The organism is Desulfomicrobium escambiense DSM 10707, from assembly GCF_000428825.1.
Lineage (GTDB): Bacteria > Desulfobacterota > Desulfovibrionia > Desulfovibrionales > Desulfomicrobiaceae > Desulfomicrobium > Desulfomicrobium escambiense.
In genome coordinates this window covers 1-115,343 of sequence record NZ_AUAR01000005.1, presented here as the reverse complement: position 1 = coordinate 115,343, position 115,343 = coordinate 1, and the positions used below count along the sequence as shown (strand labels likewise).

The following is a 115,343-nucleotide window of genomic DNA, read 5'->3' as shown; positions in this document are numbered from 1 at the left end:
TCGGCAGCGTGGCATCCGTGTCGGAGGAGGTCCGCAAATCCTACCTGAGCGAGGTCGTGGCCATCGTCTCAAGGCATCTCTAACGCTTTTGTCCCAGAGGATTACGCCAATGGACCCGATATTCGAACGCCTGACCTACATCTTCGACCCGCTGCACCATTTCTGGGAGCACGAGCGCATGCACCGCCGCTTCGCCCTGGGGCTCATCGTCGTCTTCCTGGGCGCCATGGCGGGGATCGAGCTCAACAGAAACGGCCTGCTGCCGGCAGCCCTGGCCGCGCACACCCCAACCAACCATTTTCACGCCGTGAACCTGGCCTTCACTCTGGTGCTGATTCTTGAGGTCGTGAGCCTCATCTTCACCCTGCCGTGCTCCTTTTCCAGATCCGTGGGCAAGCAGTTCGAGATCCTGTCCCTCATCCTCCTGCGGGACGCCTTCAAGGAACTCTCCCATTTCGCCGAGCCCATCACCATCGGGACAGAACTGACCAAAGTCTACCATATCCTGGGCTACGGCTTCGGGGCCCTGGCGGTCTTCGCCCTGCTGGGCGTCTACTACCGCATCCAGCCCGCCAAGAAGCAGGACATGGGCCTGCCCCACGACCTGTTCCGGTTCGTGGCGGCCAAGAAGGGCATCGCCTTGCTGCTCCTGGGCACCTTCGTCACCCTGGGCCTGAACAATCTCTACAACAAGTTCGCGGGTCTGCCGCACATCGACTTCTTTCCCGTCTTCTATACGCTGCTGATCTTCACCGACATCCTGGTGGTGCTCATCTCGCAGTGCTTTCGGCCCTCGTTCCACGCTGTGTTCCGCAATTCGGGCTACGCCCTCTCGACCCTCTTCATCCGGCTGGCTCTGGCCGCCCCGGCCATGTACGACGTGGCCCTGGGCATCGTCGCCGCCCTCTATTCCATCGCCCTGACCCTGGCCTGGACCAGGGTTTTCACCACCAAAGGATAAACATGAAGATGCCCCTTGTTTTCGTCGGCCACGGCAACCCCATGAACGCCATCGAGGACAACGAATTCAGCCGCGCCTGGACGCAGCTCGGCCGCGAGTTGCCCCGCCCGCGGGCGATCCTGTGCGTCTCGGCCCACTGGGAGACTGACGGCACCTGCGTGACATCGGCCCAGATGCCCGAGACCATTCATGATTTTTCGGGATTCCCGGCGGAACTGAACCATATGGAGTACCCGGCCCCCGGCTCCCCAGCCCTGGCCCGCAAGGTCATGGACTCCACGCGCTACGCTCGCATCCGGCACGACCGTTCCTGGGGCCTGGATCACGGCGCCTGGTCGGTGCTGTGCCGCATGTACCCGCGGGCCGACATCCCCGTGGTCCAGCTGAGCATCGACGCCGGGGCGCCGCCGTATTTCCACTACGAACTGGGCCGGGAACTCGCCCCCCTGCGCAAGCAGGGCGTGCTCATCATGGGCAGCGGCAACATGGTCCACAACCTCGGGGTCATGGCCTGGCAGGATGAAGGGTTTGAATGGGCCGTAGAAAGCGACGCGGCCATGGCCGGCCTCATCGCGTCCGGGGACCACGACGCCCTGGTCGAGTACGAAGGGTTGCCCCACGCCCGCCTTGCCATCCCCACGGAGGAGCATTACCTGCCACTGCTGTACATTCTGGGGGCCATGGACCCGGGAGAGGGGACGAGCTTCTTCAACGACCGGGTCACCCTGGGCTCAATTTCCATGCGCGGGCTGAGAACCGTCTGATTCCCCAAGGGAAACGGACCGTTAGCCGCCTGTATACTTTGCCTGGAATTCTGCTACGAGGCGTCCGAAACGCGAGATGAACCCATGACCAAGCCATTGCGATGCCTTCTGGTTGACGACGAACTTCCCGCCCTGGACGAGCTGTCCTTCCTCCTGTCCGGGTTCGACGACGTCGAGATCGCGGGTACGGCCAGGTCCGCAGGACAGGCCCTGGAGGAAATCGCGCGGCTCAGACCCGACGTCGTCTTTCAGGACATCCAGATGCCGGGGGGCACGGGGTTCTCGGTGCTGGAGCGGGCCATGCTGATGCCCGAGGCACCGCTTTTCGTCTTCGCCACGGCCTACGACCAGTACGCCATCCGCGCCTTCGAGGACAACGCCGTGGACTACCTGCTCAAGCCCGTGTCCATGGAACGGCTGGCCAAATGCCTGAACCGTCTGCGCGCCCTGACCAGCCGGGCCGCGCCCCAGGCCGGCCCACAGCCCGATTTCCGATCCATGCTGCGGGGCATGGGCCTCGGACCGGCGCTGACCCGCCTGTCCGTGGAAAGCGGGGGACGCGTCCTGCTCCTGGATCACGGGGAAGTGGTCTTCATCCGCACCGAGGAACGCCGGACCATGGTCCACACCCGCGACGGGCGGTTTCCGCTCCACGGACCATGCACCCTGGACCGCCTCGAACAGCGCCTCGAACCACTGTCCTTTTTCCGCGCCAACAGAGCCGAACTCGTCAACCTGGCCCAGGTCCGCGACTTCGCACCCTGGTTCAACGGGAAATACGTTCTGACCATGCGTGACTGCGCTTCAACCGAAATCACCGTCAGCAAGGGCCGGGTGCGCGACTTCCGCGACCGCCTGGGCCTGGGCTGAAAAACACCGACATGAACCCAGACGCCCTCGTACTCGCCCTGGCCGAACGGCTCGGGCTTATCGTGGCCGGAGCTTTCCTGCTCCTGACCGTGACGCCCATCCACAAGCTCCGTCTCCAGCAGGGGCCGCAGTGGCGCACGACGCTGCTGCAGATCGCATTCTTCGGCACCGCCGGCATTCTCGGCACGTACGGCGGCAACCTCGTCTTCCAGTCCGTGGCCAACCTGAGGGCCATGGCCGTGATCACGGGCGGCCTCTTCGGCGGGCCGTTGGTCGGCATCGCATCGGGGCTCATCGCCGGCGGGCATCGCATCCTCATCGACATCGGCGGGTTCAGCGCCGTGCCGTGCGGGCTGTCGACTATGATCGAGGGCGCCGTGGCCGGCCTTCTGACCCTGTACCTCAAGGAGCGCAGCGTCGACTGGCGCTGGGCAGCCGGGCTGGCCCTGGTCGGCGAAACCATGCACATGGGCATGGTCCTGGCCCTGTCCCACTCGTTCACCCAGGCCCTGGAACTGGTCCGCATTATCGCCCCATCCATGATCATCCTGAACACCTTGGGCGCCGCGGCCTTCGTGCAGGTCATCAATGTGGTTTTCCGCTTCCGGGCCCGGCAGGACTCGATCCAGGCCCAGGAACTCCTCGACATCGCCAATGCCACGGTCAGCCATCTGCGGGCCGGCCTGACCCTGGAAAGCGCCTCCGCCACGGCCCGCATCATCCATTCGCGCGTCGCGGTCGGCGCCGTGGCCATCACGGACCGGGTCAACGTCCTGGCCCACGTCGGCCAAGGCAGCGACCACCACCTCGCCGGGCGTCCGGTGGTCACCAGCGCCACGCGGGAAGTGCTCGAAACCGGCGAACCCATGTACGTCAGCCACAAGGACAACATCGGCTGCGCCCATCCTGGCTGCCCCTTCGCCTCCGCCGTCATCATCCCCCTGCACAAGGGCGGCAACGTCGTGGGCACCCTCAAGTTCTACGGCACGGCCGGCCGAACCCTGGACCTCATGCTGTTCGAGCTGGCCAAAGGTTTGGGCAACCTCTTCTCGACCCAGCTGGAGCTCGAAAACATCCAGATCACCGAGCGCATGCTGGCCCACGCCGAAATTCGCCGCCTGCAGGCCCAGATCAACCCGCACTTCCTCTTCAACTCCCTGAACACCATCGCCTCCTTCTGCCGGACCAGCCCGGAAAAGGCGCGCAGCCTCCTCCAGGATTTGTCCAGCTACCTGCGCAAAAGCCTGGACGCGAGCAAAGGGTTCATTCCTCTCTCCGAAGAGCTGGACCAGATCCGCTGCTACCTGGCCATCGAGCAGGCCCGCTTCGGCGAAAGGGTCCGGGTCAACTTCGATGTGGAGGAAGGCTGCGAATCATGGCCCATCCCGCCGCTCATCATCCAGCCGCTGGTTGAGAACAGCGTGCGGCACGGCATCCTGACCCGTGAGGACGGGGGCGAAATCAGCGTCCAGATCCGCCGCAAGGAAGAACACCTGCACGTCGAAGTGCGCGACGACGGCGTGGGCATGGTCCCGGACCAGGTGGACAAGCTTTTCGACAAGACGCGTCTCGACTCCCGATCCGGAGGCATAGGGGTGCGCAACTGCTTCCAGCGCCTGGAGCAGATTTTCGGGCCCTCGTATCTCCCGTCGGTGGTCAGCGCCCCGGGACAGGGCACGAAGGTGGATTTTCTGCTGCCCATGCCTGCGCAGATCTGAGCCGTTCATCACCCCATACGGAACATTCAAACACCATTTGCGGCAATTGGCGCGAGGGGTGTTGCCCGCCTATTCACTGCTGAGGTAATGGTCGTCCAGGCTCCCGTGGCAGCCCCGATGCGGGGGCCGCCCACCTTACGACCAATTTTTCCAAAGGAGTGAGACATGTTCTATTTCTTTCTTGCCTGCGCGGCGCTCATCGCCGGGTATTTCGTCTACGGCAAGTTCGTGGAGGCGCAGTTCGGCGCAGACACATGCCGGGCCACTCCGGCCTGCCGGCTCGAGGACGGGGTCGACTTCGTCAAGATGAACCCCAAAACCATCTACATGATCCAGTTGCTCAACATCGCGGGCCTCGGCCCCATCTTCGGGCCCATCCTCGGCGCACTCTACGGCCCGGCCGCCCTGGTCTGGATCGTTCTGGGCAGCATCTTCGCCGGAGCGGTGCACGACTACTTCTCGGGCATGATGTCCGTGCGCTACGACGGCAAGTCCATCCCCGACGCCGTGGGCTACAACCTGGGCGCCTTCGCCAAGCAGTTCATGAACGTCTTCTCGGTCATCCTGCTGCTCTTGGTCGGCGTGGTCTTCATTCTCGGACCGGCCAAGCTCCTGGCCAACAAGATCGGCTTCGACCTGGACAAGAACGTTGCCGTGGTGATCTGGACCGCCATCATCTTCGCCTACTACTTCCTGGCCACCATGATGCCCATCGACAAGATCATCGGCCGGCTCTACCCGCTCTTCACGGTCTGCCTGCTGATCATGGCCTTCGGCCTGTCCGGCATGCTCATCGTCGACGGCTACACCTTCTTCCCCAACGGCGTGGGTCTGGCCAACGTGCACCCCAAGGGCCTGCCGATATGGCCGCTCATGTTCATCACCATCGCCTGCGGCGCCATCTCCGGCTTCCATGCCACCCAGTCGCCCATGATGGCGCGCTGCCTGCCTGACGAGAAGTGCGGACGCCCCATCTTCTACGGCGCCATGATCGGCGAGGGCATCATCGCCCTGATCTGGGCCACCCTGGGCATGACTTTCTACCAGACCCCCGACGCCCTGCAGGCCGCCCTGGCAGCCGGCGGCCCGGCCGCCGTGGTCGATCAGGTCGCCACCACCCTCATGGGCCCCATCGGCGATTTCCTGGCCATCATCGGCGTCATCATCCTGCCCATCACTTCGGGTGACACCGCCTTCCGCGCCGCCCGACTGATCATCGCCGACTTCGGCAAGATCGAGCAGAAGTCCATCGCCAAGCGCCTGATGATCGCCGTGCCCCTGTTCGTGGTCGGCTTCATCATCACCAAGACTGACTTCAACGTCATCTGGCGCTACTTCGGCTTCGCCAACCAGACCCTGGCCACCATCGTCCTGTGGGCCTCGGCCATGTACCTGGTCCGCCACGGCAAACTGCACTGGATCGCGACGATCCCGGCCACCTTCATGACCGCCGTATGCGCCACCTACCTCTGCGTGGCCCCGGAATTCCCCATCGCGGTGAGCTCCGACATCGGTTACCCCATCGGCATCGCCGTGGCCGCAATCTGCTTCGTCCTCTTCATACTCAAGGCGCGCAACACGCCTGTCGAAGCCGACGCCGTCGACTCCCCCGGAGTCATCGGCTAGCTGACTGTTGAAAAACTCAAAATTCCCAAGCCGTTCAAAAATGAAGTGAAAAAAGCCAGGCCGCACAGTGTACATTCGCATACAAAGCGGGCTGGCTTTTTCCACTGACGCAGCAGATCGCTGTTTTGGGACGGCCTGCCAAGGTTTCCCTCACGCGGTGCGCCCTTCTTCTGACCGACCGGCCCGAAGAAGGGCGCATCGCCTTTGATTTTCCCCCAGTCGGACATGAAGCGGAGCATCGACCGACGTCCCCGCCCCCTATTGCGAAGCATCGGGAGAAAGAGCGACGTCAACAGCCCTCCACGTCCGGCCCGACCTCGACCATCCTCCGGAATTCAACGCGTGTCCCGCAAAAACACGTAAAGAATTCATCGCCCGCAGATTGATGAACGCATCCTTCGGAAACCCGTAAACCACCCGCGATCTTCAAGGACTGCCCGGAGCCGTTGCGCCGTCGGTCGCACTTGGGGGGCAAAGGAAAGACCCTTACGGAGTTCTCTCCACTGTCCTCCGGCCAAGACAGACGGCTTTTCTGGCTCAAGGCCCCTTGCCGCGGCCTCGTTAGCGGGCAGCATCTTGAAGGGATGCAAGCCTGTGATCAGCTCATAGACAGTGCAACTGGCTGAAAAGACATCGCCCCGCGGGCACGGATGCGCTCCTCGCAGGCACTCGGGACTGGCATGCAGCAGGCTCAAGCCCGGGACACGCGCTCGGCCCGGCAGCCCCTGCACCACATTGGCGCCGGTAGCCCCCGAACGCCCCAGAACCTGCGCGACATTGAAATCAAGAAGGACCGTCCTTCCATCCTGTTCCAGAAACACATTGGCGGGCTTGACGTCCCCGTGAACCACACCCTGGGCATGCAGATAGGCCAGTGATTCAAAAATACTGGCGCCCAAGACGACGCCTTCGCAGCCCAGACCGGCCGGATGGCTCCCGAGCGCCGCATGGGCAGAGGCCCCCTCCAGCAGTTCCATGCTGAAGCACAGTCCCCATCCTTCGCGGTGCAGATCGAAAACGCGCACAACCCCAGGATGCACGAGATGACGCAAGGTGAAGTACTCCGCGGCCAGGGTCGCCTGAGCCTGACGGTTCTGAATGACCTCGGGCAGAAGTCTCTTGACGGCCACCACGGGCCGGGAATCACCGCATTCAACCCGCCGCAGATCAATTGCGGAGAAAACCTCGCATATGCCTCCCGTGCCGAGCCGGGACCGCAGGACAAACCTGTCGCCGCCAACGGCCGACACCCCGGTCGAAGCCGGCAGCGCCTGACAGGAAGGACTCTCGAAAGCCCTGGACCGATGCCGTCTTTTCCTCGTCATGGTCAGCCTCCGGAAAGGAAGACCGTAACCACGGTGGCGTCGTCGGGATGCCCGCACCCATGCAGAGCATCGACTATGCCCAAGGCGGCATCCCTGGCCCTTGGCCTGCCAAGATGGGCGGACAGTACTTCCGGGGAAATACAGTTCGAAAGGCCGTCCGAGCAAAGCAGAAACCTGTCCCCCCGGAGCAGGGAAAAAGATGCCGAGTCCAGCCTCAGGACATCCCAGATACCCACTGCGTTGGTCACGACATTGCCACGCACCATGCGCCCCGCTTCGTGAACCGTGAGTTCCTTGCGATCGATCGTGCGTTGCCGCACGGTATGATCTCGCGTGCACTGGTACAGAACATTGCCGCGCCGCAAGTAACAGCGGCTATCTCCCGACCAGAGGCAGGCGGCACGGTCACGATGAATCAGCAGAACCACGATCGTGCTGGCCGAGAATCCATTGGCGCCCTGGCGCATTTCACGGTTGGATCGTTGCAGAAGATGCCTGACATTGCCGATGTGCGCGTCGAGAGACGACGGCGCGGGCGTCCGCATGAGATTCCTCACCAGAAGCTGGCTCGCTTCCCGGCCCTGGCATACGCCCCCAACTCCGTCCGCCACGCTCCAGAGAAGACGCTCGGGCCAGTTCAGAAACGCATCTTGGTTCTCCGCGCGGGCAACGCCCTGCCTGGTGACCCCCCAGGATTCCACCGTAACGACGCCCCCCCGTGAAGCCGGCATCATGAAGCCCTCCGCGTCATCGCAACTCACACTCAAGGATGGCGCCGCCCCTCCGCATCGCTTCTCCGTCGTGATGTGGACCGACCTGCGCAACATCCGGGAAGGATTCGTTCGGGACACCCTCCCGCCCGCCGCTGGCCTTTGAACGCATCAATTCCTCGAAACCCTCCACTCCGGACATGACGTGCAACGCACCAACGAACCTCGGGACGAAATCAAGCGTTTCACCGGGCAGCAGACCACGAAAATCACGATTTTCGCGGCAGACGGCGGTCAATTCCGAGAGCGTGCCCGCACCCGTGCGCTCCAACGCCCGAGCCATGGCGCCCTCGCCGCAATTATAAGCGGCCAGCGCCAAGGGCCAGTCACGGAAGAGACGATGCAGTTCGACCAGATATGCCGCTGCGGCCTCCGTTGCTCTGTGCACGTCGAACCGCTCATCCTCACCGTCGGAAACCCTGAGTCCGAAACGTCGCGCCACTTCTGGCATGAGCTGCCACAACCCGGCCGCACCCGCCGGAGACACCGCCCATGACTCGAAACGGCTTTCGATCATCGGCAGGAATGCCAGTTCCGGAGGAAGAGCGTAACTCATGAAAACCTTGCGTATCGTGGGCATATTCCTGCGCATCCGGTTCATCATTGGCAGCGGCGGCCCCTTGGCCGCGATCGGCAAATGCATGGCCCGCCGCATGGTGCCCGTCTCGTCTGTCGGGAGCCATCGGGACACGAACTCTTTCGAAACGATCACTCCTGATTCGCCCTCAGCATCCCAACGGAGCACAGGCCCGCGGGGCTTCCTCTGCGCCTCAGGCTCCCAGGAGGGGTGCGGATACGGGAGGCTGGACATCGGGGGGAAGACCAGCACCTCGCTGCGCATCGAAACAACCATTGAGGAGACAGGCCCGACCCCATCGAGACCTCTGCGCCCTTTCCACGAGCACCCCATGCCGAGCAAGACCAGGCACGCCAGGATTAAGCCCAGCCACCCCTCACCCCTCCCGCCTATGCGCATGCCACCTCGGCAATTCAAAGCAGCGACTCCGGCAGCGAAAAGGTGCATGTCTCGGGATCGAACGGATTGGCCTTGTTTCGAAACTGGATGAGGAACTGGGCCCACTTGCCGTTTTCGCGCAACTCGACTAGGCAACGATTTTCCGCCAACTGACTGATCTTTCCCCGCCGCAGGAGGCGAAATAACGCCCAGTCCCCGCGCATGACTCTATGCGCCTTGACTTCATGGATATCGGATATGGCGAAGGAAGCCTCGGAAGGACGTCCCTCGCCGAGCGGCCAGGAAAAACTCCCACCCTGCACGGGCCCATGCCAGTAGCTCAGCGCCTTGTCCCCATGACTCAGGTCGGCCTGCTTGAGCGTGACGTCGAGGGCGTAGGGCTCCATGAGAAAGTGTACTCCCAGATCCTTGTCCGAAACGAAAAAGGCTTCCTGCACCCTCTCTGCGAAATTCAAGCGCCTGATGGCCTCGACCGAAATGGGAAGGGTCCGGCCCATGATGGGACGCAGCCCGCCGTTGTCGCCCACAAAAGGTCTGACGTACGTGTCATAAAACGAATCGAGCACCCCGTTTTTCCGGAAAAAATTGGCAAAATCCGCGAGGCTCGCGTCGCTTTCGCTGTCCATGTCGAAGGGATAGCGCGACCTGAGATTGACGTTGTACTCATTGAGGACAGTCGCCCGATAGGCCGCGTCAATGGCTGACGCGCCAATGGCAAACATGTCCCCCAGGCCGCCATGGAGCACGGCCTCATACCATTGGCGGACAGGCGCTGGAAGCTTTTCCGTAGCGCGGGCGACCTGGCGCAACGTTTCATCCCGCTCGTCGGCAACACCCTCCAGAGCTTCCAGAACCTTGCGTCCCCTGTCGTCGCTCTCGCGAATCCTGCGGAAGAAATCACCCGCGCGAGCCATGCCGTCATGGACCTCCTTGAGGGTCTGCGTCGGCATGCCTTCCGCATCGAGTAAGCCGTCCAGGGACTTGAAGGACGTTCTGACCATCTGAGCGTCTTTCAATGCCTCCCGGGTGGCTTTAGCATGGGCCAGGGCAACGGCATCGATGGCCGTTTCCGTCGCCGCCCTGGCGAGTTTCGCTCCGGCCACGCCCGTCAGCTTCTGCATACCTTTCCTGGCAGCCTGCTCCTCGACGGCGACTTCCAGACCTCCCGACTCCTGTTCTTCGAGAGTGAACGCAATGTTCTTGCGCAGTTCCCGCAGAAGAAGAACCACAGGCGAGACACCGGCGGAAAGCTGCTCCGCCAGGGCGGCGGCGCCGGCCATGTTCCCCGGTCTGACGACGCCAAGTGCGTCCAAGGCCTGGCCCCAATGGCGGATATAATCGCGGAAATACATGACCCGCACATCTTTGGCGATCTTGTCCATATCGAGGGAGCTGAACAGAGGGGGATTGGGGCCGAACATCCAGTTGTCCTCGCCCAAGCCCTGAATGATTTGCGGGCAACGCTGGACGACGTACTCCTGAAAGCCCGCAGCCGTGTACAGATGGGGGATTGGATGCGTATCTCCCGAGAATGGCGACACAAGTCCGCCAAGAGCACCGCGGAAGGTGAACGCGGTGTGGTCGCCGTCGGCGGCCTCGTCCTTCATCTGCTGGTACGCGAGTTGCGACAGGGGCGTCTTCAACATGGACTCTCTGGCCTTGGCCAAAAGGCGCTCATCCGGGAGCACGGGAGAAATGCCGTGGTCAATGAGATACGCCATGTGACGCATGAGCGCCCGCTGGACGTCGGCCCGTCCGGAATATGATGCAGACCACTGCCGCTCCAGCCAAGCCATCAAGAACGTTTCGTTCAGCTTTGCAGGCTGACACAACATGAGATAGGCTCTCAAGGCCGTCTTCAAGGGCCCCAAGTCGCCGAGGGAACTCGCAACGGCGGTCACTGCGGCCTGACGCACAAGCGGCAGAAAACGCGTGTTCAAGGCGCCCAGATAAGCCCGTCTGGATGCGTCCTCGAACGAAGCGCCCTGGTACAATCCCAGCCCCCGTGTCAGAGGCGGGTCCGAACCGCGGCAAAAAACCGTCAAAGCCTGCTCCAGAAGCGCAAGTTCCGGCAGCATCTCCACGGCGTCCGCGGCCTGCAGATGCCCCTGGCGCTTCTGCTCGTAATTCCGCGCAATGGTCTCCAACACGGCCATGCGGTTGAAATTCTCCCTGAAGCTCAGGGCCAGCAGGGACACACCGCCCACAAGCAGCAGGCCCGCCATCAGCTGCAGGCCGAAACGGCGAAGGCGAAGCAGCCAGATACGATCCCGGTCGACGTCCGCCAGTCCGGCCTCGGGAATGATGAAATTTTCGAACAGCCGCAGCAGGAAAAAGCCCCTGGCATAATCGCCAAGCGACGCCTGGAAACCGCTCTGATAGCTCAACTCCCCGCCAAGGGCCGCTCCGCCCATGATGTCCGACGAGGACAGCGCGCTGGAAAAAAAGAAGCCGCGGAACAGTACCGGCCGGTGATAGCGGGAAGGACCGAACGCCTCGAAGACAAAGTCCTGAATCCGGGGCGCAAGCGCCGCCAACTCCTGCGGAAACCGAAACATGGCGGCACGGGCGAGGGAATCTCTCTCCTGGTGAATTTTGGTGATGATCTGCGCGTTAAGAGTCTGTATCAATGCCCTGAGTTCGTTGCGCGTCCCGTCGCCCGCCAAGGCCGTGGTGCCCGCGAGACATCCGAAAATCTGCTCGCGCTCGCTCCGGGACAGATGCGAAAAAAACTGGGCAAACCCGGGAACCGCATCGCATTTGGTGAATACGAGGTATACCGGAACATAGGACCTCAGATGCTTCAGCACCTCGCTCAGGCGTGCGCGAACCGTCCTGGCCAGATGTTCCCGACGCGAGGAATCACCGTCGAGCATCTCCCTCATGCTGACGCAGACCACGACACCGTTCAGCGCCTTTGCCGGCCGGACCCGGAACAGACGGCGCAGAAAAGCCGTCCACAAACCATGCGCTTCGGATTCGGGGGCGCCTTCTGCGTAGGCCCCGGGAGTGTCGATGAAAACAGCCTGGTTGGCGAAAAGAATCTCGGCTCTGTCGGTCCCCTTGACCTTGTAGAGGTGTCTGTCCGCCTGCTCGTTCAGAGGAAACTGCAACCCGGAATTGAGGAGCAGAGAGGTCTTCCCGCAGTTCGCGGGACCGAGGACCAGATACCACGGCAAGGCATAACGCGAACGGCTTGTCGGCCCGTAGAAATTCGAGGTCGTGACGATTCTGATGGCGGACTTGAGGACATGCCGAATATGCTCCAGTTCCTCGCGAAACCTGCCGCGCGCGACGGCATCCCGATCCTTCCGGGCCGCGATCTCCGGATTCACGGCCTCGCGTCTCTTTTGCCTTGAGGACATAACCGCCACCAGAAGCCCCCACATGAACACGATGGCGAGGCTGCCGACAAGTCTGGCCGTGACGCTCTCGAACACGACGTGTCCCGCCACCGCCACCAGGGGGCCAAGAGTCCACAGGACCAGCAGCAGGAGCACGGCGAGAAGCAGCCCCTGCACCCAAGATGTCCCCAACGCTTCGCGCAGGGCGTGAAGAAAACGGCGGATCATTGCGCAACGCCCCCGTTCTTGTCGGCATGAACGGCGAACTGCTGCAGAATCGGCTCGGCCCGGTTCGCGAGGACGTGCGCAAACCCCAGATACGAAACGGCAAGACAGGACATCACAAGCGTGATCAGCACGGAAATGGGAACGTACGTGTATATTTTGTTCCTGTATTTTCCTTCAGGCAGTTTTTTGCATAAATCCTGTCCAGGCTCCCCTCGCAACATCCTGACCTGCCTGTATATCCGTTCCCGCAGCAGTTCCAATTCGATGGACCCCCTGGACTGAAGCTTGTACCGTCCCTCGAAACCGAGACTCAACAAAAGATATATGAGCTCAAGCAGATAGAGATTCCTTGCCGGCTGCTGCATGCATCTTTCGGTGATCTGGAAGAATTTCTCCCCGCCCCACGTCTCGTTGTGAAAAGTGGCGAGAAGCGCCTGGTTCGACCAGTCCCCCCCCGCACCCAGAGGAGAGGTGCTCACGCTCTCGTCAAGGGCCGAGCACAGGACGTATTTGGCGGCGAGCACTTGGGCGTGGTCGATCTCGCATCCCAGTGCAATGTTTTCGAAACCGCGTATCTCCGCCTCGAGGCGCCGGCGCAGGTCTTCCAGTCCCTGTCCGCCTCCCCGGCGCACCCCTCCCTTGGGATCCAGGCCCTCGGCGCCGGGCGTCCGCAGGTAGACCATTTCAAGCAGCAGATGCGACGCGCAATTGACCAACGGATTGAGGCCCGGAGTGTAGTCGTCCAGAGAGACCTGTTGGGCGACGTACACCGCGGACCGGAGACCTTTGCCCGGAATGACGTGGACGGCCTCTCCGGGCGACAGAGACTCTGCCGTTGGCGGTTCCTGTCCTTCAAAATACGTCTTGTCGTTGTCATCGACCTGCATGCGTTACTCCTTGATGGCCCAAAATTGCAGCTGGATGCCTGGAAATGTCCCGGAGACGTGAAGGGCGAAACCTCCCGAGAGTTCGAGCTGGGCCAGCTCCTCTGAGGATATCTCCAGTTTGAAGTAGGTCTTGCCGGCGTGAAAAGGTATCTGACGAGGAGCCACGGGCAGAACGCGGACCTTGATGCCGGGCAGTTGCAGCCGGACCATGTCGCGGATGCGCTCCACGGAGCTGATCTTGAGCTGCCTCGGGATGGTGGTGCGCAGGGTCTCGGAGTCGACGTCCGCGCGAACGGCCAGAACGAAGGTCGCCGTGGCGAGGAGGTTGCGGTCGTGGATGGGCGAGACGAGGATGCCATATTTGCGCTGCTGCAACGGCAACTCCACGGCGTGCTGCTCCAGGACCATGCTCAAGGCCTGTCGGGCGTGACTCATCAGACCCTCGAACACGGCGTCCTGAGCGCTGTGGTCGTAGGGCGCGAGCTCGGCCGGACGCTTGCCGGACTCGGCAAACGTCGACAGCTCGCCCACAAGGCCCAGGAGGTGGACGTAAAACTCTTCGGGATGCACGCAGGCGGTGTTCCCGAGATGACGAAAGACAGGTTCCGCGCGGTTGATGCACTGCAAAAGCCAGAAATCCGCCGCTTCGGCCGTGCCCGTCTGTCCCGCGCTGCTGACCCTCATGGCTAGTTGGTCCCCGCGATGGGAAAGAAGGCCGACTATTTCCCTCAGATAGCCCGACAACGCGTGTGACGCCGAAAGGTGCAGGAAAGTCGGCATGAAGTCCTTGTCCAAAAGAATCGTCCTGTCGGGTTTGCACTCCAGAATCTGCACCACGGGCATGCTGATGAACCCTTTGACCTCGGTCTCCTCCTCGAGCATGAGCCGCAGATCCAGCCGGCAGCAGGTCGCTTCGACCTCCTTGCGGCTGCCGGCCACACTGTCCCGGATAAGGATTCTGTGAGCGACATAGGGGGTCGAAATGCCGTGGAGTCCGTCCTGTCGCACCTCCGAAGCCCCCTCCGGCGACAGAGGCAGGGCGATCGCGACCCGACGGTTGGTGATTCCGGGGGGTATATCCAACGAGAGGACCTCCCGACCCTGCCCCACCTCGAACAACGTGCCGTCCGGCAGAAAGCCCCTGGCACGATTCAGCACAACTTTGCCCAGAGGGAGATACTGCTCGTCGATGGAGAATTCCATGAAGCCCCAACCATGATGCACATGGGCCAGGGTCCTCATGCGTACCTGGGAGTCCACGTAGCGGTCCTGCTGCTGAAAATGTTGCGGCCCCACGGCCATGCCCTCAAACCAGAAAATCTTCTCGGGAAGCATCGCGATCTCCTGTCTCCTATCTCTCTTTCAGCTGCTTCGACGGAAGGATGCTACGCTTCGCGTCTTTCGGCCCCTGCTGCACCAATGGCGGGGCCGCCCGCTCCACCTCCTCGCCCGCGGGAGAGGGTTCACCCGTGGGGTTGTGAAAATTCCTCACCGCCTCCACAGGATCCCAGTTCGAGACATCGTCGTCGGCAATGAGAGAAACCGTCACGTCGCAAAGCTCGATCCCCACTGTGTTCGACGCTTCGCAGTCTACGGGCACGACAGCTTTCCACGTGGCCCGGTCCATCTGCCTGAAACCGGCCAGGACGCCCATGAACCTCGTCCCCAGGACCGGCTCATACGTTATCCGCAGTGCCTCTCCTGGGACGAGCAGCCGTTCGTCCGCCGCGAGAAGATCGGCGCCCAGAACCTGCACCGGGGATTCAAAAAGGGGCCCGAAATCCGATTGGCTGAAAGCCAGATCCGAACGCATCTCATAAATCTTGACGATGACCGGAGATGGCCGGCCGGTATGGTCAGGATTGACATTGGACTGGCTCGCCACCGCCAGATCTATGCTCGGTTTGGCGCAGCCGCACAGCGAACCCAACGAAATCAGCACGACCGACATGAATGCATGAAGAAACAAACGCATCATGAGTCTCCTTTGAAGGCGGACCGCCCCGGCAATGCCCCGAGGGTCCGGGCCTGCAACTCGTACGCGCGGGCGAAATCATGAAGAAAAAACGCCGCGAATCCCTCATGGTCATCCAGAAGCGCCTGATGCGTTTTCCGGAAAAGGTGCCATAGCCTGGCGGTGCGCAAAAAATTCGCCGTTCCGTTCCCATCAAGCCGGACCTCGATCGCCGCTGGCGATATCTTTTCGAGCACCGCCCGGATGGAGGCTCTGGCGCCCGTCAAAATCCCCAGATGATGGCCGTGCAGGTCGCTGAACCCTGCGCGCATGGCTTCCCCTGCCGGCATCATGCCCTCGCGCGCCGGGCCGAGAAGCTGCTCGAGAGCCACCCCGGGGGTGGGGGTGAATTTCAGGGGATTGTTGCCGGCCAGGCGCATCGTGGTCACGGGAAGACGCAGATCATTCTTGCATTCCGCCTGATTGCGCAGGCAGTGGTGCAAGCCATCCACCGCAGCGATCACGATTTCAGCAGCTTGGCAAAATATCCGCTCGCGCTCTTCGGATGAATCTGGAGCACGCGAATACCCCAAGGCCTTGAAAAAGGCCTCCATCTCGGAAACCTGAAGGCGCTCCTCCGCCTCAAACGCAGGACGCTCCCCGGAAATTGGAGGACTCGGGATCGCCTCCAAAGGGCCGGCCTCCGGAAACAAGAGTTCATTGTCATCGCTGTCCCAGTCCTCAGGCAGATCGAAGCTCTTGGACTGCGGAGTCATGGAGACGCGAGGCAGGCAGTCCGTGGCGGCGCTGTTGTGGTCCGAGGGCGCATCGATCTTGCCGGGCACGGTTTCGCCAAGCAGGTCATCATAATACCCCAGACGCCGCTTGGCCTCGAAATCCTCCTGCTGGTCCATGGCTGCAAGAGGGTCCGTGGACAGCACGTTGTCGGCAGTGACCAGCCAGTCCTCGCCGGTTCGGGGAGGGATGTACGCATCGGGCCGACGCAGCAGGCGCGCCTGGATGGTGTAGATGCCGATCGTATAGCTGTCGCCGTGTTCGACCTTGTGCTGCGCTCCCCTCTCCAGTGCGGTCCTGCCTGGCTCGATGTGGATTCCGTTACGGCTAACGTCCTCAATGAAAAACGAGTTCCCGTCGCAACTGATGGCGGCGTGCTTGCGCGAGATGCGCTTCCCCTTGTCAGGGAGAATCCACTCGCATTCACCGGACCGCCCGATGAAGCCGCCAGCTTCGCTGAAAACATGGGTAACGGAGAAGCCGGTCGAAAATTTCTGTCTGCTGATGACTTCAAACATGAGTTCCACGTCGGCTCCTGCAGTGGCTGTCGTCCGATAATCCGGCCATTGAAACCTGCGTTCCGCCGATCCGGCTCAATTTGTGATTCAGCGTCCTTATGGGGACGCCGAGCGCGCTGGCGGCCTCCCTTGTTCGGTTGTCGTAGAATTTCATGACTTCGAGGATTACTGAGGATTCATATGTTCTCACGAGATCGTTCAGCTTCAATGCCCCGTACTTCCGCTCAGACTCGCCCTCCAGAAGATCCCGGGAGGAAAGCGCCGCGGATTCCTTGCCCGTCAGGATGACCGCCCTTTCGAGCATGGAAAAAAATTCGCGGACGTTTCCCATGTACGGAAGCGAGGACAACGCGGCCCAGGCCTCGGGAGCGATGCGCAGGCCGGGCCGGCGGTAGCGGACAGCCAAGTGCGCCAGATGATGCCGGGCCAGAACCGGTAGGTCTTCGAGGCGCTCCCGAAGGGGTGGAAGCTTCAAATGAACGAGCGCCAGGCGATGATACAGGTCACGGCGAAACATTCCCTCTTCCACGGCCGCGCGCATGTCCATGTTGGTAGCAGCAAGGATACGGATGTTGACGGCATGCGAGCGAACATCGCCCACCGGACGCACGGTGTGCTCCTGAAGCGTCCGAAGCAGCTTGGCCTGCATCTCTGGCGGCATGTCTCCTATCTCGTCGAGCAGGACCGTGCCTCCGTTGGCGCTGCGCAACAGCCCCTGATGTTCGGCTTCAGCCCCGCTGAAAGCACCCTTGCGGTGTCCGAACAGTTCGCTCTCCAGAAGATTGGACGGTAGGGCCGCGCAGTTGATCTGCACAAAGGGACCGTGACGGCGGGAGCTTGCGTTGTGGATCGCCGTGGCCACGACCTCCTTGCCCGTACCCGTCTCTCCGGTGATGAGAACCGGCACGTCGCTGGCCGAGATATTTACGACCATCGACCGGATGGCCTCAATGGACTCGCTCGTGCCGACGATGATGTTCTCAGGCCGCTCTCGGGCATCCCTGGCTTCGCGCTCGAAACGGACGCAATCCTGGCTCAGCCCGTCCACGAGGGGACGATGCCGCGACTTGAACACAGCCCCGTCCAGAATTGCCGCCGCATAGTCGAGCACGATCCGAACATGTTCGGAGACGACGGCCGGCCGGCCTCGGGAAGCCAGCACGACCCCCCCCATGACGACATCCCCCGGAGCCACTAAAGGCTCAACGGCCGCGCTGCGGATATCCCCTGCCAAGTCTGGGCAGAGCGCCTCCAAGGATGCGGGCAGCCCTGCGTACAATTCAGACCCGACACGACAGGGCTTGCCGCCGTGAACGCTGAAGGCCAAGGGGTCGTCCAGTTCCCAGGCGGGAACGGCAGCCGGTTCGGCCAGCGCATCTGCGCCGCAGGGATGACGTCCCTCAAGAAGCAACGCCCCCCCGCCCTGGTCCAGAAGAAAGACGCCCACCGCACAGGCCCTCGTCCCGGACATCCCGGCCACGGCCCTGGCCAGACACTGCGCCACGGCCGTGGCCCCGAAACAGGCCCGCAAACGCCCCATCCATTCCTTGAGGGCCCGAACCTCGGTCATGACAGCGTCCCCAGGATGAAGGTGAAGGTTCCGTCAGCCCGGTTCAGCCCCACGCGAAGTTCTCCGCACGCCTTCCCGCCGCCGTCCAGAGCGCCAAGGAGAGCGGTCGCGATGCCCGGCAACAGTGAGGAGCCGATAATGTGGTCGATGTTGCGCGCTCCGGTCTCCACCGCAGTGCAACTCGTCATGATGGAGGATATGACGTCTTCTTCCCAGCACAGGCGGAGCCGATGTCTGCCGGACAGGCGCGCCCCCACTCTGGCCAACTTCATCTCCACGAGTTCCTGCAGGGTCTCGCCGCGGATGGTCGTGAATGGCACGACGGTCATGCGTCCGAGCAGGGCTGGCGGGAAATGCCGGAGCAGGGCCGGGCGCAGGGCGCCCTTCAGCACCTCGGGATCGGGAATTTCATCCCCCTCGCACAGGGCGGAAACAATGTCGCCGCCGATATTCGAGGTCATGAAGATGACGCAGTTGCGGAAATCCACTTCCCGTCCCTCGCCATCGGCGAGAACGCCCTTGTCGAAAATCTGGTAAAAGAGGTTCAGCACCTCGGGATGCGCCTTTTCCACCTCGTCGAAGAGGACGGCGCTGTATGGCTGCCTGCGAACGGCCTCGGTCAGCCGACCGCCTTCGCCAAAGCCTACGTAACCCGGAGGCGCCCCAATGAGTCGCGAAACCGTATGCTTTTCCTGAAATTCCGACATATTGATGCACACAAGCATGCGCTCACCCCCGAACAGCGCGTCCGCAACGGCCAGGGCCGTCTCGGTTTTGCCGACCCCCGAGGGGCCCACAAGCAAAAAAATACCCGTGGGCTTCGAAGCGCTGTTCAGCCCGACCTGGGCAGCAAGCACCGCGCGTTCGATGGTCTCCAGCGCATGATCCTGACCGCGGACCCTTCGGCGCAGATCGGGCCCCAGACTGCCGAGCACGCCGGATCCGTTGCCGCCCAGCTTGGACACGGGGATGCCCGTCCACTCGGAAACGATGCCGCGCACCAGGTCGGGCGTGACTTCGTGAAAGACGAGGGGCCGCTCGACCTGCGCTGCACGCAGGTCCGCCAGCAGCTGCCTCGTTGTTGTCTCGTCCCGTTCACCTTCCCGATTCCGAAACTCCAGGATGGCCTCGACCAGGTCCCTTTCTCTGCGCCAACGTCCGGCAAGAGTCTCCATGTCCCGGGAAAGTTTGTCGAAGTGTCCGCACAGGGCCTCATGCCTTTCGACGCCTGACGGATCGGAGTCGCCCAGGCTGCAGGTCTCGCGATCCCGCTCCAGCGCGTCGAGTTCCCTGCGTACCGCGGCCAGTTCCTCTTCCATGGCTTCGAGAGCGGCAGGCTTGGCCCCCAGGTTCACCCGCACTCGGGCGCAGGCCGTGTCCAGGACGTCAATGGCCTTGTCGGGCAACTGGCGGCCATTGATGTACCGGCAGGAAAGTTCCGCCGTGCACAGGACCGCGTCATCGCGGATGTAGACATTATGGGTCTTCTCGTAATGCGGGACGATGCCCCGCAGGATGGTCACCGTTTCCTCCAGAGACGGCTCGTCAAGCTTGACCATCTGGAAACGACGGGCCAGGGCCGCATCCTTCTCGAAATATTTCTTGTATTCGCTCCAGGTAGTGGCCGCGATGGTCCGCATCTCGCCCCTCGCCAGGGCCGGTTTCAGGAGATTTGCCCCGTCACCCGCCCCTGGGGTATTGCCCGCGCCCACTAGGGTGTGCGCCTCGTCGATGAAAAGGATCGTCGGTACGGGCGAAGCTTTGACCTCGTCGATGACGCCCTTAAGACGCTTTTCGAATTCCCCCTTGACGCTGGCTCCGGCCTGCAGCAGTCCCATGTCCAGCCCCACGATGCGCACGCCCTTGAGGGCGTTCGGCACCAGCCCCTCAACCACGCGCAGGGCCAGGCCCTCCACCACGGCTGTTTTGCCCACGCCCGGATCACCCACGAGAATGGCGTTGTTCTTGCGGCGACGCGTCAGAATATCCACCATCTGACGGATTTCCGCTCCCCGCGCGAAAACCTGGTCAATACGGCCGGCCCTGGCGGCGGCGGTGAAGTCCGTGGCGTATCTGTCGAGGAGCCCCGGCTGTCCGGCATGCACCGCGCCCCCGGAGGATGCGCACCGCCCTTCCTGCAGCCCCAGCAGAAGACGGCGCAGGGCATCGGCAGGAATCTTTCCGAGCTCCTGGTAAAACGGCATGACTCCATAGCGGGCGGGATTGAGCAGCATGGCCAGCACCAGCTCTCCGACACCCACTTTCTCCTGGCGGAGCTCCAGGCTCGCAAGCAGGTAGGCCTCCTGCAGGAATCCTATGAGCAGCGGCGAGATCACGGGACGGGACGCAGATTTCTCCTGCCGTTTCGCCGCGGCCAGAAGTCGGCGCATCTCCTCCGGGTTGCGCTCGAACTGTGTGAGAATGTCCCGCATCTCACACGTCGGCAACAGCCTCTCCACGAAGTCCTCGATGCCTATCTCGCAGCCGCCCCTGCTCACACAGGCTCCGGCTGCCTCCTCCAGCGCCTGGCGGCAGGTATCGTCCAGGGCAGTGACGAGCGAAGACAAATTCATCGCAATCATTGGCTAATCCACGTATCTGCTGTCTGTTTCAAGAATTATGACGCCATCCCCGCCTTCCCCCGCCCATGTCGTCCATCCGAGTCGGCAGGGGCTGGTCTTGCCGACGGTGAACGCCGGGATCTCCGCAGGGTTGAGCCTCAGCTCCACATCAAAGCCGAGGCGCGAACGCAGCACGAACCGTACGAGAATCCGCAATTCCGAAAACAGGCTGCCTCCAGGAAGAAAGTCCGTGAAACGCTTCCAGGAAAGAACGTCGAAAAGCACCCGAAACTTTCCGGTCTGGTCGAGAACCTCGCCGCCAAGCAGAAAGTCCTTGGACAGCCTGCAGTTGACCACCCCCAGGGCACACTGCTGATCCGCGGGGATTGGCACCTGACGTCGGATGCATGGGATGATGTGGACGAAGGCGTGTCCGAAATAGTGGCGCAGAATACTCTCAAGGGAGCCGGACGCCTCGCCGCTGAAGGCGATGAGGCCCATGTACGACAGCAGGCGTTCGCGGCGCAGGCCGCTGGTGCCCTGCAGTTCCTTGTGGCCCAGGCCGATGAAGCTGAAGAACCGTCTGGAATTGATGTCCGTCCCGTGGTCGCGGAATTGAAGGTAGTATCGGTACTTGTTCCAGATTCCGTAAAAAATTGAAATGAGATGATGGTTGATGACGTCCAGAAAGTCGCGGAGAGCGTCAGGCTCATCCTGATGCTGGGCCACGTGTTCGGTGAAATAAGCCGGGAGCGGGGAGGCGGCCCCGTGCAGCCCCATCAGGTTGAGCACGAACCAGACGCGCCCCTCTCCGCTCTCGTCGTCGACGCGCTCCACGCCGCGGATGTCGCCCGGCGGAAAGGACAGATTGGGATTGACCTTGAAGCGCAGCCAATCCTCCACCCGACGCCCCTTTCCGCCGACGCGCAGCACATGCTCCACCGCCCGCGAAAAGGCGTAGCCTCCTGAGATGCACGCCAGCGCTTCAGACACGCCGCATGCTTCGGATTTCCGGGGGAGGCTCACGGGATCAGCGTCCTCCCCAGCCTGGCCGGCCACTGGTATTCCTCACCCCTCCTCGCATCGACAACCACAAGCTGATGGAAGCTGTTGACCGTCGCGTACAGGGCCAGAAACTCGTTGATGACCGATGCGAAAAGATACATTTCCCCCTCGCTGCTGAATCCGCCGCGATCCAGCACAAGTCGCGTGACCGACCCGCGCACGGGAAGCCCCCGGTAAATCCGATCCGTCTCCTCCGAGGCGATGCCCGTCATACCTCCCAACGTCTTGTCCAGGACCCGCGCCCTGTGACGGTCATGGAGCGCGCGGAAGTCGTAGCTCGCGAGGAGCGCCCGCATCGCGTGCACGTTGCTCAGGGGCAGATAGTTGAGGGACATGTTGGAAATGAGCCGCCAGAGCAGATCTCCATCCAGGGGAGGCGTGTAGGGCGGCGTGACGGGGGTGATGTTGCCGAGAGTCACGCTGTCCGGCGTGTCGTCGGCATGCGTGTTGATGTCGCCCACGGACAGGCGAACCGGGAGGAGGCGGTTCGTGCACGTGAGTTCCAGGGAGAGAATCTCCTCGCCGTGCGCGGACGACGAAGCCTGGGAATGAACGACGGAAATATAGGTCTCCGTGCTCTCGTCGTTGAGGGAGGGTTTGAGGCGGAGACGGTAGTAGGCCGCGTCGACATTCTGGCCGCTTCCGTGCTCGAAGGACTCGAAGGGCCTGTACTCTCGCCGGAGCTTGCCATCCCCTCCCCAACTCCGCACCCGCTCGACGCTGTACACGGCATAATGGTCCGGAAGTCTCGGATCGGGAACGATGCGGTATTCGGCCTGGCGGCGATCTACTGTCAGCGGAGTGGAGTCCATGGAGAAGAGATTGACAACGGGCGTGCAGAACAGCTGAATGTTCTCCCGCCTCCAGGATTCGTACTGCTCAGGGAACTCCGTCAGCACGAAATGCAGCACAAATTCCGCGGCGCCAGCAGCGGCCTCTCCTGCGGCCGCGACGCAGACGTCGAGGCCCGATATTTCAGTAAACAGGAATTTCTCGCTAAAGCAGAAGTATTCCTGAATGATACGGTATCCGGGAAACGTGTTGGCAGGGTACGGATACAGCCCCTCGTCCTCGCTGAAGCCGATTGGGCGCACCATGCCGGAGGACAGAACACGAACGGGCGCAAAAAGTCCCTGTTCTCCCCGCAACAGGAACCGAATCTCCCGCACTCCGCGCGTCATGGTATAGTAGAGGGAATGTGCGATGGCCGGTTCCCCCGTGAAAAAAAGGCGCAGCCTGGAAAGAGGAATATTCTCCAGGGTGGCGCCGATGAGGCCGAACCGCATGGCGAGAACAATCTGCCCGTCGTGCTCGAAAATGGTCTGGTCCTCGAGTCGGATGGGCAGAATCTGGGTTTCGTAGACCGTGCGGAAACGGCACTTGGTGCCTTCCACCTCCACGGACTCCACCGTGGTCCCGCGAGGGACGGTCACGGCCCAGGTGAGATTGGGAGCAGGACGGTAGCGGACGATGCTGCAGGACGGGATGGTGCGCAGATAGTTGGGCCACAGCAGGCTGAACAGGGCGTGCGTGATTTCGGGCAATTCATCGTCCAACTTTTGGCGAAGACGTCCGCAAAGAAATGCCACCCCCTCCAGAATCCGCTCCACGTCCGGATCGCGCCGGGGCGTATCGAAAAAGGGGGCCAGTGAGGGGTTGTTTCTGGAATACTCGCGGCCGAGTTCCCGCAACGAGACGAGCTCATCCAGATAATAGCGATTGAAGGTGTTCACGCCGCCCCCCTGACCTGATCCCCGTCCATGACTACAGACCAACGCCACGGGACCTGCGTCCCGTCTGAATCCTCCCGCATGGCCTCAATGCGAAAGCCCATATTGAACTGACCTTCATCGATGGATACATGCGCAACCGTCGCGCCGCGAAGCCTCGGTTCGAACTTGGCGATGCACTTCTCGATGGCCAGGCAGCATTGCCGGACAACCTCGGCCCGGGACAGGCTCAGGTCGTTGAGGTCGGGGAGTCCGTAGTCCGGCAGCGCCTGGACCGCGCCTTGACGCGTAGTCAGCATGCGCAGGAGATGGAGGCGGATCGACTCGTCCTCATCCATGCGTCCCCCCGCCTCGCCATGGGTCAATCGCTCGAACAGACTCCCCGCCACGGCATTATTCCTTGTCCAGCTTTCCGACCAAGGACAGGGTGAAGTACGCGCCCATGTACTTGAAGTGCGGCCTGACACTGAGCGAAACCCGGTACCAGCCCGGATCGCCCTCGACGTCCTCCACCACCACCCGCGCATCACGCAAGGGACGGCGGCTTCTCGTGTCGGAACTCGGATTCTCCTGGTCGGCCACATACTGTCGAATCCAGGTGTTCAGCTCGCGTTCAAGGTCGGTCCGTTCCTTCCAGGAACCGATATGTTCGCGCTGCAGCACCTTGATGTAGTGGGCCAGACGGCTGACGATAAAAAGATAGGGGAGCTGGGCGCCCAGGCGGTAGTTGAGCTCAGCGGCCTTGCCTTCGGCGGAGATGCCGAAGAATTTGGGCTTCTGACAGGAGTTGGCAGAGAAGAAGGCCGCGTTGTCCGAGCCCTTGCGCATGGTCAGGGCGATGAAGCCCTGTTCGGCCAGTTCGTATTCGCGACGGTCGGAGATGAGAATTTCGGTGGGGATTTTCATCTCGATATCGCCCAGACTCTCGTAAAGATGCACGGGCAGATCCTCCACCGCTCCGCCCGAACGGGGGCCAATGATGTTCGCCGCCCAGCGGTATTTAGCGAAGCTGTCCGTGATGCGGGATGCAAAGGCGAATGCGGCGTTGCCCCAGAGAAAATTCTCGTGGTCGTCGTCGACGCTTTCCTTGTAGACAAAGGCTCTGACGGGATTGTCTTCAGGATCGTAGGGCTGGCGCAGGAGAAAGCGCGGCACGGTCAGACCGACATAGCGAGAGTCCTCCGATTCCCGAAAGGCCTGCCACTTGGCGTAACGCGGCCCGCTGAAGATATCCTGCAGATCCTTCAGGACCGGCAGGCGGTCGAAACTGGTCAGCCCGAAGAAAGATGGCCCGGCCGAGGCGATGAACGGCGCGTGGGCCATGGCCGCAACGCTGGCTAGGCTCTGCAGCAGGCGCATGTCCATAGCCGTAGGTTCAAAATAGTAGTTTCCGATGAGGGCCCCCAAGGGCTTGCCCCCGAACTGGCCGTACTCCGCGGTGTAGGCGAGCTTGTAGAGGCTCGACTGGGTGATCTCCGAGGCGTCGAGAAAGTCGTCAAGCAGTTCATCCTTGCTGACATGCAGCATCTCCACGAAGATGCTCTCCCGAAAATCGGTTCGGTCCACGAGGAGCTTGAGACCCCGCCACGCGGATTCCAACTCCTGGAACTGCTTGTCGTGAAGGATTTCGTCCGTCTGGACGCTCAGGCGACGGTCCAGTTCGGCGATCATGCGATCGACCGTGATCTTCTTGACCTGTTCGTCCGCGTAGGAAGGCTTGAGCATCTCCTGGATGAAGGCACTGATGCCCAGGCGCGCCGCCTCGTAGCCTTCGTCCTGTGAATCGAGATTCGTCTCCCGGATGATCTGCTCAAGAAGCGAGCCCGTGCTCTGCCGCTCCAAGGCGGCGTCTTGGGTCTGGTTCATTGTGGATGTCCTCGCTGGATGGGTGTGTCAATTCTTCTTCTGGGATCCTTTGGCCTCGGCTTCGGCGTTCTCGCCACCGAGGCCTTTCGCCTTCAGAACGTTCTTCGCCTCGGTCTTCCCCATACCCAACTCCTTCATGATCATCTCGCGCTGACGGTCATCGGCGAGAACGTCCTCGATGGCCTTGCGAAAGGCTGGAATGTTACCCATCGGACCCTTCAGGGAGACGAGAGCGTCGCGAAGCTGCAGAAGCTTGCGCATTTCCGGGACCTGTTCGGCGATGCCGGCAGGCTCGAAGTCCCTCATGCCCTTGAAGTTCAGGGTGACCGGAATGTCCGAGTCCGACGCCTTGTCCCGCAGTCTGTCGGGGACGGCGATCTGAAGAGAGAGCTCCTGTTTGGACAGGACTTCCTCGAAATTGTTCTTGTTGATCGACACGGGCTTGCGGTCGATGAGATTGCGAGGATCGTGCCTTTGCAGGAAATCGCCCACGACCATGACCTTCATGGGCAGTTCGATCTCCTCCTGGGCCCCGCCCGTGGCGGGCTTGAACGTAACGTTGATGCGCTCCTTAGGTGCGATTGACGAATCTTTGGCCATTAATGCCTCCGTTACTGATGGAATTTACACTTCTTTGAAACTGCCCACCGCCGTTCCGAGATGCAGCCAGTGCAAACGGCTGAGCATCGTCTCAGCCCCGTTACCCCTGTCCTTGGGCTGCAAGGAAAGCAGCAGAGAGATTATGTTGGCGCTGAGTTCGGGCTCCCAGTCCAACAGCTCCCATTTTTCCAGTTGTTCGTAGAGAGACTGCAAGAGCCGCACGGCCGCCTTCTTGTTGCCTGCTGCGATGCAGTATCGCGCCAGCAGAAGCCCTTGCCGCACGGCTGCGCGACTGCGTCCGGCAGGCACTCTCTCCAGATGGGACAGGCCGGCCGGGAAGCCCCTCTCCGCCCGGATGGCCAGGCTCTCATCCAGCAATTCCTGCTCACGGACGGCCTCTCCCGAACGTATGGTTAGGCGCGGAGAGGCTTGACCGGATGGCGGCAATTCGATGGCGTCGAGCCACTGCGCAGTTCGCGGCGAGGCAAAGGGAGTGCCGTCCAGAAACTTGCAGCGGACCAACTCTGGGAAACGGCGCAGGAACTGGGCGAGCACGGCCCGCAGAATGGCCAGGGACCCGAAGGCGTCGAGCCCTTCGAGACAACGGGCGACAAGATGGTGCCCATCCAGCCAAAAAGGCGCCTTGCTGGCGGACCGTTCCAGCCGAGGCAGGACCTCCAGAAATCGTCTGGCTTCCACCGCCGCAGCATACGACTGCGCCCTTTCCGGCGGTACGGGACGCAACTGTGTCACACCGGCGCCATCGGCCTGGGGAAGTTGATCGACCGTGCACCATAGAGCCGCGCGGTGCAGCAGAACCACCCTCCAGTCCAAGATGTCGAACGAGGAAAAATGCGCGGCCAGCTGCCGGCACTGGTCCTGAGCAGATCTGAGGAGACGCGGCAGCACTGCGGCCGGCACGCGGCCATGGCCGTCGATGGCGGTGAGAAAATCGTCGTCTGGCAGTGACGTGTCTGGGGGCGGGGGTAAAACCGGCGGAGCGATCTCGGCACGGTGCGGCCGGGAAGGGCTGTTGCCGGCACCTTCGCGTTCATAATCGCCCAGCAGCCGCGACAGACCGTCAAAGGAAGGCGCCGTGGCACCGAACCTGTCGTTGAGGATGGCTTGCAACCGGGCCACTTCGTTTTTCAGGATGACGACCGCCCCTTTCTCCTCGGCCTTCACCTCGGCCGCAAATTTGGACTCAAGGCGTGCCGCGAGCCATTTAACCGGAGCAACTCGTCGCTGAACACGGGAAATTCCGGGATGCAGCTCGCTCCAATATGACTCAAGAAGAGATGCAAGCGCTGAAAGGGCGGCCGTGCAACACACGATCCCCTGGGCCTCCTGCGCCGCCATGACGCCGTAGCACAATACCCACAGATCCTTGCTGCGTCCGCCGAGAATCTGGGTGGCCACGCGCAGGACAAGGGGCCAGTCCGTTCTCTCCCTCCCGTGCACTGACATCCCTTTCTCCACTTCCGCCCTGAGCGACTCGAACTCGTCGGAGAAGCCGATATCCTCACCGCACGGCGAATCTCCACTCAAGGGGGTAAGCCACATGTAAAAAATGGGATCTGGAAGAGAAGGGCGTACGCGCTGCACACCAGCTGTATGTAGTGTATCGACCATGGCGTCCACTAACAGCGGATATACAATAAAAACAATCCACAAATAATGTTGAAAATACACTTAAAAAACTACAAAACAAAGTGTATAAATGACAACTATGCATAAATACGCATAAGTATATTGCCGAATACATCCTAGTCATTAAACATAAATATTCTATCAAATAATTATCTAAAATAATTTACAATATTGAACAGACAGACATGGCGTTTTCGCCCAACCCGTCAGCAAGAAAAAATCTCCTGAAACAAACTGCATCCGTGACGCCTATCGACTGAAGCGTATTACCCGCGTGCAACCCGACAATGCTCTCCGTACTCAACTCACACATGGTGGAACCATAGAGGATCAACGAAGCCAATCCGAGACCTACACTCTTTCCCGGAAAGGCTCACAGCATCCATATCGGGCAACAACTTGCCAGGATTTTGTTTCGTTATTTCAAACTATTGAACGCAGACCACAAATGCCCGACGCACATTCAAGCAAGTTATTACCAAACACAACAAACTGATTTTTTTACTCATTCCCATCCAACTTTCCTGCCGTCCTGCAAACCGGGCAACATCTTGCCAGCCTCGCCGCGCATATCACCACATAACCAACCAATATAGTTAACCATAAAACAGAGGCACGGATGTTGCCTTATGCGAAGACATCATCAACAACCTTTTCCCCAAGGAGAGCATTATGCCGGTTCCCGCCTATATCAGCATCACCGGAGAGCGCCAGGGACTCATTACGGCCGGAAACTTCACCGAAGCCTCGGTGGGCAACATCTTCCAGGAGGGACATGAGGACGAGTGCCTGGTGGAGGCATTCGAACACCAGATCATCCTGCCGCGGGACCCTCAGTCCGGCCAGCCCACTGGTCAGCGCGTGCACAAGCCGCTGAAGATCACCAAGGTCATGGACAAAGCCTCTCCCCTGCTCTTCAGAGCTCTGGCCAGCGGTGAAAAGCTCCCCAAGGTGGAAATGAAGTTCTACCGCACCTCGGCCTCCGGGACCATGGAGCACTACTTCACCATCCAACTCGAGGACGCCATCATCGTCGACATCCAGGCCTACATGCCCAACTGCCAGGACCCCGGGAAGGCGCACTTCACGCACCTGGAGGACGTCTACATGACATACCGCAAGATCATCAAAACGCATGAGATCGCCAGCACGTCGGAAAGCGACGACTGGAGAACCATGTCCAACCAGGCGTAGGGCGGAAAAGGGGCTCGCCGCCGTGCGGGCCCCGGCTCTCCGCCGCCGAGGAAGAGGCTTCACGGCACCGCGAAACGCACCGAAAGAGGAATTCACGCGATTCCAGACGCCGCGGCCGAGGGCTGAGGCTGTCTGCGTGCTCCCGTCGAAGCACTCCGCATCCGTGCATGCCGCTGACCGAGATCGTCTTCTCCGGTGACGACGGCATTTTGGACAACAACATCGAGAACGGAGATTTCATGCCCCCAGCCTGTAGAGTGGGTGACAAGGCCTTCTGTCCGCACGACGCGCACGGCGGAAGCTGTTGCGCCCACGCGGTCAGCGGCCCTGCGGTCAGCGGTTCGCCCGATGTCGTCATCAACGGGCGTCCCGTGTTGCGTCTTGGCGACCAGGGAAAGCACTCCACGTGTTGCGGCCCCAACACGTGGACGGCCGCCATGGGCAGCGAGGACGTCCTCGTCAACGGCAAACCCTTGGTGCGACTCGGCGACACCACAAAGCACTGCGGCGGCACGGGGCGAATGATCGAAGCCAGTTCGGACGTGGACATCGGATAGGCCAACTCCATCACCAAAAAAATAATGACATGCTGAACAACCACCAGAAGTTAGGGAACCACGGGACAGACAGCGCCTCGTTCACCTTCGAGGCGCTGTCCGGTCATGCCCTCCGGGTCTATGCCTTTTCGGGATCCGAAGACGAGGCGCATCGACCCTACGAATTCGAGATCGAACTGGTGGACGAAAATCCTGCCGTGGATTTTTCAGAGCTCTTGGGGCAGCCCGCCTGCCTGAGCGTTTCCGACAAGCGCGGAAGCGGCCGCCATGTCCACGCCGTCATCCGCCACCTCAAGCAACGGCACACCGCCAACCTGCGCACCCACTACCGCTGCGTCCTGGTCCCCCGCCTGTGGTTTCCGCGCCTGGTCACGGACCACCGCATATTCCAGAACATGACCGTGCTTCAGATCATCGAGCAGGTTCTCAAGGAGCAGAACTTTACGGGAGACTCCTACGCCTTCAAATGCTTTTACGACTACGCGCCACGCGAATACTGCGTGCAGTACGGCGAGACAGCCCTGCACTTCATCTCCAGGTTATGCGAGTAAAAAGGCATTTATTTCTACTCTGAGTATTTTGAGGACCGCCATGTGCTCTACTTCTCGGACACCGAAAACGAATTCCGGAGTAAGAAATCCGAAAAAACTAATGAATGTCAATGTACTTGCAAAGCGCATACCGTGAATACTCAAAATTTTAGTTTCCATTTTGGATTCTCGTAGGTTCATAAACTATATCTATACGTGACAATATAATTTACTGCGCATAAATTCCGGAAAATCTCGCGGATATAAAGCCAAAATTCGAACACGACTTCAACTGCATTGATCACAGGCTCCAACTCGGGAAAGTTTCGGCATGAGTAGATTTTCGCTTCGTGACACTCTTAGCTCGCCTGAATGGATCTAGCTCAGAATCGTAGAGCGGTGTGAACTCCAGCGCAAATCTTTACAGCGCAAGATCTCCATTCAACATGAATTATCGCATTGTATATTTTCCAATTAACACGCGCTGAACGACACTAATCTGTGGATATTTACATTTTTATAATCATATATAAACATTTTTATTTAAGATTATCACCATGTATTGCACAACTTTGGAAATTTAACACACACAGCACCTCCAATTCTGCATTCAACCATTGGTTGCCTTCAGATTTTCCGAAATGCTTCGACATCATCGCCCTCATATCTCATGAATTTCGAGTTCACGCCGGATGAGGAACCCAACTATGCACATCGACTCCCTTCTCACGTCGCGACAGGATGCTTTCGGCACGCTGGCCCAGCGCCTCGCCAAGCTCCTGAAAACATCCGCTCTTGTCGCCATTGCCTTTTACGCCCTCGGCCGCTGGGCGCGGGCGGAGCATGACAAGCTCCTCTTGGGTCACGACCCCGTAACCTCGTTCGGAGAGGACATCCAATTCGCCCTGGACGCGTTGACGGCCGTATGCGTCAACCTAGCCAGACTGATGAACGATGGGGGCTTTCGTAACGGCGTGCTGGAATCCCTGCGGCATGAGCCTGCGCTGATGTGGTGCCTAGCGGCATGCCTGACTGGTCTGTCGGCCATCGGCGTCCTGTGCGTGCTGATCTGGGGATATCGTCACAGAGTTCTGAGCAGGACGTACTTCCACGTTCTGGACCTGCTACTGGTCGCCGGTGCGGCCTGCGTGCTCACCGCCTATTTCTGCCTCATGAGCTTCGAAGTGGAGGTTTTCGAGATCAGGGCTGTGCTACAACCCATAAAGGGGGAAATCCTCGCCGAGTCCATGCAAAGTAGGGCGGGAGATTCCAGAAAGATGGAAAACCGAGTCTACCTTCTCCAACGTCTTCTGGCCAACCCATCGAACATAGCCGAACACATGACGCACCGCCCGTGGTTCAAGTCAGACGCCGACAGGGACCAGGAAGGCCCCAGGGCACAGGTTTTCACCCTGACCTTCCTGCTGATTGCGATGGTCGTCGGAGCCATCTTCGTCATCCACCGACTGGCGTGCGCCTGCCGCAAGGACGACAACGGCTGTCTCTGGCGTCTAGGCAGGACCGTTTTGATCATCGCCATTGCCAGTCAGACATTCATGCTTTCGGCGCTGTACGGCAAGCTGGGCCGAATCCACGTCTTCCCCGTGGTCACCCTCCGCCTCGACACTCCGGAGTCGACCCCGACACACCCCGTTTTTCTGCTGGCCGAGGACGAGCGCCAACTGATCATCTACGACAGGCTGAACTTCTTCCAGATCAAACACGTGCCAAAGACGCGCCTCGTATCCATGGGCGCGCTCTTTGAGGAAACCCCGTTCAGAAACCGCAGCCATACCCTGGGTGAATTCACTCCCGGCGAAGCCGCGGGCGTGAGAAACGGGCAGGTGAGCAACCTATGAGATTGCTCACCGCATATCTCGCGTGCCTGGGGTTGGGACTCCTCCTGCCTGCAACGGCACGAAGCCAGGAAATACTCGCTGTCGAAGTCGATGCGGACGTCACAAACCTTATGACGGATTTCACGGTCATCATATCCGCGCCCCGATCCAGGGGCAGCGTGGAGCTGCTGATCCAAAACGACGAACGGACCTTCACGGCGACCCGCCGCATTGCGTTTCAGGAGACGCCCGGAAAGCGCACGAGCTGCTCATTGAGTCTTTTTGCGCCCTTCGCCGCGTACAAAATCACCTTCGCGGACGATGAATCGCCATTCCGTGTCTGCACACAACGCCTGGCCAGGAAGATCGCCGCGGCACAGACACCCGCCCTGCCCTGGGCAAAAGGTCCAGCAACCCGCGGTGTCACGGCCGAAAACATGGACCCGGGTCGCGGCATCGCCTCATTCCATCTACCCCGCTCGGATGCATCGAGGCTGCTCATCGTCGTATTCGATACAGACGGGCGGGTCGCAGACCAATATTTCGGCGTATATCCCGGCGGACGGTCATGGAACTCTCGTCCGCTGCCTTTCGGATCGTACCGCTTCGCCATGGCCGGCACCGACAACGCCGGCAACCCCGTCGATGTACGGCCGGAAAAGGCGTTCATTGAGCAGGCGCCCTGATCCCCAGGCTCACATCAGAATTTACAACGCTTGGCAGGCGACCTCATACGGCAGGCTGCCAAGCACAAACCAGAAAAGCGCAAAACCCCCGACCTCGCGGCGGGGGTTTTGCGCTTTTACGGCGCGGACCGGTGCGGCCCGCGCAGCTGAGAGCCGGATTATTCCTCTTCCTTCTTGCTGTCCGCGATGACCTGCTCGGTCACGTTGGGCGGGCATTCCTCGTAGTGGGCGAACTCCATGGTGAAGGTGCCCTGGCCGCCCGTCATGGAGCGCAGGTCCGGGGCGTACTTCATCATTTCGGCCATGGGCACGTGGGCCTTGACCTCAGTGATGCCGCCGATGGAGTCGGAGCCCAGGACCCTGCCGCGGCGGCTGGAGAGGTCGCCGATGACGTCGCCCATGAACTCGTCGGGGATGAAGACCGCGGCGAGCATGATGGGTTCGAGGAGGATGGGGTTGCACATCTCCACGGCTTTCTTGAAGGCCAGGGAGCCGGCGATCTTGAAGGCCATTTCCGAGGAGTCGACGGTATGGAAGGAACCGTCGTAGACCGCGACCTTGAAGTCGACCAGGGGATAGCCGGCCAGGAAACCGCGCGCGGCCGCCTCCTGAACGCCCTTGTCCACGGCGGGGATGTAGTTGCGCGGGATGGAGCCGCCGACGATCTCGTCCAGGAACTCGTAGCCGCCACCGCGCTTGTTGGGTTCCATGCGGATCCAGCAGTCGCCGAACTGGCCGCGGCCGCCGGACTGCTTCTTGTGGCGCCCCTGGACCTGGGCCTTGCCCTTGATGGTCTCGCGGTAGGGGATCTTGGGCGTCTTCAGCACGATGTTGGTCTTGTAGCGGCGCTTGACCTTCTCCACGGCCAGTTCGATGTGCAGCTGGCCCATGCCGGTCAGAAGCATGTCGCCGGTCTCGTCGTTGCGCTCCAAGCGCAGGTTGATGTCCTCTTCCAGGAGCTTCTGGACCGCGGCGAAGACCTTGTCCTCGTCGCCTTTCTCCGCCGCTGCCAGGGCGTAGGAAATGATGCCGGGGCTGAGTTTGGGCTTGGGCAGAATGAAGGGGAATTTTTCAGCGCACAGGGTGTCACCGGTGGTCGTGTTCTTGAGCTTGGCCACGGCCACCACGGCGCCGGGGCCGACTTCCTGCTTGCAGGGGTTCTGCTTCTTGCCTTCGAGGAACAGGATCTGGCCGATCTTCTCCTTTTCGTCCTTGGATGCGTTCAGCACCGAGGCGTCCGGGGCCAGGACGCCCGAGAGCACGCGCATGACCGAAAGCTGGCCGGCAAAGGGGTCGGCGATGGTCTTGAAGACGAAGGCGGCGAAGGGGGCGTCGGGGCTGGACGCACGCTCGTTGCCGTCAGCGTCGAGCCAGGCGGTGTGTTCGAGAGGCGAGGCCATGTAGTTCTGCACGATGTCCAGCAGCGGCACGCCGCCCTTGTTCAGCATGGCGGCGCCGGCGCAGACCGGGACGAGGGCGCGGCTCAGCACTCCGGCGCGCAGCCCGACGGTCATCTCCTCTTCGGTCAGGGCGCCTTCCTCGAGATACTTCTCCATGAGCTCTTCGCTGCTCTCGGCGATGTTCTCGACGGCGATCTCGCGCGCGGCGGTGACCTCGTCGGCGAGGTCCGCGGGCATGTCGATGGGCTTCAGCTCACCCTTGTCGTCGAAGGCGTACGCCTTCCCGGCCAGGACATCGACCACGCCGCTGAAATTCGTCTCGCTGCCGATGGGCATGAACAGCAGGACCGGCTTGATGCCGAGGACGTCGGACAGGCCCTGGTAGGCCATCTGGAAATTCGCGCGCTCCCGGTCCATCTTGTTGACGAACACCATGGCCGGCAGGCCTGCCTTGGAGGCCTCGGACCAGATCTTCTTGGTCAGGGGCTTGACCCCGTCGATGGCGTCAATGACCAGGACGACATTGTCCGCGCCCTGCAGGAGGTAGGGAAGGTCGCCGATGAAGTTGTTGTCACCGGGCGTATCGATGAGGAAATTCAGATTCTTCTTCCAGGCGAACTGGGCGAAGGCAGGCTGGATGCTGCCCCGACGCTTGATTTCTTCGGGCTCGTAGTCAAGGGCGGTGGTCCCTTCGTCGATCTTTCCCAACCGAGTGATGGAACCGGAATTGAACAGCAGCATCTCGGCCACCGACGTCTTCCCGGTTCCGCCATGCCCTATCAGGGCGAAAGTCCTCTGTTTTTGAAGTTGATCCTGCATACAGCCCCCTTATGCAAAGTATTACGCAACCATACGGCTACAGGGTATAAAACCTTCCCGGCTTCCTGAACGAAGGGCGGGAAATCGCTTGCAAAAGAGAAGAAATTGGATGAAGGTCCCATGCTCCATTGTCCGGCGACCTTGCAAACCTCCTGCTATCCTGAACTTTTTTCAAGAAATACCCCTATAGGGAGGTGGCTTGGAAGTTGTCAAGAGCAGCGGATTTTTCAGCCACGCATAATTCTGCAAAATCGTTGAGAGAAAATCATGAGCACAGCCGCCATCCCGCCGAAAGCACCTGAAGACGCACGCATCTCGCTCCATCCGGCCGCGAGCATCGATGTATCCGGACCGTGGCTTTTCTGGCCCGCAGAGCCCGCCCCGGCCCTGCGCCGCAGCCTGGAGCGCCACGGACAGTTGGTTCCCGTGCTGGTGGACCGCAGCGGAGCTTCTCCGCTGCTGGTGGCGGGCGCGGCGCGGGTGGCCGTTCTGGCCGAGGCGGGCCGTGATGTCCTGTGCCTCGACATGGGCCCCCTGGACATGGCCGGACGAGGCCTGGCGTACATGCAGTCCAACATCGGACGCGAACTGACCGACCAGCGGGTCGTGGCGGCCATGCGCTATTTCCGCGCCATCCCGTCGACCGACATGGCACCCGTCTTCGAGCTTCTGGAAATGGAGCCGCGCTCCAAGCGCCTGCGCCTGGTCGAAGCCTGGCTCGGCCTGCCCGCGCACTGGGACCGCCTCCTCGACGGAGTTCCCCTGGCCTGCGCCGAACTGCTGGCCGGGTTTTCCGCCCGGGACCTCGCCGCGTTGGAACCGCTCTTCGACGGCTTGTCCTGGTCGCGAGGCAACGCCGTGAACCTGCTGACCTGGCTGCGGGAGACGTGCCTGCGGGACGGCACGGGCGCAGCCGAGCTGCTGCGGGATTGCGGCGTGGACGACATCCTGGCCGAAGGCCTCTCCCCCAAGGACGCCATGGCCCGCATCTCCCAGCAGATCCGGCAAAGCCGATTCCCTCGCCTCAGCACCCTGGAGAGGGATTTCGCCGAGGCTGCCCGCAGGGTGGCAAGCGGGACGCGCTGGCGCATCGTCCAGCCGGACCAGTTCGAGAGCGACGCGGTGGAAATGACCATCCGCGCGCGAAGCATCGACGAAATCCGCGCGGCCGGCGCCGAACTGGCCCGCATGGCGGCCCGCGAAGACCTGACCGCCCTCTTCCCTGCGGAGGACGCATGACCGCCCTTCCAGCGCATCTGCAGGGCATCAGCCGCATCGTCATGGACGAGGCCGTGGTCAATTCGCCCATCGCACGCCGCGTCAGGGACAAACTCCCCCACCTGACGCCCGAAACCCTGGCCGAGGGCGAGAGTCTGACCCCGGGGCTGGACCGCGAGGACATCCTCTACCTCAAGCGCTACAAGGGACGCTTCCTGCGCCACTGCCCCGGCACCAGCCACTACCGCTGCTGCGGATACCAGATCATCCACATCGGCGAAAACTGCCCCCTGCGCTGCTCATACTGCATCCTGCAGGCCTATTTCCAAGACCGCGTGCTCAAGGTCTGGGCCAACCAGGACGACCTCTGGGCCGAGCTGGAGCGGGCGTTCGAATCCGTCCCGGGCCGCCGCTACCGGGTCGGCACCGGCGAGTTCACCGACTCCCTGGTGCTGGAGGCCCTGACGGGCTACAGCCGGGACTTGGTGGAATTTCTCGGGCGATTCCCGCAGATCTGCCTCGAACTCAAGTCCAAGGTCGTCGACCTGTCCTGGATGGACGCCGTCCGGGACCCGTCCCGCGTCCTGCCGGCCTGGTCCATGAACGCGCCCCTCATCGCGGAGAGGGAAGAACAGGGAGAATGCGCCAGCCTGGAGGAGCGTCTGGCCGCGGCCAAGCGCTGCGCCGAGGCGGGCTTCCGGGTCTGCCTGCACTTCGACCCCGTCATCCATTTTCCGGGGTGGCAGGACGGGTACACCCGCACCGTGGAGATGATCTTCGACCATTTGCGGCCCGAAAATATCGCCTACGTCAGCATGGGGTCCTTCCGGCACATGCCCGACCTTAAACGCTGCATCAGCGAAAATTTTCCGCAGTCGTCCTATATCTACGGCGAGTTCGTGACGGGCATCGACGGCAAGCAGCGCCTGCTGCGGCCCCTGCGCGTGCAACAGCTGCGTTTCCTGGCTGACAGGCTCAAAGGGGGCGGCCTGGACCGGCAGCTCTACCTGTGCATGGAGTCGGACGAAGTCTGGCGGGCCGTGCTCGGCCGCACGCCAGACGACCTGGGCGGGCTGTACCGGCACCTCATGGCCCAGGCCTTCGGGGACTGACCTCGTTTCGAACGCGGCGGCGACGCCGCCTGTACTTCACCACCAGGACGGATCCGGGCAGAAGAAACACGCAGGGCGGGCCCGGCAATGCCGGACCCGCCCTGCGTCGTGAAGGCGAAAAATCTGCGCTATTGGCCTGTGCCCTTCATGATGCCACCCAGATCCAAGTTCATGTTCTTGATGCAACTGTCCTTGAGGTGGCAACGGTCGCAGCCGTAGCGGTGGGGATACGGGGTGAGGGTCGCGTACTTGCGGTTCATGGCCCCGGACTCCTGCAGGTCCAGGCCGAGCTTCTCCAGCGTGCGACGCAGGGGCTTGGTCGGCTCGGGCACGGGCGCGCATTCCTTTTCCCCCAGTTCCGGCATGAGGACCTTCAAGGTGCCCATGATCATGGTCTGGGCGATGGCCTCATGCTTGAACCCCTCCGAGGGCGACGCCTTCCAGATGTCGTCCACCTCGTCCTCCACCTTCTTTTCGAGATACACGAGCACGTGCCCCTTGCGCTCCCCGAGCTGGTAGACCTTCAGGCTCGGCAGCCATTTCTCCCAGGTGCCGAGCACCGAAAGCATCTCCTGCGGTCCGACCTCGTCGACCTGGGCCAGAAAAAGGAATGTGGAAAAATCGAACTCAGGCTGAATATCCAGCTCGGAGATGGACAATATCTTCATGAACGGCATCCTGTGGGTGTGATGAACGAAAAAAACCGGGACCTGCCCGGCGTGCGATGCTTCTTGATATACTTGCGGCGCAAATTCAAGAGTTATCCGTGCCCCGCAGGTGCTTGGCGGCCCAGAGGGAGGCCTGCAGCCGGTTGGGGACGTCGATCTTCCTGTAGATGTTGTAGATGTGGGACTTGATGGTGTTGAGGCTCAGAAAAAGCTTGGCCGCGATGTCCTTGTTGGTGGCACCCTCGGCCAGCATGAGCAGGATCTCGCGCTCGCGCTGGCTCAGTTCGCCCAGGTCCTCTTCCGCTGGAACGGCTTCCGCGGGGCGGTTCTGCCGGCCCAACAGAAAGGCGGACATGGCTTCCCGGGAGAACCAGAGCTCGTTGTCCAGCATGGCATTGACGCCCTTGACCATGATCTTGAAGGGCGCGTTGCGGTAGAAGACGCCCCGGATGCCCGTGTTCAGGGCCTCCAGTTCCAGCGACCTGTCTTCGGGCACGTTGAAGAGGGCCACAGACGTGGTCATGAACGGCGAATCCTCCCCGCCTGCCTCTTGCAGCAGTTCGTCCATGGACAGGCCCGTGCAGTCGAGGAGGGTCAGGTCCGGTCGCGCCGTCTCCAGAATCTTGGGCAGGGACGATGAGTGGCTGCAGTTGGCGCCGGTCTCCTGGCTGAGGCGTGCGGCGAGCAGGTCGTTCAGGAGCGGGTCCTCCCCGACGACCCCGATCATGACCGGGCCGGCCTGCCCGGCCTTGCCTGCGGCGTTGACGCGGATGGCCGTCACCCTCTCCGGATCGAAGGCGATGGCCATGCCGTTGGACTCGCTGCGGATGACCGTCCCCTCGACCTGGAATCTCGACTGGAACATCCCCGGCTTGCGGCTGCCGAAATCCAGGGAAATGTTGAGCGTCACGGATGTGCCCACCGGGTAGGTCTGGCCCGTTTCGAAAAAGACCCCTCCGGCGGAAATGTTCGTTGTGGCCAATGTCTGGTCGGAGTAATCGTGCATGATCGAACGTACCTTCGAGGGGATGCTCATGGAAAAGCGTTCAATTCTTCTTCTGTTGTCACTTCTGGACGCATCGCCGCCTCGATTCATGCCTGCCTCCGTCGCGCACACGGGTTCATTCGGGGGTCGAAGATTCCGCGCTGGATAGTTTTTGCGGCAACAGGTTGTTCTTTTTCAGATACAAAAGAAACTTCTGCGCGATTTCCAGGTCCTTGTTCAACGTCAGTGCCCTGCGCAGATGCTCGACGGTTCTCGTGATGTCGGCCTTGGCGAAGCAGGCGCGCGCCATGTTGTAGTGGAGATTTTCGTCATTGGGAGACAGTTCCAGGGCCTTGGCGTAGTACTCGATGGCCTGGTCGTACATCTCGTTCTTGCGCAGACTGATGCCGAAATCGTTGAAAAGGTGCTTGTGCTCGGCCTCGAAGGCCGCCTCGATCTTGATCAGGCGCTGAAAGATGTTGTCCGCCTTGCCCGTCTCCCCGCGCTCCAGGTAGGTCAGCCCAAGGCCGAAATTGGCGCGGATGTTCTCCTCGTCCACCCTCAGGGCGTTGCCGTATTCCATCTCCGCGCTGTACGTCTCGCCGTTGGCGCGATGGCGCTCGGCCTTGGCGATGGTCTGATTCAGCTTGCGGATGCTCGGGTAGACCTTGGTCGAGTAGAATTCGGGCTCGGGCGCATAGCTTTCCAGGAACTCGTCCTTGGGGATTTCCTGCTTGGGGCCCGAAGGCACGTAATTGGGGTTGAGGGGCTGTATCCAGATCCGCTCCTCCTCATCCTCCTCGGCAAACCAGTACATGGTCTGCGTGGTCTTGCGGACCGTCGCTCCAGCGCCGACCTTGGCGATTCTTTCGGAAGAAAAGACCCCTTTGATGCGGGATCGTTGAGATTCGGCTTCCGCCATGGGTTCCCCTCCAAGCAGGATTTACCCGGTCGCCTCCAGATACATGCGCGCGGCGTTCACCGGGTCGGCCGCCCTGGTGATGGGCCGGCCCACCACGAGAAAATCGCTGCCGTCGCGGGCAGCCTGGGCCGGAGTGCAGACCCGTGTCTGGTCACCCGCGTCGGCATCGGGAAGTCGAATGCCCGGGGTCAGGAGCCGAAAATCCGCTCCACATGCCTGACGAATAACAGAAACTTCCCGGCCTGAACAGACCACGCCATCCAGTTTCCAGTTTTTGGCGGACCTGGCCAGGTCAACGGCCAGATCGCGCACGTCCTGGTCGACGCCGCCGGGGTTCCAGGCCAGATCGCCCGCCCCCATGCTGGTCAGGACCGTCACGCCGAGAATGAGCGGCGAAGGCTGACCGGGAGAGAGGGCCTGGTCCCGGCCGGCCACGGCGGCCTCGCACATGACGCGGCCACCCAGGGCGTGGATGGTCAGCATGTCCGCGCCCATGCGCGTGCCCTGCGCCACGGCGGCCCGCACGGTGTTAGGGATGTCCATGAACTTGAGATCCAAAAAGACGTGGAAGCCCATGTCCTTGAGCCGGGCCGGAAGTTCTTTGCCCGCGGCGAGAAAGAGTTCGAGCCCGACCTTGACCCAAGGGACGATGCCCCGCAGGCGCGAGGCCAGATCGAGTGCGGGGGCGGCCTCGACAAAATCGAGGGCTACGACCAGCGCGGGCGCCTTCATCGTCCACCCCACTGCCGGCCGAGACCTTCGCGCCAGGCCTGCTGGTACTCAGGCCGAGTCTTTTCGGCCACATAGACGGCGCGAAGCTGATCGTACGCCAGCTGCAGGTCGTCGTTGACGATCCAGTGGTCGAACCAGTGGCTGTCCATGATCTCCCCCCGGGCCGCGGCCAGCCGCCTGGCCACGACCTCCGCGCTGTCGGTGCCGCGCCCGGTGAGCCTGCGCTCCAGCACCTCCCGCGAGGGTGGGAAAATGAATACGTAGCAGCCCTGCCCCATGCTCGCCTTGAGCTGCCGCGCGCCCTGCACGTCGATGTCGAAGATGACGTCCCGCCCAGCGCCGAGCAGGTCCAGGGTGGCCTGCCGGGGCGTGCCATAGAGATTGCCGTGAACCTCGGCCCACTCGGCGAAAAACGCGTTTTCGCGGCGCTCCTCGAACTCCTCGCGGGTCAGGAAATGGTATTCCCGCCCGTCGACCTCGCCGGGCCTGGGAGCGCGGGTAGTGCAAGACACGGAGAAGGCGAAGGCCTTGAACTCCGCCGTCAGGCGGCGGATGAGGGTGCTCTTGCCCGTGCCCGATGGGGCGCTGATGACGAGCATCATCCCCGTGTTGGAAGCGGTCCCTTCGGGACTATTCATCGCTGCCTCCCGCGGTGAATCGTTGGCTGATGGTTTCGGGCTGGATGGCCGAGAGGATGCAGTGGTTCGAGTCCGTGATGATCAGGGAGCGCGTCTTGCGGCCCTGGGTCGCGTCGATGAGCCTCCCGGCCTGTTTGGCCTCCTCTCTCAGCCTGCGCATGGGCGACGACGTCGGGCCGACGATGGCCACCACCCGGTTCATGACCACGGCGTTGCCGAAGCCGATGTTGAGGAGCTTCTTCTTTTCCATGCCTACTCCAGGTTCTGGATCTGCTCGCGGCACTTCTCCAGTTCGGCCTTGAAGGCGACCACAAGCTGGCTGATGGCCGTGTTCTGGCTCTTGTTGCCACAGGTGTTGATCTCCCGGAAACACTCCTGGACCATGAAGTCGAGCTTGCGGCCCACGGGCTCGGTCTGGCTGAAGTAGCCGTCGATGCCCTTGAGATGGATGTCGAGCCGCGTCAGCTCCTCGGACACGTCGATGCGGTCGGAGATGACGGCCAGCTCCTGCAGCATCCGGTCCGGGTCCGCCTGCACGCCGCTCTCGGCCAGCAGCTTGCCCACGCGTTCCTGCAGCAGGGCGAAGCGGTCCGCCGCCGTATGTGACGCCAGGCCGCGGATCTCCTCCACCAGTTCGCCCAGCCGCGTGAAGCGGGCGCGCAGGTCCTCCTCCAGGGCCAGTCCCTCGCGCACGCGGGCCGCGTCCCAGTCCGCCAGGGCCTGCCTGAGGGTCCCGGTCAGGCTCTGGACCAGTTCCGGGTTCTCGATGCTGCCGGAGTCCTTCCACAGGGCGGAGATGCCCAGGAGGCGGTTCAGGTCGGGCGCGTGCGGCACACCCATGGACGCGGCCAGCAGATCAAGTTCACGCAGCATGGAGGCGGCCATGGTCGTGTCGAGGCTCAGGCTCTGCAGCTCGGGGTTCATGATCTTGAGGCCGAGGAAGAGTTCGACCCCGCCGCGGCTGGCCACGGCCTTGACCTCGTTCTCCCACTCCTTCTGGTGGGCGTACAGGGTCGGGGGAATCTTCCACTTGAGGTCCAGGTGACGGTTGTTGAGACTGCGGATTTCCCAGGTCAGGGCCCAGTTCTCTTCCTGGGCGCTTGCGCGGCCGTAGCCGGTCATGCTTCGTGGCATATGGTTTCCTCGTGGGGTTGCATGTTCTTGAGGGAGGCTCTGTACATCTCCCGGAGTCGGGTCAAGTGGCCCTTGATTTCGGGTTCGGCGTAGTCCGGGAAGGTCCAGGGCAGGTCGATCCAGTCGCCCTTTTGGAAGATGAGGGTCAGGTCGGCCCAGATGCCCCGGGACAGGTAGACGCGGTGCGTGAAATTCTTGCCCGTGGCCAGCACGAGCCGCTCCTGGTTGATGTAGCCGGGGTCGAGGTTGAAGATGCGCCGCCCGTCCCGTTCCCACTGCCGCTCCATGGCGTTGGTGGCGAGCTTGACCTCGGCCAGGGCGTCCATGGCCAACGGCCGGCCGAAGGACAGAATGCGCCGCGTGATGGGCGTGCCAAGCTCCCCGTCGTAGTAGCCGGTCACGTTGAAAGGGATGGGGCCGGACTCGTAGTCCACGGGGCCGAGCAGCGCTTCGAGACGGGGCCGCAGGTCGTCCCAGAACTCGTCCCAGCGCGCGCTCAGGACCGACAGGAAGGCGCGGGCCGGCAGGGGGATGACGGGCGTGCTCACGACGCGTCCCCCGTCCCGGCAAAAGGCCTGACGACCAGGCCCGCTGCGGCGACCCCGACCGGCGCGACCCGGAGCAGTTCTCGGACCGTCAGGGGCGCGTCGCCTTCCAGCAGGCATTCGACGTAGAATTCGTTCATGCCCGTCCCGCCGTCTTCCGGCACCACGTCCATGTGCGGCAGGACCAGCAGTCCCCGCAGGAAGGCGGCCCGCTTGCCGGCTACGAGTTGCCGTAGGGCCTTGGCCCTCTCCCTGCGCACATGGGCTGGCACGCTGCCCGGAAACGCCGCCGCCGGGGTGCCGGGCCGCTCGGAATAGGGAAAGACGTGGGCATAGGACAGGGGCAGGCGCTCCACCACGTCCATGGTCTGACGCACGTGCTCCTGCGTCTCGCCCGGGAAGCCGGCGATGAGGTCCGCGCCCAGCCCGAAGACCGGCCAGACGCGACGCAGGCCCTCCAGAAAGCCGAAGATCTGTTCCGGCCCGTAGTGCCCGCGCCCCATGCGACGCAGTACCTCGGGGCTGCCGCTCTGCAGGGACAGGTGCAGGTGCGGACTCATGAGACGGCATCCGGCCAGGGTCTCCAGAGCCTTGTCGTGCAGGTCGGCGGGTTCCAGGGAACCGATCCGCAGCCTGGCCCGTCCGGCCCAGCGCGGGGCCAGGGCCCGGTCCACGGCGGCCAGAAGGTCCCAGAAATCGATGCGCGGGGAGAGGTCGCGGCCGTAGTGGCGCAGGTTGATGCCGCACAGGGACAGTTCCCGGATGCCGGCGTCCAGAAGACGCTCGGCCTCGACCACGACGTCGAGCGGATCGCGGCTGACGGAACGGCCTCTGGTGGAGGGGATGATGCAGTAGGTGCAGCCGTGGGAGCAGCCGTCCTGGACCTTGATCACGGCCCGGGCGCGGTTGTAGTCGGAAATACTCAGGGACGGGAACGGTCCGCCCTGCGTCGCGGCATGCCCCAAATCCGCCTTGCCCTGCTGGGAGACGACCTCGTCCACGGCGTCAAGCGCCAGGATGCGCTCTCGGTCGGCCTCAACGGCGCAGCCCGCCACGATGATGCGCGGCCTGGGCGAGACGGCCGCGAAGCCCCGTACCAGCTTGGCCAGGTCCAGCACCGCCCGCTCGGTCACGGCGCAGCTGTTGACGAGCACGATGTCGGCCAGGGCCGGGTCGTGGGTTTCCATCAGGCCCTCGTCCAGCCAGGCCTCGCGGATGGCCTGGGACTCGTACTGGTTGACCTTGCAGCCCTGCGTGGCCAGGAAAAAAAGCTGCCCCGGCCTACGCTTCATGGAGCGCCTCCCGGATGACGGCCCCGGCCAGGACCTGGCCGTCGGCCGAATAAACCGCCGCCACCTGGCCCGGCGTGGGGATGGGCCTGGGCGCGGGGAAGACGACCGTCATGCCGCCCTCGTCCACGCTCACCCGCGCTGCTTCGGGACGCTGGCGGTAGATGGTCTGCACCAGCACCTCGTCCGGCCACGCCTCCGGCGGGCAGAGCAGGTTCGGCCGCTCGGTGCGGCACCCACGGGCCATGGCCTCGGGCCTGGGGCCGACGAGGAGCCGGTTGCCCGCGAAATCCTTGCCCGTGACGTAGAGAGGCTCGCTCCAGGCCACGCCCAGCCCCTTGCGCTGACCCAGGGTGTGGTTCCACAGGCCCTCGTGGCGCCCCACGACCCGCCCGTCGGCCAGGGCGATGGGCCCGGGCCCGCCCAGCCGCACGCCGCGGTCGCGCAGGAAATCCCGGTAGTCCGTAGGAATGAAGCAGACCTCCTGGCTCTCCCGACCGGCCGGGGGCGTAAGCCCGCGCTCGGCCAGGGCCAGACGCACCCGGTCCTTGGTCCAATCCGCAAGGGGGAAGACGACGCGACTAAACCGCTCCCGCGGCACCCTGGACAGGAAATAGCTCTGGTCCTTGGCCGGGTCGAGTCCTCGGAAGAGGGCCTGGCCCCAAGGCCTGGCCTCCAGGCGGGCGTAATGGCCCGTGGCCAGGCGCTCGGCGCCGAGCGACCGCACGCGGTCCAGGAGCAGGCCGAACTTGATGGCCGGGTTGCAGGCCGCGCACGGGTTGGGCGTCAACCCGTCCAGGTAAGCCCGCACGAAGGGGGTGACGACCAGTTCCTCGAACTCGGCCCGCAGGTCGATGACGTCGAAGGGCACGCCCAACGCCGAACACGTCGCGCCGAGGCCCTTGATCAGGGCTTCTTCGGACGAAGGCAGAAAAAGGGCGTGCACGGCCATGACCTCCGCCCCGGCTTCCCGGAGCAGCAGCAGGCTCATGAGGGAATCAGCCCCTCCGCTCAATGCGATCGCGATCTTGTCCATAAGAAAAAGGCCGGAAGGTCCGGCCGTGTGTCAGGCAATGGGGGGCGCGGGCATGGCCGGCAGGTTCGCCTCCAGGACCGCGGCCGCGGCCAGCAGGGGCGCCTCCTGCAGATTGCCGGCGAAGAGCTGCAGGCCCACGGGCATGCCCGTGTCCCGACCCAGCCCCACCGGCAGCGACATGCCCGGCAGGCCGCTCAGGTTCAGGGAAATGGTGAAGATGTCCGTCAGGTACATCTGCAGCGGGTCCGCCGTGTTCTCGCCGATGGCGAAGGCCGTGGTCGGGCAGGCCGGGCCGCAGATCAGGTCGCATTTGCCCAGGGCGTTCAGGAAGTCCTGGCGGATGAGGCGGCGCACCTGGGCGGCCTTTTTGTAGTAGGCGTCGTAGTAGCCGGCCGAGAGCACGTAGGTGCCGAGCATGATGCGGCGCATGACCTCCTCGCCGAACCCCTCGCAGCGCGAACGGGTGTACATGGTGGCCAAGTCGACGGACTTCGTGCTGCGCAGCCCGTAGCGCACGCCGTCGAAGCGGGCCAGGTTGGAACTGGCTTCGGCCATGGCCAGGATGTAGTAGGTGGCGATGGCGTATTCGGTGTGCGGAAGCGACACGGGCACGATCTCGGCACCAAGGGACGCCGCCAGGTCCACGGCCCCGCGGCAGGCCGCGTCCACCTCGGCCGACAGGCCCTCGCCCCAGTACTGCTCGGGCAGGCCCAGGCGCAGGCCCTTGAGGGAGGCGCCCCGGATGGCTTCGAGGTAGTTGGGCACCGGGGCGTCGAGGCTGGTGGAATCCTTGGGGTCGTGGCCGGCGATGACCTGCAGGATCAGGGCGGCGTCGGCCACGGTGCGGGTCATGGGCCCGGCCTGGTCCAGGGACGAGCCGTAGGCGACGAGGCCGCGGCGGGAAACCCGCCCGTAGCCCGGCTTGAGGCCGACGATGCCGCAAAAGCTGGCCGGCTGGCGGATGGAGCCGCCCGTGTCCGTGCCGATGGACGCGAAGCACTGCCCCGCCGCCACGCTGGCCGCCGACCCGCCGCTGGAACCTCCGGGCACCCGTCCCGTGTTCCAGGGATTCTTCGTGACCTTGTAGGCCGAGTTCTCCGTGGACGAGCCCATGGCGAACTCGTCCATGTTGGCCTTGCCGATGATGATGGCGCCGGCCTCCTTCAGCCTGGACACGCAGTGGGCGTCGTAGACCGGGACGAAATTCTCCAGGATGCGCGAGCCGCAGGTGGTGGGCAGGCCCTCCGTGGCCAGGACGTCCTTGACGGTCACGGGCACGCCCCACAGGGGTCTCCCGGCGTCGGGGCCGGCCTGGTCCATGGCGCGGGCCTGGTCCAGGGCCGCTTCGCCCGCCACGTGCAGCAGGGCGTCGATGGCCGGTTCCGTGGCGGCGATGCGCTCCAGGCAGGCGGCCGTGGCCGCCTCGGCCGTGACTTCGCCCGAGCGCAGGAGGTCGCGGACACGGGTCAGGGAAAGATCGAAAAGCTGTGACATGAACAATCCTCTCGGGGCTGATGGATGAAACCCGTGGTCACACGATGCGCGGGACGATGAAGTACTGTCCGTCGGTCTCGGGGGCGTTCTTCAGGATCTGGGCGCGGGAGAACTCCTTGGAGACTTCGTCGACGCGCAGTGCGCCGGGCTGGTCCACGGGAGTGTACATGGGCTCGACGTCGGCCGTGTCGAGTTCGTTCAGCTTGTCCATGTAGCCGAGGATGTCATCCATCTGGGAGCCCAGCGTGACCGCCTGCTCGGGACTGATCTCCAGCCTGGCCAGGGTGGCGATGGCCAGGGCCTTCTCGGGGCTTATCTTCATTGCTTGGCCTCTTTTTTTCTCTTTTCGTCAAGTTGGGCCCGACGCTCCTCGCGGCGGATCTGCCGCATCTCGCGGGTCTGCTGGATCTTCGCCAGATCGGCCTGAATCATGCCGGTCTGCGTCGGCTGGAAAAGGAACATGTCCTGGCTGAGCTTGCCGCCGTCCCAATGCATGGGCGCGATGGACCACGGCATGCGGGTCGCCGCCTCGGCCAGGGCGCGGTTGAAGGCGTCGGGGGAACTCTGGGCGCCGCCGACCAGTGCGCAGAAGCGCACGAAGTCATACCCGATGGCCGCCCACAGGTCCGGCTCCTCGCCGCCGCCCTCCTGCATGCCGCGCTTGAGGTTCTGGGCGCTCTGCGAACCCAGGTCCGGGCTCCAGGCACCTGGAAAGACCGTCAGGCCGAAATACTGCATCTCGAGCTTGGCGTCGGGCAGCCCCTGGCTCCAGAGCTGCGGCCCCAGAAAGATGAGCCGCGTCTCCTCGAAGTAATGGAAGAGCGGGGCCAGCTGCTGCACCCGGAAAAGGGAGTCGGGCAGGAAGACCGCCTGGAAGGGCGGTTCGGGGTTCATGGTGTTCTTGTCCCCGCTGGCGCCCAGGACCGATGCCACGGCCTTGGTCCAGCCGGGAGGGTTCTCGACCTCGTAGCCTCTGACCACGGGCACGCTGGCCCCGAGCATCCGGGCCTGGTCCTGGAAGACCTGGGACATGGCCGTGCCGAAGCGGTCCTGCGGGTAGAGAACGGCATAGGACGTGACCCCGAGCCGTTCGCACCAACGGATGAGCGCCCGGACCTGATCCTCGGGGCTGCTGAAGAAGCGCCAGGCCTCGACGCCCTCGTCCTCGACGCTGGGCATGAAGGTCAGGAAACGCATGTTGCGGTGCAGCCCCGCGACCCGGATTTTCTCCCAGATCTCCTTACGCAACGGACCGCCTACGACGGGCGACCCTTCCAGGGCCCGCAGTTCGTCGAGGAAAGTCGGCGATTCGGTGTTGATGAGCTTGATGGCCGGAGCTGCGGTCTGGGCCCGGCTCTCCCGCCAGGCGGTGTCCGCGCCCTTGGCGATCTTCCATCCGACCTGGGAATACGGGCCCGACAGGGGCAGTAGCAGAACGAGACTCTGGCTGACCGTGCCGAACTGCTGCTCCAGGGAGCGCAGGTTGCCCGCGAAAAAGTCCCGGTTGGCCAGCCCCCCGGTGCGCACGATGGTCGACAGGCTCGGCCACACCGCTGCCCAGTTGGCCTTGTCCCGGGCCAGGAGCTTCATGCTCTGGGCCCAGACGACCATGGACCAGGGGTAGGCGTTGCGGTCCGCGCCCAGCGCCCCGTCGAGCACCTTCTGCAGCTCTTCGGATGAAAGGGACTCGGCCCGCGTCAGGGCCGTGGACTCCAAGGCTCCCTTGGCGTCGTTGTCCGGGGCCGCCCCGTAGACCAGCCCCAGCGCATCGAAGGCCAGACCGTACTCCGGTTTGTTCCAGAAGTAGTCCACCAGCTCCATGCCCGCCGCCTCGCGCGTGGTCCAGTCCATGTCCTTACGGCCGACCATGTCGATGAGGTACGAGGAATAGGCGTCCTGACCCTTGCGGGCCAGCAGGAGCTGCGCATTGGCCTGGTTCCATTCCCAGGAGGCGGTGGCGTTGCGGCTCTCGGCCTTCCAGGCCTGGAGGTTGCGCTCGGCCAGGTCGAACTCGCCGAGTTGCACGGCGCTGCCCACGGTCTTGCTCCAGGCCTCCTGCCGCCCGGCGTCGCCGGGCTTGGTCGTCTGCAGGTGCCTGGAGTATTTCTCCAGAGCCTTCTTCGGGTCTTCGGCCCGGTAGCCGGGCAGCCCGGTCGAGGTCGCGGGACCGGGGGTGGAGCGGATGACCGTCTTGGGTACGCACGAGGCCAGACCCAGGACGAGGACAAGCAGGCACAGGGAAAGGGAACCGAGTTTCATAAGGATGAGATGGGCGGCGGCCAGCCCGGGATGGACGTTGGTATTGGGTAAAAAAAAGCCTGGCCCCCTCAAGGGCCAGGCGCGAAGTATAGGGACCGGCAATTTGCCGTGTCAAGCCGATGCTTGCCGCTACTTCACTTCAGTGTAGTCGGCATCGACGACGTCGTCGTCATCCTTCTTGGGTCCGGCCTGCCCGTGGGCCTCGGGGCCCGCGGCGTGGGCGCCCGCGTCGGTCTTCTGGGCGTAGAGCTTCTCGGCCAGCTTGTGGGAGGCCTGGGCCAGCTCGTCCATGGACTTCTGGATGGCCTCGGCGTCGTCGCTCTGCATGACCTTCTTCAGGGCCTCGGCCTTGGTCTCGATGTCGTTCTTCAGGGCCGCGTCAATGCTCTCGCCGAGATCGCGGATGGACTTCTCGGTGGTGTAGATGAGCGTGTCGGCGCTGTTGCGGACCTCGATGAGCTTCTGCTTCTTCTTGTCCTCTTCGGCGTGGGACTCGGCCTCCTTGATCAGGCGCTCGATGTCCGTGTCGCTCAGGCCGCTCGACGCCGTGATGCGGATGGACTGTTCCTTGCCCGTGCCCAGGTCCTTGGCCGAGACGTTGACGATGCCGTTGGCGTCGATGTCGAAGGTGACCTCGATCTGCGGCACGCCGCGGGGGGCGGCCGGGAGGCCCGTCAGCTCGAAGCGGCCCAGGGTCATGTTGTCCGAGCACATGGGGCGCTCGCCCTGCAGCACGTGGATGGACACGGACGGCTGGTTGTCGGCGGCCGTGGTGAAGGTGTTGCTCTTGCGCGTCGGGATGGTCGTGTTACGGTCGATGAGCTTGGTGAACACACCGCCCAGGGTCTCGATGCCCAGAGACAGCGGGGTCACGTCGAGCAGCAGCACGTCCTTCACGTCGCCGGTCAGGATGCCGCCCTGGATGGCCGCACCCATGGCCACGACCTCGTCGGGGTTCACGCTACGGTTGGGCTCCTTGCCGAAGAACTCGCCGACCTTCTTCTGCACCAGCGGCATGCGGGTCATGCCGCCGACGAGGATGACCTCGTTGATGTCGCCGGTCTTGAGGCCCGCGTCAGCCAGGGCCTTGCGGCAGGGCTCGATGGTGCGGGCCACGAGATGCTCGCACAAGGATTCGAGCTTGGCCCGGGACAGCTTCATGGTCATGTGCTTGGGCCCGTTCTGGTCGGCCGTGATGAAGGGCAGGTTGATGTCCGTCTCCATGGAGGTGGACAGGTCCTTCTTGGCCTTCTCGGCGGCTTCCTTCAGGCGCTGCAGGGCCATCTTGTCCTTGGACAGGTCGATGCCGTTTTCGCGCTTGAACTCGCTCACCAGGAAATTGATGATCTCGTGGTCGAAATCCTCGCCGCCCAGGAAGGTGTCGCCGTTGGTGGCGCGCACTTCGACGACGTTGTCGCCGACTTCGAGGATGGAGATGTCGAAGGTGCCGCCGCCGAGGTCGAACACGGCGATCTTCTCGTTAGCCTTCTTGTCCGAGCCGTAGGCCAGGGAAGCGGCCGTGGGTTCGTTGATGATGCGCTTGACGTCGAGGCCCGCGATGCGTCCGGCGTCCTTGGTGGCCTGGCGCTGGGAGTCGTTGAAGTAGGCGGGCACGGTGATGACGGCCTCGGTCACGGTCTCGCCCAGGTAGGTCTCGGCGTCCTTCTTCAGGCGCTGCAGGATGAGGGCGGAAATCTCGGCCGGGCTGTACTTCTTGTCGCCGATCTGCACGTAGGCGTCATTGTTGGCGCCGGACACGATCTTGTAGGGGCTCTTGGCGATCCAGTCCTTGAGCTTTGGGTCGTCGAACTGGCGGCCCATGAGGCGCTTCACCGCGAACACGGTCTTGTCGGAATTGGTCACGGCTTGGCGCTTGGCGATCTCGCCCACGAGGCGGTCCTGATCGGTGAACGCGACGATGGACGGCGTTGTCCGGCCGCCCTCGGGATTGGTGATGCATTTGGCGTCCTTGCCTTCCATGACGTAGACGCAGCTGTTGGTGGTTCCAAGGTCTATGCCGATAATCTTGCCCATTGTGGTCTCCTGTGGCTTGAATTCGAAAAGTTCACGTAAAAATCGGGCTCAAATTAAAGCCTAAAAACCGGTTGTAAAGGGCAGGCCGACATTTTTCTGCACAAAAAAACGGTCCCGACCGGTGCAAAACCGGAACAAGGCCTCCCGCGGGGGCATTCGGATGGCGCCCCCGAGACGGTGCTCGAACGCATGCCGCGCCCGGGGCCAACGAGAATCCCCCCTGCCGGGCTTCGCCGGCAGGGGGGATTGCTGAGAAGAGAGGCCGATGCGGATGCCTAGAAGCCCTTCTGCCCCATGAGATGGGCCAGGTCGGCCACGCGGCTGGAATAGCCCCATTCGTTGTCGTACCAGATGAGCACCTTGGCCAGGTTGCCGCACTGCACGGTGGTGAAGTCGGCCTCGACCACACCCGAATGCGGGTCGGCGATGAAATCCGAGGACACCAGCGCCTCCTCGCTGAAGCCGAGGATTCCCTTCAGCTCCCCTTCGGCGGCCGCTTTGAAGGCGGCTTTCAGCTCCTCGGCCGTGGTGTCGCGCTCCAGCACGGCCACAAAGTCCACCAGGGACACGGCCGGCACGGGCACGCGCACGGAGTAGCCGTCGAAGCGGCCGGCCATCTCCGGCAGAACCTTGGCCACGGCCTTGGCCGCGCCCGTGGAGGTCGGGATCATGTTGCAGGCCGCGGCCCGGGCCCGGCGCAGGTCCTTGTGCGGCAGGTCGAGGATACGCTGGTCGTTGGTGTAGGCGTGGACCGTGGTCAGCACGCCCTTGGCCACGCCGAACGTCGCGTGCATGACCTTGACCGCCGGGGCCAGGCAGTTGGTGGTGCAGGAGGCGTTGGAGACGATGTGGTGCTTGGCCGGGTCGTACTGCCCCTCGTTGACGCCGATGACCACGGTCAGGTCCTCATCCTTGGACGGCGCGGTGATGATGACCTTTTTGGCCCCGGCCTCCAGGTGCTGGGCCGCCGTGGGCCCGGTGCGGAAGATGCCCGTGGACTCGATGACGATGTCCACCCCGCAGGCCTTCCAGGGGATGAGCTTGGGGTCCCGCTGGGCGAAGCTCTTGATCTCCCACTCCCCGCCGACGCGGATGGTCGCGTCGTCGGCCTCGACCTCGGGGGCGAAGCGTCCGTACGACGTGTCGTGCCGCAGCAGGTGGGCGTTGGTCCGGGTGTCGAAGAGATCGTTGATGGCCACGACTTCCAGGGTGTCGCGGTGGCGCTGCCAGATGGTTTTCAGGACCTGGCGGCCGATGCGCCCGAAGCCGTTGATGCCGATGCGTGTCTTTCCCATATGCTCCCCCTAGTCCTCGAAAACCTGGTAATCGTAGGCGTTGATCAGTTCCATCTGGCGCTTCAGAGTCTGGTGCATGCGCGCGTTCTCGATGGCGATGGCCGAGATGTTGGCGATGGCCTGCAGGAAGTCGGTCTCCTCGGGCCCGAACTCCCTGCGCTCCCCGGTGTAGACGCGCAGCACGCCGATGGGCCGGCTGCCCTCCACGAACATGGGCGCCACCAGGACCGAGGCCAGACCCTCGGCCGCGGCCTCCTGGCCGTACTGGAAACGCGGGTCCGTGCCGGCATCGGCGATCTGCACCACCTTGCCGGTGAAGGCCTCGCGGTCCAGGCCGCTCTTGGCCACCTCGACCACGCCCTTTCTGGTGTAGCGCTCGCTCAGGCCGTACTGGGCCGCCGGCTTGAGAACCTTGCCGCCGCGGTCCAGCAGGCGGATGAAGCATCCTTTCACGCCCATGGCGCGGGTGACCTGCTCCGCAATGCGGTTCAGGACCTCGCCCGGGTCGAGGCTGGAGTTCACGGTGCGGCTCACTTCATAAAAAATCTCGTAAAGACGTTTTGTGCTCATGATTTCCTCCGCTGTATTCAAAGGCTTCCCCGGAGGGGATACACCAGGACGGCCCGGGAGACCAACACATTTTCCCCATGACACAAACATGCAATTTGAGCGACCAAACAACGCAGAGAAAAAAGCCGCTCCTTGTATTTTCCCGTTACAGAGTATAGGACGCCGCAAAAAATCACATCGAGGAGCATTTATGGAACGCACTTTCTCCATCATCAAGCCCGACGCCGTCGCCCGCAACCTGCAGGGCGAAATCATCGCCATGATCCAGAACGCCGGCCTGCGCGTCGTCGGCATGAAGATGATCCACATGACCAAGGCCCAGGCCGAAGGCTTCTACGCCGTGCACAGGGAACGCCCCTTCTTCGGCAGCCTGACCGACTACATGTGCTCCGGCCCCTGCGTGGTCATGTGCCTTGAAGGCGAAAACGCCGTGCAGAAGTACCGCGACCTGATGGGCGCCACCAACAAGGACAACGCCGCCGAAGGCACCATCCGCCGCAAGTACGCGCTGGACATCGAAAAGAACTCCTGCCACGGTTCCGATGGTCAGGACACCGCGGCCGTCGAGATCGCGTACTTCTTCAACGCTCTGGAACTGGTGGGATAATGAAACGCTTCGGGTTCATCGGACTTGGGAACATGGGCGGCGCCATCGCCCGCGGACTGGCCGCGGGAGGCGCCTTCGCGCTGCACGGCTTCGACCCCAGCGACGTCATGCGCGGCAGAAACGCCGACATCATGACCATCCACACGACCGCGCAGGACGTGGCCAGGAATTCGGACTTCGTCCTCCTGGCCGTCAAGCCGCAGGTCATGCGGCCCGTCCTGCAGGGACTGGCCGAGTCCCTTGGACCCGGAACGTGCCTCGTCTCCATCGCCGCCGGCGTGACATTGGCGCAACTGATTGCCTGGTCCGGCGGGGTCTGCCCCGTCGTGCGGGTCATGCCCAACACGCCGGCCATGGTCGGCAAGGGCGTCTACGCCCTGTGCTTCGACCACGAAAAGGTCGACGAAGCCTGCCGCCGGACCGTCCTCGAAACCTTCTCGTCCATCGGCCAGGCCCACGTCCTGCCCGAGAAACTCTTCGACGCATACACGGGCCTCATCGGCTCGGGCCCGGCCTATGTCTACGCCTTCATGGAAGGACTCATCGACGCCGGCGTGACCATGGGCCTGACCCGGGCACAGGCCACGAACATGGTCACGGGCCTGGTCGGCGGCTGCGCCCTCATGGCCGAGGCCGACGGGGCGCACCCGACAATCCTCAAGGAAATGGTCACCTCCCCCGGCGGCACGACCATCGCGGGGCTCAACGCCCTGGACGAGCACCGATTCAAATTCGCCCTGTCCCAGGCGGTCCTGGCGGCCGCCCGGCGAAGCAGGGAACTCGCGGAGTAGGGCGGCCTCGGGCCGCCTTTTTTCATGGCCGAGACACTGCGCAGCGCACGCATCCTCGCCCGGCCCGTGACCGACGCCGACGCCTTGGCGGTGGCCGGAATCTACGAGGGCAACCGGGACCTGCTCGTCCTCCTGGACCGGGAGCACGATCCCCTCGCCCTGTCCCGTCGCTTCACACAAGGGCTGAACCTGCCTCAAAGCGCCCCGACCGCCCGGCTGCACAACTTCCTGCTATGCGACGTCCGCACCGAGCAGCCTCTGGGCCTTTTGAGCCTGTGCATGGGCTACCCGGCCGGGGACGTCGCCTACATCGGCGAACTGTTCCTTCACCCCCGGTTCCAGGGGGCGGGGCTCGGACGGGAAATGTGCCTGCGCCTGGAGCAGGTGTTGCGACCTGGACCGGCGAAAACCCTGCGCGTCGGCGTGGGGCTCAAGAACTGGAACGCTCTGCGGTTCTGGATAAAACTCGGGTTCACGGAGATTACCGGCATGAGCGGCGACCGGCGCTTCAGTCCGGAAGGACACGCCTACCTGGAACTGCAGAAAACGCTCAAGCATCCCTGACTGCTCGCCGGCCGGCAGCATTTCACTGCACGGCCTCCCCGTTCCCCCCGGAGGCGTCGACCGGAAGTTCGATCACGAATTTCGTTCCCACCCCCGGCGTCGACTCCACCCTCATGGTGCCCTTGTGCCCTTCGGTGATGATGAAATTCGAGACGGAAAGCCCGAGCCCCGTGCCAACGCCCTTGGCCTTGGTGGTGAAGAAAGGTTCGAAAACCCGGTGCTGGACCGCCTCGGGGATGCCTGGACCGTTGTCCTCAACTTCGATGCGAATCCGCTGCCCCTGGTCGACTGTACGAACCCTGATGCAGATGCAGGGATTGGGCACGGGCGGCTCGGCCATGGACATGGCCTGGCCGGAGTTGCGCAGCAGGTTGAGCATGACCTGCTCGATTTCCGTTTCCGTGCAGGATATGGCCGGCAGTCCGGACTCATATTCCCTGACCAGCCTGATCCGCCTGAAATCGTAATTCTTTTTCATGTCGTAATCGCTTCCGGCCAGTTCCACCGCGCGGTCGATGATGACCGTGAGGTCGCACGTAGCCCGGCAGGACTCGCTCGTCCTGCTGAAATCGAGCATGTGCCGGATGATGCCCGCCGCCCGGATCGCTGCGGCCCGGATATCCTCAATGAAGACGTTGACGCCCCTGGCGCGCATGTAGGCATCCATCAATGCCAGATCCAGCCCTACGTCGCGGGCGACCTCGATGTTTTTCGGAAAATCCGGTCTGGTCCGCTGCATGATGTTCTGCGTGGTGTTCAGGATGATCCCCAAGGGATTGTTGATCTCGTGGGCGATCCCGGCGGCGATGCCGCCAACGGAAAGCATCTTTTCCGTCTGTATCATCATGGCCTGCATCTTTCTCGTCTCGGTGACGTCACGCAGAACGCTCATGAGATACCGGTCCCCGTCGAGGAAGATGACGGACCCGGAAACGGAACAGACCAGCTGGGCCCCGTCCCTGCCTCTGAAATGCATGTCAGCATCGGCAACCCTCCCCGCAAGGACCTCAGGTGCGAGAAGCATGTGCCACGGGGGGGCATCCCAAAGAATGCCCAGTTCCGAGGCTGTCTTGCCTATGGCCTCCTCCCTGGCCAGGCCGAAAAGCCCCTCGAAGGCCCTGTTCACGTCCCTGACCCTGACAGTTTCCAGATGCGAAAGGATGATGGCGTCGGGCGAGAGCAGGAACAGCCGGGAAAACTTTTCCTCGGACTGTCTGAGGTCCTCCTCAGCGCGCCTGCGACCCGTCACGTCCACGGTGATGGACAGAATCGCCTCCTCGCCGCCGAAGACGATGGGCACGGACGAATATATGACGTAAAATTCCCGCCCGTCACGTCCCGTGATTGTGGCTTCCTGGTTGAAAATTCCCCCGTCGGCGACGATCCTGTGACGAAGGGACCGGGCATCGGCGCCGTAAAGAGGGCTTGCGGACGAAAGGTCCAGACGCTGCGCTTCCTCACGGGTCAATTCCATGTTGCGCAGCAGAGCCTGATTCATGTCGAGGAAAGCCCCATCGCAGGCGCGGTTGATGGCGATGGGGTATGGCGCGCTCTCGAAGATGCTCCGGAAACGGCGTTCGCTCTGGGCGAGATCCCGCTCGGTTTTCTTGCGCTCGGTGATGTCCACGAGGGTCCCCGCAACCCGTAGCGGCTTCCCGTTCGCGTCCCGGTTCACCACGCGACCACGGCTGTAGATCCAGAGCCATTCGCCGGTCTTGCTGCGCATGCGGAAATCGGCTTCGTACGGCTTGAAGAACTGCAACGACTCGTCGATGGCGCTGCGGACTGTTTCCAGGTCTTCCGGGTGGATCATGCCGCTCCAGACCGCAAGGCTTCCATCGAATTCCCCCGGCTCGTAGCCGAGCATGGTGTAGGCGCGCGGACTGAAAAAAAAGATGTCCGATTGAAGATCCCAATCCCAAAGCCCGTCGCTGGCCGCATCGAAGGCCAGATTCAGCCGCTTGGCCTTTTCTTCGAGCTCCGCCAGGGCGTTCTCAAGCCTGGCGCGGTTCTCCTTCAACTGCCTCCGAAGCACCCAGCTCATGCATCCGAGGGTCGCCAGGGACGCCACCACGAACACGGCTCCGAAACGGAGCATCAACTGCGTCTGCGGGCTGAGCCCCTGCTCCTGCAGGGCGATCCACTTTTTTTCGATCCCCTTGATCCGCTCGGGAGGAATATCGGCCATGGCCTTCTGCATGGCGCTGAAAAGCAGCGGATACTGCCGGCTGACGGCAAAGCCCTGGCTGTAGACCAAGGGAGTCGATCCGGCCACCATCAGGTTAGGCAGCTTCTCCTTGTCGATGTGGTACGCAGCCACGGCCAGGTTCTCGACCATGGCGTCGACAACGCCCAGGGACACGTCGCGCAGGCCCTGCGTGACATCGCGCACAGTGACGATGTCCGCGTTCTTCCCGAACTCGATGCGCAGATATCCTTCCGAAACAAAGCCCTGGACCACGGCCACGCGGCGTCCGGTCAGCTTTTCGAGACTGTTGAGCGTGCCATTTTCGCGGGAAGTGATGATCACGGCGGGAATGTTGATGTACGGCTCGCTGAAGAACGCGTAGCGTTCCCGGTCCGCGGTGGACACGATGACCGGCGCGATGGCCGACTCCCCGGTCTCGAGGGAGGTCAGATGGCGGGGCCAGTCGCGGGAGGCGTGCTTCAGGAACTTCACCCCGAGCTTCTCCTCGACGAGGGCCATGACGTCAGCGCCGATGCCGACGAACGTCCCGTCGTTGGACAGAAACTCCATGGGCGGATAGTTTTCGTCGTACCACAGGACGAGCTTGTCCGGGTTGGCTTCAAGCCACTGCCGCTCGGCCTGCGACACCGGATCGGCCCGGACTGCAAAAGGCGCCAGGAGGAGGGACAAGAGGAGGGGCAGAACTGCGGCAATGCGTGCTGTCATCTCGGTTCACCGTCGGAACGAAGGCAGGAGGCTGCTTGATCGGGGCACCGTGAATTTTTGATTTGTATCAACTGTATACCGAGATGGACAACCGTGTCGAGCAGGAAATCAAAAAGGGGAGCTCTTGTCCGCACCGTCAAATCCGCGCTTGACAGGATGCGAAATCCGGCGCTAAAGGCCTTTTCCTCGGGCGATTAACTCAGTGGTGAGAGTGCCATCTTCACACGGTGGAAGTCACAGGTTCAAATCCCGTATCGCCCACCACAGACCGCAAAACCCTTCCAGGCAGCCGCCCGGAAGGGTTTTTCGCTTATGGAGCCAGCATGCGCATTCAGGACGATTACGAACTTCTCGACAGCGGCAACGGACAGAAGCTGGAACGCTTCGGCCCCGTCATCCTGGCCCGCCCCTGCGCCCAAGCCGTGTGGCAGCCGAAGCACCCGGAGCTCTGGGACTCGGCGAGCGCCACCTTCGACCGCAAGGACGGACTCAACTGGCACGGCCGCGAACGCCTGCCCGAGGAGTGGGTCGTCACGGCCCGCGGCGTGCGCATGCGCCTCTCGACCACGGACTTCGGACATCTGGGCATCTTTCCCGAAACCCTGGACCTGTGGGCATGGATCTCAGGCAGAATCAGCCAGGCCATGGCGGAAGGCGCCCAGCCCCCCCGTTTCCTGAACCTCTTCGCCTACTCCGGCGGCGCGACCCTGGCCGCGGCCATGGCCGGGGCCCAGAGCTGCCACCTCGACGCCTCCAAGGGCATGGTCGAATGGGCCAGGGGCAACGCGGCCCTGAACGGGCTGCAGGACGCGGGCATCCGCTTCATCGTCGACGACGTCGGCGCCTTCCTGAAGCGGGAGGTGCGCCGCGGCCGCAAGTACGACTGCGTGCTCCTGGACCCGCCGTCCTTCGGGCGCGGCAAGCGCGGGGAACTCTACAAGGTGGAGAAGAACGTGCAGGAGACGCTGGAACTGGTCCGCCAGGTCCTGAGCGACACCCCGCTCTTCGTCCTGCTGACCTCGCACACCCCGGGCTTCACGCCCATCGTGCTGCGCAACCTCCTGGAACAGACCTTCGGAGCGGGTGCCCTGTCCTGCGGCGAGATGCTCCTACGCGGCGGGGAAGACGTCATGGACCTGCCCAGCGGCACCTGGGGACGGTGGGAAGCGAAGCGCTGAAACGCCCGGACGGCTAGAGACTCCACCAAGCCAGTGCGCTGCCCAGAAGCGTCAGCCCTGCGGCGGCCAACAACGCCGCCGCCACGATGACCCTGCGCATGCGGCGGATGCCCGTAGCGGACCAGATCACCCCCAGGGGCCCCAGCGGGGGCTTGTCCTTGATTTCGCCGAAATACCGCGTCGGGCCGCCCATGCTGACGCCTGCCGCGTGGGCCGCGGCGCTCATGGGCCAGCCGGCGTTGGGGCTATCCATGGTCCGGGCGTCGGTGGCGATGGCCTTCCACGACGCCCGGTTCCCCAGAACCCAGCCCGCGACCCAGATCAGAAATGCCGCCAGCCTGGCCGGCACCCAGGCCAGCACGTCATCGGCGCGCGCTCCGGCCTTGCCCAGTTCCTCGAAGCGCTCCGTACGGTAACCCCACATGGAGTCCGCGGTGCTGACCGCCTTGTAACCCCACAGCGCGGCCGGTCCCAGCAGGGACAGCCAGAAGAAGGGGGCCACGAAGCCGTCGTTGAAGTTCTCGGCCAATGTCTCGCCCAGGGCCCGCAGAACCTCCTCCTCGGTCATGTCCGCCGTGTCGCGGCTGACCAGGCCCGCAAGGTGCACCCTGGCCGCGGCCAGACGACCGCTTTCGAGCAGGTTCAGCACGGCCTGGACCTCGCGCAGCAGGCAGCCCAGGGCCAGGCCCGCATAGCCCAGGTACAGGGCCAGCATCTCGCCCACGAAGGGGAGCCCCATAAGAAGCCGCACCAGCAACGCACACCCTCCGGCCAGCCCCGCCACGGCCACGGCTCCGGCCAACCGGGGGCCGAGCCATGACCGCCCTGCCCACCCTTCGAGCCGGTTCAGAATCCGGCCGATCAGCCGCACCGGGTGGGGCCAGTCCGCGGGGTCGCCGAAGAGCAGGTCCAGGGCCATGCAGCCCAGCAGGAAGACGAAAAGGGAGAGGTTCAGAGGCAGGTCGTAGAGGGCATCAAGCATGGCGGTTCCTCGTTATTGCGGCGCGTCCTCGCGCCGGTCCAGCTCGCCGGTCTGACGATAGGCTTCGTAGAGCAGCACGGCCGCGGCGTTGGCCAGGTTGACGCTGCGGACCTGGCCCCAGATGGGCATGCGCACCAGATGCTGCGCGCCCTGCAGCACTTCCGGCGGCAGCCCCCTGGTCTCGGGCCCCAGGACGATGATGTCGTCCGGCTCGAAGGCGAAACGGTGGTAGGCCGTGCCCTGGCGGGCGCTGGTGAAGACCAGGCGGCCGGCGTCCCGGCCTTGCAGGAACGCGGCCCACGAGGGCCAGACCCGCTTGTCGACGTGGGGCCAGTAGTCCAGGCCGGCGCGCTTCAGGTACCTGTCCTCCAGGCTGAACCCGAGGGGCTCGATCAGGTTCAGGCGAGTCGTGGTGGCGGCGCAGAGCCGGGCGATGGTGCCGGTGTTCGGCGGGATCTCGGGTTCGTAAAGCGCAATTTGCATCTTGGATTCTCTTTGCATATTTTCTATGGCTGGCCGGGGCGCCGGGCAGCGCCCCCAACCACTTGGCCGTCAATGACGCTCCCGTCAAGAACCACGGAGAACACATGCACCTGCTCGTCACCGGAGGCTGCGGCTTCATCGGGTCCAATTTCATCCAGCACATGCTCGCAGCCCGCGACGACCTGACCATCGTCAACCTCGACAAGCTGACCTACGCGGGCAACCGCCGCAACCTGGCCGAGGTCGAGGAGAGGCATCTGGGCCGCCGCTACCATTTCGTGCACGGCGACATCTGCGACCAGGAGCTCGTTCCCGACCTGCTGGCCCGCTTCCCCTTCGACGCGGTCCTCAACTTCGCGGCCGAGTCCCACGTGGACCGCTCCATAAACGACCCCTTCCCCTTCATCACGACCAACGTCGTCGGCACCCAGAACCTGTTGGAGGCCGCCCGCCGGGCAGGGGTCCCGCGCTTCGTGCACATCTCCACGGACGAGGTCTACGGCACCCTCGGGCCCACCGGGCAGTTCACCGAGGACACGCCGCTGGCGCCCAACTCGCCCTACTCGGCCTCCAAGGCATCCTCGGACCTCCTGGCCCGGGCATATTTCCACACCTACGGCATGCCCGTCATCGTCACGCGCTGCTCCAACAACTACGGGCCCTTCCAGTTCCCGGAAAAGCTCATCCCGCTGGTCTACCTCAAGGCCTCCAGGGGCGAGCCCATCCCGGTCTACGGCGACGGGCTGAACGTGCGCGACTGGATCTACGTCCTGGACCACTGCCGGGGCGTGGAGGCGGCCCTCTTCAGGGGCACGCCCGGCGCGATCTACAACTTCGGCGGCGACGCCGAGCGCACAAACCTCGACGTGGTGCGCACCATCCTGCACCTGACGGGCAAGAGCGAGGACCTCATCACCTTCGTCACGGACCGTCCCGGCCATGACCGCCGCTACGCCATGGCCTTCGCCCGATCCACCGCGGACCTCGGATGGCGGCCGGAGGTCACCTTCGAGGACGGCATGGCCCGCACCCTGGCCTGGTACGAGGCCAACGGGGCCTGGCTTGACGAAGTGCAGAGCGGCGCCTATCGCCAGTTCATGGACGCGTGGTACAAGACGAGGCAGGCGTGAGAAGCGCCGTCGTCCTGGGAGGAAAGACCGGGCTCCTGGGGCAGGCCCTGTCCATGGCCATGACCCGCAGAGGCTGGACCGTGCATGCTCCCGGCCGCTCGGACCTCGACCTTTTCGACCGTCCTGCGGTGGAGGACTATCTGGCCCGGACCGGCGCGGACACCCTCTTCAACACCGTGGCCTACACCAAGGTCGACCAGGCCGAGGACGAGCCGTCAGAAGCCGCCCGCCTCAACCGCCAGCTTCCGCTGGTCCTGGGACAGGCCTCGCGCAATGCGGGAGTGCGGCTGGTCCACTACAGCACCGACTTCGTCTTCAACGGCAAAAAGACCACCCCCTACACCACCGAAGACCAGCCCGACCCCCGCTCGGTCTACGGCAGCACGAAGCTGCAGGGCGAACGCGAACTGCTGGCGCTTGGCCTGACCGGGCTCATCATTATCCGCACATCCTGGCTCTTCGGTCCCTGCAAGATCAATTTCGTGACCCGCATCCTCGAACTGGCCGCCACGCGAGCCGAGCTGTCCGTGGTCCACGACCAGGTCGGCAGCCCCAGCTACACCCCGGACCTGGCTGCAAACTCCCTGGCCCTGGTGGACGCGGGAGCAACCGGGCTCTACCACTTGGCCAACTCCGGCCAGGCCAGCTGGTGCGAACTGGCCGCCGAGGCCGTGCGCGGGGCCGACCTGCCCTGCCGGGTCAAGCCCATCACCTCGGCGCAGTACCCCCAGAAGGCCGTAAGGCCCGCCTATTCGGTCTTGGACCTGTCGAAATTCGCGGCCACCACGGGCATCACCCCGCGGCCATGGCTGCAGGCCCTGCGCGAATTCCTCTTTTCGCGGGAAGACTGTCTGTCATGATCCTCGGCAAGCGCGAAACCCAGGTTCTGGCCGCGGTCATCGAGACCTACGTCGATACGGCCCTGCCCGTGGCCTCCCAGACCCTGGCCGCGGGGCTGGGCCTGAGCCCCGCGTCCCTGCGGGCGACCATGGCCGCCATGACCGAAAAAGGGCTCCTGCAGCAGCCGCACACCTCGGCCGGCCGCGTTCCCACGGTCAGGGGCTTCCGCTACTACCTCGACCAGGTCTTCCGGCTCTCCCCCCTGTCGCGCCGCGAGCAGTCCAGGCTGCACGAGCACATCCTGCCCGGCGAGGGCGAGCTGCCCCAGGTGCTGCGCCGCGCGGCACGAACCCTGTCGTCCCTGACCCGGCAGGTCTGCGTGGTCATGGCGCCCCGTCAGGACTTGGCCCGCTGGCGGCAGATCGACTTCGTCCTCCTGCGGCCGGGAATGATCCTGGCCGTGCTGGTCATGCAGGGCGGGCTGGTCAGCAATCGCATGATCCAGATGGACGAATCCCTGAACGCCGACGACCTCATCCGCTACGGCAACTACCTCAACAGCCTCTTCGAAGGCCGCACCACCACGGAGGTGCGCGGCGAGATCGAGCGCCAGCTCCAAAGCGCCCGCAAGACCCTCGACGCCTATTGCCGCGCCTGGGAGCTGGCCGCCCAGGCCCTGGCCGAGGAGGAGCCGCCCGAATTCTTCGTCGGCGGCGCGAGCCACCTCGCGGACCAGCCGGAATTCACGGACCTGGAGACCATCCAGGAGTTGCTGCGGCTCATCGAGGAGCGTTCGCGACTGCTGGAGCTCCTCGACAAGACCACGGCCGGCGCGTCCGTGTCCGTCAACCTGGCCGAGGACATGCCGGGCATCGCCGGCTGCTCCCTGGTGGCCTCGCCCTACAGCGCCTTTTCCAGCGCCCACGGCACCCTGGCGGTGCTTGGGCCCGTGCGCATGAACTACGCCCGCATCGTGCCCATGGTTGACTTTGCCGCTCAAATACTTAGTCAGTGCCTCAAATCCCGCTCCTAGGGAGCTTCGTGAAACGACTACTCAAATATTTCAAGGATCAGGAGTTTTTCATGTCCAAAAAGGAAAGCGAAGGCCTCGGCCCCGAAGAAGTCCAGGCCGAAACGCCCGTCGAAGAAATCCAGGAACCGACCCTGGAAGAGAAATACGCCCAGGCTCTGGCTGATATCGAAGAGTTGAAGAAGGAGAACCTGCGCGTTCTGGCCGACGGCGAGAATTTCAAGAAGCGCCTGACACGCGAGAAAGAAGAGTATTTCAGGTTCGCCACGTCGGCCATCCTGGAGGAGATCATCCCGGTCATGGACAACCTGGACCTGGCCCTGGCTCACGGCCGGCAGGCCGAGGCCTGCAAGGACCTGGTCACGGGCGTGGAGATGACCATGAACATCTTCCTCGACACCATGAAGCGCCACGGCCTGGTGCAGATCGCCGCCGTGGACGTGCCCTTCGACCCCGCCGTGCACGAGGCCATGAGCCAGGTGGAACGCGACGACCTGGACGAGAACACGGTCTGCCAGATGCTGCAGAAAGGCTACATGCTGAAAGACAGGCTGCTGCGGCCGGCCAAGGTCATGGTCAGCCGCAAGGCGGGGGCGTAGCCATGGCCGAGCGAGTCGCCGTGCTCGGGGCCAGCCACAAGCCCGAGCGCTATTCCAACCAGGCCGTGCGCATGCTGAAGGAGTACGGCCACGACGTTGTGCCGGTCACGCCTGGCCGGGCGGTCATCGAAGACCTGCCCGTGTCCCCGGACCTGGGAAGCATCCAAGGCCCCGTCGACACCCTGACTCTCTACGTCGGCCCCGAGCGCAGCGCCCAGCTGCAGGACGCCATCCTGGCCCTGAAGCCGGGACGCGTCATCCTCAACCCGGGCACGGAGTCCCCGGCCCTGGAACAGGCCCTGGACTCGGCCGGCATCCCCTGGCAGCACGCCTGCACCCTGGTCCTGCTCAGGACCGGCCAATTCTGACCCGCCCATGACCTGCGGGGGGCCCGTCCCCCCGCGCCGTTTTCAGAACCAGCCCGGACCCGCCAGGGCCGTCGCCCAGGCCCAGAACGTCAGCACGGCGCCAGCCGCGCCGGCCATGGCGTTCAGCCAGACCTTCCAGCCATGGGCCCCCCGCCAGTTTCCGACCAGCAGCCCGAAGGGCAGACCGCACAGGAGGCCGAAGAGGTGCGCCCCGAGGTCCACCCTCTCCTCGCCCGCGCCGAGCATGGCCAGAAAACCGAACCCGAAGCCCAGGGCCAGCAGCAGGACCTGGGCGCGCGACTGCCGCTGCGCCCTGCCCGCGCCTCCCGCCAGGACGCCGATGAGGCCGAAGACGCCCGTGGACGCGCCCACGCTCAGATGATCCGGGGCCTGGGCCCAGGCGTTCACGGCGTTTCCGAGGCTCCCCGAAAGGAGGAAAAGGGCCCATGTCAGCCCCGAACCGATGCGCCGGCCAAGCATGGAGGCAAGCACGGCCAGGGCCGCGGCGTTGGCCAGCAGATGCCCGGCGTCGGCGTGCAGGAAAAGGGCCGTGACGCACCGCCACCACTCCCCGCCGAGGATCAGCCGGGCGTCGGCCCGTCCGGCCATGTGCCAGGCCATGCTGCGGCCCAGCCCCTGGCTGTCGAGCCAGACCGTCACGACCACGAAGAGCCCCACCACCAGGAGCGATACCCAGGAATTGTCGGGCAGGGGCGCAGGCAGCACCCGCGGCCTGTTCTCGCCCTCGTAGGCCATAATCTCCTTCACGGCCAGATGGGCCACGGCAGGCGCCACGAGGAGCCCCCCCCCTTCGGCGCGGTTCAGGAAGCGGCGGCTGGAGAGGACCAGGGACCAGGCCCGAAGCAGCGCCTTGTCCGGGTTGTCCCTGCAGGTGCACAGGGTCAGGGTGGGCAGGATGTCGATCACGGCGCGCCCAGGGACACCTGCCCGCGCACGAAGGCCCAGGCCAGGCCCAGGTACTCGTGCACGGCCATGTGGCACGTCTGGATGTTGGAGGGGTAGGGCAGGAAATACTCGGGTTCGCCCTTTTCGCGCCAGTAGGCAGGGGCCGGGATGGGCGAGAGGCCCGCGTTCTCGAAGAGCTTGACCGCGCGCAGCATGTGCGAGGCCGTGGTCACCAGGACGAAGACGTCCTCCCCGACCAGGCCCTTCACGCTCTGCGCCTCGTCATGGGTGTCCAGGGACTGGTCCGCGAGGACGATGCGCGCCGGGTCGAAGCCCAGTCCCGCGGCTGCCGCGGCCATGACCTGGGCGCTGGTCTGTTCGTCGCGGTACTTTCCGCCCGAAAGAACGAGAATGGATCCGGGAAAGCGGCGCGCCACGCGCAGCCCTTCCGTCAGGCGATACAGGGCGTCCTCTTCGAGCATTGCTCCCGGCGGCAGCGACTTGTCCGTCCAATGCCCGGCCCCCAGGACGACCACCCATTTGACGTCCTTCCCGGCGACTGAGGGGGCGGTCAGGTCCAGGGCGGGATAGGCCCGCTCCAACGGGCGGATCAGGAAGCCGGAGACGGAATTGAGGCACAGGGCGTAGAGCAGGACGGAGCCGATGACGAAGGGGGCCAGGGCTTCCCGGGAGCGGCGCAGGAGGATGTAGGCCAAGCCCAGGGCGAACAGCAGCAGGCAGACCGTGAGCGGCATGAAGGCGAGCCCCAGGGCCTTCTTCAGCACGAAACCCACGGGCACGCTCATCCGCCCTGACCCATGCGCCGCTGCAGCAGGACCATGTCGGCCAGCACCAGCCGGACCATAGCGGCCAGAACCGGGACCACGCGCGGGATGGCGCAGATGTCGTGGCGGCCGCCGACGCGGATGGTCCGCTCGGCCCCGAAGCGGTCAACGGTGCGCTGCTCCTGGGCAATGGACGGGATGGGCTTGACGGCGGCGCGGACCACTATTTCCTGCCCGCTGGAGATGCCGGCCAGGATGCCGCCGGCGTTGTTGGAGGAAAAGCCCGAGGCGCTCATGGCGTCGTTGTTCTGGCTGCCGAGCATGCGCGCGGCCGCGAAGCCCGCACCGATCTCCACGCCCTTGACCGCGCCGACGCTCATCAGGGCCGCGGCCAGCCGCGCGTCGAGCTTGTCGAAAACCGGCTCACCCAGCCCGGCCTGCACGCCCGTGGCCCGGATCTCGACGATGCCACCCAGGGTGTCGCCCTGACCGGCCACTTCGCGCACGCGCTCCTCCCAGGCCGCCACGACGCCGCCGTCGGCAGCGAAGAACGGACGATCAACGGCCCCGGCCAGATCGACGGAGCCCGCGGCGATGCCGCCGAGCTCGACGGTCCCGGCCATGACGCAGATGCCCAGCGTCTCCAGGAAGGCCCCGGCCACGACCCCGCCGGCCACGCGGGACACGGTCTCGCGGCCCGAGGACCGCCCGCCGCCGCGGTAGTCGCGCAGGCCGTACTTGGCCGTGTAGCTCATGTCGCCGTGCCCGGGCCGGAAGACGTCCTTGATCTCGCCGTAGTCGCGGGAGCGCTGGTCCGTGTTCTCGACCATGAAACCGATGGACGTGCCCGTGGTCCGTCCCTCGAACACGCCCGACAGTAGCCGGATGCGGTCAGGCTCGGAGCGCGCCGTGACGGCGATGCCGCCCTGCCCGGGCCTGCGCCTGTCGAGCTCGGCCTGGATGGCCGCCTCGTCGATGGCCACGCCCGCCGGGCAGCCGTCGACGACGCCGCCCAGGGCCGGTCCGTGTGATTCTCCGAAGGTCGTCAACCGGAACACGGTGCCGAAAGTGTTTCCCGCCATATGGTCTCCAGGGGGCCGGGCCCCGGCTAGTAGTCTTTGCCGCGCTTGCACCAGTCGGCGTAGATGGCCTCGAATCCTTCGTCGTCCAGGCTGCTCTGCCCGTACATCCCGGCGGCCCGGCGCTGGCGCATGGCCTCGTAGAGGATGACCGCGGCCGCCACGGAGACGTTCAGGCTCTGCACCATGCCGAACATGGGGATGAAGATCTCGTCGGGCACGTGGGCCTTGACGTCGGGGTCCATGCCGCGGTGCTCGTTGCCGAGGATGATCGCCGTGGGCCTGGTGAAATCGATGTCCATGATGGGCCGCGCCGTAGGGCTGAAACCCGTGCCCACGATCTGCATGCCCCCGGCCCGCAGGCCTTCGACCATGGTCCCGGCGTCGCGGTGCCGGGTCAGCTCGACCCACTTCTTGGCCGAACCCGATGAGCTGTTGGCCAGAAAGGGGAACTTCTCCTTGGTGTAGTAAAGGTGCACGCCGAACACGCCGAAGGCGTCGCAGCTGCGCAGGATGGCGGATACGTTGTGCGGGTCGTGGATGTTGTTCAGAACCAGAGTCAGGTCGTGCTGACGCTGGGCCAGCACGGACTTGAGGCGCGCCTTGCGGCCTTCGGTCAGATATCTGTCGGGCATGGGCGAATGTGGGTTGAAGTTGAGCAGGCTGGAGCGCTTCTACCCGGAAGCGCCCCCGTTGGCAAAGCCGCGGTCAGCGCCTGAGGTGGAGCAGGTATTCCTGGTTCCCCTTGGGGCCCTTGATGCCGGCCGGGACGACGCCCAGAGGCACGAGCCCCAACTCGTCGCGGGCGAAATCCTGAACCTGGGCCACGGCCGCGAGCTGCATTTCCTCGGACCGGACCACACCCTTGACGGCGTGCTCGGGCCCCAGCTCGAACTGCGGCTTGACCAGGGCCAGAACCTGCCCGTCGGCCTTGAGGAACTGCAGGCACGGCGGCAGGATGAGACGCAGGGAGATGAACGAGCAGTCGGCCACGACCAGATCCACCTGCTCGGGCAGCAGGTCCGGCGCGGCGTGACGCAGGTTGACCCGCTCCATGTTGATCACGCGCGGGTCCTGCGTCAGCTTCCAGTGCAACTGCCCGTGCCCCACGTCCACGGCGTAGACCCGCGCGGCCCCGAACTGCAGCAGGCAGTCCGTGAACCCGCCCGTGGAGGCCCCGGCGTCCAGGGCGGTCATGCCCGTCACGTCCAGGCCGAAACGCTCCAGGGCCGTGAGCAGCTTGTATCCGCCGCGGGACACGAAGCGCTCGGACTCCTTGAGCTCCAGAACCGCCGTCCGCGATATCTGCTGCCCCGGCTTGGCCACGAGGGTCCTGGACCCGCCCAGGACCAGCTGGACCTGACCGGCCATGATCAGCCGCTTGGCCTTCTCGCGACTCTCGGCCAGGCCCTGTTCGGCCAGGACCACGTCGGCCCGTTCCATGGCTTTGGCCACGGACTACCCCTGCCCCTGGGACGCGTGCTCGTCGGCCCAGAATATGAGCCCCAGGCTGTGGGCGTCACGCAGCAGATGGTGGTTGGGCAGGATGCGCACGGTGAAGCCGAACTTGCCCGTGGCCATGGGCATGGCCTTGCCGCGGTAGACGTACCAGCCGTCCACGGTGCGCTCCTCGGGGCTCATGGGGAAGGTCGAGCGGCTGGCGAAGCCTCCCGTGTGATCCAGGGGCCCGGTGTATATCTCGACCCGGATGTCCTCGATGGCCAGCCCTTCGACCCTGACCTCGGCGCTGACGCCGAGGCTCTCGCCGACGAACATCTCCAGGGCGGTGTTGCACTGCACGTTGCGGATGTCGAGATTCCCCCAATGGGTCAGCAGGTTCATGCGCCACTCGGCCAGATCCATGGCCGGACGGTAGGCGTCGACGGAGAGCTTGCCGTAGCTGATGCTCGACGGCAGATAGGCCCGCTTGGTGTACTCCTCGACCATGCGGTGCCCGTTGAAGACCGGCCCGAGGGATTTCAGGGCCTGCTTCATCTTCTGCACCCAACGCCGCGGGAAGGAGCCCTGGGCCCGGTCGTAGAAGAGCGGAATGACGTCGTTTTCGAGGATGTTGTAGAGGGTCTGGCTCTCCACGAAGTCCTGGTACTCCACGTCATCGTATTCCTCGGCGTTTCCGATGGCCCACCCCAGGCTGTTGTCGGGCGCCCAGGCCTCGTCCCACCACCCGTCAAGGGTGCTCAGGTTCAGCACGCCGTTGGCCATGGCCTTCATGCCGCTGGTCCCGCAGGCCTCCAGGGGACGGCGCGGGTTGTTCAGCCACACGTCGCAGCCCTGGACCAGGTAGCGCGCGACCTGCATGTCGTAGTCCTCGAGAAAGACCATGGACAGACGGCACTCTCTGGACTGGCAAAGGCTGACGAGGTCCTGGATGATCTTCTTGCCCTCGTTGTCGCGCGGGTGCGCCTTGCCCGCGAAGACGAACTGCACGGGCCGGGCCGGGTCCGCGACGAGCCGCTTGAGGCGCTCGGCGTCCTTGAGCAGCAGGTAGGCCCGCTTGTACGAGGCGAAACGGCGAGCGAAGCCGATGGTCAGGGCCTCGGGATTGAGCACGTTGTCCGCGACCTCCAGCTCCCAGCTCCGGCCCCCACGGGACACGATCTGCTGCTGGAGCCGCCGGCGCACGAAGTCGACGAGCCGCTCGCGCAGGCGCTCGTGGGTCCGCCACAGCTCGATGTCGGGGATGGACCCGAACTTCTCGCCCACGCGCTCGCAGTCCGGGTCCTCGCGCCAGGACTGACCCAGAAAGCGGTCGTAGAGCACGGACATCTCCGGAGCCACCCAGGTCGGGAAATGGATGCCGTTGGTCACGGAACCGATGGGCACGTCCTCCTCGGGGTACTGGGGCCAGACCCTGGACCACATGCGGCGCGAGACCTTGCCGTGCAGGCGGCTGACGCCGTTGTTGAAGCGCGACAGGCGCAAGGCCAGCACCGTCATGCAGAAATGCTCGGCGTCGTTGCGGGTGTCCTCGCGCCCCAGGGCCAGGAAGACCTTCCAGGACAGGCCGAGGTCCGCGGCGTACTCCTGGAAGTACCCGGCCATGAGCTCGGGCGGAAAGCGGTCGTTGCCTGCGGGCACCGGCGTATGGGTGGTGAAGACCGAACTCTGCGCCACGACCTCCAGGGCCGCCTCGAAGGACAGGTTGCGGTCGGCCATGAGGGCGCGGATGCGTTCCAGGCCCGCGAAGGCCGAATGCCCCTCGTTCATGTGGATGACCCGCGGCGAGAGGCCCAGGGCGCCCAGGGCCTTGATGCCACCGATGCCCAACAGGTACTCCTGCATGAGCCGCATCTCCAGGTCACCCCCATACAGCTGGGAAGTCAGCTCCCTGCGCTCCGGGGAATTCTCGGGGAGATTAGTGTCCATCAGATAAAGAGGCACCCGCCCCACATCCACGCGCCAGATACGTAAAAAGAGGGGTTTGCCCTGCATGTAGATGCGGACCTTGAGGGGGTATCCGTCGGTGTCGAGAACCGGGGTGAGAGGCATCTGCTCGAAATCGTTCGGCTGATACCGCTCCTGTTGCCAGCCGTCGTGGGTCAGGTACTGCCGGAAGAAGCCGCGCTGGTAGCACAGGCCGATGCCCACCAGGGGAATGTTCAGATCGCTGGCCGACTTGAGATGGTCCCCGGCCAGGACGCCGAGCCCCCCGGAGTACACGGGCAGGCATTGGGCCAGGCCGTATTCGGCGCTGAAGTAGGCCACCACCGGGCCCTCTTCCTGGGCTTCGAGGCCCGTCATGGGCCCGCGCCGGGACACGTACTTCTCGAACCCCGCCACAATGGTTGACAGACGATCCAGAAAGAATTCATCCTCCCCCAGTTCCTCCAGCGTGCTCTGGGGCAGGTGGTTCAGAAACCAGACCGGGTTGTGCCCGCTCTTCTCCCACAAGTCCCTGTCGATCTGGGCGAAAAGCTCCTCGATCTCGTGCTGCCAGGAGAAATAGAGATTAGCGGCCAGCCGCTTGAGGGGCTGGAGCTTCTCCGGAAGCTTGGGTACGACCGTATACACATGCAATGGTTGCATAAATCCCCCGTCTTGGAAAAAGTGACGCGATCCTGCATGCGTCTGGCTTGACAGCTAGCATGTCGAGGAGAAGAAATGAATCCCTGTCCCGGAAATGTCACGGTTGAAGTCAAAGTCCGTTTCCTGTCGGAAACCTGCCCGCCGGAGAAGTTCGCCTACGCCACCGATGGCTCGGCGGGTATCGATCTGCGGGCCTGCATGGAGGAAGCCGAGGTCAGTATCCCCCCTGGGGGACGGCACCGATTCCCCACTGGCGTCGCGGTGGAATGCACGATGCCGGGAGTGGCCGGCTTTGTCTATTCCCGCAGCGGGCTGGGCACCAAGGACGGGCTCGTGGTCAGCCAGGGTGTGGGCGTCATCGACCCCGACTATCGCGGCGAGATTCTGGTCAGTCTGCTGAACACCTCGGACCAGACCCGCACCGTGACCCGCGGCCAGCGTATCGCCCAGCTCGTGTTCCAGCCCATCGTCCGGGCCCTCATCGTTGCCGAGCAGTCCCTCACGGAGACCTCCCGCGGCGCCGGAGGATTCGGGCACACAGGTTCCCTCTGACATCATCACCAGGAGTGCGACATGAATTCCGAAGAAATACAGAAATGCGACGCGGCGGCCCTCTGCCGGACCTATGCACGCTACCCCCTGGCCGTCAACCGCGGACAGGGCACCAGGCTCTTCTCCCCTGAAGGCAAGGTCTACACCGACCTGCTGGCCGGCATAGCCGTCTGCAACCTGGGCCACTCCCACCCCGAACTGGTGGAGGTCATCTGCGCGCAGGCCAAGAAGCTCATCCACGTCTCCAACCTCTTCTACCAGGAAGAACAGGTCGAACTGGCCAAGAAGCTTCTCGGGACCTGCCACCTCGACCGCGTCTTCTTCTGCAACTCCGGGGCCGAGGCCAACGAGGGCGCCATCAAGTTGGCCCGGCGCTACATGCGCGAGGGACGGGGCCAGGAGCGCTACGAGATCATCACCGTCACGGGCTCCTTCCACGGCCGGACCCTGGCCACCCTCACGGCCACGGGCCAGGACAAGATCAAGACCGGCTTCGGTCCCCTGCCCGAAGGGTTCGTGACCGTTCCCTTCGGCGACCTCGACGCCATGAAGGCCGCCATGAACGACCGTACGGCCGCCGTGCTCATCGAGATGATCCAGGGCGAAGGCGGGGTCAAGCCGCTGCCCGAGGACTATGCCCGGGGGCTGGCCGCCCTGTGCGCCGAGCGGGGCGTGCTGCTCATGATCGACGAGATCCAGACGGGCGTGGGCCGTACCGGGAAATTCTGGGCCCACCAGCATCTGGGCCTGCGGCCCGACGTGGTCACCGTGGCCAAGGGGCTGGCCGGCGGCCTGCCCATGGGCGCGGTCATGTGCACCGAGGAGGTCTCCAAGGGCTTCCCCCCCGGCAGCCACGGCACGACCTTCGGCGGCAACGCGCTCATTTCGGCCGTGGCGAAGAAGGTCATCGAGATCATCGAACGCGACGACCTCTGCGGCCGTGCGGCGCGCCTGGGCGAGCACCTGCGCGGCAGGCTGGCGGCCCTCAGGGAGAAGTTCCCGGAGCGCATTGCCGACGTGCGCGTGCACGGACTGATGGTCGGCATCGAACTGACCTCGCCCGGCGCGGACGTCTGGAAGGCGCTGCTGGAAAAGGGCTTCGTCCTCAACCTGACCCAGGATACCGTCCTGCGCCTGCTCCCGCCGCTGGTCATCACCGAGGAAGAGCTGGACGCCTTTGCCGCAGCCTTGGAAGCTGTCTTGGCCACGGCCTGATTTCCAAAATTGTCACCGATTTGGCCAAGGAGTTCCGGCTCCTTGGCCATTGTTTTACGCCCCGCCCGCAAAACATTCCACAACACCCCGACATATCAGGACCCAGCATTCCCGCAGTTTGCCCAATCCGCAGGCTGAACGCCATCCCAAACGGCTTTCCACCGCGCTGATTTGACAAAAAAGCCATGGGCCAATAGGGTTTCTTGCTTCCATCGTTGCCCTTGGGCATCGCCAAACCGCATCAACCCCGATCACGACAGGACCCATGCATGCCCATGATCGAATTCCGCAATGTCAACAAATGGTTCGGTGACTTTCACGTCCTGAAGAACATCAACGAGACCGTGGAGAAGGGAGAAGTGCTGGTCATCTGCGGACCCAGCGGCTCCGGCAAGTCCACCCTCGTGCGCTGCGTGAACCGCCTCGAGGACGTGGACAACGGCGAGATCGTCATCAACGGCAAAGACATCACGGACAAGTCCCAGGACCTGAACGCCCTGCGCGCCGAGATCGGCATCGTCTTCCAGCAGTTCAATCTCTACCCTCATCTGACGGTGCTCAAGAACATCACCCTGGCCCCCATGAAGGTCAAGAAGGTCACCCAGGACGAAGCCGAGAAGACGGCCCTGCGTCTGCTTGACCGGGTGGGCATCGGCAACCAGGCCCACAAGTACCCCGTCGAACTGTCGGGTGGCCAGCAGCAGCGCGTGGCCATCGCCCGGGCCCTGGCCATGCAGCCCCAGATCATGCTCTTCGACGAACCCACCTCGGCCCTGGACCCGGAAATGATCAACGAGGTCCTGAACGTCATGAAGAATCTGGCCCGCGACGGCATGACCATGCTCTGCGTGACCCACGAAATGGGGTTCGCCCGCGAGGTGGCCGACCGGGTCATCTTCATGGACCACGGCGAAATCCTGGAACGCGGCACCCCGGAACATTTCTTCACCAATCCGGAGCATGAGCGGACCAAGGCGTTCCTGAGAGAAATTCTCTAGACCCATAAACCCTGCAACGTGAGGAAAGTGTCATGACGAAAATGTGGAAAGTGGCATTGTTGATGGTTGTCGCCTCGTTCTTCCTGGGCCTGCCCGGCGCCTTTGCCGGCAAACTGGACGAAATCAAGGCGCGCGGCGCGCTGATCGCCGGCGTCAAGGACTCCCAGCCGCCCTTTGGCTACGTTGACGAAAACACCAAGCAGCTCGTCGGCTTCGAACCCGACCTCTGCGCCGCCATGGCCGCCAAGCTCGGCGTCAAGCTCGAACTGAAACCCGTGACCTCCTCCACCCGCATCCCCATGCTGGAGCAGGGCGCCATCGACCTCATCGCCGCCACCGTAACCCACAAGATTGATCGCGAAGAGAAGATCGACTTCTCCATCACGTATTTCCCGGCCGCCCAGAAGCTCTTGGTCAAGAAGGACTCGGGCATCAAGTCCGTGGCCGACCTGGCAGGCAAGAAGGTCGGCTCGGCCAAGGGTTCCACCTCCGAGCAGAACGTCAAGAAGGCCCAGCCCGCCTGTGAAGTCGTGTCCTTCGAGACCTACCCCGAGGCCTTCCTGGCCATGAAGCAGGGCAAGGTCGTGGCCGTGACCACCGACGCCCCCATTCTGCTGGGCATCCGCAACTCCGACGACAACCCGGAGAATTTCGCCATCGTCGGCGAGGACATCGCCGCAGAGCCCTACGGTATCGGCCTGCCCGAAAACGACTCCGACTTCCGCGACTTCGTCAACATCACCCTCATGGAGATGTGGAAGTCCGGCGAATACCAGAAGATCTACGACAAGTGGTTCGGCCCGGAGACCAAGTTCTCCATCCCGCTGGACGGCTGGGCCATGGAAATCTGGCCGTAGACCGCAAACACTGACGAAAAAGGCGGCCGTATCCGCAGGATCGGCCGCCTTTCCATGATCACCCCCCAGAACCGCACAGGCGCGCATGAAGTACACGTTCAACTGGCCACTCATCTTTTCCGGCGAATACTCGCAATGGTTCATCGACGGGCTGTCCGTGACCCTGCAGCTCTCAGGACTGTCCATCGTTCTGGCCCTCGTCCTGGGCACGCTCCTGACCGTAATGCGCCTCTCCAAGATCAAGCCGCTGGTCTGGTTCTCGGTGGGCTACATCGAATTTTTCCGCAACACGCCCCTAGTGGTCCAGATTTTCTTCTGGTACTTCGGCTCGGACCCCTTGTTGCCCGGCTTCTTCAAGGAGTGGCTCTACCGGCAGAACATCGAGTTCGCCACCGGCGTCATCGCCCTGTCCACCTACACCGCGGCCTTCATCGCCGAGGAACTGCGCTCGGGCATCCTGTCCATCCCCAAGACCCAGCTGGAGGCCTCGCGCGCCACGGGCCTGAGCTTCATGCAGGCCATGGGCTACGTCATCCTGCCCCAGGCCTTCCGGATCATCATTCCGCCGCTCATCAGCCAGTTTTTGAACCTGATCAAGAACTCCTCCCTGGCCATGACCATCGGGGTCATGGAGCTGACCTACATGGCGCGCCAGGTCGAGGCCCACACCTTCCACGGCTTCGAAGCCTTCACCGTCTCGACCCTCATGTACCTGTCCCTGTCCCTTCTGGTCTCCCTGGCCATCAACCAGTACAACAAACGCTGCCTGCACGTGCGCAGCCGATAGGAGGGGAGCATGGACGCATTCGTGACATGGTTCGTCGGCCTCTTCTCCAACTGGGGCGTGGTCTGGAAAAATTTCGACTACCTGCTCCTGGGCGCCTACCCGCAGGGCCCCCTGGGCGGGCTGGCCATGAGCATCATCATGGCCGTCATCGGCATCTTCGGCGCCTTCTGGATCGGTCTGGCCGTAGGCCTCATGCGCCTCTCCAAGCGGCCCTGGCTGTCCTGGCCGGCTCTGGTCTTCATCGAGATCATCCGCGGCACGCCGCTGCTCATGGTCATCTTCTGGTTCTATTTCTTCGCGCCCATCCTCATGGGACGCTCCGTGCCCGAGACCGAAAGCGCCATCGCGGCCTTCATCGTCTTCACCAGCGCCTATGTGGCCGAGATCGTCCGCGCCGGGGTCCTGGCCATCCCCAAGGGCCAGACCGAGGCCGCCCGCGGCTCGGGCCTGTCGCACACCCAGACCATGATCCACGTCATCCTGCCCCAGGCCCTGCGGAACATGATCCCGTCCTTCGTCAACCAGTTCGTGTCCCTGACCAAGGACACGTCCCTGGCCATGATCATCAACGTCAACGAGCTGACCCTCTCGGCGCGGCATATCTACACCCGGACCATGAAGGCGCCCATGGAGATCTTCCTGGCCATCGCGCTCCTTTACTTCGTCATCTGCTGGGTGCTGACCGCCTTCAGCCGCAAACTCGAGCGGAGCATGTCCCGCTATCAGGCCAGAACAAATGGAAAATAAGCTCACTCGCCTCGACATCTCCTACACCCCGGAGCGGGACGACCTCGTCACCGCCCTGCTGTACATGCACACGCCCTGGGGCTGGCAGGACGAAGGCCTGAAGGACGGCCTGCGCCGCCTGACCGTGCACTTCGACCGGCCGGAGCAGTCGGCCGAGACCGAGGCGGCCCTGCTTGACGCCTGCCCGGACATCACCCTGGAAACCTCGTCCGTGGACAACGCCGACTGGAACAGCGCCTGGAAGAAGTATTTCACGCCCATCCCCGTCGGCACGCGCTTCGTGGTCGTGCCGTCCTGGCTCAAGGACGAACCCCAGGCCGCCCAGCCCATTGTCATCGAACCCAAGATGGCCTTCGGCACGGGGCACCACCAGACCACGGCCCTGTGTCTGGGCGCCCTGGACACCCTGACGTCCGCGGGCATCATCGTCGCCGGGCAAACCTTTCTCGACCTGGGCACGGGCTCGGGCATCCTCGGCATCGCCGCCGCGAAGCTCGGCCTCGCGGGCCTGGGCCTGGACATCGACCCGGTGGCCGTGGACAATGCTCGGGAAAACGCGGCCCTGAACGGCGTCGAGGACCGGCTCGAACTCGGAGTCGGAAGCATCGATTCCATCGCCGCCGACCGCCGCTTCGACTGCATCCTGGCCAACATCCTGGCCAACCCGCTCATCGACATGGCCGAGGACATCCGCGGCCGTCTGGCCGCACCGGGCGTGCTCGTCCTCTCGGGCATCCTGCGCGAGCAGGCCGACCGCGTGGCCGAAGCCTACATGGGCCAGGGGCTGCCGGCCCCCAAGATTTCGTTCTCGGGCGAATGGGCCCTGCTCGTCTTCCGGACATGAAGCGCCGGGGCCTGCTGCTGGCCTACTACGACGCAATGGCCGCAGCCCTCGGCCCCAGCCGCTGGTGGCCGGGCGACACCCCCTTCGAGATCGCCCTGGGCGCCATCCTGACCCAGAACACGGCCTGGTCCAACGTGGAGAAGGCCATCGCCAACCTCCGCGCAGCCGGCCTCCTGAGCGCCCGAGAGCTGCGCGACCTGCCCGTGACGGAACTCGAAGAGCTGATCAGGCCGGCCGGGTTCTTCCGCATCAAGGCCGTCAGACTGCGCAACTTCCTGAATTTCCTCGAGGACGCCTGCGACCTGGACCTGGAGCGGCTGCGCGATGCCGACACCAAGGCCCTGCGCGATTCACTGCTGCGGGTCTCGGGCATCGGTCCCGAGACGGCCGACTCCATCCTGCTCTACGCCCTGGGGCACCCCACCTTCGTGGTCGACGCCTACACCCGCCGCATTTTTCACCGCCACATGCTCGTTCCCGAGGATGTCGGCTACGAGGAACTGCGCGACATCTTCATGGACGCCCTGCCCCCGGACGCGACCCTCTTCAACGAGTTCCACGCCCTCATCGTGCGCACGGGCAAGGCCTGGTGCGCCAAGAAGGAGGGAAAATGCCGAACCTGCCCGCTGTCCCGCTTTCTGGACCTGCAAGGCCCTTGACCTTGGGTGGAAAAAGCATCATCGCAAACCGATGAAACGGCCGTTTTCCCGCCCTGTGCTGCGCGCTTGCGCCATCGCGCTCCTGGTTATGTGCACGCTCTTCGCGCTCGCGGCGCCCGCACCCGCCTCCCTTGAGGAGGAGGTGTCGGCCAAGAGCAAGCAGCTCGCGGAACGCAAGAAGGACATTGAAACCCTGACGGCCAAGGAACGCAGCCTGCACAAGGACCTGGCCAAGCTCGAAGACTCTTTCAAGGATGCGGCCGCGAACCTGGAGAAACTCCAGAAGGAGCTCGCCGATCTCAAGAAGGAGCAGGCCGAAGGGGCAAAACGCCTGGCGGCCCTGTTGTCCGAGCGGGAGAAGACGTCGCGGCGGCTTGCCGAAATGATGCAGACCCTCTGGCCCATCTACCTGACGGCTCGCGAAGAAGGCTTCGCGTCCCCCGACGAGTGGGCCGAATCCAACCGTCGCGGCGAATGGCTGACGGCCCTGTATCGTCAGGCCCAGACGCTGCGGGAGGAGATCGAGCGGCAGAGCCAGACCGTCGCCGACGAGCAGTCCGCCCTCGATCAGAGTGCGGCCGGCGTCGCGGCGCAGGTCGAGAAGATCAAGGCCTCCAGGGCCGAGCTTGAGAAGCGCAAATCGCGCTTCGAGACCCAGTTGGCAGAGGTGCGTACGCAGAAGCAGCAGAGCGAGAAGGAAATCCAGGGCCTCATGGGCTCCATCGCCAACCTTCGCCACCAGATCAGCCTGCAGTCCGAAAAGAAGATCTCCAAGCTCCAGGGCAAACTGGACTGGCCGGCCAAAGGCAAGCGCGTGGTGTCCTTCAACCCCGACGGCAACCCGGCCAGCAACGGCATCGGCCTTGCGCTGTCGCCGGGGACGCCCGTGCGCAGCGTGTCCTGGGGCAAGGTCGTGCACAACGACCAGCTGCGCGGCTTCGGCCAGGTGGTCATCGTCTTCCACGGCGAGGACTACTACTCCCTCTACGCATTCCTGTCGGACGCCCCGCTGCCGGTCGGCCGGGAGGTGGAGAAGGGGCAGCAGATCGGGGTGTGCGGCTTCTACCCGGCGGCCAAGGGCGACGGCCTGTATTTCGAATTGCGTTTTAAACAGAAAGTCATTAATCCGTTGAAATGGTTACAATCGGGGTAAGTCCGCCCGGCGCCCCTGCGCGCCGGTTCGCACGACACCCGTTGACGCCCCGTGAACAGAACATTTTCCCGTCAATCCCTCAGGGAGGACATCATGCGCCTTAGCCATCTTCTTGGCACGATTGTTCTTCTGGCCGCCCTCTGCGGCACCGTCTCATCCAGCCAGGCCCGCGACACGGACCACTACCAGGCCCTGAAGCAGTTCAGTCAGGTTCTCGACCTGATCGAGAAGAACTACGTCCAGGAGGTCAACCGCACGGACCTCATCCACGGCGCCATAGAAGGCATGCTCAACTCCATCGACCCCCATTCCACCTTCATCGACCTCGACAAGTTCAAGATGATGCAGGAGGAGTTCCAGGGCGAGTTCGGAGGCATCGGCATCCAGATCGGCGTGCGCGACAAGCGCCTGACCGTCATCGCGCCCATCGAGGACACCCCCGCCGACAAGGCCGGCCTGCGGGCCGGGGACATCATCCTCGAAATCGACGGCATCTCGGCCCTGGACATCTCCTTGGAAGAGGCCGTGTCCAAGATCCGTGGCCCCAAGGGCAAGGCCGTTGAACTGACCATCCTGCACAAGGACTCACAGGCCCCCGAAAAAGTCAGCATCGTGCGCGGGACCATCCCGCTCATCAGCGTCAAAACCAGGGAACTGGAACCCGGCTACCTGCATGTCCGCCTGACGGACTTCAAGGCCAACACCACCGAGGACCTGCACCGCAAGCTGGCCGAATACACAGCCAACCGGGAACTGAAGGGCATCGTCCTGGACCTGCGCAACAACCCCGGCGGGCTCCTGAACCAGGCCATCTCCGTGACCGACACCTTCCTGCGCGACGGCCTCATCGTCTACACCCAGGGGCGCGACCCCAAGAGCCGCAAGGATGAAACGGCCTCGAAGCAGTCCACGGACGTGAACTGCCCCGTGGTGGTGCTGATCAATTCCGGCTCGGCCTCGGCCTCGGAGATCGTGGCCGGTGCCCTGCAGGACCGCAAGCGGGCCATCCTGATCGGCGAGAAGACCTTCGGCAAGGGTTCGGTGCAGACCATCATGCCCCTGTCCGACGGTTCGGCGGTCAAGCTGACCATCGCCCTCTACTACACCCCCAACGGCCGTTCCATTCAGGCCGAAGGCATCGACCCCGATCTGGAACTGCCCTTCGTGGCCGCGACCGAGAACGCCGAGGACGGCGTCGATTTCAGGGAGTCCAGCCTGGCCAAGCATCTGGACAACCCCAACGGCGACAATCAGGCGGGGAACGTGGCTACCGACGCGAAAGACGCCTTGGCCAAGGACAACCAGCTGCGTGTGGGCCTGAGCATGGTCAAATCCCTGCCTCGGTTCATGCAGCTCACCAACTGATCTCACCAATCGTCATGACGTGACATCGGGGCGGCCAATGCCGCCCCGATGTTTTTCCGAAGACCTATGCCTCCCAAAAAAAGAAAAGGGAAAAAGGCTCCGGCCAGCCTCCCGAAATTCTCCCTGTTCAGGGCCATCCTCTGGCCAAGCGTCATTCTTGTGACCGGCCTGAGCCTTTTTCTTGCGCTGCGCCTGCCCCTGCGCCACCCCGAGCCCGTGGACGCCAAGCCGCAGACTCCGCCCGTGGAGCGGTCCGCCCCTGTCCAGACTCCGACCCGGCCGACGGTTCCGGGCACGACTCGCGAACCTGCGCCGTCCCAGGAACGCACCGAACCCGGGACTCCTGAACAGGCCCCCGCACAGCCATACGAAGCCCAGGCAGACGATTTCGAGGCCAGGGTCCGCAACGTCGACTTGGCCATCCTGCTGGCGCTGGAATCGACGGGCGGCCGGGACATGGTCATGCGCCACAAGGCCGTGGAAGAACGCGAGCACAACGGACAGGAGTTCTTCTACCAGAACCTGACCGTTTCGCTGGGGCACGACGTCTTCGACTTCCTGGCCCGGCTCAAGCAGAACATCTCGCAGCTGGAGCCCGAGGCCTCGCTGGCCACGGTCGACGGCAACCCCCGGGACCTCGAGATCTCCATCCTCGGCGAGCCGACGCACCACCTCTTCCTGCCCCTCACGCTCCCGCCCGAAACGCCGGAAACGAGCGAACCCGTAGCCGCCGCGCCGAAGCTGGTCATCGTCATCGACGATCTCGGCGAAAGCATGGCCACGGCCAAGCGCCTGGCAGAGCTGCCCTTCAGGGTCACCTTCTCGGTCCTGCCCCACAACACCAAGGCCAGGCAGGTGGCCGGCCTGGCCAGGCAAAAGGGGCTCGAACTCCTTCTGCACCTGCCCTGCGAACCCGACGGCTACCCCAAGACCGCCAATTCCGGACCCGGCACCCTGCGCACGAACATGTCGGAGGCGACGCTGGAGCGGACCCTGGCCGACAACCTGGCCCGACTGCCGGAAGTCGACGGGGTCAACAACCACATGGGATCGAAACTGACCAGCGACGCGAAAGCCATGACCGTGGTCCTGGCGCACCTCAAAGGACGCGGGAAATTCTTTCTGGACAGCCTGACCACACCGCAAAGCTGCGTGCGCGAGGTTAGCAGGAAACTCGGCATGCGATATTACAGGCGCCACATCTTCCTCGACAATTCAGCGACGGAACATGCCATTCTCCTGCAACTGCGCAAGGCCGAGTCCCTGGCCAAGCGCACCGGAGTGGCCGTGGCCATAGGGCACCCTTATCCGGCCACCCTGTCCGCACTGGAAACATGGGCACGAACCCGCGACATGAGCGTAACCATCTGCTCCATCAAAGACATTTGACAAAGAAAGGCTTTTTCTCCAATGGAAGTAAGATATTCATAAAGTCATATCGACGTACCGCAGGAGTGACGCCATGGAATCGCAGACCGCTTCTTCGTGCATTCAAGTCCTTCTTGAAATAGCGCGCGGAACTTCGCATCGGGCCAGCATCCAGAAAACATTGAGCGACATCTGCGGCAGCGTGGAACGCTACTTTGCCCCCAGGCATCTCGCAGCCTTGCTGGTTGAGCCTGAAACCGGCGACCTGACCTTCACCTACGTGGCCGGCGACAAGGCCGAACTCCTTGGCGGCAAGAAGCTCCGCAAGGGCAAGGGCGTCGCCGGGTGGGTCGCCAGCGGCGGTGAGCCGCTCCTCGTCGAGGACGCCGACAGCGACCCCCGGTTCCCCGCCCTGTTCCTGACAGCCAAAACCAAGGGCTGCAAAAGTCTCGTGGCCGTCCCCCTCAAGAGCGGCGACGCTGTCTACGGCGTCCTGGAAATGATCGACACGCGCAGCGGCGGACCCTTCACCGCCAAGCATCTGCAGGATTTCTCAGCCATGGCCGAAATCATCTCCCTGGTGCTGGAGAAGGCCTACTACTTCCAGGCCATGAAGCGCATGGCCGAGACGGACCTGCTGACGGGACTGGCCAACAAGCGGACCTTCGACCGCCACATGGAACGCGAGATCGAGGTCTGCAAACGCTACGGCATCCCCTCCAGCGTCGTGCTGCTGAAAATAGAAAACCTGCGCAAGCTCAACGAGGACCATGGCACGATATCCATCGACCGGGTCCTGCAACTGGTGGCCACGGTCCTCAAGGAAGAGATCCGCAAGGTCGACGTTCCCTGCCGCATCAAGGCCGACACCTTCGCCGTGATCATGCCCAACACGCTCAAGGTGCCGGCCATAGATGTCGGCAACCGCCTGAGCGCCAAGATTTCCCAGCAGTCCGCCGCGCGCCAGATGCCCTACTTTTCCCTGGCCCTGGAAACCCTCTCGGCCGTGCAGGACGACGTGGTGCCGGTACTCGGCATCTGTGAAGCCTGTCGGAACGAGCCGCAGGGCTTCCGCAAGTTCCGCGACGTCGGCTCCAACCTCTTCCAGATGTTCAGCGAGGAGAAACAGGCCACGGAGCGCCGCCAGTACTACCGCAAGGACGTCCAGCTCGCCGGGAGCTTCACCAACACCGAAACCGGCGAAACCGGGGACTTTCTCGTAGACAACGTGTCCCTCAACGGCCTGGGCTTCACGACGCTCCTTGGCCATCGCCTGAACAAGAACGAACTCCTCAATGTCACCTTCCGCCTCGACGACTCGCGGCGTTCGGAAATAAACCGCGTGGTACGGGTCCGCTACATGAACGACCGCTATGTCGGGTGCCAATTCACGGACCAGAGGAGCTACGACACCGACCTGGGATTCTACCTCATGCGCTGACATTCGCCGTCTCGGGGAGCAAGCAGGCGGCCGGTCATCTCCATGTCCGGCCGTTTTCTTTGTGGCGTCTCCTTGACATGGCAGGGGCAATTATTAAAGATTTCCCTATTCATTAAATAGGAGGCGTCTATGTTTATTCTCCAACCGGCGGCCAAAGAGCAGCTGGACCAGCATTTCAACGGCAAGGACAAAGAACCCATCCGCATATACCTGGCTTCCGGATGCGGCGGCCCCAGGCTGGGCCTGGCCCTGGACGAACACAAGACCGGCGATCAGGTCTTCGAAATCGACGGATACTCATTTCTGATGGAGGAGGCGCTGTTCGAGCAGGCCAAACCCGTGACGGTCCTCTTCGACCAGAACACGGGCTTTTCGGTGGAGTCGAGCATGGTCTTCCCCGAAGGCGGGGGCTGCTCGTCGTGCGGTTGCGGCGGAAGCTGCAGTTAGGCCGCACCGGATTCGAACTCGGGAAGGGCTGCTTCGGCGGCCCTTTCCGCTTTCAAGGCCGAGGCATTTCCGCTAGGTCGGACGCATGCGCATCACTTCACGCATCCATATCGAGGACGAGGACATCCGCTTCGAGTGCATCCGCGCCGGCGGCCCCGGCGGCCAGAACGTGAACAAGGTGGCCACGGCCGTGCGCCTGCGGGTGCGGCTGGACGCCATCACCGGGCTGGACGAGGACGGCCTGGCGCGTCTGGCCGCTCTGGCCGGCAGGCGCCTGACGGCCGACGGCGAACTGGTTTTGCGGGCCGAGTCCCACCGAACGCAGGAGGCCAACCGCAAGGCCGCCCTGGAACGGCTGGCCCTGCTGGTGGCCCAGGCCGCCGTCCGTCCCAAGGCACGCAAGGCCACCAAGCCTTCGCGCGCGTCGAAAGAACGCCGTCTGGCATCCAAGGCCAAACACTCCCGCCTCAAAGCCCTGCGCAAAGGCGCCGAAAACTAGCCCTCCTCGCCCACATCGCCGCCTTGTCGGCACCGCAGGTTCTCGGCGCCGAGCCTGGCCTGGACATAGAGCCCCAGGGCCCGCACGGCGCGGTCCGCATCCCTGAACACGGGCATGCCATGTTCGCGCAGCATGGCCGCAAAGGGGTTGTACATTTCTCCCCCGTCGACCACCGCCACCAGGGGCTTGGGGCTTTGCCTGGCGATGTCGCCGATGCGTTCGGCGATGTTCTGGCTCAGGTCCATGGCCAGGGACGACATGGACGGCGTCAGCGGGATCATGCCGATCACGGCCAGGTCCACCCCCGCATCCGCGGCCAGGGCCTCCACCACCTCCACGAAGAGGGCGTCCGTGGCGGCCGGGTTGATGTCCAGCGGGTTCTTGACCTCCACCAGCCGGTCCAGGCCGCAGGCGGCCAGGGCTCTCCCCAGGCGATCCCTCGTTGCCGGCGCGAAGGTGGCCATGCGCAGCTCGAAGTCGTCGGCGCTGATGTTGTCGGCCATGCCCACGGCCTCGTACCCGGCCGTAGACACCGCCCCCATGCGGTTGCCGCCGATGGCCTTGCCGTGCAGCCCCTTGGCCAGCATGCACAGCTCCGTGAACTGGTTGAAGGACCTGGCCACCATGGCCCCGGCCTGGGTCAGGCAGGCCTCGCAGACCGTGTAGTCCCCGGCCAGGGAAGCCGTGTGGCTGGAGGTCGCGGTCTTGCCTTCTGGCGTGCGGCCGGCCTTGTAGAAGACGACCTCCTTGCCGGCCAGGACCGCCTGGCGCACGGCGCGGGTGAAGTCCACGCCGTCGAGGTCGTTGAAGCCCTCGCAGTAGACGCCGACGACGTCCATGTCCGGATGCCCCTTGAAATAGGCCATGAGGTCGCCCAGGGTCAGGTCGTTCTGGTTGCCGATCGAGATGAGGTAGGCCGGGTCGAGCTCCGGCGTGCGGCTCATGCGCGTGGCCATGAAGGCCCCGGACTGGCTGATGAAGGCCGAGTTGCGGCGGTGTTGCCCACGGGCCTTGGGCAGCTTCTCCTCGGGGATGAACCAGGTGTCGTAGCGCCCCGGATGGGAGATGACTCCCATGGAGTTGCCGCCGAGGAAGACCGGACCGTCGCCGCGGCGGTGCCCCTCGTCGATGCGCTCCATGATGCGCCGGGCCAGGTCCCGGCTGTCCGGGGTCTCGCCCAAACCGCCGGGGATGAGCAGGACGGACCCGGCCTTGCCCGTCTCCAGGACCTCCTCGATGAGGTCCGGAACGCTCCCGGCGGCCACGGCCACCACGAAGAGGTCCACGGGCGCCGGCAGCGCGGCCAGGCTCGGCACGCAGGCCACACCATCCACCTCGGCGGCTGAAGGGTGGATCACGGTGACGCTTCCGGCCGGAAAGCCCTGGGCCAGGACGTTCTGCAGGATGACCCGACCGAAGTTGCGCCGCGAGGTCGACACGCCGATGATCCCGATGCGCTGCGGGTGCAGCAGCGAATCGATGCGTTCCACGGGCCGCGGGGCCTTGAAGGAAGGCGGCCGCTCGGAAAAGCGGCACATGCCGTCCAGGGGCACCATCATGAAATCCTGGAAAGCGAAGGGGTTGATTTCCAGTTCCTCGATGACGAAGGGCGCGTCCGTGCTGGTGGGCGAGAAGTGGTTCCCGACCTTGATGAAGGCCGAAAAGCATTCGATGAGCTGCTCGTCGGCCACCACGCGCTTCTGGCCGCGCGTCTTGCCCGTCAGGACCTTGTAGGACACGGTGCGCCGGAAAAGCTCGAAGAAGGATTCGCCGTCGTTGAGTTCCGTGGAGGCGGAAATGATGCTGCGGTTCTTGCGGAAATTTTCGGCCAGCAGTTCCGTGTTGGTCCCTCCCACGCCGGCCGTGAGGACCATGCTGAACTCCCGCGTGGCGCGCAGACCGACGATGAGTTCGTTGCCGAAGCTGCACGACTCCTGGGGCAGGAACTGAACCATCAGCACGCCGCGAATGTCCTGGGAAACGGCCGCGACAAGGGCGTCGCCGGTCAGACCGGAGTATCGCTGCGGGGCATGTCCCGGCCGGCGCTCGATGCGGTCGGCGTAACTCTCCGCCACCTCGTACATCATCCGTCGCCAGGTTGAACGGATTCTGTCCGGCTGCTTGGGCACGACCCGCACGCCGCCCACGTCGCTCTTGTGCACGATGTAGGGCGAGACGATCTTGAGCACGACCCTGTCCCCGGGCAGGGACAGGAGTTCCTCGTCCGCAGGGCGCGTGCCCGCCCGCAGGAGGACAGTGCGCGGCGGGGTTTCGGAGCCCAGGTTACGCAGCAGATCGTAGACCTCGTGTTCGAACAGGAAGCGCCTGTTTTCGGCGGCTGCGCCCTGAAACAGTCTGGTCATGGCCGGAAAGTCGATATGCGTCGCGACCCGTGAAACTGGCATGTAGCCTCCTGGCGCTGGGCGGTTTTCCGTTCCCGGGACTTCCCGGTCGTCGCCGACGTGTACAGGGGGCGACCGCGGGAAGCAAACAGCGACATGGCCCGGGACATGCGTTCATGTATGGACATTTCCCCGAAACGATGCAAGCTCAGACGCATGAACGCGAACCTGAGGCGCTTCGCCTTCTCCATTCCCTGGAACCTGGCACTGCTGACCGTCGGCAGCTTCTTCTTCGCCCTGGGCATCAAATCCCTGGCCGTGCCCCACGGCGTCCTGACCGGAGGCGTCTCGGGCATCGCGCTGCTCATCTTCTACTTCACCAAGACCCTGAGCCCGGGCGTCTGGCTCCTCATCCTCAACATCCCCATCGCCGTGCTCGGCTGGATCATGGTCAGCCGTCGCTTCGTGCTCTACACGGCCTACGGCATGCTGGCCATCACGGCCTGGATGGAACTCATCACCTTCACCCTGCCCGTCCACGACCGGCTCCTGGCGGTCATCGCCGCCGGCATCCTGGCCGGCACGGGCGTCGGCATCAGCCTGCGTTCCTTCGGTTCATCCGGGGGGCTGGACATCATCGGGATCATCCTGCACCAGCGCTTCGGCTTCCGCATCGGGCAGATCAGCTTCCTCTTCAACGCCGCCCTCTTCACGGCCAGCTTCGCCCTCATGGACCCGGACCTGGTCCTGTATTCCCTGATCCTCGTCTTCGTCACCGGCCAGGTCACGGACTACGTCCTGAGCATGTTCAACCAGCGCAAACTCGTCTTCATCGTCTCCGAGCACGCCCGAACCATCGCCGACGCCATCATGAAGGAAGCCCAGAGGGGAGTCACGCTGCTGGAGGGACGAGGCGGCTACACGGGCCTGCCGAAGCAGGTCGTCATGACGGTGGTCAACAACGTGCAGCAGAAAAAACTCGAAGAGCTGATATTCACCCTGGACCCGGACGCCTTCGTCATTTTCGAAAACACGTTCAACGTCATCGGCAAAGGGTTTTCACGGCGCAAGGTGTACTGACACCGCGCAACCCGCCGAGCAACACCTCGAACAAGGATGCGAAGCATGAAGCGTCTCCTCGGCCTCTGGCTGCTGTCCGCGTGCACGGCCGTTGCGGCCCTTACCGGCTGCGCCGCCAAACAGGCGCCCCAGCCACCGCAACCCCCGGCCCCGGTCCAGGCGGAAATCCCGACGTTGCCCGAGACGGTGCCGGAAGTCCTCCTGCACGTTCCTCAGCGCGTGGAACAGGCGGTTCCCCTGTCGGACGAACCGCTCCTGGGGCTTGCAGAGCAGATCGTCCTGCATGAGCGGGCCCTGGAGCGCTTTTTCGCCCCGTGGGATCTGGCCCTGACGTCGATCCCGGCCAAGGAGGCCTTCTGGGGCACGGCCGCCTACGGTTCCAAGCAGGGTTATGCCGAAAACCTGCGGCCCTATCCCAGGGAGCGCTGGGACACCGTGGTTGCCCTGCAGGACATGGCCTTTTACCCGTCCATGGCCGCCCCGGCCATCGTCACGCGCAACACGGCCCTGCGCGTCCTGCCGTCGCTGCGCCCGTTCTTCCTGGACCCATCCCTGCCGGGAGAAGGCTTTCCCTTCGACTATTTCCAGAACAGCGCCCTGTGGCTGGGCACGCCGGTCTTCATCTCCCACGAATCCCGGGACCGGGCCTGGGTCTATGTGGAGACGGCCTTCACCTCCGGCTGGGTGCGCCACGAGGATGTGGCCCTGACCGACGAACCGTTCCGCAAAGGCTACCGCACGCGGGTCATGGCCGCCGTGCGCGCGGACGACACGCCGCTCATCGGAGGCGGGAGATATCTTGGACAGGCGCATATCGGCGCCATTTTCCCCCTCCATGCCCGCACGGGCCAGGACCTCGTGGTCAAAGTCCCACTGCGCGATGCCGACGGCAGGGCGCAAGTGGGGCTGGCACAGCTCGGAACGCTTCAGGCCGCTCCCATGCCCCTTCCCCTGACATCGCGCGCGGTGGCGGGCCTGGCCGACGCCATGGCGGGCCAGCTGTACGGCTGGGGTGGGTTGTATGAAAACCGGGACTGCTCATCCACCCTGCGCGACCTGTTCCTGCCCTTCGGCATCTGGCTGCCGCGCAATTCGTCGCAGCAGGCCAGGCAAGGCGAACGCCAGATCAGCCTCGAAGGCCTGAACGCCGAGCAGAAGCTCTCGACCATCCGCAGCCAGGGCAAACCGTTCCTCTCGCTCATCTCCATGCCGGGCCACATCGGGCTCTACCTGGGCACCGACCCGCGTGGCGAACCGCTGCTGCTGCACAACATCTGGGGAGTACGCACCGTCCTGCCAGACGGCGGGACAGGACGAGCCGTCATCGGCCGCCTCGCCATCTCGACCCTCCGGCCGGGTGAGGACAGACCGGACGTCAGGTGGGGCGCCTTTCTGGACCGCATCCGCGGAATGGCCATCCTCGGCGCCGACGTGGCCACGGAAACGCCCCGGCCGTCTGCGCCGTAAGGCTCCTGCCGGTTCGATCCATGCCCGACTCGGGCTGATTGCGCACTTTTGGCACAAGCGAAGCCGCCCGAGGCCGATACACCCACGACGCACCGACTTTGCTTTGTGAAATAATGAACTTTCTGGCCCTCCGTTTTGCAGAAAAGCCGTCTGGAGTTAGTGACGAGAAATCATATCGTGAAAACCCCAGCGAGGCCGGCGTATTCGTGCTTCGCGCTTTAGCACCGGGAGAAGGCCATGACGGCAACCAAATCAGTGTTCAGTGTCTGCGGCATGTGCACCGTGCGCTGCCCCATCCAGGTGGACGTGCGGGACGGAAAGGCCGCGCGCATCCAGGGTAACGAATTTTCCCCCCTCAAAGGCGGACTGTGCGCCCGCGGCGCTGCGGGCATCGCCCTGGAGCAGGATCCGGAAAAACCCCAGACGCCGCTGATCCGCGTGGGCGAACGCGGCGAAGGCAAGTGGAAGGCCGTGTCCTGGGACGAAGCCCTGCACTACGTGGCCAACAAGCTCCAAGGCATCATGGCCGAACACGGCCCGCGTTCCGTGCTCTGGTCCGACCGCGGCGGCCCCTTCCCCGACCTGCATCAGGCGTTCATGCGCGGCATCGGATCGCCCAACTACTGCAACCACGACGCGTCCTGCGCCCGCAACGTGCAGCATGGCGCCCAGTCCGTCATCGGCGTGGGCCGCAAGATGGTCGCCTATGACCTGCGCAACGCCAAGCACATCATCCTCCAGACCCGCAACATCATGGAGGCCATCAACGTCGCCGAGGTCAATGCGACTCTGGACGGCATCGCCGGCGGGGCCAAGCTGACCGTCATCGACATCCGCGGCACGGTCAGCGCGAGCAAGGCCGACAACTTCTTCCTGATCCGCCCCGGCACGGACTACGCCTTCAACCTGGGCGTCATCCACGCCCTGATCTACGATGACCTCTACAACAAGGAATACGTCGAGCAGTTCGTGGAAGGCTTCGACCGCCTCAAGGAATTCGTCAAACCCTACACGCCCGAGTGGGCCGCCGCCGAGACCGGCGCCACGGCCGAGGGCATCCGCGATCTGGCCCGCCAGCTGTCCGCCGCTGCGCCCAGCGTCATCTGGCATCCGGGCTGGATGGTCGCCCGCTACAACGACTCCTTCCAGGTCTGCCGCACGGCCTACATCATCAACGCCCTGCTGGGGGCCTTCGGCGCCAAGGGCGGCCTGCCCTTCGTCAACACGGCCAAGGAAGTGGGCCGCAAAGGCCTCAAGAAGCTTGTGGACCTCTTCCCCAAACCCGAAGAGAAGCGCGCCGACGGCGTGGGCTGGAAGTACCCGCAGTTCGACGCCGGCCCGGGCCTCGTCAACCTGGCCTACGACGCCATCGTCACGGGCGAGCCGTACCCCATCCGAGCCTACCTGTGTTTCCGCCACGACCCCCTCATGGCCATGCCGGACCCCGAGGCCGTGAAGAAGAAATGGGAAAAGCTCGACCTGCTGGTCAGCGTCACCTTCTCCTGGTCCGACACGGCCTGGCACTCCGACGTGGTTCTGCCCCTGTCCACCTACCTGGCGCGGGAAAGCATCATCGCCGGAAAGTCGGGTCTCAAGCCCCAGTTCTTCGTGCGCAAGCGGGCCCAGGAACCCACCTTCGACTCCAAGGCCGAGTGGGAAATCCTCTGCGGTCTGGCCAAACGCCTGGGCGTCGACGGCCTGGCTTTCGACAGCATCGAGGACATCTGGAACTACCAGCTCCAGGACACGGGCGTGACCATCGAGGACTTCGACGCCAAAGGCTTCGTGGAACTGGCCGACAAGCCCCTCTACCGCCCCATGTCCGAGGTCAAGCTGCCGACGCCTTCGGGCAAGATCGAGATGGTCAGCGGCAAGTGGGCCAAGGCCGGACACGAGACCCTTCCCTCGTACGTCTCGCCGGCAAGCCCGCCAGAAGGCATGTTCCGCATCGCCTTCGGCCGAGTCGGCGTCCACACCCAGGGGCACACCGTGAACAACCCGCTACTGGCCGAGCAGATGCCTGAAAACACGGCCTGGATTCACCCCAGCCGCGCCGAAAAGCTGGGCATCGCCGATGGCGACATGGTCGAGATTTTCTCGGGCAAAGGGCAGACCGGCAAGCTCAAGGCTTTCGTGACCGAATGCGTCCACCCCGAAGCCCTGTTCATGGTGCACGGGTTCGGCCACAAGCTGCCGCCCGAATCCAGGGCCATCGGCAAGGGCGCATCCGACAACGAACTGATGCCTGGCGGTCTTGAATCCTGGGACAAGGGCGGCGGATGTCTGTCCATGCAGGAACACTTTGTCGGCGTGCGCAAAATCTAGGGGAGGCAACGATGAGCAAATACAGAATGAAATTGGACAAGTCGCGTTGCATCCACTGCAAAGCCTGCGAGGTGCACTGCAAGGTCAAGAACAACAATCCCGTCGGCATCAAGTACGCCGTGCATACATCCGGCGCTCCTGAATTCAAGGACGGAAAGATCGTCATGAAGGCGTCCTTCCGCAGCTGCTACCATTGCGAAGATCCGGCTTGCGTCGCGGCATGCCCTACGCAGGCCATGGTGCGCAGAGAATCCGACGGCCTGGTCTACGTGATCAAGGAGCTTTGCATCGGGTGTGAATCATGCATCTCCGCCTGCCCATGGAACATCCCCGTTCTGCATGAAGAGGAGAATGTCGTCGGGAAGTGCGACTACTGCATGGACAGGCTCGACGCAGGACTCGAACCAGCCTGTGTGACTGCATGCACGACACACGCGCTGTGTCTTGAACGAAAAAAATAGCTCAAAACTCTGCTTGTCTCACAAGCGCCCCGGGATTGAGTCAATCCCGGGGCTTTTTTCTTTATTTTCTCGACAATTAATCAATGCATCCTATGCATATCAATTCCTATTCGTAGACAAGATTTTATTTCTGCTCAAAAGTTGATATCGAAAAATTGCCATGATATGTGACGATTCACCTCCTATGCGTCAATGCTTTGGAGCAGAATTTGCTTTATGGAGAACTGTATGAAACTCAGGACAAAATTCGTACTCCCGCTTTTCCTGACAGTGGTCTGTCTCGGACTTGCCGGAGCGCTGCTCATCCGCGGCCAACTCACCGAATTCCAGGGGCAGCTTCTGCGCTCCATCGCCGAGGAGAAATCGCGCGAGGTCAACACGGCCATCGAGACGCTAGCGGCCCAGGGCCTGGAGAAGGCCGCCCTTTTTTCCCGCCGCACGGACGTCATCCAGGCCTTCGAACTCGCCCACCTCGGCAACCTCGAAAACGAAAGCGACCCCACCCTGCAGCGCGCCAGGGAAGAGTTGCGCGCCCTGCTGTCCGACGACCTCTCGGGCTTCAAGGAGGTTTCGGGCAAGGCCATGCAGCTGCATTTCCACCTCCCGCCGGCGCGCAGCCTCGTGCGCCTGTGGCGCGAGAAGCAGACCAAGCGCAAGGGTGAGTGGGTGGACATCTCGGACGACCTGTCGAGTTTTCGGCAGACGGTCATGCAGGTCAACGCCGACGGCAAGCCCCTGCGGGGCATCGAGGTCGGTAGCGGCGGCTTCGCCATCCGGGGCATCGCCCCCGTCAAGGACGCGAGCGGCAGGCAGCTCGGATCCGTGGAGACCCTCGAATCCTTCGAGTCCGTCATCGCCGGGGCGGCCTCCGGGGAAGGCCGGAGCATGGCGGTCTACATGAACGCCGAAAACCTCTCCGTGGCCACGGAACTGCAGAATCCGGACAAGAACCCCGTGGTGGGCGGGAAGTTCGTGCTCGTGACGCCGACCGAGGACGGGCGGGTCGAAGGCCTCGTCACCCCCGACTTCCTGCTTGCGGGGCAGAAGGGCACCGCCTACCAGCGCTTCGGGGACATGGCCCTGGCGGCCTTTCCGGTCAACGACTACGCCGGCACCCAGGTCGGCGTGCTGGTCTACGCCTTCGACGCGTCGTCCTGGACCGCCGCCATCCGCGACGTGGCTTTCTACATCCTGGCCCTCATGGGCCTCATCCTCGTGGCCGCGGGACTGGTCAGCTCCTTCGTCCTGCAGCGCCTCATCGTCCGGCCCCTGGGCGACATGATGTCCCGCATCGTGGACATCACCGAAGACAGGGCCGACCTCACCGACCGCCTGACCGTGAAGTCGAGGGATGAAATCGGGGAGCTGTGCTCGTGGTTCAACAAGCTCCTGGACAAGATCCGCAACATCCTGGGCGAAGTCGCCCGCAACTCCGGACAGGTCGCACGGGCCTCCGAAGGGCTGCTGCAACTCGCCGGGGGCCTCAGGGAGTATTCCGACGTCATGACGCGCTCGGCGTCCGACGCCGCATCATCAACGGACGAAATGAGCGCCAACATGAATACCGTGGCCGCGGCGATGGAAGAATACGCGGTCAACATCGGCACCGTGGCCGCCAGCTCCGAACAGATGAGCGCCACCATCTCCGAAATCGCCGTGAACACGGGCAAGGCCAAGGACATGACCGTACAGGCCGTGACAGCGGCGGACAAGGCCACGACCCAGGTCAGCGAGCTCGGCGCCGCGACGCGGGACATCGGCAAGATCACCGAGTCCATCATGGCCATCTCGTCCCAGACCAACCTCCTGGCCCTCAACGCGACCATCGAGGCGGCCCGGGCCGGCGAAGCGGGACGCGGCTTCGCCGTTGTGGCCAACGAGATCAAGGAGCTCGCGCAGCAGACCGCCCGCGAGACCGAGGAAATCCGCAACAGCATCCAGGGCATCCAGCAGGCCACCAGCCAGACGGTACGCGAGATCGAACAGATCACCGAGGTCATCGGCGACGTGGACGCCATCGTCGGCACCATCGCCGCGGCCGTGGAGGAGCAGTCCGTGACGACCAAGGACATCGCCGAGAACGTCGGTCAGGCATCCGTGGGCGTGCAGCAGGTGAACGAGAACGTGGCCCACACCGACACGGCGGTCCGCGAGATCGCCCGCGACGTGGGCAAGGTGCGGGAGGTCTCCGGCGACGTCGCCGCCACGGCCGCGGCCGTGCACGACAACGCCCGGGGCCTGTCCGGACTGGCCGAAGAGCTCGACACCATGGTCGGCAAGTTCAAGATCTAGGGTGCAGACACTCCCCCCTCCGGGCCGCCTCTCCAGGCGGCCCATTTTTTTGCCTTGTCCTCGCCCCCCTCTTCCCTTAGTTTCCTCAAAAAACGGAACCTCATAACCATCGGAGCCCCTTGATGTCCGAAGCGCACGTGACCCTGACGCCCCTGGGCGGACTGGGCGAAATAGGCATGAACTGCATGGCCCTGGAGACCGAGCAGAGCATGATCCTGATCGACTGCGGGCTCATGTTCCCGGACGTCATCCTCTACGGCGTGGACGTGGTCATCCCGCGCATGGACTTCATTGTCAGCCGGCGCCACAAGCTGAAGGGGATCATCCTGACCCACGGCCACGAGGACCACATCGGCGCCCTGGCCTGGATCGCCCCCTACCTGCACGACACCCCGCTCTACGGTTCCGAGTTCACCCTGCGCCTGGCGCTGAAGCGCCTGCAGGAGCGAAACCTCGAATCGCATGTCACCCCCCGTCCGGTGAAACCGCGGGAACGCCTGGACCTCGGCGAGTTCGCCGTGACCTTCATCCCCGTCTGCCACAGCATCATCGAAGGGTACGGGCTGGGCATCGAGACCCCGGTCGGACGCATCGTGCACACCGGCGACTTCAAGATCGACCGCAACCCCCTGGACGGACACGCCACGGACCTCGAAGCCTTCTCCGACTTTTCCCGCGACGGCGTGACGCTCCTGCTCTCGGACTCGACCAACGTCGAGCGCGAAGGGTTCTCCCTGACGGAACGGGAGATCCAGGCCCGGCTGGACGAGGTCTTCACCGGGGCCAAGGGGCGCATCCTGGTCACCCTTTTCGCCACGCACATCCAGCGCATGCAGGAGATCTTCGATCTGGCCGCCAAGCACGGCCGCAAAGTCGCCTTCACGGGCCGCAGCCTCGTGGCCAACATCGAGGCGGCCAGGGAGCTGGGGCACCTGCGCTTCAACCGCGAGAACTCCTGCGAGATGGAGGAACTGGCCTACCTCGACGACGACCGCATCGTCATCCTGCTGACGGGCTCCCAGGGCGAACCCCTCTCGGCCCTGAGCCGCGTAGCCCGCAGCGAGCACCGCCAGATCAACATCCACAAGGGCGACACGGTCATCATGTCCTCGCGCTTCATCCCCGGCAACACCCGGGCCATCACGCGGGTCATCAACGACCTCTACCGCCAGGGGGCCACAGTCCTGTACGAAAAGGTGCAGGCCATCCACGCCTCGGGGCACGCACACCAGGAAGAGCTGGGGATCATGCTCGAAACGGTGCGGCCCAAATTCTTCGTGCCGGTTCACGGCGAGTACCGCCACCTCTTCAAGCACGCAGAGCTGGCCATATCCCGCGGAGTGGCCCCCGAGAGGGCCATCATTCTCGAAAACGGCCAGCCCGTGACCCTCTTTCCAGCGGGCATCCGGCTGGAGGAGGCCGTCAACGCCGAGTCCATCCTGGTCGACGGCAAGGGCGTGGGCGACGTGGGGCAGAGCGTGCTCAAGGAGCGCCAGATCCTGGGTGGGGAGGGCCTCGTGGTCGTCCTGCTGGTCCAGGACGAGTTCGGGACCATCGTCTTCGGCCCGAGCATCCAGTCCAAGGGCTTCATCTTCGAGCAGCACTTCGCCCACATCCTCGAGGACGCCAAGTGCATCATCCTCGACGTCATGGAGGGCAACCCGAACTGCGAAGCCTACAAGTTGGAGGAGCGCATCCGCTCCGCCCTGCGCCGCTTCTTCCGCAAGGTCCTGGAGCGCGACCCCATCGTCATTCCCCTCGTGGCCAGGGTCTGATTTTTCCCCTTGCCTAATCCTGCAGCTTCGCGTACGGACTGCAGTTCTCAAACACTCCACACGCCCGCGCCTCTGGTTTGGCCCATCCGGGCTCATGCGGGCGGAGGAAAAAAACCAAGGAGATCAACCATGCCTTACGTATCCATGAAACAGATGCTGGAGACCGGAGTTCACTTCGGCCACCAGACCCGCCGCTGGAACCCCAAGATGCGCCCCTTCATCTTCGGCGCGCGCAAGGGCATCCACATCATCGACCTGCAGCAGACCGTGAAGTTGTACCGCAAGGCCCACGACTTCATCGCCGAGACCGTGGCCCGCGGCGGCAAGATCATCTTCGTCGGCACCAAGCGGCAGGCCCAGGACGTGATCAAGGCCGAAGCCGAGCGCTGCGGCATGTTCCACGTCACCAACCGCTGGCTGGGCGGCACCCTGACCAACTACCAGACCATCCGCACCAGCATCGGCCGGCTGAAGAAGCTTGAGGCCATGTTCGAGGACGGCTCCGTGAACCGCTTCCTGAAGAAGGAAATCGTCGGCATGGAGCGCGAGGTCGCCAAGCTGAACCTGACGCTCGGCGGCATCAAGGACATGGAGGAGCCCCCGGCGGCCGCCTTCATCATCGACCCGCACCGCGAAGAGATCGCGGTCAAGGAATGCCGCAAGCTCGGCATCCCGATCGTGGCCGTGGTCGACACCAACTGCGACCCCGACCTGATCGACTACATCATCCCCGGCAACGATGACGCCATCCGCGCCATCAAGCTGTTCGCCGCCGCCATGGCCGACGCCTGCGTCGAAGGCCAGGCCAGCGCCAAGGACACCACCCCCGCGCCCAAGGCAGCCAAGACCGCCGAAGTTGAAATTCCGGTCGCCGAAGACATCGAATCCGCCGAAACGGACGAAGAGGTATAACGATATGAGCATCACCGCAGCAATGGTTAAGGACCTGCGCGACCGCACCGGCGCGGGCATGATGGACTGCAAGAAGGCCCTGAGCGAGTGCGACGGCGACGAGGAAAAGGCCATCGCCTGGCTTCGCGAGAAGGGTCTGTCCAAGGCCGCCAAGAAGGCCGGACGCGCCACCTCCGAAGGTCTGATCACGGTCGTCATCGCCGACGACGGCAAGTCCGCCGCCATGAGCGAGCTCAAGTGCGAGACCGACTTCGTGGCCAAGAACGAGGAGTTCATCGCCTTCGCCGAAGGGCTCGCCAAGCTGGCCATGGAGAAGAAGACGGACGACATCGAGGCCCTGCCCGCCGAGGCCACCGACCTCTCCGGCCTCATCGGCAAGATCGGCGAGAACATGCAGACCGGCCGCCTGGCCTACGTCGCCCTGAGCGGCGACGGCGTCATCGGCTCCTACGTCCACTCCACCAAGAAGCTGGGCGTCCTGGTCGAACTGACCGGCGCGGCCACCCCCGAGCTGGCCAAGGACGTGGCCATGCAGATCGCGGCCGCCAATCCGATCTGTGTGAGCCCCGACCAGATTCCGGCCGAAACCCTGGCCCAGGAAAAGGAAATCTACCTGAACCAGGCCAAGGAAGAAGGCAAGCCGGCCCAGATCGCCGAAAAGATCGTCGAAGGCCGCATCCGCAAGTACTATCAGGAAGTCTGCCTTCGCGAGCAGGTCTTCATCAAGGACGACAAGAAGACCATCAAGGATCTTCTCGGGAAGAACGCTGACATCGCCCGGTTTTACCGGTTCGCGATTGGCGCATAAGAAAAGGGCCGCAAGGCCCTTTTTTTTGGCCCTTCCGCTCCCTCCGGCCATGATGACAGGACGCGTCCGGCTCCTGTTGCGCCGGTCCTCCGAAATGGCTATAGACTTTTGTCGAGAAGGAGGCTGGGCATCCCGGCCTCCTTTTCGTTCACCTTTCAGCACGAGGTAAGGAACATATGGACAAGCTCCGATACGGCAGAGTCATGCTCAAACTGAGCGGAGAAGCCCTGGCCGGAGAACAGGGGTTCGGCATCGAGCCCGCGACCATCCAGTCCATCTGCAGCGAGCTGGTCGAGGCGGCCTCCCTGGGCGTACAGCTCAGCCTTGTCATCGGCGGCGGCAACATCTTCAGGGGCGTGTCCGTCTCCTCCAAGGGCATGGACCGCGCCTCGGCCGACTACATGGGCATGCTGGCCACGGTCATGAACGCCCTGGCCGTGCAGGACGCCCTGGAGAAGCTCGGCGTCACGACCCGCGTCATGACGGCCATCGACATGAAGGAAGTGGCCGAGCCCTACATCCGCCGCCGCGCCATCCGCCACTTGGAAAAGGGCCGCGTGGTCATCTGCGCAGCGGGCACGGGCATCCCCTATTTCACCACGGACACGGCGGCTGTCATCCGGGCCATGGAGCTCAAGTGCGAGGCCATCCTCAAGGCCACGCGGGTCAACGGCGTCTACGACAAGGACCCGGAAAAGCACTCCGACGCGGTCATGTTCAACCGCCTGACTTACATCGACGTGCTGCAGCGCCGCCTGAAAGTCATGGACTCTGCGGCCATATCCCTGTGCATGGACAACAAGCTCCCCATCGGCGTCTTCAATCTCTTCGTGCCCGGCAACATCCAGCGCGTGGTCAGGGGCGAGGAAGTCGGAACTATCGTTCAAGGAGAATGACATGGAAAAGCATATCAAGGATTGCACGAACAGGATGCAGAAGAGCATCGACAGCCTGGAGAAGGATTTTTCGCGGCTGCGCACCGGCCGCGCCTCCACGGCCCTGGTGGACAACATCAGGGTGGAGTACTACGGCACCCCGACCCCGCTCAACCAGGTCGCCTCGGTGTCCATTCCCGACAGCCGGACCATCTCGATCTCCCCTTGGGACCGCAACGCCTTCAGCAACATCGAGAAGGCCATCATGAAGTCGGACCTCGGGCTGACCCCCATCAACGACGGTCGCGCCATCCGCATCAACATCCCGCCCCTGACCGAGGAACGCCGCAAGGACCTGGTCAAGATGGCCAAGAAGTACACCGAGGAGGCCAAGGTGGCCATCCGCAACGTGCGCCGCGACGTCAACGAGGCCCTGAAGAAGATGCAGACCGCCAAGGAGATCAGCGAGGACGATCTGCACAAGGCCCAGGACGAGGTGCAGAAGGCCACGGACAGCTTCGTCAAGAAGGCCGACGCGGCCCTGGCGGAAAAAGAAAAGGAAATCATGGAGATCTAGAGCCAGTTCATGCCACCGCTCACCCATCTCGCCATCATCATGGACGGCAACGGCCGTTGGGCCAAGGCCCGCGGCCTGGACCGCAGCGCCGGGCACAAGGCCGGCACCGAGACCGCCAGGGAGATCGTGCGGGAATGCCGCAAACTCGGCATCCCCTACCTGACCCTCTACACCTTCTCCAAGGAGAACTGGTCGCGGCCCAAGCAGGAGGTCGGCTTCCTCTTCAACCTGCTGCGGGAGTTCCTGAGCGCGGAACTGCCGTCCCTGCTGGAGCAGTCCATCCGCCTGAACGTCCTGGGCGAGATGGACGAGCTGCCCATGGCCACCAGGCAGGTCCTCCGCCACGCCGTGGACAAGACCGCCGGCTGCACGGGCATGAACCTGAACCTGGCCCTCAACTATTCGGGACGGCTTGAAATTCTGCGCGCCTGCCAGGCCGTGCTGCGCAAGGGCGTCCGGCCCTCGGATCTGACCGAGGACGTGTTCGCAGCGGAACTCTACACCGCCGGCATGCCCGACCCGGACATCATCATCCGCACCAGCGGCGAGTTGCGGCTCAGCAACTACCTGCTCTTCCAGAGCGCGTACAGCGAGCTCTACTTTACGGATGTGGCCTGGCCCGACTTCCACGGCCCTGAACTCCAGACCGCCCTGGCGGACTACGCCGCGCGGCAGCGCCGCTTCGGGACGACCGGAGAGCAGACCGCATGAAAAGTGCTCATCTGCAACGCGTGCTGACCTCAGTCATCCTGCTGCCGCTTCTGGGCTGGGCTATTTTCAGCGGCGATCCGGTCCTGAGCCTGGCCATCGCGGCAGTGGCCGGCCTGGGCCTTCTGGAATTCTACGCCATGTTCTGGCCGCTGCGGGAAAAAATCGCATGGAAAGCCGGCGGGACGCTCTTGGCCCTGGGCCTCGTCTGGGCTCCGCTGACCTGGTCCGGCACCGCCCTGGCGTGCCTGGCGATGCTCGGCATGGCTCTGGCGTTCCTGGCCCAGCATGACCGCGCACGCTTCCCCGACGCCTTGCAAGACAGCCAGATCCTGCTGACCGGGCTGCTGTACCTGCCCTTCATCCTGCGGCTCTTCCGCACCGTCTCCGCGCCGGAGATCGGCCTCGTGCTGCTGACGACCTTCGCCGCCGACACCGGGGCCTACTATGCGGGCAGCTATCTGGGCGGAGCCAAGATCTGGCCTTCCGTGAGCCCGAAAAAGACATGGGCCGGGAGCATCGGCGGCTTGGCCGCGAGCGTCGCGGTCAGCACCGCTTTCGGACTCGCCTTCGGCACGGCCGGGTGGCAGGCCTTCGCCCTGCTCGGGGCCGGGCTCAACATCGCCGCCCAGACCGGGGACTTCTTCGAGTCCGCATTGAAGCGCAGGCAGGGCATCAAGGACTCGGGCTGGGTCCTGCCCGGCCACGGCGGCATCCTGGACCGCATCGACAGCCTGCTTTTCACCCTGCCGCTCTACTGCGGCCTGGCTGCGCTTTTTCCCTTTTTCGCCTAGCGTGACGCCATGAAGTACATCTCCCCCCTCGTCTCACCGGTTTTCGGCCGGTCCGGCCCCCGCTCCCTGGCCATCCTGGGCAGCACGGGCTCCATCGGCACCAGCGCCCTGCGCGTCGTGGCCAAGAACCCGGACGCCTTGCGCGTCGTTGCCCTGGCCGGAGCCCGGAACGTCGAACTGCTCGCGAGCCAGGCCGGCATGTTCCGCCCCAGGTATCTGGCGGTCCTGACCGAAGAGGGGGCCCGGGAACTGCGCGGGCTGCTGCCGGTCGGCTACGCGCCGGAAATCCTCGTCGGCCGCGACGGGTACGCCGCACTGGCCACCCTGCCCGAAGCGGACCTCGTGCTGGCCGCCCAGGTCGGCGCGGCCGGGCTGGTCCCGGCCCTGGCCGCGGCCAGGGCCGGCAAGGTCCTCTGCCTAGCCAACAAGGAGGCCCTCGTCCTGGCCGGAGAGCTCTTTCGCAGGACATGCGCCGAGTCCGGCGCGGTCATCCTGCCCGTGGACTCGGAGCACAACGCCCTGTTCCAGGCCTTTGCCGGACACGACGGGCGGCAGGCCGTGCGCCTCATCCTGACCGCCTCGGGCGGACCTTTCCGCACCTGGCCGGCCGAGAAGATTCGGACCGTCACCCCGGCCCAGGCCCTCAAGCACCCCAACTGGTCCATGGGCGCAAAAATCTCCATCGATTCCGCGACCATGATGAACAAGGGGCTCGAAATCATCGAGGCCGTGCACCTCTACGGGGCCGACCTCGACGAAGTGGATGTGGTGGTCCACCCCCAGTCCATCGTCCACTCCCTCGTCGAGTATGCGGACGGCTCCCAGCTGGCCCACCTGGGCGTGCCGGACATGGAGATCCCCATCGGCTACTGCCTGGGCTACCCCGAGCGGCTCAACATCGGCCTGGAGCGGCTGGACCTGGCCAAGGTCGGCACCCTGACCTTCGAAGGGCCCGACCCCGAACGCTTTCCCTGCCTGCGCCTGGCCCGCGAGGCCCTGGCCGCCGGAAGTCCCGTTGTCCTCAACGCGGCCAACGAAGTGGCCGTGCAGGCCTTCCTGGACGGCCGCATCTCTTTTCCGGGCATCGCCCGGCTCATCGAGGAAATGCTCTCCATGCACGCCTTGACCTGCGTGCAGGATTTGGACGACATTCTCTCCCTCGACGCGCAAACACGAACACGGGCCGCAGAGGCCCTGGGAAGAGGGGAATGGTGACCAGCATCCTGGCGGTTGTGCTTGTCCTGGGCGGACTGATCTTTTTCCACGAGCTCGGCCACTTCGTCGTGGCCCGGCGCCTTGGCATGGGCGTGAGCGTCTTCTCGCTGGGGTTCGGGACGCGGCTCTTCGGCGTCACCCGCGGCAAGACGGATTACCGCGTCTGCGCCTTCCCCCTGGGCGGCTACGTGCAGCTGGTCGGCGAATCGCCCGACGCGGAACTCCCCGAAGGGTTCACGCAGGAGGAGTCCTTCTCCCGTCGGCCACCCTGGCAACGCATGCTCGTCGTGCTGGCCGGCCCGGCCTTCAATTTTCTCCTGGCCTGGCTCATCTTCTGGGGCCTGGCCTACAGCCAGGGCGTGCAGGAAATGCTGCCGGTCATCGGCCAGGTGACCAACGCCAGCGCAGCCCAAGAAGCCGGTCTCGTCCCGGGCGACCGCATCGTCGAGATCGACGGCCAACCCATAGCCGTCTGGGACGATCTGGTCAGCCGCATCGAAGCCAACACGGGAGCCGCCATGCAGGTCACGGTGGCCCGCGGCCGCGAAATCGTGTCCCTGGCCGTGACCCCGCGACTACAGGAGAAGCGCAACCTCTTCGGCGAGATCAAGGTCGTGCCCATGATGGGCATCGCCCCGAGCGGCGAGCTCTCCAGCCGAGAACTGAGCTTCCTGGCCGCGGCGGTGCAGGGCGGTCGGCAGATCAAGGAAGTCAGCACCCTCATGGTCATGGGCATCGTCAAGCTGGTGGAGCGGGTCATCCCCTGGACCGACATGGGCGGGGTCATCCTCATCTCCGAGATGATCCACAAGGAGGCCCAGAACGGGCTGGTCAACCTGCTGGCCCTGACCGCGCTGATCAGCATCAACCTGGGCATCCTGAATCTGCTGCCCATCCCGGTCCTGGACGGAGGGCACATCCTCTTCTTCTTCCTGGAAACCATCACCGGCCGCCCCCTGAGCCCCAAGGTGCAGCAGGCGGCGCTTAGGATAGGCATGACGCTCCTGCTCATGCTCATGATCGTGGCGACCTTCAATGACATCCTGCGCCACTTCCGCTAGCCTCTTCCTGGCGCTGAACTGCGCCGAGGAACGCCTGCAGGTCGTTCTGGGCACGCCCGGAAGCCTCCTCTTCAGCGAGGAGATTCTCTGCCCCGGCCAGTCCATCCGCCACCTGCCCACGGCCATGGAGCGCGCTCTGGCCGTGCGCGGTGCCACAGCCCGCGACCTCGCCGGCATCGCCTGCGTGCGTGGCCCCGGGTCCTTCACGGGCCTGCGCATCGCCCACGCGGCCATGTACGGCCTGTCCCGGGCCTTCGCCATCCCCATGGCCGGGCTGGCCTACCTGGAGTTGCTGGCCGCTCAGGCCACGGATTTCGCCACCGGGGAAACCTGGGTGCTGACCTACGCCCGCAAAGGGCAGGTCTACATGCAGGGGTTCTCGAACGGCCTGGCTCTCGGTCCGGTCCGGCCCGCGCGCGTCGCCCAGGCGCTGGGCCTGCTCGCCGACCGTCCCGCCCCGCTCTTTCTGCTTGGCAGCGGCCTGCGCACGAATCCCGAACTGCAGGGACTGGCCAATGCGTCCGTCCTTCCTCCCCTCCTAGACACGCCGACGCCGACGGCCCTGCTCGCCGCGGCATGCGCTGCCTCCTACGCCGGCAGCCCTCCCCCGCCCCTGTACCTGCGCAAATCCGACGCCGAGGACAACCTCGACGCCATCGCCCAGTCCCGCGGCATTCCCAGCGATGAAGCGCGGCGTCACATCCCGGACTTCGAGTGATCCGTCCGACATGAATTGTCGGACAAATTTCCCCTAAAGAAAATCCGCTCCCTGCCGATTCAGTCATCAAGAGCAATAAAGCGGCCCCGTCAGGCTGCGAATCCAAAGGCAAGGATGCCGACAATCTTTCAAGGAGGAATTACCTATGTCACTCATCATCAACCACAACCTGATGGCCATGACCGCGGCCCGAAATCTTTCCGGCGCCTACGGCAACCTTTCCACCTCAGTGAACCGCCTGTCCTCGGGTCTGCGCATCACCACGGCGGCCGACGACGCCGCGGGCCTCGCCATCCGCGAGCTCATGCGCGCCGACATCGCGTCCCTGAACCAGGGTGTGCGAAACGCCAACGACGCCATCTCCATGATCCAGACCGCTGACGGCGCCCTGCAGGTCATCGACGAAAAGCTGATCCGCATGAAGGAACTGGCTGAGCAGGCCGCCACCGGTACCTACACTTCGGACCAGCGCCTGATCATCGACTCGGAATACCAGCAGATGGCCTCGGAAATCACCCGAATCGCCAACGCCACGGACTTCAACGGCATCTACCTGCTGAACGGCAACCTTTCGAGCGACACCTTCAGTGGTGGTGGCCTACAGTCCACCGGCAAGCTCAAGGTCCACTTCGGAACGGCCAATGACAGCGCCGAGGACTACTACTACATCAAAATTGGTACTTCGACCGCATCGGCACTCGGCGTTGGAAACGCTGCAGATCCGGACTTAGATGGCGGGTATTCAATCTCGACCCAGGAAGGAGCTCAGAAGTCTCTCGAAGCACTGAACAAGGCCATCATTTCCAAGGACAACATCCGCGCCAACCTGGGCGCCCTGCAGAACCGCCTGGAAAACACCATCACCAACCTGACGGTCCAGGCCGAGAACCTGCAGGCAGCGGAATCCCGGATCTCCGACGTGGACGTGGCCACGGAAATGACCAACTTCGTGCGCAACCAGATTCTGACCCAGTCGGCGGTGGCCATGCTGTCCCAGGCCAACACCCTGCCGCAGATGGCGCTGCAGCTCATGCAGGGATAACCTCCTTGAGTTGACGACGCATTCCCGGCCGGGTCGCGGAAGCGGCCCGGCCTTTTTTCCCTGAAGGGATGGCACCGAGTTTGCTTGAGTCCTGGATGCGAACGCACCTCATCCCAAAGCACGCGAGGCCCCATGGCTGACGACCTGACCACCACTCTCACTTCCGGAGCCATACGATTCACCGGGCTCGGTTCGGGCACCGACTTCGAGTCCATGGTCACCAAGCTGGTCGAGGTCGAGCAGACGCACACCAAACGCCTGCTCAGTTGGCGCGCCCAGTGGGACGCCAAGAGCGAAAGCTTCGACTCCCTGTCCTCGTCCCTGCTTTCGCTCAAAACGACACTGGATTCCATGAACACGCCGGACGAGTTTCTGGTCAAACAGGCCGCCTCGTCCAACTCCGCGGTCCTGACCGCCACGGCCGGCAGCGCGGCGGAAGAAAGTTCCCATCAAATCGAGGTCGTGTCCCTGGCGACCAACGACATGCACATGGGGGCGGTAATTTTTTCCTCGCCCGACGCGGTCATCAGCGGCGGGGCGGCCGGGACCTTCGCTTTCACCGTGGGCAACCAGCAGGTCTCTGTGGACGTGACTCCCACCACGACCCTGTCCCAGTTTGCGAATCTCATCAATTCCGACCCGGACAACCGCAATGCCGTACGCGCCAGCGTCATCAACGACGGTAGCGGCTACCGCCTGCAGATCCGCAGCATGGATCTGGGCGCGGGCAACGACTTCATCATCGACGATACCGCGACTTCCGGAAACCTCCTCCAGAGTTTCGGGAAAAACCAGTTCATCGAGACCCAGAACGCCAGCAACGCGCAACTCCGCGTGGACGGCTATCCCGTCGGAACGCCCACCCAGACCGCGGACATCCTCAGGGCCACCCTGGCCGCCACGGCCGCAACGGATCTGGTTGCGGCCAGCGGCGGGACATTCAAGTTCGCCTACGCCGGGAACATCCATTCCATCGCCGTTGCGGCCACAGACACATGGGCCGACCTGGCCGCGAATATCACGGCCGCCACAGGCATCACTGCCTCCGCAACCGACGTCTCCGGCAGTCTTGAATTCACCCTGACCGGGGAGCCGGGCTCGGCCAACCAGATTTCCATCATCAACGCCCCGGGCACGAGCGTCGAAAGCCTGCAGGCCCGCCACTTCAGCCAGATCCAGGGCGCCACGGACGGGTACATCGAGCGGGCGAGCAACGCCATTTCCGACATCATCCCCGGCGTGACCATGAACCTGACCAGCACGGGCACCACGACCCTGACCACCAGTCTGGACCCGGAATCCGTGACCGAAAACATGCTGACCTTCGTCGAGTCCGTGAACGCCGTGCTACAGCAAATCAAGGAGCAGACCCAGGTCACGACGGTGGGCGCCAACGTGTCCGGCTCCTTGCTGACGGGCAACTACGGGTTGCAGATGATCCAGCAGAAGCTCAAGAACATTCTGGCGGAAAAGGGCCTGGGCTTCGACTACGACCTGGACCCCATCACCTCCCTGGGCAGCATCGGCATCACCACGGATACCAGCGAAGGCTCCCCAACCTTCGGACTTCTGACCCTGGACCAGGGCGCCTTCTTCTCGGCCCTGACATCGAACCCGGACGCCGTGGCCCGCCTCTTCAGCGCGGACTACTATCCGTCGACCAAGGAAGTGGTTGACGGCCAGGCAGTGGAGTCATCCAATTTCAAGTTCGACTCCTACCTCAAAGGCATCACCGGCGCGGGAGACTTCGCCATTTCGTACACGGTGGATGCCGGAGGCAACATCACTGCCGCGAGCATAAACGGTTATTCCGCCAACATCGACGGCAACAAGATTGTCGCCTCAGGCGGTGGCAACATTTCACGCGGCCTGGCCGTCGAGGTCATCAACCTGACCGCCGGCACGTATTCCGGTCAAGTCCAGATCAAGTCCGGCAAGGCCGAGGAACTGTCGCAGGAAATCAAAAAACTGACGGACCCCCTGACGGGCACCCTGGAGATCCTCAAGGACAACTACCAGGACATCATGGACTCCATCGACGACAAGATCGCCTACGAGGAGCGGCGGCTGGCCCTGCTGGAGCGCACCCTGCGGCTGCGCTTCGCCAACCTCGAGGCAGTCCTGGGCAATTACGACAACATTTCCACGCAACTCAGCTCGCAAATCAAGAGCCTCCCCGGCTCCTCCAGCAGTTAAGGAGACAAGCAGTGCACAAAGCCGCTAACGCATACATGCAGACTCACGTCACCACCACGACCCCGGGACACCTCGTGGTCATGCTCTACGACGGGGCCATCACCTTCCTCGAACAGGCCAAGGAGGAGATTGAGGCCAAGAACTTCGCCAAGAAAGGCATCCTCATCTCCCAGGCCCTGGACATCATCGCCGAACTCGACGGCTCCCTGAACAACGAGCGGGGCGGGGACCTCGCCCAGAACCTCCACCGCCTCTACATGTACTGCAACACCCGCCTGCTGCGGGCCAACCTGAAGATGGACACGGCCATCATCGACGAGGTCGTCGGCATCCTGTCCTCCTTCCGCTCGGCCTTTGCCGAGATTTCCAGGACACAGCCCCATCCCGCGCCACCCAAGGCCGCAGCCTACTACGCACGCTGACCTGCCGATGCGCGGTATCGCCAGGGCACGCATTCTGCATCCGTCCACCGGGACACCACCTCAACCGGGAACGCGTGCATGTGCGGCATAGCCGGCTTTTTCAATCCCAGCGGAATCACTCCGGACACGAACATCCTCGGCGCCATGGCCCTGGCCATCGCCCACCGCGGCCCCGACCACCAGGGGCTGCACCAGGACGAGCGCTGCGCTCTGGCGTCCAGACGCCTGGCCATCATCGACCTGCAGGGCGGCAACCAACCCCTGGTCCACGAACCGTCAGGCATGATCCTGGTCTTCAACGGCGAGATCTACAACTACCAGCCCCTGCGGGTCGAACTCGCCAGCCTCGGCCACCATTTCCGCACCCGCTCAGACTCGGAAGTCCTGTTGGCCGCCTATGTGCAGTGGGGCGAAAAATGCCTGGACCGGCTGGCGGGGATGTTCGCCTTCGCGATCTGGAACCCCGGAGCCCGGCGCCTGTTCCTGGCCCGGGACCGCATGGGGAAGAAACCGCTCTTCTATGCGGCCCTGCCGGACGGGACCCTTGTCTTCGCCTCCGAGATCAAGGCCATCCTGCACTATCCGGGCGTCCCCCGGGCCGTGAACGTCCTGGCCATGGACCGGCTCCTCGACTACGGCTTCAACCTCGCCCCGGACACCTTCCTGGAAGGGATACGGCAGGTCCCGCCCGCGAGCTTTCTCGTCCATGATGCCAAGGGGCTGCGCGTCGCGCCCTACTGGGACATTCCCCTCGACACGCCGCCTGCAGAGCTGAGCGAGGACGACGCGGCCGAGGGCCTGCGCCACCATCTGCTGGAAGCCGTGCGCGCCAGGCTCGTGGCCGACGTCCCCGTGGCCTCGTACCTGAGCGGCGGCATCGACTCCAGCAGCGTGACCGGCCTCTACGCCCATCTCTCCAACGCGCCGGTGCACACCCTGTCCATCACCTTCGAGGACGCGGGCTACGACGAGCGCCACTTCGCGCGCATGGTCTCCGGGGCCTTCGGCACCACACACCACGAGTTCCTCTGCTCCATCGAGGAGAGGGAGGTCGCGAACTTGGTCTGGCATCTGGAAACGCCCCTGGTGACGCTCCTGAACCTGCCCCTGTACCTGCTGTCGCGTCAGATCCGCGACATGGGCTTCAAGGTCGTCCTGTCCGGCGACGGCGCCGACGAGATCCTGGGCGGGTATGACTATTTCAAGCTCCTGAAGCTCATGGACTTCATCGGCCGCAGCGAGACCCCGGCCCGCGCGAACCTTCTGCGTCGGGTCTTCCCGGCCCTCTCCTCCCCGCAGCAGGCCCTGATGCACTACTCGGCCCTGAAGGGCTTCCCCGCGGCCCACCCCGCCCTGCCGTACAGGTTCCAGGCCTTTCAGATGAAGGGGCAGCTCCTGTCCGACGGCTTCATCGAGAGACTGCTTCCGCGACTCGGGGAGCGGGACGGCGAGCTGCCGACGGTTCCTGGCTCCAGATCCCTGCTGGATCAGGCCCTGTACCTGGAGAGCCGCATGCGCCTGCCCAACCTGACCCTGCCCCTGGCAGACACCATGAGCATGGCCAACTCCGTGGAACTCAGGTCCCCCTTCATGGACCACCGGCTGGTGGAGTACGTCTTCTCACTGCCGGGCCGCTTCAAGATGCGGGGGCTGAACGAAAAGCACCTGCTCAAGAAAGGTTTCCGCACGTTCCTGCCCCCGGCCATCTGCCGCCGCCGCAAGCAACCCCTGGCCCCCCCGGGCAAATGGTTCGTACGCATGTTCAGGGGGCTGATCGGCGAATCCCTGTCTCCCATTGCCGTGCGGGACAAAGGCTACTTCAGGCCGGAATTCATCGAGCACATGCTGCGCGAATTCGATTCCGACAGCACCATGGACTACAGCGGCGTGCTCATCGTGGCCTTTTTCGTGCATCTCTTCGACGACCTCTTTCTCTGCCCCAAAACCCGCCGCGGTTGCTAATCGGACCAAGAGGGGGTATCAGCCTTCTCGCAAGAGGAGAGAGCATCCGTCATGAATATCACCTGTCCCAGCTGCGGGTTCGGACGCACCGTCAACGAGGCCAAGCTTCCGCCGAAGGCGGTCATGGCCACCTGCCCCAAGTGCCAGCACCGCTTCAAATTCCGGGAACTTCCCGGCCAGCCGGCCGGCGCGAACGTCCCGCAGCACGAACCTGCCGGGCCTGCTCAGCCCGCCGCACCCGCAGACGCCCCACTGCCTCGCCACGAACGCCCCGCGCAAACAACGCAGGTCCAGCCCGCCGAGACTCCTGCACGTCCCGCAGCGGAAGATCCCGCGCCGCACCAGCGCCAGGCCCCGCGCGAGGACGATCTCTGGAAGGAGCTCGAGGCCCTGAACGACGACGGCGAAGAAGCCCACGGGGCCGGCGCCGAAGACCAGCCCCAGGCCAGCCTCCCCCTGTGGGAGCGCGCGACGTCGGGCTACCCACTGGCCTTCGCCAAAACCTTCATGCAGGTGCTCGCCAACCCCAAGGGCTTTTTCTCGGCCATGCCCGTGGGCCACGGAATCATGAAGCCGCTGCTCTTTTTTCTCGTCGTCATCCAGGCCGTGGCCCTGTCCCAGTCCATCTGGCAGCTCCTGGGCATCATGCCGCCGAGCCTGCTGACCGAAGGGCTCGGGCACACCGCGCAGGCAGCCCTGGCCCTCATCCTCTACCCCCTCGAAGTCTCGGTTTTCCTGTTCATGGACACGGCCATCAACCATTTTTTCCTGCGCCTTTTCAAGGCCGACACCAAGGGCTTCGAAGGGACCTTCCGCGCCGAGGCGTACAGCGCGGCGCCCATGCTGCTCATGGTCATCCCCTACATCGGCATGCCCCTGGCCATGATCGGCGCCACGGTCTACAAATTCCTGGGGCTGCGCCACGTGCACGGCGCCAGCAACAAACAGGTCCTGGCCGTGCTCGTGCTGCCCATGCTCCTGGCCCTGGCCGTGGCCATCGTCCTGACCCTCGTCACCGGAAGGGCCTGATGCGCACGTTCAAGAGTCTCTGGCGGCTGGCCGTGGACAAGGGCCTGGGCCGCAACGCCCGCAGGAAACCCGCCGAGCAGACGACCCGCAAGGAATCCGCTTCCAGGGATCACCAGGACAAGGTGGCCCGCCTCCTGGGGGACGAGCCCCCGACCCGCACCCTGCAATAGGTCCGCCCTTGACTTGACAGCCACAGCCATTAGGACAAGCCTTCGGCTCTCCCGAATTTTTCCGAACCGCCAGGCCCCGCGCCGTCCGGTTCGCACCCCATAGACGAACCTTCGCGTTCACATGAGGCAACCATGATCGGTATCTCCAAACTTTACTGCGGCACGGTGGAACCCTCCGACGCCCTGCGCTACGGACGCAATTCCGCCCAACTCCCCTCCCACCTGCTGCAGTTCGCCAAGGACAAGAAGCCCGTTGTGGTCTGGAACATGACCCAGCGCTGCAACCTCAAGTGCGTGCACTGCTACGCCCACGCCGTGGAGCCGAGCGCCCACAAGGACCCCATCTCCACGGAGCAGGCCAAGGTCATGATCGACGACCTGGCGCAGTTCGGCGCGCCGGTCATGCTCTTTTCCGGCGGCGAGCCCCTGGTGCGCGAAGACTTGGTCGAACTGGCCAAGTACGCCACGTCCAAGGGCATGCGCGCCGTCATCTCCACCAACGGCACCCTCATAACCAAGGCCAAGGCCAAGGAACTGAAGGAAGTCGGCCTGTCCTACGTCGGCATCTCCCTGGACGGCGCCGAGGCCGTGCACGACAAGTTCCGCGGCGTGACCGGCGCCTACAAGCAGGCCTTGAAGGGCGTCGAGAACTGCCAGGCCGAAGGCCTCAAGGTCGGCCTGCGCTTCACCATCAACAAGCGCAACGCCTCGGAAATCCCGCACCTCTTCGACCTCATCGAATCCCTGGAAGTGCCGCGCATCTGCTTCTACCACCTGGTCTACTCCGGCCGCGGCTCCGAGCTCATCAAGGAAGACCTGGACCACGCCGAGACCCGCGCCGTGGTCGACCTGATCATGGACCGCACCCGCGACCTGCACGACCGCGGCCTGCCCAAGGAAGTGCTGACCGTGGACAACCACGCCGACGGCCCCTACGTCTATTTCCGCATGCTCAAGGAAGACCCCAAGCGCGCGGCCGAGGTGCTCGAACTCCTGAAGATGAACGAAGGCAACTCCTCAGGGCGCGGCATCGGCTGCATCTCCTGGGACGGCTCCGTGCACGCCGACCAGTTCATGCGCCACCACACCTTCGGCAACGTGCTCGAGCGTCCCTTCTCCGAAATCTGGACGGACGAGAACATCGAACTCCTGCACAAGCTCAAGGACAAACGGCCCCACGTGAAGGGCCGCTGCGCCACCTGCCGCTTCCTGAACATCTGCGGCGGCAACTTCCGCGCCCGCGCCGAGGCCTACTTCGACGACTTCTGGGCCCACGACCCGGCTTGCTACCTGACGGACGAGGAAATCACAGGCGAGAAGCTCTAGGAGGGCGGACGTGAACACATTCCATCGCGGCCGCAGGCTGCGCTCTTCCAAGGCCATGCGGGATCTGGTGCGCGAAAGCCGCCTGTCCCGCGACGACCTGATCCAGCCTTACTTTGTGGTCGAGTCCGACGCGGATTTCCGCAAGCCCATCGCCTCCATGCCCGGACAGTTCCAGCTCGGCCTGAACCAGCTCATGGACGAGGTGGCCGGGGCCGTGGACGCGGGCCTCAAAAGCCTCATCCTCTTCGGCATTCCCGTGGACAAGGACCCGGCCGGCTCCCAGGCCTACGCCGAGAACGGCATCGTGCAGCAGGCCATCCGCCGCATCAAGGACCGCTGGCCCGAACTGGTCGTGGTCGCGGACACCTGCCTGTGCGAGTACACCTCCCACGGCCACTGCGGCCTGGTCTCGCCCGAAGGCGAAGTCAAAAACGACCCGACCCTGGCGCTGCTGGCCCGCACGGCCGTGGCCCAGGCCAAGGCCGGCGCGGACATCGTCGCGCCCTCGGACATGATGGACGGCCGAGTGGCCGCCATCCGCCAGGCCCTGGACGAAGCGGGCTTCCTGAACACGCCCATCATGTCCTACGCGGTCAAGTACTCCTCGGCCTTCTACGGCCCCTTCCGCGACGCGGCCGAAAGTGCGCCGAAGTTCGGGGACCGCAAAACCTACCAGATGGACCCGGCCAACTGGCGCGAAGGGCTGCGCGAAGCGGCCGCCGATGTTGAGGAAGGCGCCGACATCCTGATGGTCAAGCCGGGCCTGCCGTACCTCGACGTCATCCGCCTCGTGCGCGACAACTTCGACCTGCCCGTGGCCGCCTACCAGGTCAGCGGCGAGTATAGCCAGATCAAGGCCGCGGCCCAGCTCGGCTGGATCGACGAGACAGCCGTGGCGCTGGAAAGCCTCATCGCCTTCAAGCGCGCGGGCGCGGACCTGATCCTCTCCTACTTCACCCAAGACCTGCTCAAGGCGGGACACCTGTAATGCACACTCATCCCCACCACGGCGCGGGCCGGCCGAACCTCGACGGTCCGCCGGCCGGACATCCGGGCGCGAAACCCGGCGGCCACCCCGGCGGCATGGTCACGACCCTTCCCGACGGCACCCCGGCCTGCAAGCTCATCGCCTGGGAAGTGACCCGCTCCTGCAACCTGGCCTGCAAGCACTGCCGGGCCGAAGCGCACCTGGAACCCTACGAGGGCGAACTGGACACGGCCGAGGCCAAGGCCTTGATCGACACCTTCCCCCAGGTCGGCAACCCCATCATCATCTTCACCGGCGGCGACCCCATGATGCGCGCCGACGTCTACGAGCTCATCCGTTACGCCACGGACAAGGGCCTGCGCTGCGTCATGTCACCCAACGGCACCCTCATCACCCCGGAGACGACGGTGAATATGCGTGAGGCCGGCGTGCAGCGCTGCTCCATCTCCATCGACGGACCCGACGCAGAGAGCCACGACGACTTCCGCGGCGTTGTCGGCGCCTTCGACGCCTCCATGCGCGGCATAGAGTACCTGAAGGACGCCGGCATCGAGTTCCAGATCAACACCACCGTGACGCGCGCCAACCTCGGCAGCTTCAAGCAGATCTTCGACCTGTGCGAGCGCATCGGCGCCGCCGCCTGGCACATCTTCCTGCTCGTGCCCACGGGCCGGGCCGCCCAGCTCGGGGCCGAGGTCATCACCGGCCAGGAGTACGAGGACGTGCTCAACTGGTTCTACGATTTCCGCAAGACCACGAAGATGCATCTGAAGGCCACCTGCGCCCCGCACTACTACCGCATCATGCGCCAGCGGGCCAAGGAGGAGGGCATCGCCGTCACGCCCGAGAACTTCGGCCTCGACGCCATGACCCGCGGGTGCCTGGGCGGCACGGGCTTCTGCTTCATCTCCCACGTCGGCCAGGTCCAGCCCTGCGGCTACCTGGAGCTCGACTGCGGCAACATCCGCACCACGCCCTTCCCGGAGATCTGGAGGTCCTCCAAACAGTTCCTGCAGTTCCGCGACCAGAAGCAGTACGAAGGCAAGTGCGGCGTGTGCGAATATCACAAGGTCTGCGGCGGATGCCGTGCCCGCGCCCACTCCATGGACAACAACTACATGGGTGAAGAGCCACTGTGCACGTATGTGCCCAAGCTTTTGGAGCGGATAAAGTCGTAAGAGATGCGGGGCGCCGCCCCGCGCCCCGCCAGGGGCTCGCCCCTGGACCCGTACAAGGGTATCGTCAGAACGGTTGCAACGACCCGCATAGGGCATGAGGAGCGAATGGACGATTTCGACAAGAAGATACTGGACATCATCCAGACGGGCTTTCCGTTAGAATCCCGTCCGTACGCTGAGATCGGCGATCAAGTCGGTCTGACCGAGGCCGAGACACTGGCCAGGGTGCGTGCTCTGAAGGAAAAAGGCGTCATCCGCCGCATCGGGGCCAACTTCCAGTCCAAGAAGCTGGGCTGGCATTCCACCCTGTGCTCGGCCGCCGTGCCCGAGGACAAGCTCGACGAATTCATCGCCGAAGTGAACAAGCTCCCCGGTGTGACCCACAACTACCTGCGCCAGCACCGCCAGAACATCTGGTTCACCTTCATCGGTCCCTCCTGGGAAGAGGTGCAGGAAACCCTGGCCGGCATCACCCGCAAAACGGGCATCTCCATCCTGAACCTGCCGGCCACCAAGATGTACAAGATCCAGGTTGACTTCAAGATGGGCGACCGGGAGGAATGATGCGCGAATTCATCCTGTCCCCGTCCCTCCTGTCCTCGGATTTCGGAGCCCTGCGCGCCGAACTGGCGGCCCTCGAGGACGCCGGGCTCAAATGGGTGCACTGGGACGTCATGGACGGCGCCTTCGTGCCGAACATCACCTTCGGCCCCCCCGTCATCGGCAAGCTGCGCAAGACCTCGAAGCTCTTTTTCGACGTGCATCTCATGATCGAGCGCCCCGAGCGCTACATCGCGGAATTCGCGGCCGCGGGCGCGGACCTGCTGTGCGTCCACGCCGAGAGCACGGTCCACCTGGAACGCACCCTGAGCGCCATCCGCGAAGCGGGCATGAAGACCGGCCTGTCCCTGAACCCCGCCACGCCCCTGAATGTCGTCGAATACCTGCTGCCCCAGCTGGACATGGTCCTGATCATGAGCGTCAACCCCGGCTTCGGCGGACAGTCCTTCATCCCCTTCTGCAAGGACAAGATCGCCGCCCTTTCGGGCATGATCCGCGCCAAAGGCCTCTCGACCCTCATCCAGGTCGACGGGGGCGTGACCCTGGACAACGCCAGGGAGCTCTTCGACCTCGGTGCCGACGTCCTTGTCTCCGGCTCCGCCTTCTTCGGCTTCCCGCCCTACGCCGAGAGGCACAAGGCCTTCATGGAAGCCGTCTTGGGGAAATAGCCGAACGCGGCAAGCAAAGACACCATGTAAAGCAAATGGCCGCCGGGGAAACTCGGCGGCCATTTGCTTTTACGGGTGCTCCGTTCTGACGCGTCACGGTTGTGTGAATTGTGACCTATCTAATTCAAAACATGTCACTTTTGACATATTTTACGGCGCGTTGAGTCGAAACGATACATGCGCGCCCAGGTGTCGCGTCCTCGGCCACGGATCCATCGGGATCGCAGGGTGGCCTCACGGCCGCCTTCCGGCCCTCGCCAGAAGTGCGGTGCACCGCCGTAATCGCCGCCCGGGGGCCGCAAGGCCCCCGGACAGCGGGTTGAAAGTTTAGACCTTTGCGGCCTGCAGTTCTTCCGCGGTGTAATCCCAACCGACGTTGTGGGGCGGCAGGAGTTCGGTCTGGAAGAAGCGGGGCAGCTGGTC

Annotated in this window: 106 protein-coding genes and 1 tRNA gene (1 of these 107 running past the window's edge); 63 read left to right on the top strand and 44 right to left on the bottom strand. The window is 63.8% G+C overall.

Features of this window, described 5'->3' with window-relative positions; genetic code table 11:
• The 6 genes from G394_RS0106045 to G394_RS0106020 all read left to right on the top strand — a co-directional run.
• A protein-coding gene (locus tag G394_RS0106045) for an NAD(P)H-dependent oxidoreductase (protein ID WP_028576895.1) crosses the window boundary here: on the top strand, positions 1-83 show its final stretch. The gene continues 496 nt to the left of window position 1, outside the view; the window shows 83 of its 579 coding nt (coding positions 497-579); the start codon falls outside the window, past its left edge; its stop codon occupies positions 81-83.
• A gap of 26 nt (positions 84-109) precedes the next feature.
• On the top strand, positions 110-961 hold the full coding sequence (locus G394_RS0106040; protein ID WP_028576894.1) for a hypothetical protein: 852 nt from the start codon (positions 110-112) through the stop codon (positions 959-961).
• 2 nt (positions 962-963) lie between these two features.
• Positions 964-1,725 (top strand): 4,5-DOPA-extradiol-dioxygenase, encoded by a 762-nt coding sequence (gene ygiD, locus G394_RS0106035; RefSeq protein WP_043774872.1) that lies wholly within the window; start codon positions 964-966, stop codon positions 1,723-1,725.
• An 84-nt stretch (positions 1,726-1,809) separates the two neighbouring features.
• Positions 1,810-2,595, top strand: a complete 786-nt coding sequence (locus tag G394_RS0106030; RefSeq protein WP_028576892.1) for a LytR/AlgR family response regulator transcription factor — start codon at positions 1,810-1,812, stop codon at positions 2,593-2,595.
• Between the two features lie 11 nt (positions 2,596-2,606).
• Positions 2,607-4,313 (top strand): LytS/YhcK type 5TM receptor domain-containing protein, encoded by a 1,707-nt coding sequence (locus tag G394_RS0106025; RefSeq protein WP_028576891.1) that lies wholly within the window; start codon positions 2,607-2,609, stop codon positions 4,311-4,313.
• A gap of 165 nt (positions 4,314-4,478) precedes the next feature.
• Positions 4,479-5,939: a carbon starvation CstA family protein gene (locus G394_RS0106020; protein ID WP_028576890.1), complete on the top strand. Its 1,461-nt coding sequence runs from the start codon at positions 4,479-4,481 to the stop codon at positions 5,937-5,939.
• Here the strand turns inward: G394_RS0106020 and G394_RS21125 are convergent.
• From G394_RS21125 to tssA, 17 genes are all read right to left on the bottom strand, one after another.
• Positions 5,936-6,178, bottom strand: a complete 243-nt coding sequence (locus tag G394_RS21125) for a hypothetical protein (RefSeq protein ID WP_156902473.1) — start codon at positions 6,176-6,178, stop codon at positions 5,936-5,938. The two genes, G394_RS0106020 and G394_RS21125, sit on opposite strands and share 4 nt — an antisense overlap.
• Positions 6,179-6,307: 129 nt before the next feature.
• Positions 6,308-7,264: a serine/threonine-protein kinase gene (locus tag G394_RS18190; RefSeq protein ID WP_051306992.1), complete on the bottom strand. Its 957-nt coding sequence runs from the start codon at positions 7,262-7,264 to the stop codon at positions 6,308-6,310.
• A gap of 2 nt (positions 7,265-7,266) precedes the next feature.
• On the bottom strand, positions 7,267-7,998 hold the full coding sequence (locus G394_RS0106010; protein WP_028576889.1) for a PP2C family protein-serine/threonine phosphatase: 732 nt from the start codon (positions 7,996-7,998) through the stop codon (positions 7,267-7,269).
• A 13-nt stretch (positions 7,999-8,011) separates the two neighbouring features.
• Positions 8,012-8,689 (bottom strand): lytic transglycosylase domain-containing protein, encoded by a 678-nt coding sequence (locus tag G394_RS20080; RefSeq protein WP_245578273.1) that lies wholly within the window; start codon positions 8,687-8,689, stop codon positions 8,012-8,014.
• 335 nt (positions 8,690-9,024) lie between these two features.
• Positions 9,025-12,582, bottom strand: a complete 3,558-nt coding sequence (gene tssM, locus G394_RS0106000; protein ID WP_028576888.1) for a type VI secretion system membrane subunit TssM — start codon at positions 12,580-12,582, stop codon at positions 9,025-9,027.
• Entirely contained in the window at positions 12,579-13,469 is an 891-nt protein-coding gene (icmH, locus tag G394_RS18180; RefSeq protein WP_051306990.1) for a type IVB secretion system protein IcmH/DotU, read from the bottom strand. The genes tssM and icmH overlap by 4 nt, the downstream gene beginning before the upstream one ends.
• A gap of 3 nt (positions 13,470-13,472) precedes the next feature.
• A complete protein-coding gene (gene tssK / locus G394_RS0105990; RefSeq protein ID WP_028576887.1) occupies positions 13,473-14,804 on the bottom strand; it encodes a type VI secretion system baseplate subunit TssK in 1,332 nt (443 codons plus the stop codon).
• A gap of 16 nt (positions 14,805-14,820) precedes the next feature.
• On the bottom strand, positions 14,821-15,447 hold the full coding sequence (gene tssJ, locus G394_RS18175; RefSeq protein WP_084435385.1) for a type VI secretion system lipoprotein TssJ: 627 nt from the start codon (positions 15,445-15,447) through the stop codon (positions 14,821-14,823).
• Positions 15,444-16,736: a type VI secretion system-associated FHA domain protein TagH gene (gene tagH, locus G394_RS0105980; protein WP_156902471.1), complete on the bottom strand. Its 1,293-nt coding sequence runs from the start codon at positions 16,734-16,736 to the stop codon at positions 15,444-15,446. Before tagH ends, tssJ begins: the two co-directional genes overlap by 4 nt.
• The gene (locus G394_RS20075; RefSeq protein ID WP_051306988.1) at positions 16,729-18,306 is read right to left on the bottom strand and encodes a sigma-54 interaction domain-containing protein; all 1,578 of its coding nucleotides are present in this window, start codon (positions 18,304-18,306) and stop codon (positions 16,729-16,731) included. The genes tagH and G394_RS20075 overlap by 8 nt, the downstream gene beginning before the upstream one ends.
• Positions 18,303-20,879: a type VI secretion system ATPase TssH gene (gene tssH / locus G394_RS0105970; protein ID WP_245578272.1), complete on the bottom strand. Its 2,577-nt coding sequence runs from the start codon at positions 20,877-20,879 to the stop codon at positions 18,303-18,305. The genes G394_RS20075 and tssH overlap by 4 nt, the downstream gene beginning before the upstream one ends.
• Before the next feature lie 12 nt (positions 20,880-20,891).
• A complete protein-coding gene (gene tssG / locus G394_RS0105965; protein ID WP_028576884.1) occupies positions 20,892-21,860 on the bottom strand; it encodes a type VI secretion system baseplate subunit TssG in 969 nt (322 codons plus the stop codon).
• A gap of 29 nt (positions 21,861-21,889) precedes the next feature.
• Entirely contained in the window at positions 21,890-23,665 is a 1,776-nt protein-coding gene (tssF, locus tag G394_RS0105960) for a type VI secretion system baseplate subunit TssF (RefSeq protein ID WP_028576883.1), read from the bottom strand.
• Entirely contained in the window at positions 23,662-24,051 is a 390-nt protein-coding gene (tssE, locus tag G394_RS0105955; RefSeq protein ID WP_028576882.1) for a type VI secretion system baseplate subunit TssE, read from the bottom strand. Before tssE ends, tssF begins: the two co-directional genes overlap by 4 nt.
• 4 nt (positions 24,052-24,055) lie before the next feature.
• On the bottom strand, positions 24,056-25,528 hold the full coding sequence (gene tssC / locus G394_RS0105950; protein ID WP_028576881.1) for a type VI secretion system contractile sheath large subunit: 1,473 nt from the start codon (positions 25,526-25,528) through the stop codon (positions 24,056-24,058).
• Positions 25,529-25,555: 27 nt separating this feature from the next.
• Positions 25,556-26,128 carry a type VI secretion system contractile sheath small subunit gene (tssB, locus tag G394_RS18165; protein ID WP_051306987.1) on the bottom strand — a complete coding sequence of 191 codons (573 nt, stop codon included), beginning with the start codon at positions 26,126-26,128 and terminating at the stop codon, positions 25,556-25,558.
• Positions 26,129-26,152: 24 nt separating this feature from the next.
• On the bottom strand, positions 26,153-27,760 hold the full coding sequence (gene tssA / locus G394_RS0105940) for a type VI secretion system protein TssA (RefSeq protein WP_245578270.1): 1,608 nt from the start codon (positions 27,758-27,760) through the stop codon (positions 26,153-26,155).
• Between the two features lie 690 nt (positions 27,761-28,450).
• Here tssA and G394_RS0105935 point away from each other — a divergent pair.
• The 5 genes from G394_RS0105935 (at position 28,451) to G394_RS0105915 (ending at position 32,583) form a co-directional block, all read left to right on the top strand.
• On the top strand, positions 28,451-28,972 hold the full coding sequence (locus G394_RS0105935) for an Hcp family type VI secretion system effector (RefSeq protein WP_028576879.1): 522 nt from the start codon (positions 28,451-28,453) through the stop codon (positions 28,970-28,972).
• A gap of 167 nt (positions 28,973-29,139) precedes the next feature.
• The gene (locus tag G394_RS18160) at positions 29,140-29,529 is read left to right on the top strand and encodes a PAAR domain-containing protein (protein ID WP_245578269.1); all 390 of its coding nucleotides are present in this window, start codon (positions 29,140-29,142) and stop codon (positions 29,527-29,529) included.
• A gap of 29 nt (positions 29,530-29,558) precedes the next feature.
• Positions 29,559-30,080, top strand: coding sequence for a contractile injection system protein, VgrG/Pvc8 family (locus G394_RS0105925; protein ID WP_028576878.1), 522 nt, complete (start codon positions 29,559-29,561; stop codon positions 30,078-30,080).
• A gap of 686 nt (positions 30,081-30,766) precedes the next feature.
• The gene (locus G394_RS0105920; protein ID WP_028576877.1) at positions 30,767-31,918 is read left to right on the top strand and encodes a hypothetical protein; all 1,152 of its coding nucleotides are present in this window, start codon (positions 30,767-30,769) and stop codon (positions 31,916-31,918) included.
• Positions 31,915-32,583: a hypothetical protein gene (locus G394_RS0105915; protein WP_028576876.1), complete on the top strand. Its 669-nt coding sequence runs from the start codon at positions 31,915-31,917 to the stop codon at positions 32,581-32,583. Before G394_RS0105920 ends, G394_RS0105915 begins: the two co-directional genes overlap by 4 nt.
• Before the next feature lie 158 nt (positions 32,584-32,741).
• Here the strand turns inward: G394_RS0105915 and fusA are convergent, their stop codons facing one another.
• The gene (gene fusA / locus G394_RS0105910; protein WP_028576875.1) at positions 32,742-34,802 is read right to left on the bottom strand and encodes an elongation factor G; all 2,061 of its coding nucleotides are present in this window, start codon (positions 34,800-34,802) and stop codon (positions 32,742-32,744) included.
• A gap of 267 nt (positions 34,803-35,069) precedes the next feature.
• On the opposite strand from fusA, the gene G394_RS0105905 reads away from it, so the two are divergent.
• Entirely contained in the window at positions 35,070-36,041 is a 972-nt protein-coding gene (locus tag G394_RS0105905; protein ID WP_156902467.1) for a hypothetical protein, read from the top strand.
• Entirely contained in the window at positions 36,038-37,132 is a 1,095-nt protein-coding gene (locus G394_RS0105900) for an SPL family radical SAM protein (RefSeq protein ID WP_028576873.1), read from the top strand. Before G394_RS0105905 ends, G394_RS0105900 begins: the two co-directional genes overlap by 4 nt.
• 128 nt (positions 37,133-37,260) lie before the next feature.
• Here the strand turns inward: G394_RS0105900 and G394_RS18155 are convergent, their stop codons facing one another.
• The 16 genes from G394_RS18155 to G394_RS0105820 form a co-directional block, all read right to left on the bottom strand.
• Positions 37,261-37,800 carry a hypothetical protein gene (locus G394_RS18155; protein ID WP_051306985.1) on the bottom strand — a complete coding sequence of 180 codons (540 nt, stop codon included), beginning with the start codon at positions 37,798-37,800 and terminating at the stop codon, positions 37,261-37,263.
• 85 nt (positions 37,801-37,885) lie between these two features.
• Positions 37,886-38,896, bottom strand: a complete 1,011-nt coding sequence (locus G394_RS20070) for a LuxR C-terminal-related transcriptional regulator (RefSeq protein WP_084435384.1) — start codon at positions 38,894-38,896, stop codon at positions 37,886-37,888.
• A gap of 25 nt (positions 38,897-38,921) precedes the next feature.
• A complete protein-coding gene (locus tag G394_RS0105885; RefSeq protein WP_028576872.1) occupies positions 38,922-39,707 on the bottom strand; it encodes a tetratricopeptide repeat protein in 786 nt (261 codons plus the stop codon).
• 21 nt (positions 39,708-39,728) lie between these two features.
• Positions 39,729-40,439: an orotidine-5'-phosphate decarboxylase gene (gene pyrF / locus G394_RS0105880; protein ID WP_028576871.1), complete on the bottom strand. Its 711-nt coding sequence runs from the start codon at positions 40,437-40,439 to the stop codon at positions 39,729-39,731.
• Positions 40,436-41,077, bottom strand: coding sequence for a guanylate kinase (gene gmk, locus G394_RS0105875; protein WP_028576870.1), 642 nt, complete (start codon positions 41,075-41,077; stop codon positions 40,436-40,438). Before gmk ends, pyrF begins: the two co-directional genes overlap by 4 nt.
• Positions 41,070-41,327, bottom strand: a complete 258-nt coding sequence (locus G394_RS0105870; protein ID WP_028576869.1) for a DUF370 domain-containing protein — start codon at positions 41,325-41,327, stop codon at positions 41,070-41,072. Before G394_RS0105870 ends, gmk begins: the two co-directional genes overlap by 8 nt.
• Positions 41,328-41,329: 2 nt before the next feature.
• Positions 41,330-42,211: a YicC/YloC family endoribonuclease gene (locus G394_RS0105865; protein ID WP_028576868.1), complete on the bottom strand. Its 882-nt coding sequence runs from the start codon at positions 42,209-42,211 to the stop codon at positions 41,330-41,332.
• Complete coding sequence (locus tag G394_RS0105860) at positions 42,196-42,759, bottom strand: DUF4416 family protein (protein ID WP_028576867.1); 564 nt, start codon at positions 42,757-42,759, stop codon at positions 42,196-42,198. The genes G394_RS0105865 and G394_RS0105860 overlap by 16 nt, the downstream gene beginning before the upstream one ends.
• Complete coding sequence (locus G394_RS0105855; RefSeq protein ID WP_028576866.1) at positions 42,756-44,048, bottom strand: MiaB/RimO family radical SAM methylthiotransferase; 1,293 nt, start codon at positions 44,046-44,048, stop codon at positions 42,756-42,758. Before G394_RS0105855 ends, G394_RS0105860 begins: the two co-directional genes overlap by 4 nt.
• Entirely contained in the window at positions 44,038-45,081 is a 1,044-nt protein-coding gene (gene mnmA / locus G394_RS0105850; RefSeq protein WP_028576865.1) for a tRNA 2-thiouridine(34) synthase MnmA, read from the bottom strand. The genes G394_RS0105855 and mnmA overlap by 11 nt, the downstream gene beginning before the upstream one ends.
• Positions 45,082-45,111: 30 nt before the next feature.
• On the bottom strand, positions 45,112-46,575 hold the full coding sequence (gatA, locus tag G394_RS0105845; protein ID WP_028576864.1) for an Asp-tRNA(Asn)/Glu-tRNA(Gln) amidotransferase subunit GatA: 1,464 nt from the start codon (positions 46,573-46,575) through the stop codon (positions 45,112-45,114).
• A gap of 37 nt (positions 46,576-46,612) precedes the next feature.
• On the bottom strand, positions 46,613-46,897 hold the full coding sequence (gene gatC, locus G394_RS0105840; protein ID WP_028576863.1) for an Asp-tRNA(Asn)/Glu-tRNA(Gln) amidotransferase subunit GatC: 285 nt from the start codon (positions 46,895-46,897) through the stop codon (positions 46,613-46,615).
• On the bottom strand, positions 46,894-48,834 hold the full coding sequence (locus G394_RS0105835) for a penicillin-binding protein activator (protein WP_028576862.1): 1,941 nt from the start codon (positions 48,832-48,834) through the stop codon (positions 46,894-46,896). Before G394_RS0105835 ends, gatC begins: the two co-directional genes overlap by 4 nt.
• A gap of 129 nt (positions 48,835-48,963) precedes the next feature.
• Positions 48,964-50,868 (bottom strand): molecular chaperone DnaK, encoded by a 1,905-nt coding sequence (gene dnaK, locus G394_RS0105830; RefSeq protein WP_028576861.1) that lies wholly within the window; start codon positions 50,866-50,868, stop codon positions 48,964-48,966.
• A 275-nt stretch (positions 50,869-51,143) separates the two neighbouring features.
• Positions 51,144-52,163, bottom strand: a complete 1,020-nt coding sequence (gap, locus tag G394_RS0105825; protein ID WP_028576860.1) for a type I glyceraldehyde-3-phosphate dehydrogenase — start codon at positions 52,161-52,163, stop codon at positions 51,144-51,146.
• A 9-nt stretch (positions 52,164-52,172) separates the two neighbouring features.
• Entirely contained in the window at positions 52,173-52,733 is a 561-nt protein-coding gene (locus G394_RS0105820) for a GAF domain-containing protein (RefSeq protein WP_028576859.1), read from the bottom strand.
• Positions 52,734-52,923: 190 nt separating this feature from the next.
• Here G394_RS0105820 and ndk point away from each other — a divergent pair, with 190 nt between their 5' ends.
• From ndk to G394_RS18145, 3 genes are read left to right on the top strand one after another with little or no spacing between them, the layout of a single operon-like run.
• Entirely contained in the window at positions 52,924-53,340 is a 417-nt protein-coding gene (ndk, locus tag G394_RS0105815; RefSeq protein WP_028576858.1) for a nucleoside-diphosphate kinase, read from the top strand.
• Entirely contained in the window at positions 53,340-54,131 is a 792-nt protein-coding gene (proC, locus tag G394_RS0105810; protein WP_043774866.1) for a pyrroline-5-carboxylate reductase, read from the top strand. The genes ndk and proC overlap by 1 nt, the downstream gene beginning before the upstream one ends.
• A 24-nt stretch (positions 54,132-54,155) precedes the next feature.
• Positions 54,156-54,695, top strand: a complete 540-nt coding sequence (locus tag G394_RS18145) for a GNAT family N-acetyltransferase (protein ID WP_043774864.1) — start codon at positions 54,156-54,158, stop codon at positions 54,693-54,695.
• A 22-nt stretch (positions 54,696-54,717) separates the two neighbouring features.
• Here G394_RS18145 and G394_RS20065 read toward each other — a convergent pair whose 3' ends face one another.
• On the bottom strand, positions 54,718-57,609 hold the full coding sequence (locus G394_RS20065) for a PAS domain S-box protein (RefSeq protein ID WP_051306982.1): 2,892 nt from the start codon (positions 57,607-57,609) through the stop codon (positions 54,718-54,720).
• Positions 57,610-57,797: 188 nt separating this feature from the next.
• Between G394_RS20065 and G394_RS0105795 the strand changes: the two genes are divergently transcribed.
• Positions 57,798-57,873 (top strand) — tRNA-Val (locus G394_RS0105795).
• 59 nt (positions 57,874-57,932) lie between these two features.
• Positions 57,933-58,787: a class I SAM-dependent methyltransferase gene (locus G394_RS0105790; RefSeq protein ID WP_028576856.1), complete on the top strand. Its 855-nt coding sequence runs from the start codon at positions 57,933-57,935 to the stop codon at positions 58,785-58,787.
• 13 nt (positions 58,788-58,800) lie between these two features.
• On the opposite strand, the gene cbiB is transcribed toward G394_RS0105790, so the two are convergent.
• Positions 58,801-59,769: an adenosylcobinamide-phosphate synthase CbiB gene (cbiB, locus tag G394_RS0105785; protein ID WP_084435382.1), complete on the bottom strand. Its 969-nt coding sequence runs from the start codon at positions 59,767-59,769 to the stop codon at positions 58,801-58,803.
• Positions 59,770-59,781: 12 nt separating this feature from the next.
• Entirely contained in the window at positions 59,782-60,252 is a 471-nt protein-coding gene (locus G394_RS0105780; protein ID WP_028576854.1) for a tRNA (cytidine(34)-2'-O)-methyltransferase, read from the bottom strand.
• 104 nt (positions 60,253-60,356) lie between these two features.
• Here G394_RS0105780 and rfbB point away from each other — a divergent pair, with 104 nt between their 5' ends.
• From rfbB to G394_RS0105755, 5 genes are read left to right on the top strand one after another with little or no spacing between them, the layout of a single operon-like run.
• Positions 60,357-61,382: a dTDP-glucose 4,6-dehydratase gene (gene rfbB, locus G394_RS0105775; protein ID WP_028576853.1), complete on the top strand. Its 1,026-nt coding sequence runs from the start codon at positions 60,357-60,359 to the stop codon at positions 61,380-61,382.
• Positions 61,379-62,242, top strand: a complete 864-nt coding sequence (gene rfbD / locus G394_RS0105770) for a dTDP-4-dehydrorhamnose reductase (RefSeq protein ID WP_028576852.1) — start codon at positions 61,379-61,381, stop codon at positions 62,240-62,242. Before rfbB ends, rfbD begins: the two co-directional genes overlap by 4 nt.
• Positions 62,239-63,255, top strand: coding sequence for a heat-inducible transcriptional repressor HrcA (hrcA, locus tag G394_RS0105765; protein WP_028576851.1), 1,017 nt, complete (start codon positions 62,239-62,241; stop codon positions 63,253-63,255). Before rfbD ends, hrcA begins: the two co-directional genes overlap by 4 nt.
• Positions 63,256-63,305: 50 nt before the next feature.
• A complete protein-coding gene (gene grpE, locus G394_RS0105760) occupies positions 63,306-63,851 on the top strand; it encodes a nucleotide exchange factor GrpE (protein WP_028576850.1) in 546 nt (181 codons plus the stop codon).
• A gap of 2 nt (positions 63,852-63,853) precedes the next feature.
• Complete coding sequence (locus tag G394_RS0105755) at positions 63,854-64,219, top strand: CoA-binding protein (protein WP_028576849.1); 366 nt, start codon at positions 63,854-63,856, stop codon at positions 64,217-64,219.
• Between the two features lie 42 nt (positions 64,220-64,261).
• Here G394_RS0105755 and G394_RS18135 read toward each other — a convergent pair whose 3' ends face one another.
• The 6 genes from G394_RS18135 to glgP all read right to left on the bottom strand — a co-directional run bounded on the left by G394_RS18135 (position 64,262) and on the right by glgP (position 71,036).
• A complete protein-coding gene (locus G394_RS18135) occupies positions 64,262-65,146 on the bottom strand; it encodes a rhomboid family intramembrane serine protease (RefSeq protein ID WP_051306981.1) in 885 nt (294 codons plus the stop codon).
• Positions 65,143-65,919, bottom strand: coding sequence for an ElyC/SanA/YdcF family protein (locus G394_RS18130; RefSeq protein ID WP_156902465.1), 777 nt, complete (start codon positions 65,917-65,919; stop codon positions 65,143-65,145). Before G394_RS18130 ends, G394_RS18135 begins: the two co-directional genes overlap by 4 nt.
• A gap of 8 nt (positions 65,920-65,927) precedes the next feature.
• Positions 65,928-66,992 (bottom strand): chorismate synthase, encoded by a 1,065-nt coding sequence (gene aroC, locus G394_RS0105740; protein ID WP_028576848.1) that lies wholly within the window; start codon positions 66,990-66,992, stop codon positions 65,928-65,930.
• A gap of 26 nt (positions 66,993-67,018) precedes the next feature.
• A complete protein-coding gene (locus G394_RS0105735) occupies positions 67,019-67,624 on the bottom strand; it encodes a TrmH family RNA methyltransferase (protein WP_028576847.1) in 606 nt (201 codons plus the stop codon).
• 73 nt (positions 67,625-67,697) lie between these two features.
• Complete coding sequence (locus G394_RS0105730) at positions 67,698-68,444, bottom strand: TlyA family RNA methyltransferase (protein ID WP_028576846.1); 747 nt, start codon at positions 68,442-68,444, stop codon at positions 67,698-67,700.
• 3 nt (positions 68,445-68,447) lie between these two features.
• Positions 68,448-71,036, bottom strand: coding sequence for an alpha-glucan family phosphorylase (gene glgP, locus G394_RS0105725; protein WP_028576845.1), 2,589 nt, complete (start codon positions 71,034-71,036; stop codon positions 68,448-68,450).
• Positions 71,037-71,111: 75 nt separating this feature from the next.
• On the opposite strand from glgP, the gene dut reads away from it, so the two are divergent.
• From dut to arfB, 14 genes are all read left to right on the top strand, one after another.
• The gene (gene dut, locus G394_RS0105720; RefSeq protein WP_028576844.1) at positions 71,112-71,588 is read left to right on the top strand and encodes a dUTP diphosphatase; all 477 of its coding nucleotides are present in this window, start codon (positions 71,112-71,114) and stop codon (positions 71,586-71,588) included.
• Positions 71,589-71,609: 21 nt separating this feature from the next.
• The gene (locus G394_RS0105715; protein WP_028576843.1) at positions 71,610-72,803 is read left to right on the top strand and encodes an aspartate aminotransferase family protein; all 1,194 of its coding nucleotides are present in this window, start codon (positions 71,610-71,612) and stop codon (positions 72,801-72,803) included.
• 269 nt (positions 72,804-73,072) lie between these two features.
• The gene (locus G394_RS0105710; protein ID WP_028576842.1) at positions 73,073-73,801 is read left to right on the top strand and encodes an amino acid ABC transporter ATP-binding protein; all 729 of its coding nucleotides are present in this window, start codon (positions 73,073-73,075) and stop codon (positions 73,799-73,801) included.
• Between the two features lie 41 nt (positions 73,802-73,842).
• On the top strand, positions 73,843-74,658 hold the full coding sequence (locus G394_RS0105705; protein ID WP_028576841.1) for an ABC transporter substrate-binding protein: 816 nt from the start codon (positions 73,843-73,845) through the stop codon (positions 74,656-74,658).
• Positions 74,659-74,743: 85 nt separating this feature from the next.
• The gene (locus G394_RS0105700; RefSeq protein WP_028576840.1) at positions 74,744-75,445 is read left to right on the top strand and encodes an amino acid ABC transporter permease; all 702 of its coding nucleotides are present in this window, start codon (positions 74,744-74,746) and stop codon (positions 75,443-75,445) included.
• 9 nt (positions 75,446-75,454) lie between these two features.
• The gene (locus tag G394_RS0105695; RefSeq protein ID WP_051306979.1) at positions 75,455-76,192 is read left to right on the top strand and encodes an amino acid ABC transporter permease; all 738 of its coding nucleotides are present in this window, start codon (positions 75,455-75,457) and stop codon (positions 76,190-76,192) included.
• A complete protein-coding gene (gene prmA, locus G394_RS0105690) occupies positions 76,182-77,036 on the top strand; it encodes a 50S ribosomal protein L11 methyltransferase (protein ID WP_043774860.1) in 855 nt (284 codons plus the stop codon). Before G394_RS0105695 ends, prmA begins: the two co-directional genes overlap by 11 nt.
• Entirely contained in the window at positions 77,033-77,695 is a 663-nt protein-coding gene (locus G394_RS0105685; protein ID WP_028576837.1) for an endonuclease III domain-containing protein, read from the top strand. The genes prmA and G394_RS0105685 overlap by 4 nt, the downstream gene beginning before the upstream one ends.
• A 31-nt stretch (positions 77,696-77,726) precedes the next feature.
• A complete protein-coding gene (locus tag G394_RS0105680; protein ID WP_028576836.1) occupies positions 77,727-78,848 on the top strand; it encodes a murein hydrolase activator EnvC family protein in 1,122 nt (373 codons plus the stop codon).
• 93 nt (positions 78,849-78,941) lie between these two features.
• On the top strand, positions 78,942-80,213 hold the full coding sequence (locus G394_RS0105675; protein ID WP_028576835.1) for a S41 family peptidase: 1,272 nt from the start codon (positions 78,942-78,944) through the stop codon (positions 80,211-80,213).
• Positions 80,214-80,279: 66 nt separating this feature from the next.
• Positions 80,280-81,602 (top strand): divergent polysaccharide deacetylase family protein, encoded by a 1,323-nt coding sequence (locus G394_RS18125; protein WP_051306978.1) that lies wholly within the window; start codon positions 80,280-80,282, stop codon positions 81,600-81,602.
• A gap of 73 nt (positions 81,603-81,675) precedes the next feature.
• Complete coding sequence (locus tag G394_RS0105665; protein WP_084435375.1) at positions 81,676-83,022, top strand: sensor domain-containing diguanylate cyclase; 1,347 nt, start codon at positions 81,676-81,678, stop codon at positions 83,020-83,022.
• A 129-nt stretch (positions 83,023-83,151) separates the two neighbouring features.
• Positions 83,152-83,469, top strand: coding sequence for an IscA/HesB family protein (locus G394_RS0105660; RefSeq protein WP_028576833.1), 318 nt, complete (start codon positions 83,152-83,154; stop codon positions 83,467-83,469).
• An 85-nt stretch (positions 83,470-83,554) separates the two neighbouring features.
• Positions 83,555-83,968 (top strand): alternative ribosome rescue aminoacyl-tRNA hydrolase ArfB, encoded by a 414-nt coding sequence (gene arfB / locus G394_RS0105655; RefSeq protein ID WP_028576832.1) that lies wholly within the window; start codon positions 83,555-83,557, stop codon positions 83,966-83,968.
• Here arfB and G394_RS0105650 read toward each other — a convergent pair.
• The gene (locus G394_RS0105650; RefSeq protein ID WP_028576831.1) at positions 83,965-86,373 is read right to left on the bottom strand and encodes an acetate--CoA ligase family protein; all 2,409 of its coding nucleotides are present in this window, start codon (positions 86,371-86,373) and stop codon (positions 83,965-83,967) included. The two genes, arfB and G394_RS0105650, sit on opposite strands and share 4 nt — an antisense overlap.
• A gap of 153 nt (positions 86,374-86,526) precedes the next feature.
• On the opposite strand from G394_RS0105650, the gene G394_RS0105645 reads away from it, so the two are divergent.
• The 26 genes from G394_RS0105645 to rpe all read left to right on the top strand — a co-directional run bounded on the left by G394_RS0105645 (position 86,527) and on the right by rpe (position 114,920).
• On the top strand, positions 86,527-87,390 hold the full coding sequence (locus G394_RS0105645) for a YitT family protein (RefSeq protein ID WP_028576830.1): 864 nt from the start codon (positions 86,527-86,529) through the stop codon (positions 87,388-87,390).
• A gap of 45 nt (positions 87,391-87,435) precedes the next feature.
• The gene (locus G394_RS18120; RefSeq protein ID WP_051306977.1) at positions 87,436-88,857 is read left to right on the top strand and encodes an SH3 domain-containing protein; all 1,422 of its coding nucleotides are present in this window, start codon (positions 87,436-87,438) and stop codon (positions 88,855-88,857) included.
• Between the two features lie 237 nt (positions 88,858-89,094).
• On the top strand, positions 89,095-91,182 hold the full coding sequence (locus G394_RS0105635; RefSeq protein ID WP_028576829.1) for a molybdopterin-dependent oxidoreductase: 2,088 nt from the start codon (positions 89,095-89,097) through the stop codon (positions 91,180-91,182).
• A gap of 11 nt (positions 91,183-91,193) precedes the next feature.
• A complete protein-coding gene (locus tag G394_RS0105630) occupies positions 91,194-91,643 on the top strand; it encodes a 4Fe-4S dicluster domain-containing protein (protein WP_028576828.1) in 450 nt (149 codons plus the stop codon).
• Between the two features lie 228 nt (positions 91,644-91,871).
• Positions 91,872-93,935, top strand: coding sequence for a methyl-accepting chemotaxis protein (locus G394_RS20670; RefSeq protein WP_028576827.1), 2,064 nt, complete (start codon positions 91,872-91,874; stop codon positions 93,933-93,935).
• A 122-nt stretch (positions 93,936-94,057) separates the two neighbouring features.
• Entirely contained in the window at positions 94,058-95,710 is a 1,653-nt protein-coding gene (locus G394_RS0105620) for a ribonuclease J (protein ID WP_028576826.1), read from the top strand.
• Between the two features lie 129 nt (positions 95,711-95,839).
• Positions 95,840-96,622: a 30S ribosomal protein S2 gene (gene rpsB / locus G394_RS0105615; protein ID WP_028576825.1), complete on the top strand. Its 783-nt coding sequence runs from the start codon at positions 95,840-95,842 to the stop codon at positions 96,620-96,622.
• Positions 96,623-96,626: 4 nt separating this feature from the next.
• Positions 96,627-97,430 (top strand): translation elongation factor Ts, encoded by an 804-nt coding sequence (tsf, locus tag G394_RS0105610; RefSeq protein ID WP_028576824.1) that lies wholly within the window; start codon positions 96,627-96,629, stop codon positions 97,428-97,430.
• A gap of 176 nt (positions 97,431-97,606) precedes the next feature.
• Entirely contained in the window at positions 97,607-98,326 is a 720-nt protein-coding gene (gene pyrH, locus G394_RS0105605) for a UMP kinase (RefSeq protein ID WP_028576823.1), read from the top strand.
• 1 nt (position 98,327) lies between these two features.
• Positions 98,328-98,882 (top strand): ribosome recycling factor, encoded by a 555-nt coding sequence (gene frr / locus G394_RS0105600; protein ID WP_028576822.1) that lies wholly within the window; start codon positions 98,328-98,330, stop codon positions 98,880-98,882.
• Between the two features lie 9 nt (positions 98,883-98,891).
• The gene (locus G394_RS0105595) at positions 98,892-99,593 is read left to right on the top strand and encodes an undecaprenyl pyrophosphate synthase (protein WP_028576821.1); all 702 of its coding nucleotides are present in this window, start codon (positions 98,892-98,894) and stop codon (positions 99,591-99,593) included.
• Positions 99,590-100,384, top strand: a complete 795-nt coding sequence (locus tag G394_RS0105590) for a phosphatidate cytidylyltransferase (protein ID WP_028576820.1) — start codon at positions 99,590-99,592, stop codon at positions 100,382-100,384. Before G394_RS0105595 ends, G394_RS0105590 begins: the two co-directional genes overlap by 4 nt.
• 9 nt (positions 100,385-100,393) lie before the next feature.
• Positions 100,394-101,599 carry a 1-deoxy-D-xylulose-5-phosphate reductoisomerase gene (gene dxr / locus G394_RS0105585; protein WP_028576819.1) on the top strand — a complete coding sequence of 402 codons (1,206 nt, stop codon included), beginning with the start codon at positions 100,394-100,396 and terminating at the stop codon, positions 101,597-101,599.
• Complete coding sequence (gene rseP / locus G394_RS0105580) at positions 101,593-102,660, top strand: RIP metalloprotease RseP (protein WP_028576818.1); 1,068 nt, start codon at positions 101,593-101,595, stop codon at positions 102,658-102,660. The genes dxr and rseP overlap by 7 nt, the downstream gene beginning before the upstream one ends.
• Positions 102,635-103,378 (top strand): tRNA (adenosine(37)-N6)-threonylcarbamoyltransferase complex dimerization subunit type 1 TsaB, encoded by a 744-nt coding sequence (tsaB, locus tag G394_RS0105575; RefSeq protein ID WP_028576817.1) that lies wholly within the window; start codon positions 102,635-102,637, stop codon positions 103,376-103,378. Before rseP ends, tsaB begins: the two co-directional genes overlap by 26 nt.
• 145 nt (positions 103,379-103,523) lie before the next feature.
• Complete coding sequence (locus G394_RS0105570; protein ID WP_028576816.1) at positions 103,524-104,420, top strand: flagellin N-terminal helical domain-containing protein; 897 nt, start codon at positions 103,524-103,526, stop codon at positions 104,418-104,420.
• 132 nt (positions 104,421-104,552) lie between these two features.
• Positions 104,553-106,616, top strand: a complete 2,064-nt coding sequence (fliD, locus tag G394_RS20060; protein ID WP_028576815.1) for a flagellar filament capping protein FliD — start codon at positions 104,553-104,555, stop codon at positions 106,614-106,616.
• Between the two features lie 11 nt (positions 106,617-106,627).
• Positions 106,628-107,038, top strand: coding sequence for a flagellar export chaperone FliS (gene fliS / locus G394_RS0105560; RefSeq protein ID WP_028576814.1), 411 nt, complete (start codon positions 106,628-106,630; stop codon positions 107,036-107,038).
• A 78-nt stretch (positions 107,039-107,116) separates the two neighbouring features.
• Complete coding sequence (gene asnB, locus G394_RS18105; RefSeq protein ID WP_051306976.1) at positions 107,117-109,000, top strand: asparagine synthase (glutamine-hydrolyzing); 1,884 nt, start codon at positions 107,117-107,119, stop codon at positions 108,998-109,000.
• Positions 109,001-109,051: 51 nt separating this feature from the next.
• Positions 109,052-110,029 carry a zinc-ribbon domain-containing protein gene (locus tag G394_RS0105550; protein WP_028576813.1) on the top strand — a complete coding sequence of 326 codons (978 nt, stop codon included), beginning with the start codon at positions 109,052-109,054 and terminating at the stop codon, positions 110,027-110,029.
• A complete protein-coding gene (locus G394_RS21120) occupies positions 110,029-110,199 on the top strand; it encodes a hypothetical protein (protein WP_156902463.1) in 171 nt (56 codons plus the stop codon). Before G394_RS0105550 ends, G394_RS21120 begins: the two co-directional genes overlap by 1 nt.
• A 132-nt stretch (positions 110,200-110,331) precedes the next feature.
• A complete protein-coding gene (gene ahbC, locus G394_RS0105540; protein WP_028576812.1) occupies positions 110,332-111,525 on the top strand; it encodes a 12,18-didecarboxysiroheme deacetylase in 1,194 nt (397 codons plus the stop codon).
• A 10-nt stretch (positions 111,526-111,535) separates the two neighbouring features.
• The gene (gene hemB / locus G394_RS0105535) at positions 111,536-112,513 is read left to right on the top strand and encodes a porphobilinogen synthase (RefSeq protein ID WP_028576811.1); all 978 of its coding nucleotides are present in this window, start codon (positions 111,536-111,538) and stop codon (positions 112,511-112,513) included.
• On the top strand, positions 112,513-113,691 hold the full coding sequence (gene ahbD, locus G394_RS0105530; RefSeq protein WP_028576810.1) for a heme b synthase: 1,179 nt from the start codon (positions 112,513-112,515) through the stop codon (positions 113,689-113,691). Before hemB ends, ahbD begins: the two co-directional genes overlap by 1 nt.
• Positions 113,692-113,796: 105 nt before the next feature.
• On the top strand, positions 113,797-114,255 hold the full coding sequence (ahbA, locus tag G394_RS0105525) for a siroheme decarboxylase subunit alpha (RefSeq protein WP_028576809.1): 459 nt from the start codon (positions 113,797-113,799) through the stop codon (positions 114,253-114,255).
• Entirely contained in the window at positions 114,252-114,920 is a 669-nt protein-coding gene (gene rpe, locus G394_RS0105520; RefSeq protein ID WP_028576808.1) for a ribulose-phosphate 3-epimerase, read from the top strand. Before ahbA ends, rpe begins: the two co-directional genes overlap by 4 nt.
• Positions 114,921-115,343: the final 423 nt, after the last annotated feature.

Coding starts and splice junctions, on each gene's coding strand:
- G394_RS0105855 (WP_028576866.1), bottom strand. CDS start 44,048: ATGAAGCGTAGGCCGGGGCAGCTTTTTTTCCTGGCCACGCAGGGCTGC.
- G394_RS20065 (WP_051306982.1), bottom strand. CDS start 57,609: ATGACAGCACGCATTGCCGCAGTTCTGCCCCTCCTCTTGTCCCTCCTC.
- rfbB (WP_028576853.1), top strand. CDS start 60,357: ATGCACCTGCTCGTCACCGGAGGCTGCGGCTTCATCGGGTCCAATTTC.
- G394_RS0105700 (WP_028576840.1), top strand. CDS start 74,744: ATGAAGTACACGTTCAACTGGCCACTCATCTTTTCCGGCGAATACTCG.
- hrcA (WP_028576851.1), top strand. CDS start 62,239: ATGATCCTCGGCAAGCGCGAAACCCAGGTTCTGGCCGCGGTCATCGAG.
- tsaB (WP_028576817.1), top strand. CDS start 102,635: ATGACATCCTGCGCCACTTCCGCTAGCCTCTTCCTGGCGCTGAACTGC.
- G394_RS0105685 (WP_028576837.1), top strand. CDS start 77,033: ATGAAGCGCCGGGGCCTGCTGCTGGCCTACTACGACGCAATGGCCGCA.
- tssK (WP_028576887.1), bottom strand. CDS start 14,804: ATGCTTCCCGAGAAGATTTTCTGGTTTGAGGGCATGGCCGTGGGGCCG.
- tssB (WP_051306987.1), bottom strand. CDS start 26,128: ATGGCCAAAGATTCGTCAATCGCACCTAAGGAGCGCATCAACGTTACG.
- tssA (WP_245578270.1), bottom strand. CDS start 27,760: ATGGTCGATACACTACATACAGCTGGTGTGCAGCGCGTACGCCCTTCT.
- rpe (WP_028576808.1), top strand. CDS start 114,252: ATGATGCGCGAATTCATCCTGTCCCCGTCCCTCCTGTCCTCGGATTTC.
- gatC (WP_028576863.1), bottom strand. CDS start 46,897: ATGAAGATAAGCCCCGAGAAGGCCCTGGCCATCGCCACCCTGGCCAGG.
- tsf (WP_028576824.1), top strand. CDS start 96,627: ATGAGCATCACCGCAGCAATGGTTAAGGACCTGCGCGACCGCACCGGC.
- pyrH (WP_028576823.1), top strand. CDS start 97,607: ATGGACAAGCTCCGATACGGCAGAGTCATGCTCAAACTGAGCGGAGAA.
- pyrF (WP_028576871.1), bottom strand. CDS start 40,439: ATGAAGGCGCCCGCGCTGGTCGTAGCCCTCGATTTTGTCGAGGCCGCC.
- tssJ (WP_084435385.1), bottom strand. CDS start 15,447: ATGATGCGTTTGTTTCTTCATGCATTCATGTCGGTCGTGCTGATTTCG.
- G394_RS0105695 (WP_051306979.1), top strand. CDS start 75,455: ATGGACGCATTCGTGACATGGTTCGTCGGCCTCTTCTCCAACTGGGGC.
- G394_RS0105660 (WP_028576833.1), top strand. CDS start 83,152: ATGTTTATTCTCCAACCGGCGGCCAAAGAGCAGCTGGACCAGCATTTC.
- aroC (WP_028576848.1), bottom strand. CDS start 66,992: ATGGCGGGAAACACTTTCGGCACCGTGTTCCGGTTGACGACCTTCGGA.
- G394_RS0105635 (WP_028576829.1), top strand. CDS start 89,095: ATGACGGCAACCAAATCAGTGTTCAGTGTCTGCGGCATGTGCACCGTG.
- ahbC (WP_028576812.1), top strand. CDS start 110,332: ATGATCGGTATCTCCAAACTTTACTGCGGCACGGTGGAACCCTCCGAC.
- G394_RS0105595 (WP_028576821.1), top strand. CDS start 98,892: ATGCCACCGCTCACCCATCTCGCCATCATCATGGACGGCAACGGCCGT.
- gmk (WP_028576870.1), bottom strand. CDS start 41,077: ATGAATAGTCCCGAAGGGACCGCTTCCAACACGGGGATGATGCTCGTC.
- frr (WP_028576822.1), top strand. CDS start 98,328: ATGGAAAAGCATATCAAGGATTGCACGAACAGGATGCAGAAGAGCATC.
- G394_RS18190 (WP_051306992.1), bottom strand. CDS start 7,264: ATGACGAGGAAAAGACGGCATCGGTCCAGGGCTTTCGAGAGTCCTTCC.
- ahbA (WP_028576809.1), top strand. CDS start 113,797: ATGGACGATTTCGACAAGAAGATACTGGACATCATCCAGACGGGCTTT.
- G394_RS18145 (WP_043774864.1), top strand. CDS start 54,156: ATGGCCGAGACACTGCGCAGCGCACGCATCCTCGCCCGGCCCGTGACC.
- G394_RS0105680 (WP_028576836.1), top strand. CDS start 77,727: ATGAAACGGCCGTTTTCCCGCCCTGTGCTGCGCGCTTGCGCCATCGCG.
- G394_RS0105925 (WP_028576878.1), top strand. CDS start 29,559: ATGCTGAACAACCACCAGAAGTTAGGGAACCACGGGACAGACAGCGCC.
- G394_RS0105905 (WP_156902467.1), top strand. CDS start 35,070: ATGAGCACAGCCGCCATCCCGCCGAAAGCACCTGAAGACGCACGCATC.
- G394_RS21125 (WP_156902473.1), bottom strand. CDS start 6,178: ATGCTCCGCTTCATGTCCGACTGGGGGAAAATCAAAGGCGATGCGCCC.
- G394_RS0105935 (WP_028576879.1), top strand. CDS start 28,451: ATGCCGGTTCCCGCCTATATCAGCATCACCGGAGAGCGCCAGGGACTC.
- proC (WP_043774866.1), top strand. CDS start 53,340: ATGAAACGCTTCGGGTTCATCGGACTTGGGAACATGGGCGGCGCCATC.
- G394_RS0106020 (WP_028576890.1), top strand. CDS start 4,479: ATGTTCTATTTCTTTCTTGCCTGCGCGGCGCTCATCGCCGGGTATTTC.
- G394_RS0105920 (WP_028576877.1), top strand. CDS start 30,767: ATGCACATCGACTCCCTTCTCACGTCGCGACAGGATGCTTTCGGCACG.
- G394_RS0106040 (WP_028576894.1), top strand. CDS start 110: ATGGACCCGATATTCGAACGCCTGACCTACATCTTCGACCCGCTGCAC.
- gatA (WP_028576864.1), bottom strand. CDS start 46,575: ATGTCACAGCTTTTCGATCTTTCCCTGACCCGTGTCCGCGACCTCCTG.
- G394_RS0105900 (WP_028576873.1), top strand. CDS start 36,038: ATGACCGCCCTTCCAGCGCATCTGCAGGGCATCAGCCGCATCGTCATG.
- arfB (WP_028576832.1), top strand. CDS start 83,555: ATGCGCATCACTTCACGCATCCATATCGAGGACGAGGACATCCGCTTC.
- G394_RS21120 (WP_156902463.1), top strand. CDS start 110,029: ATGCGCACGTTCAAGAGTCTCTGGCGGCTGGCCGTGGACAAGGGCCTG.
- glgP (WP_028576845.1), bottom strand. CDS start 71,036: ATGCAACCATTGCATGTGTATACGGTCGTACCCAAGCTTCCGGAGAAG.
- G394_RS0106010 (WP_028576889.1), bottom strand. CDS start 7,998: ATGATGCCGGCTTCACGGGGGGGCGTCGTTACGGTGGAATCCTGGGGG.
- G394_RS0105650 (WP_028576831.1), bottom strand. CDS start 86,373: ATGCCAGTTTCACGGGTCGCGACGCATATCGACTTTCCGGCCATGACC.
- dxr (WP_028576819.1), top strand. CDS start 100,394: ATGAAGTACATCTCCCCCCTCGTCTCACCGGTTTTCGGCCGGTCCGGC.
- G394_RS0105780 (WP_028576854.1), bottom strand. CDS start 60,252: ATGCAAATTGCGCTTTACGAACCCGAGATCCCGCCGAACACCGGCACC.
- tssH (WP_245578272.1), bottom strand. CDS start 20,879: ATGAATTTGTCTTCGCTCGTCACTGCCCTGGACGATACCTGCCGCCAG.
- G394_RS0105550 (WP_028576813.1), top strand. CDS start 109,052: ATGAATATCACCTGTCCCAGCTGCGGGTTCGGACGCACCGTCAACGAG.
- tssM (WP_028576888.1), bottom strand. CDS start 12,582: ATGATCCGCCGTTTTCTTCACGCCCTGCGCGAAGCGTTGGGGACATCT.
- G394_RS0105790 (WP_028576856.1), top strand. CDS start 57,933: ATGCGCATTCAGGACGATTACGAACTTCTCGACAGCGGCAACGGACAG.
- dut (WP_028576844.1), top strand. CDS start 71,112: ATGAATCCCTGTCCCGGAAATGTCACGGTTGAAGTCAAAGTCCGTTTC.
- G394_RS0105665 (WP_084435375.1), top strand. CDS start 81,676: ATGGAATCGCAGACCGCTTCTTCGTGCATTCAAGTCCTTCTTGAAATA.
- G394_RS0105675 (WP_028576835.1), top strand. CDS start 78,942: ATGCGCCTTAGCCATCTTCTTGGCACGATTGTTCTTCTGGCCGCCCTC.
- ygiD (WP_043774872.1), top strand. CDS start 964: ATGAAGATGCCCCTTGTTTTCGTCGGCCACGGCAACCCCATGAACGCC.
- rpsB (WP_028576825.1), top strand. CDS start 95,840: ATGCCTTACGTATCCATGAAACAGATGCTGGAGACCGGAGTTCACTTC.
- tagH (WP_156902471.1), bottom strand. CDS start 16,736: ATGTTTGAAGTCATCAGCAGACAGAAATTTTCGACCGGCTTCTCCGTT.
- grpE (WP_028576850.1), top strand. CDS start 63,306: ATGTCCAAAAAGGAAAGCGAAGGCCTCGGCCCCGAAGAAGTCCAGGCC.
- G394_RS20670 (WP_028576827.1), top strand. CDS start 91,872: ATGAAACTCAGGACAAAATTCGTACTCCCGCTTTTCCTGACAGTGGTC.
- G394_RS0106030 (WP_028576892.1), top strand. CDS start 1,810: ATGACCAAGCCATTGCGATGCCTTCTGGTTGACGACGAACTTCCCGCC.
- G394_RS0105620 (WP_028576826.1), top strand. CDS start 94,058: ATGTCCGAAGCGCACGTGACCCTGACGCCCCTGGGCGGACTGGGCGAA.
- G394_RS0105885 (WP_028576872.1), bottom strand. CDS start 39,707: ATGGCGGAAGCCGAATCTCAACGATCCCGCATCAAAGGGGTCTTTTCT.
- G394_RS0105835 (WP_028576862.1), bottom strand. CDS start 48,834: ATGAAACTCGGTTCCCTTTCCCTGTGCCTGCTTGTCCTCGTCCTGGGT.
- tssC (WP_028576881.1), bottom strand. CDS start 25,528: ATGAACCAGACCCAAGACGCCGCCTTGGAGCGGCAGAGCACGGGCTCG.
- dnaK (WP_028576861.1), bottom strand. CDS start 50,868: ATGGGCAAGATTATCGGCATAGACCTTGGAACCACCAACAGCTGCGTC.
- G394_RS20070 (WP_084435384.1), bottom strand. CDS start 38,896: ATGAATCGAGGCGGCGATGCGTCCAGAAGTGACAACAGAAGAAGAATT.
- G394_RS18120 (WP_051306977.1), top strand. CDS start 87,436: ATGAAGCGTCTCCTCGGCCTCTGGCTGCTGTCCGCGTGCACGGCCGTT.
- mnmA (WP_028576865.1), bottom strand. CDS start 45,081: ATGGACAAGATCGCGATCGCATTGAGCGGAGGGGCTGATTCCCTCATG.
- G394_RS0105570 (WP_028576816.1), top strand. CDS start 103,524: ATGTCACTCATCATCAACCACAACCTGATGGCCATGACCGCGGCCCGA.
- G394_RS0105870 (WP_028576869.1), bottom strand. CDS start 41,327: ATGGAAAAGAAGAAGCTCCTCAACATCGGCTTCGGCAACGCCGTGGTC.
- G394_RS0105630 (WP_028576828.1), top strand. CDS start 91,194: ATGAGCAAATACAGAATGAAATTGGACAAGTCGCGTTGCATCCACTGC.
- G394_RS0105710 (WP_028576842.1), top strand. CDS start 73,073: ATGCCCATGATCGAATTCCGCAATGTCAACAAATGGTTCGGTGACTTT.
- G394_RS20080 (WP_245578273.1), bottom strand. CDS start 8,689: ATGCGGCGGGCCATGCATTTGCCGATCGCGGCCAAGGGGCCGCCGCTG.
- G394_RS0105705 (WP_028576841.1), top strand. CDS start 73,843: ATGTGGAAAGTGGCATTGTTGATGGTTGTCGCCTCGTTCTTCCTGGGC.
- G394_RS0105735 (WP_028576847.1), bottom strand. CDS start 67,624: ATGCCCGACAGATATCTGACCGAAGGCCGCAAGGCGCGCCTCAAGTCC.
- G394_RS0106025 (WP_028576891.1), top strand. CDS start 2,607: ATGAACCCAGACGCCCTCGTACTCGCCCTGGCCGAACGGCTCGGGCTT.
- prmA (WP_043774860.1), top strand. CDS start 76,182: ATGGAAAATAAGCTCACTCGCCTCGACATCTCCTACACCCCGGAGCGG.
- G394_RS18155 (WP_051306985.1), bottom strand. CDS start 37,800: ATGAAGATATTGTCCATCTCCGAGCTGGATATTCAGCCTGAGTTCGAT.
- G394_RS0105715 (WP_028576843.1), top strand. CDS start 71,610: ATGAATTCCGAAGAAATACAGAAATGCGACGCGGCGGCCCTCTGCCGG.
- rseP (WP_028576818.1), top strand. CDS start 101,593: ATGGTGACCAGCATCCTGGCGGTTGTGCTTGTCCTGGGCGGACTGATC.
- G394_RS0105645 (WP_028576830.1), top strand. CDS start 86,527: ATGAACGCGAACCTGAGGCGCTTCGCCTTCTCCATTCCCTGGAACCTG.
- fliD (WP_028576815.1), top strand. CDS start 104,553: ATGGCTGACGACCTGACCACCACTCTCACTTCCGGAGCCATACGATTC.
- icmH (WP_051306990.1), bottom strand. CDS start 13,469: ATGCAGGTCGATGACAACGACAAGACGTATTTTGAAGGACAGGAACCG.
- ahbD (WP_028576810.1), top strand. CDS start 112,513: ATGCACACTCATCCCCACCACGGCGCGGGCCGGCCGAACCTCGACGGT.
- ndk (WP_028576858.1), top strand. CDS start 52,924: ATGGAACGCACTTTCTCCATCATCAAGCCCGACGCCGTCGCCCGCAAC.
- G394_RS0105755 (WP_028576849.1), top strand. CDS start 63,854: ATGGCCGAGCGAGTCGCCGTGCTCGGGGCCAGCCACAAGCCCGAGCGC.
- G394_RS0105915 (WP_028576876.1), top strand. CDS start 31,915: ATGAGATTGCTCACCGCATATCTCGCGTGCCTGGGGTTGGGACTCCTC.
- G394_RS0105865 (WP_028576868.1), bottom strand. CDS start 42,211: ATGCCACGAAGCATGACCGGCTACGGCCGCGCAAGCGCCCAGGAAGAG.
- G394_RS20075 (WP_051306988.1), bottom strand. CDS start 18,306: ATGACCGAGGTTCGGGCCCTCAAGGAATGGATGGGGCGTTTGCGGGCC.
- G394_RS0105820 (WP_028576859.1), bottom strand. CDS start 52,733: ATGAGCACAAAACGTCTTTACGAGATTTTTTATGAAGTGAGCCGCACC.
- G394_RS18160 (WP_245578269.1), top strand. CDS start 29,140: ATGCCGCTGACCGAGATCGTCTTCTCCGGTGACGACGGCATTTTGGAC.
- cbiB (WP_084435382.1), bottom strand. CDS start 59,769: ATGCTTGATGCCCTCTACGACCTGCCTCTGAACCTCTCCCTTTTCGTC.
- G394_RS0105590 (WP_028576820.1), top strand. CDS start 99,590: ATGAAAAGTGCTCATCTGCAACGCGTGCTGACCTCAGTCATCCTGCTG.
- G394_RS18125 (WP_051306978.1), top strand. CDS start 80,280: ATGCCTCCCAAAAAAAGAAAAGGGAAAAAGGCTCCGGCCAGCCTCCCG.
- asnB (WP_051306976.1), top strand. CDS start 107,117: ATGTGCGGCATAGCCGGCTTTTTCAATCCCAGCGGAATCACTCCGGAC.
- gap (WP_028576860.1), bottom strand. CDS start 52,163: ATGGGAAAGACACGCATCGGCATCAACGGCTTCGGGCGCATCGGCCGC.
- fusA (WP_028576875.1), bottom strand. CDS start 34,802: ATGCAGGATCAACTTCAAAAACAGAGGACTTTCGCCCTGATAGGGCAT.